General features: G+C 40.4%; 88 protein-coding genes, 1 pseudogene and 2 riboswitches. Of the genes and pseudogenes, 49 read left to right on the top strand and 40 right to left on the bottom strand.

Features of this window, described 5'->3' with window-relative positions:
- Window positions 1-33: 33 nt before the first annotated feature.
- From FNZ24_RS01370 to FNZ24_RS01360, 3 genes are all read right to left on the bottom strand, one after another.
- A complete protein-coding gene (locus FNZ24_RS01370; RefSeq protein WP_153912622.1) occupies window positions 34-417 on the bottom strand; it encodes a hypothetical protein in 384 nt (127 codons plus the stop codon).
- 63 nt (window positions 418-480) lie between these two features.
- Window positions 481-1,029 carry an excalibur calcium-binding domain-containing protein gene (locus FNZ24_RS01365; RefSeq protein ID WP_153912638.1) on the bottom strand — a complete coding sequence of 183 codons (549 nt, stop codon included), beginning with the start codon at window positions 1,027-1,029 and terminating at the stop codon, window positions 481-483.
- A 19-nt stretch (window positions 1,030-1,048) separates the two neighbouring features.
- Window positions 1,049-2,029: a nuclease-related domain-containing protein gene (locus FNZ24_RS01360; RefSeq protein WP_153912621.1), complete on the bottom strand. Its 981-nt coding sequence runs from the start codon at window positions 2,027-2,029 to the stop codon at window positions 1,049-1,051.
- A gap of 181 nt (window positions 2,030-2,210) precedes the next feature.
- Here FNZ24_RS01360 and FNZ24_RS01355 point away from each other — a divergent pair, with 181 nt between their 5' ends.
- Window positions 2,211-2,951, top strand: coding sequence for a zinc metallopeptidase (locus FNZ24_RS01355; RefSeq protein ID WP_228768333.1), 741 nt, complete (start codon window positions 2,211-2,213; stop codon window positions 2,949-2,951).
- Window positions 2,952-3,383: 432 nt separating this feature from the next.
- Here FNZ24_RS01355 and FNZ24_RS01350 read toward each other — a convergent pair whose 3' ends face one another.
- Entirely contained in the window at window positions 3,384-4,490 is a 1,107-nt protein-coding gene (locus FNZ24_RS01350; RefSeq protein WP_153912620.1) for an acyltransferase family protein, read from the bottom strand.
- Between the two features lie 8 nt (window positions 4,491-4,498).
- The gene (locus FNZ24_RS01345) at window positions 4,499-5,524 is read right to left on the bottom strand and encodes a hypothetical protein (RefSeq protein ID WP_153912619.1); all 1,026 of its coding nucleotides are present in this window, start codon (window positions 5,522-5,524) and stop codon (window positions 4,499-4,501) included.
- A 541-nt stretch (window positions 5,525-6,065) separates the two neighbouring features.
- Between FNZ24_RS01345 and FNZ24_RS21605 the strand changes: the two are divergent.
- A pseudogene (locus FNZ24_RS21605) lies at window positions 6,066-6,227 on the top strand (sulfite exporter TauE/SafE family protein); the annotation flags it as partial.
- A 153-nt stretch (window positions 6,228-6,380) separates the two neighbouring features.
- Here the strand turns inward: FNZ24_RS21605 and FNZ24_RS01335 are convergent.
- Together FNZ24_RS01335 and FNZ24_RS01330 are read right to left on the bottom strand one after the other, a co-directional pair.
- Window positions 6,381-7,418: a methionine synthase gene (locus FNZ24_RS01335; RefSeq protein WP_153912636.1), complete on the bottom strand. Its 1,038-nt coding sequence runs from the start codon at window positions 7,416-7,418 to the stop codon at window positions 6,381-6,383.
- A 374-nt stretch (window positions 7,419-7,792) separates the two neighbouring features.
- The gene (locus tag FNZ24_RS01330) at window positions 7,793-8,767 is read right to left on the bottom strand and encodes a DUF1852 domain-containing protein (protein WP_153912618.1); all 975 of its coding nucleotides are present in this window, start codon (window positions 8,765-8,767) and stop codon (window positions 7,793-7,795) included.
- 495 nt (window positions 8,768-9,262) lie between these two features.
- Here FNZ24_RS01330 and FNZ24_RS01325 point away from each other — a divergent pair, with 495 nt between their 5' ends.
- From FNZ24_RS01325 to FNZ24_RS01310, 4 genes are all read left to right on the top strand, one after another.
- On the top strand, window positions 9,263-9,709 hold the full coding sequence (locus FNZ24_RS01325; RefSeq protein WP_153912617.1) for a MerR family transcriptional regulator: 447 nt from the start codon (window positions 9,263-9,265) through the stop codon (window positions 9,707-9,709).
- Window positions 9,699-12,464 (top strand): heavy metal translocating P-type ATPase, encoded by a 2,766-nt coding sequence (locus FNZ24_RS01320; protein WP_153912616.1) that lies wholly within the window; start codon window positions 9,699-9,701, stop codon window positions 12,462-12,464. The genes FNZ24_RS01325 and FNZ24_RS01320 overlap by 11 nt, the downstream gene beginning before the upstream one ends.
- 305 nt (window positions 12,465-12,769) lie before the next feature.
- On the top strand, window positions 12,770-13,630 hold the full coding sequence (locus FNZ24_RS01315; protein WP_153912615.1) for a tetratricopeptide repeat protein: 861 nt from the start codon (window positions 12,770-12,772) through the stop codon (window positions 13,628-13,630).
- Between the two features lie 452 nt (window positions 13,631-14,082).
- Window positions 14,083-14,418, top strand: coding sequence for a hypothetical protein (locus FNZ24_RS01310; RefSeq protein WP_228768332.1), 336 nt, complete (start codon window positions 14,083-14,085; stop codon window positions 14,416-14,418).
- Window positions 14,419-14,639: 221 nt separating this feature from the next.
- Here the strand turns inward: FNZ24_RS01310 and FNZ24_RS01305 are convergent, their stop codons facing one another.
- Window positions 14,640-15,089, bottom strand: coding sequence for a YHS domain-containing (seleno)protein (locus tag FNZ24_RS01305; RefSeq protein ID WP_153912613.1), 450 nt, complete (start codon window positions 15,087-15,089; stop codon window positions 14,640-14,642).
- Window positions 15,090-15,681: 592 nt separating this feature from the next.
- On the opposite strand from FNZ24_RS01305, the gene FNZ24_RS01300 reads away from it, so the two are divergent.
- Entirely contained in the window at window positions 15,682-15,834 is a 153-nt protein-coding gene (locus FNZ24_RS01300) for a hypothetical protein (protein WP_153912612.1), read from the top strand.
- A gap of 152 nt (window positions 15,835-15,986) precedes the next feature.
- On the opposite strand, the gene FNZ24_RS01295 is transcribed toward FNZ24_RS01300, so the two are convergent.
- Window positions 15,987-16,502 (bottom strand): TlpA family protein disulfide reductase, encoded by a 516-nt coding sequence (locus FNZ24_RS01295; protein WP_194944969.1) that lies wholly within the window; start codon window positions 16,500-16,502, stop codon window positions 15,987-15,989.
- Window positions 16,477-18,594, bottom strand: coding sequence for a TonB-dependent receptor plug domain-containing protein (locus FNZ24_RS01290; RefSeq protein ID WP_153912610.1), 2,118 nt, complete (start codon window positions 18,592-18,594; stop codon window positions 16,477-16,479). Before FNZ24_RS01290 ends, FNZ24_RS01295 begins: the two co-directional genes overlap by 26 nt.
- A 467-nt stretch (window positions 18,595-19,061) precedes the next feature.
- Here FNZ24_RS01290 and FNZ24_RS01285 point away from each other — a divergent pair, with 467 nt between their 5' ends.
- The 5 genes from FNZ24_RS01285 (at window position 19,062) to FNZ24_RS01265 (ending at window position 25,649) form a co-directional block, all read left to right on the top strand.
- Window positions 19,062-20,852 (top strand): sensor domain-containing diguanylate cyclase, encoded by a 1,791-nt coding sequence (locus FNZ24_RS01285; protein ID WP_153912609.1) that lies wholly within the window; start codon window positions 19,062-19,064, stop codon window positions 20,850-20,852.
- A gap of 266 nt (window positions 20,853-21,118) precedes the next feature.
- Window positions 21,119-22,696, top strand: a complete 1,578-nt coding sequence (locus tag FNZ24_RS01280) for a hypothetical protein (protein WP_153912635.1) — start codon at window positions 21,119-21,121, stop codon at window positions 22,694-22,696.
- A gap of 83 nt (window positions 22,697-22,779) precedes the next feature.
- Entirely contained in the window at window positions 22,780-23,184 is a 405-nt protein-coding gene (locus FNZ24_RS01275) for a hypothetical protein (RefSeq protein ID WP_153912608.1), read from the top strand.
- A 501-nt stretch (window positions 23,185-23,685) separates the two neighbouring features.
- Window positions 23,686-24,852: a BamA/TamA family outer membrane protein gene (locus FNZ24_RS01270; RefSeq protein ID WP_153912607.1), complete on the top strand. Its 1,167-nt coding sequence runs from the start codon at window positions 23,686-23,688 to the stop codon at window positions 24,850-24,852.
- 50 nt (window positions 24,853-24,902) lie between these two features.
- Window positions 24,903-25,649, top strand: a complete 747-nt coding sequence (locus FNZ24_RS01265) for a hypothetical protein (protein ID WP_194944968.1) — start codon at window positions 24,903-24,905, stop codon at window positions 25,647-25,649.
- A gap of 90 nt (window positions 25,650-25,739) precedes the next feature.
- Here the strand turns inward: FNZ24_RS01265 and FNZ24_RS01260 are convergent, their stop codons facing one another.
- Window positions 25,740-26,948, bottom strand: a complete 1,209-nt coding sequence (locus FNZ24_RS01260; RefSeq protein ID WP_194944967.1) for a conjugal transfer protein TraF — start codon at window positions 26,946-26,948, stop codon at window positions 25,740-25,742.
- A 264-nt stretch (window positions 26,949-27,212) separates the two neighbouring features.
- On the opposite strand from FNZ24_RS01260, the gene FNZ24_RS01255 reads away from it, so the two are divergent.
- Both FNZ24_RS01255 and FNZ24_RS01250 read left to right on the top strand, forming a co-directional pair.
- A complete protein-coding gene (locus FNZ24_RS01255) occupies window positions 27,213-27,968 on the top strand; it encodes a hypothetical protein (protein WP_153912605.1) in 756 nt (251 codons plus the stop codon).
- Window positions 27,969-28,362: 394 nt separating this feature from the next.
- On the top strand, window positions 28,363-29,532 hold the full coding sequence (locus tag FNZ24_RS01250) for an MFS transporter (RefSeq protein ID WP_228768331.1): 1,170 nt from the start codon (window positions 28,363-28,365) through the stop codon (window positions 29,530-29,532).
- A gap of 85 nt (window positions 29,533-29,617) precedes the next feature.
- On the opposite strand, the gene FNZ24_RS01245 is transcribed toward FNZ24_RS01250, so the two are convergent.
- The 3 genes from FNZ24_RS01245 to FNZ24_RS21600 all read right to left on the bottom strand — a co-directional run bounded on the left by FNZ24_RS01245 (window position 29,618) and on the right by FNZ24_RS21600 (window position 32,304).
- The gene (locus tag FNZ24_RS01245; protein WP_153912604.1) at window positions 29,618-30,658 is read right to left on the bottom strand and encodes a polysaccharide lyase family 7 protein; all 1,041 of its coding nucleotides are present in this window, start codon (window positions 30,656-30,658) and stop codon (window positions 29,618-29,620) included.
- A 224-nt stretch (window positions 30,659-30,882) separates the two neighbouring features.
- The gene (locus FNZ24_RS01240; RefSeq protein WP_153912603.1) at window positions 30,883-31,902 is read right to left on the bottom strand and encodes an alpha/beta hydrolase; all 1,020 of its coding nucleotides are present in this window, start codon (window positions 31,900-31,902) and stop codon (window positions 30,883-30,885) included.
- 213 nt (window positions 31,903-32,115) lie between these two features.
- Window positions 32,116-32,304 carry an SDR family NAD(P)-dependent oxidoreductase gene (locus FNZ24_RS21600; RefSeq protein WP_228768330.1) on the bottom strand — a complete coding sequence of 63 codons (189 nt, stop codon included), beginning with the start codon at window positions 32,302-32,304 and terminating at the stop codon, window positions 32,116-32,118.
- Between the two features lie 82 nt (window positions 32,305-32,386).
- Here FNZ24_RS21600 and FNZ24_RS01230 point away from each other — a divergent pair, with 82 nt between their 5' ends.
- A complete protein-coding gene (locus FNZ24_RS01230) occupies window positions 32,387-32,521 on the top strand; it encodes a helix-turn-helix domain-containing protein (RefSeq protein WP_267463717.1) in 135 nt (44 codons plus the stop codon).
- A gap of 69 nt (window positions 32,522-32,590) precedes the next feature.
- On the opposite strand, the gene FNZ24_RS01225 is transcribed toward FNZ24_RS01230, so the two are convergent.
- The 6 genes from FNZ24_RS01225 to FNZ24_RS01200 all read right to left on the bottom strand — a co-directional run bounded on the left by FNZ24_RS01225 (window position 32,591) and on the right by FNZ24_RS01200 (window position 36,132).
- Window positions 32,591-32,842 (bottom strand): DUF2999 family protein, encoded by a 252-nt coding sequence (locus FNZ24_RS01225; RefSeq protein WP_153912602.1) that lies wholly within the window; start codon window positions 32,840-32,842, stop codon window positions 32,591-32,593.
- 363 nt (window positions 32,843-33,205) lie between these two features.
- Window positions 33,206-34,210 carry a permease gene (locus FNZ24_RS01220; RefSeq protein ID WP_153912601.1) on the bottom strand — a complete coding sequence of 335 codons (1,005 nt, stop codon included), beginning with the start codon at window positions 34,208-34,210 and terminating at the stop codon, window positions 33,206-33,208.
- Between the two features lie 3 nt (window positions 34,211-34,213).
- Complete coding sequence (locus FNZ24_RS01215; RefSeq protein WP_153912600.1) at window positions 34,214-34,906, bottom strand: aromatic aminobenezylarsenical efflux permease ArsG family transporter; 693 nt, start codon at window positions 34,904-34,906, stop codon at window positions 34,214-34,216.
- Window positions 34,899-35,414: a nitrophenyl compound nitroreductase subunit ArsF family protein gene (locus FNZ24_RS01210; protein WP_153912599.1), complete on the bottom strand. Its 516-nt coding sequence runs from the start codon at window positions 35,412-35,414 to the stop codon at window positions 34,899-34,901. Before FNZ24_RS01210 ends, FNZ24_RS01215 begins: the two co-directional genes overlap by 8 nt.
- 29 nt (window positions 35,415-35,443) lie before the next feature.
- The gene (locus FNZ24_RS01205; RefSeq protein ID WP_153912598.1) at window positions 35,444-35,683 is read right to left on the bottom strand and encodes a thioredoxin family protein; all 240 of its coding nucleotides are present in this window, start codon (window positions 35,681-35,683) and stop codon (window positions 35,444-35,446) included.
- A 125-nt stretch (window positions 35,684-35,808) separates the two neighbouring features.
- Window positions 35,809-36,132 carry an ArsR/SmtB family transcription factor gene (locus FNZ24_RS01200; protein WP_153912597.1) on the bottom strand — a complete coding sequence of 108 codons (324 nt, stop codon included), beginning with the start codon at window positions 36,130-36,132 and terminating at the stop codon, window positions 35,809-35,811.
- A 243-nt stretch (window positions 36,133-36,375) separates the two neighbouring features.
- On the opposite strand from FNZ24_RS01200, the gene FNZ24_RS01195 reads away from it, so the two are divergent.
- The 4 genes from FNZ24_RS01195 to FNZ24_RS01180 all read left to right on the top strand — a co-directional run bounded on the left by FNZ24_RS01195 (window position 36,376) and on the right by FNZ24_RS01180 (window position 41,315).
- Window positions 36,376-36,834, top strand: coding sequence for a GDYXXLXY domain-containing protein (locus FNZ24_RS01195; RefSeq protein ID WP_228768329.1), 459 nt, complete (start codon window positions 36,376-36,378; stop codon window positions 36,832-36,834).
- Window positions 36,835-36,979: 145 nt separating this feature from the next.
- The gene (locus tag FNZ24_RS01190; RefSeq protein WP_153912596.1) at window positions 36,980-37,501 is read left to right on the top strand and encodes a hypothetical protein; all 522 of its coding nucleotides are present in this window, start codon (window positions 36,980-36,982) and stop codon (window positions 37,499-37,501) included.
- A gap of 365 nt (window positions 37,502-37,866) precedes the next feature.
- Window positions 37,867-38,853 carry a DUF4382 domain-containing protein gene (locus FNZ24_RS01185; protein ID WP_153912595.1) on the top strand — a complete coding sequence of 329 codons (987 nt, stop codon included), beginning with the start codon at window positions 37,867-37,869 and terminating at the stop codon, window positions 38,851-38,853.
- A 395-nt stretch (window positions 38,854-39,248) separates the two neighbouring features.
- A complete protein-coding gene (locus tag FNZ24_RS01180; RefSeq protein WP_153912594.1) occupies window positions 39,249-41,315 on the top strand; it encodes an alpha/beta hydrolase family protein in 2,067 nt (688 codons plus the stop codon).
- Between the two features lie 131 nt (window positions 41,316-41,446).
- On the opposite strand, the gene FNZ24_RS01175 is transcribed toward FNZ24_RS01180, so the two are convergent.
- From FNZ24_RS01175 to FNZ24_RS01165, 3 genes are all read right to left on the bottom strand, one after another.
- Window positions 41,447-42,046 carry a GNAT family N-acetyltransferase gene (locus FNZ24_RS01175; protein ID WP_228768328.1) on the bottom strand — a complete coding sequence of 200 codons (600 nt, stop codon included), beginning with the start codon at window positions 42,044-42,046 and terminating at the stop codon, window positions 41,447-41,449.
- Window positions 42,047-42,265: 219 nt separating this feature from the next.
- Complete coding sequence (locus FNZ24_RS01170; protein WP_153912593.1) at window positions 42,266-42,628, bottom strand: response regulator; 363 nt, start codon at window positions 42,626-42,628, stop codon at window positions 42,266-42,268.
- Window positions 42,629-42,802: 174 nt separating this feature from the next.
- Window positions 42,803-43,102: a hypothetical protein gene (locus FNZ24_RS01165; RefSeq protein WP_153912592.1), complete on the bottom strand. Its 300-nt coding sequence runs from the start codon at window positions 43,100-43,102 to the stop codon at window positions 42,803-42,805.
- 163 nt (window positions 43,103-43,265) lie between these two features.
- Here FNZ24_RS01165 and FNZ24_RS01160 point away from each other — a divergent pair, with 163 nt between their 5' ends.
- From FNZ24_RS01160 to FNZ24_RS01150, 3 genes are all read left to right on the top strand, one after another.
- Window positions 43,266-44,162, top strand: a complete 897-nt coding sequence (locus FNZ24_RS01160; protein WP_153912591.1) for a hypothetical protein — start codon at window positions 43,266-43,268, stop codon at window positions 44,160-44,162.
- Window positions 44,163-44,393: 231 nt separating this feature from the next.
- Entirely contained in the window at window positions 44,394-45,272 is an 879-nt protein-coding gene (locus FNZ24_RS01155) for a LysR family transcriptional regulator (RefSeq protein WP_153912590.1), read from the top strand.
- A gap of 188 nt (window positions 45,273-45,460) precedes the next feature.
- Window positions 45,461-46,363 carry a cation transporter gene (locus tag FNZ24_RS01150; RefSeq protein WP_153912589.1) on the top strand — a complete coding sequence of 301 codons (903 nt, stop codon included), beginning with the start codon at window positions 45,461-45,463 and terminating at the stop codon, window positions 46,361-46,363.
- 58 nt (window positions 46,364-46,421) lie between these two features.
- Here FNZ24_RS01150 and FNZ24_RS01145 read toward each other — a convergent pair whose 3' ends face one another.
- Window positions 46,422-47,918, bottom strand: a complete 1,497-nt coding sequence (locus tag FNZ24_RS01145; protein WP_153912588.1) for a BCCT family transporter — start codon at window positions 47,916-47,918, stop codon at window positions 46,422-46,424.
- A 388-nt stretch (window positions 47,919-48,306) separates the two neighbouring features.
- On the opposite strand from FNZ24_RS01145, the gene FNZ24_RS01140 reads away from it, so the two are divergent.
- Window positions 48,307-49,020, top strand: a complete 714-nt coding sequence (locus FNZ24_RS01140; protein ID WP_228768334.1) for a transporter substrate-binding domain-containing protein — start codon at window positions 48,307-48,309, stop codon at window positions 49,018-49,020.
- A gap of 59 nt (window positions 49,021-49,079) precedes the next feature.
- On the opposite strand, the gene FNZ24_RS01135 is transcribed toward FNZ24_RS01140, so the two are convergent.
- Both FNZ24_RS01135 and FNZ24_RS01130 read right to left on the bottom strand, forming a co-directional pair.
- Window positions 49,080-50,450 (bottom strand): alanine/glycine:cation symporter family protein, encoded by a 1,371-nt coding sequence (locus tag FNZ24_RS01135; RefSeq protein ID WP_153912586.1) that lies wholly within the window; start codon window positions 50,448-50,450, stop codon window positions 49,080-49,082.
- Window positions 50,451-50,614: 164 nt separating this feature from the next.
- Window positions 50,615-50,743: riboswitch (glycine riboswitch) on the bottom strand.
- 346 nt (window positions 50,744-51,089) lie between these two features.
- Window positions 51,090-51,467 carry a DUF805 domain-containing protein gene (locus FNZ24_RS01130; RefSeq protein WP_153912585.1) on the bottom strand — a complete coding sequence of 126 codons (378 nt, stop codon included), beginning with the start codon at window positions 51,465-51,467 and terminating at the stop codon, window positions 51,090-51,092.
- A 188-nt stretch (window positions 51,468-51,655) separates the two neighbouring features.
- Here FNZ24_RS01130 and FNZ24_RS01125 point away from each other — a divergent pair, with 188 nt between their 5' ends.
- Window positions 51,656-51,925 (top strand): DUF6482 family protein, encoded by a 270-nt coding sequence (locus FNZ24_RS01125; RefSeq protein WP_153912584.1) that lies wholly within the window; start codon window positions 51,656-51,658, stop codon window positions 51,923-51,925.
- A 74-nt stretch (window positions 51,926-51,999) separates the two neighbouring features.
- Here FNZ24_RS01125 and FNZ24_RS01120 read toward each other — a convergent pair whose 3' ends face one another.
- The 4 genes from FNZ24_RS01120 to FNZ24_RS01105 all read right to left on the bottom strand — a co-directional run bounded on the left by FNZ24_RS01120 (window position 52,000) and on the right by FNZ24_RS01105 (window position 58,304).
- Window positions 52,000-53,184: a sensor domain-containing diguanylate cyclase gene (locus FNZ24_RS01120; protein ID WP_153912583.1), complete on the bottom strand. Its 1,185-nt coding sequence runs from the start codon at window positions 53,182-53,184 to the stop codon at window positions 52,000-52,002.
- A gap of 121 nt (window positions 53,185-53,305) precedes the next feature.
- Complete coding sequence (locus FNZ24_RS01115) at window positions 53,306-53,668, bottom strand: DP-EP family protein (RefSeq protein WP_153912582.1); 363 nt, start codon at window positions 53,666-53,668, stop codon at window positions 53,306-53,308.
- Window positions 53,669-53,683: 15 nt separating this feature from the next.
- Window positions 53,684-56,941 (bottom strand): winged helix-turn-helix domain-containing protein, encoded by a 3,258-nt coding sequence (locus tag FNZ24_RS01110; RefSeq protein WP_153912581.1) that lies wholly within the window; start codon window positions 56,939-56,941, stop codon window positions 53,684-53,686.
- 277 nt (window positions 56,942-57,218) lie between these two features.
- A complete protein-coding gene (locus tag FNZ24_RS01105; protein ID WP_153912580.1) occupies window positions 57,219-58,304 on the bottom strand; it encodes a phosphotransferase in 1,086 nt (361 codons plus the stop codon).
- A 242-nt stretch (window positions 58,305-58,546) separates the two neighbouring features.
- Here FNZ24_RS01105 and FNZ24_RS01100 point away from each other — a divergent pair, with 242 nt between their 5' ends.
- The gene (locus tag FNZ24_RS01100; RefSeq protein ID WP_102527766.1) at window positions 58,547-58,807 is read left to right on the top strand and encodes a DUF5062 family protein; all 261 of its coding nucleotides are present in this window, start codon (window positions 58,547-58,549) and stop codon (window positions 58,805-58,807) included.
- 90 nt (window positions 58,808-58,897) lie between these two features.
- Here the strand turns inward: FNZ24_RS01100 and FNZ24_RS01095 are convergent, their stop codons facing one another.
- On the bottom strand, window positions 58,898-60,727 hold the full coding sequence (locus FNZ24_RS01095; RefSeq protein ID WP_153912579.1) for a mechanosensitive ion channel family protein: 1,830 nt from the start codon (window positions 60,725-60,727) through the stop codon (window positions 58,898-58,900).
- Between the two features lie 460 nt (window positions 60,728-61,187).
- On the opposite strand from FNZ24_RS01095, the gene FNZ24_RS01090 reads away from it, so the two are divergent.
- From FNZ24_RS01090 to FNZ24_RS01080, 3 genes are all read left to right on the top strand, one after another.
- Window positions 61,188-61,577, top strand: coding sequence for a DUF4345 domain-containing protein (locus FNZ24_RS01090; protein WP_153912578.1), 390 nt, complete (start codon window positions 61,188-61,190; stop codon window positions 61,575-61,577).
- A gap of 91 nt (window positions 61,578-61,668) precedes the next feature.
- Window positions 61,669-63,171 carry an arylsulfatase gene (locus FNZ24_RS01085; RefSeq protein WP_153912577.1) on the top strand — a complete coding sequence of 501 codons (1,503 nt, stop codon included), beginning with the start codon at window positions 61,669-61,671 and terminating at the stop codon, window positions 63,169-63,171.
- 94 nt (window positions 63,172-63,265) lie between these two features.
- Entirely contained in the window at window positions 63,266-64,060 is a 795-nt protein-coding gene (locus tag FNZ24_RS01080; RefSeq protein ID WP_153912576.1) for a hypothetical protein, read from the top strand.
- An 82-nt stretch (window positions 64,061-64,142) separates the two neighbouring features.
- Here the strand turns inward: FNZ24_RS01080 and FNZ24_RS01075 are convergent, their stop codons facing one another.
- Together FNZ24_RS01075 and FNZ24_RS01070 are read right to left on the bottom strand one after the other, a co-directional pair.
- Window positions 64,143-64,673 carry a GNAT family N-acetyltransferase gene (locus tag FNZ24_RS01075; protein WP_153912575.1) on the bottom strand — a complete coding sequence of 177 codons (531 nt, stop codon included), beginning with the start codon at window positions 64,671-64,673 and terminating at the stop codon, window positions 64,143-64,145.
- A 2-nt stretch (window positions 64,674-64,675) separates the two neighbouring features.
- Entirely contained in the window at window positions 64,676-65,155 is a 480-nt protein-coding gene (locus tag FNZ24_RS01070; RefSeq protein WP_153912630.1) for a cold shock domain-containing protein, read from the bottom strand.
- Between the two features lie 265 nt (window positions 65,156-65,420).
- Here FNZ24_RS01070 and FNZ24_RS01065 point away from each other — a divergent pair, with 265 nt between their 5' ends.
- The 8 genes from FNZ24_RS01065 (at window position 65,421) to FNZ24_RS01030 (ending at window position 75,992) form a co-directional block, all read left to right on the top strand.
- Window positions 65,421-66,731, top strand: a complete 1,311-nt coding sequence (locus tag FNZ24_RS01065; protein ID WP_153912629.1) for a M20 metallopeptidase family protein — start codon at window positions 65,421-65,423, stop codon at window positions 66,729-66,731.
- 104 nt (window positions 66,732-66,835) lie between these two features.
- Complete coding sequence (locus tag FNZ24_RS01060; RefSeq protein ID WP_153912574.1) at window positions 66,836-67,327, top strand: peptidylprolyl isomerase; 492 nt, start codon at window positions 66,836-66,838, stop codon at window positions 67,325-67,327.
- A 63-nt stretch (window positions 67,328-67,390) separates the two neighbouring features.
- A complete protein-coding gene (locus tag FNZ24_RS01055; RefSeq protein ID WP_153912573.1) occupies window positions 67,391-68,191 on the top strand; it encodes an EcsC family protein in 801 nt (266 codons plus the stop codon).
- A 286-nt stretch (window positions 68,192-68,477) separates the two neighbouring features.
- The gene (locus tag FNZ24_RS01050; protein WP_153912572.1) at window positions 68,478-70,277 is read left to right on the top strand and encodes a hypothetical protein; all 1,800 of its coding nucleotides are present in this window, start codon (window positions 68,478-68,480) and stop codon (window positions 70,275-70,277) included.
- Entirely contained in the window at window positions 70,262-70,813 is a 552-nt protein-coding gene (locus FNZ24_RS01045; RefSeq protein WP_153912571.1) for a hypothetical protein, read from the top strand. Before FNZ24_RS01050 ends, FNZ24_RS01045 begins: the two co-directional genes overlap by 16 nt.
- A 270-nt stretch (window positions 70,814-71,083) precedes the next feature.
- Window positions 71,084-72,667, top strand: coding sequence for an FG-GAP repeat domain-containing protein (locus FNZ24_RS01040; RefSeq protein ID WP_153912570.1), 1,584 nt, complete (start codon window positions 71,084-71,086; stop codon window positions 72,665-72,667).
- A 275-nt stretch (window positions 72,668-72,942) separates the two neighbouring features.
- Window positions 72,943-74,601, top strand: a complete 1,659-nt coding sequence (gene hcp, locus FNZ24_RS01035; RefSeq protein WP_153912569.1) for a hydroxylamine reductase — start codon at window positions 72,943-72,945, stop codon at window positions 74,599-74,601.
- 101 nt (window positions 74,602-74,702) lie between these two features.
- A complete protein-coding gene (locus FNZ24_RS01030; protein WP_228768327.1) occupies window positions 74,703-75,992 on the top strand; it encodes a hybrid-cluster NAD(P)-dependent oxidoreductase in 1,290 nt (429 codons plus the stop codon).
- A 90-nt stretch (window positions 75,993-76,082) separates the two neighbouring features.
- Here the strand turns inward: FNZ24_RS01030 and FNZ24_RS01025 are convergent, their stop codons facing one another.
- On the bottom strand, window positions 76,083-76,418 hold the full coding sequence (locus FNZ24_RS01025) for a DUF2956 domain-containing protein (RefSeq protein WP_153912568.1): 336 nt from the start codon (window positions 76,416-76,418) through the stop codon (window positions 76,083-76,085).
- Between the two features lie 158 nt (window positions 76,419-76,576).
- On the opposite strand from FNZ24_RS01025, the gene FNZ24_RS01020 reads away from it, so the two are divergent.
- The 4 genes from FNZ24_RS01020 to FNZ24_RS01005 all read left to right on the top strand — a co-directional run bounded on the left by FNZ24_RS01020 (window position 76,577) and on the right by FNZ24_RS01005 (window position 81,477).
- Window positions 76,577-76,852 (top strand): YecH family protein, encoded by a 276-nt coding sequence (locus FNZ24_RS01020; protein WP_153912567.1) that lies wholly within the window; start codon window positions 76,577-76,579, stop codon window positions 76,850-76,852.
- 223 nt (window positions 76,853-77,075) lie between these two features.
- Complete coding sequence (locus tag FNZ24_RS01015) at window positions 77,076-79,871, top strand: xanthine dehydrogenase family protein molybdopterin-binding subunit (protein ID WP_153912566.1); 2,796 nt, start codon at window positions 77,076-77,078, stop codon at window positions 79,869-79,871.
- Entirely contained in the window at window positions 79,871-80,395 is a 525-nt protein-coding gene (locus FNZ24_RS01010; RefSeq protein ID WP_153912565.1) for a (2Fe-2S)-binding protein, read from the top strand. Before FNZ24_RS01015 ends, FNZ24_RS01010 begins: the two co-directional genes overlap by 1 nt.
- Window positions 80,392-81,477: a hypothetical protein gene (locus FNZ24_RS01005; protein WP_153912564.1), complete on the top strand. Its 1,086-nt coding sequence runs from the start codon at window positions 80,392-80,394 to the stop codon at window positions 81,475-81,477. The genes FNZ24_RS01010 and FNZ24_RS01005 overlap by 4 nt, the downstream gene beginning before the upstream one ends.
- Before the next feature lie 60 nt (window positions 81,478-81,537).
- Here the strand turns inward: FNZ24_RS01005 and gltS are convergent, their stop codons facing one another.
- Window positions 81,538-82,761: a sodium/glutamate symporter gene (gene gltS, locus FNZ24_RS01000; RefSeq protein ID WP_153912563.1), complete on the bottom strand. Its 1,224-nt coding sequence runs from the start codon at window positions 82,759-82,761 to the stop codon at window positions 81,538-81,540.
- Between the two features lie 472 nt (window positions 82,762-83,233).
- Window positions 83,234-83,443 carry a TOBE domain-containing protein gene (locus tag FNZ24_RS00995; RefSeq protein WP_153912562.1) on the bottom strand — a complete coding sequence of 70 codons (210 nt, stop codon included), beginning with the start codon at window positions 83,441-83,443 and terminating at the stop codon, window positions 83,234-83,236.
- A gap of 347 nt (window positions 83,444-83,790) precedes the next feature.
- A riboswitch (cyclic di-GMP riboswitch) is annotated at window positions 83,791-83,882 on the top strand.
- A gap of 50 nt (window positions 83,883-83,932) precedes the next feature.
- Here FNZ24_RS00995 and FNZ24_RS00990 point away from each other — a divergent pair.
- From FNZ24_RS00990 to FNZ24_RS21445, 4 genes are all read left to right on the top strand, one after another.
- Window positions 83,933-85,357 (top strand): hypothetical protein, encoded by a 1,425-nt coding sequence (locus FNZ24_RS00990; RefSeq protein WP_153912561.1) that lies wholly within the window; start codon window positions 83,933-83,935, stop codon window positions 85,355-85,357.
- A 198-nt stretch (window positions 85,358-85,555) separates the two neighbouring features.
- Window positions 85,556-87,322 carry an alkaline phosphatase D family protein gene (locus tag FNZ24_RS00985; protein WP_153912560.1) on the top strand — a complete coding sequence of 589 codons (1,767 nt, stop codon included), beginning with the start codon at window positions 85,556-85,558 and terminating at the stop codon, window positions 87,320-87,322.
- Between the two features lie 628 nt (window positions 87,323-87,950).
- Entirely contained in the window at window positions 87,951-89,018 is a 1,068-nt protein-coding gene (locus tag FNZ24_RS00980) for a tetratricopeptide repeat protein (RefSeq protein ID WP_194944966.1), read from the top strand.
- A gap of 71 nt (window positions 89,019-89,089) precedes the next feature.
- A complete protein-coding gene (locus FNZ24_RS21445) occupies window positions 89,090-89,260 on the top strand; it encodes a hypothetical protein (protein ID WP_194944965.1) in 171 nt (56 codons plus the stop codon).
- Window positions 89,261-89,334: 74 nt separating this feature from the next.
- On the opposite strand, the gene FNZ24_RS00975 is transcribed toward FNZ24_RS21445, so the two are convergent.
- The 4 genes from FNZ24_RS00975 to arfB all read right to left on the bottom strand — a co-directional run bounded on the left by FNZ24_RS00975 (window position 89,335) and on the right by arfB (window position 91,941).
- A complete protein-coding gene (locus tag FNZ24_RS00975; RefSeq protein WP_153912558.1) occupies window positions 89,335-90,342 on the bottom strand; it encodes a class I SAM-dependent rRNA methyltransferase in 1,008 nt (335 codons plus the stop codon).
- Window positions 90,343-90,492: 150 nt separating this feature from the next.
- On the bottom strand, window positions 90,493-90,882 hold the full coding sequence (locus FNZ24_RS00970; RefSeq protein ID WP_153912557.1) for a DUF3859 domain-containing protein: 390 nt from the start codon (window positions 90,880-90,882) through the stop codon (window positions 90,493-90,495).
- A 34-nt stretch (window positions 90,883-90,916) separates the two neighbouring features.
- Complete coding sequence (aroQ, locus tag FNZ24_RS00965) at window positions 90,917-91,363, bottom strand: type II 3-dehydroquinate dehydratase (RefSeq protein ID WP_153912556.1); 447 nt, start codon at window positions 91,361-91,363, stop codon at window positions 90,917-90,919.
- Window positions 91,364-91,524: 161 nt separating this feature from the next.
- Window positions 91,525-91,941, bottom strand: coding sequence for an alternative ribosome rescue aminoacyl-tRNA hydrolase ArfB (gene arfB / locus FNZ24_RS00960; protein ID WP_153912555.1), 417 nt, complete (start codon window positions 91,939-91,941; stop codon window positions 91,525-91,527).
- A gap of 159 nt (window positions 91,942-92,100) precedes the next feature.
- Between arfB and FNZ24_RS00955 the strand changes: the two genes are divergently transcribed.
- The 5 genes from FNZ24_RS00955 to FNZ24_RS00935 all read left to right on the top strand — a co-directional run bounded on the left by FNZ24_RS00955 (window position 92,101) and on the right by FNZ24_RS00935 (window position 98,374).
- Entirely contained in the window at window positions 92,101-92,454 is a 354-nt protein-coding gene (locus FNZ24_RS00955) for an STAS/SEC14 domain-containing protein (protein ID WP_153912554.1), read from the top strand.
- Between the two features lie 70 nt (window positions 92,455-92,524).
- Complete coding sequence (locus FNZ24_RS00950; protein WP_153912553.1) at window positions 92,525-92,719, top strand: DUF3012 domain-containing protein; 195 nt, start codon at window positions 92,525-92,527, stop codon at window positions 92,717-92,719.
- 175 nt (window positions 92,720-92,894) lie between these two features.
- Window positions 92,895-93,311: a hypothetical protein gene (locus FNZ24_RS00945; RefSeq protein ID WP_153912552.1), complete on the top strand. Its 417-nt coding sequence runs from the start codon at window positions 92,895-92,897 to the stop codon at window positions 93,309-93,311.
- Between the two features lie 620 nt (window positions 93,312-93,931).
- Entirely contained in the window at window positions 93,932-95,215 is a 1,284-nt protein-coding gene (locus FNZ24_RS00940) for an efflux RND transporter periplasmic adaptor subunit (protein ID WP_228768326.1), read from the top strand.
- Between the two features lie 9 nt (window positions 95,216-95,224).
- Window positions 95,225-98,374 carry an efflux RND transporter permease subunit gene (locus FNZ24_RS00935; RefSeq protein ID WP_153912551.1) on the top strand — a complete coding sequence of 1,050 codons (3,150 nt, stop codon included), beginning with the start codon at window positions 95,225-95,227 and terminating at the stop codon, window positions 98,372-98,374.
- Window positions 98,375-98,592 lie beyond the last annotated feature (218 nt).

The raw sequence follows: 98,592 nt of genomic DNA, 5'->3' as shown, positions 1-98,592 counted from the left end.
AATTTAGATAGGTTCATTTAACACTCAGTTGATTTAAACACTTTCTGCTAACTGTACTAAACAGTTTTTAAAGGTTTCTTTCTCACCATTGGTATTAATCAATGCTGCAGAGTTACTTTCATGCAGCACTACTTTACCGTCACTGAAGACGTCAGCACTAACTAATAGGTAGTTTAATGTGCCTGTATATGTTTCAACACGGTAACCAGATGCTCGTGTTGATTGGCGAACCTCAAAATTGGTAAGTCCCCAGTGAGATTTGTTAAAACCATCTGTTAAGCAATCAAGAAAATACGGGACTTTATCTACATTGACACTACCTGAAGCGACAACAAAGAATTCATCAGTATCGGTTCTGTTGGGGGCAGCACATGCTACCAGCATTAGAGATAGTGAAATAGTCAGTAGGTTTCTCACCGTTAAATATCCTTATTTTTGTAATAAAAGGGTCAGAGTAAACTTTATCCTGACCTTTAAGCATTAGTTACACCACTGTCTTTCACAGGGTATTCCATCTCTATCACCGTCCATTTTAGTGTCAGGGCAGTACTTGTTGTAATACATTGCCTCATCACATGACCGCATATGGCTACAGTGGGTTTTGCCTGCCTCACAACGGAAATTCTGTACTGGCTTAAACTGCATTTGCTCAACGTCTTGGTTTGTCAGTACTGGCGTTGCGGTCATTTCTTTATACTTCTGAAATCCAAATATACCGAGGGCTAATATGACTAAGAGAGGAATAAGCATGCCGCTTTTTGATTTGTTATTGTCTTGTCGGTGATAAGCACTATTGGATTTGCGGCTAGAGATGACTGCGACACCTTCAATATTGGCTTTTATGGCTTTGACTTTGCCATCGCTTTGAGTCTCTGAAAAGTAGTTGATTTGGTCGCCAACGACTGGTTTTCTTGCCATGTGTTTGAGTATCGATATATGAATAAATATATCTTTATTAGCTGTTGAATCAGGTTTGATAAAACCAAAGCCTTTGTCGGCGTTCCAGCGAACAAGTTTGCCTTTTTCCATGTTGTTCAATGTCTATTCCTTAGATAATCTGCTGACTATAACTACAATCTTGGCAATTCAAGGTGTAAGTCTCTTTGCGCTTTTGTACTTTGGTATTTTTGCTGTGGCACATGGGGCAGGCTTGCTTCATGGGCGTATTTTTAGTGCATTGATTACAATTAATGTAATAACCGAACTTACCGTACATTGGGATGTAGTTTGTTGATTCACCACAATGTTTACAGCTTAGTTTTACTTGAGGAATGGGTTGAGCCTCTTGATAGACATTTGGAACTTGAGGCTGTGGTATTGGGGTGACTACTTCAGCTGTTGGACTTGATGTGGTTTGTTTATTGCTATTAATGTGGTTACTGATATCAATATGCTGACTGAGTAAGAAGTTACCTATGGAGTCGAGTTCTTGCTGGTTAAAGTAAGGTCGGGTGTCATAGACATTCACTTTGCGCAAAAGCTTATTTCCTAGCTTCATCATTTTAAGAAGCTTATCGACTAAGAACTCAGTTTTGACTAATTGTTCTGATACGGCTTTGGGCATGGTTTTACGATCAATGACTGCGGTACTAGATACTACGCATAGATGCTCCCAACAACGACCTTTAATACCTTGCTGTATTCCAAACATTTTCCCAAGTATTTCACCTTTATGATGGGTGAGTAGTTCTGTCAACAAGATCTGTTGCTGCTCTACTTGTTTAATCGGTGATGGCATGCCTGACCATTTTTGATTAAAGCTTCGAGTCCATTCACCTTGTTTATTAACCTTCACATTGCCTTTAATACTTTTTGATTCAACGAGCACAAAGCCATAGGGGTATATGATCAAGTGATCGATTTGGGCAGTTTCATCATTAAAAGTGAATTTGAGATCATTGATGACCAGAATTTCGGGGTTGTCTTTAAAGGCTCGGCGTAAAAAGAAGGCCACGTTTTGCTCTTGCTTTTGACCAGCAATAGCTTGTGGTGAAACCGTATTTTGCAGGGTTTTAGTTTTGAGTATCATTTATCAACAGCATCCATTCATAACTTGATAAAAATAACTACCATAATAAACAGTTATAGATTGATAAAGCTATTATTATTGATTGAATTTGTAGAAAATAGCAGTCAATTTAAACCGTTAATAAAATCATCCTCAACTACACACATTCATGGTTAAAGGTTTCGCGTAACGGATAACGGCTTTGAGTAAAAGCCTTGAGAGTTATACCAAGGTTTATGGCATACTGGTTCGCATGCTATGGATCATTCTAATTATTGTCATTGCGGGCTGTGTTTTCTTGCCAGGCTTGTGGGTTAAGCACATCATGAGCAAGTTTCAACAGCCTGCTGATCGCTACCGTCAGCAAGGTAGCGGAGGTGAATTTGCTCGCCATATTCTAGATCGTTTTGGCCTAAATGACGTTAAGGTTGAAGAGACGCCTGACGGTGATCATTATGATCCCACCGCTAAGACTGTTCGCCTTTCGCCAGATAACTATTCCGGTCATTCCCTGACTGCTGTGACTGTCGCTGCCCACGAGGTTGGGCATGCTCTGCAGGATTCTCGTGGCGAGTCTTTGTTTTTGATGCGACAGAAGTTGGCTAAAGCCGCTATGGTCGGTGAGCGTATTGCAGGCATAATGATGTTCGCGGCGCCAGTGGTCTTAATGCTTACCCGTATACCGCAGGCTGGCGCATTGACCATATTAATCGGCGTGCTGTCGATGGGGCTGAGCACTGTTGTGCATTTGGTGACCTTGCCGGTGGAGTTCGACGCCAGTTATGGCAAGGCGCTTCCCATATTAAAAGAGGGTAACTACCTGCACGACGGTGACCTAAAACATGCGGAGAAGATCCTCAAGGCAGCGGCGCTAACCTACGTGGCTGGCTCGCTGGCCAGCTTACTCAATCTTGGCCGCTGGATAGCGGTATTGCGTCGCTAATAGCTTTTATCGACGGAGCGCCAAGTGTCAGGGGTGTGCTCGGCTAGTTAGTTAAAGAAAGAGGTTTTCGAAAAATAGGTGGGTCAGAGTAAACCTTTCAAGCTATCTCAAATGGATCTGCTAGTTAAATGCTTCTCTTTCGTCTGGCGTGGGCGAAGCACCATGACTTTCTGTCTTCAAAAGTAAGTTAGAAAGTTAGGGCTGAATAAACATCTCACAGAATCATACCACTTCATTTTACCGTCAGATTGCAACTCCCTTATAAAACTAATTTCATCAGCCACAATAGGCTTTCGAGCTATGTGTTTTAGTGTAGTGATTTTGATAAAAACATCTGCTTTATCACTGCTAGTTGTTTACTTAATAAAGTCAAAGACTGTTTAAGAACCACTACGCATATGACAGTTACTATTTAGGATATAGCCCGATCATTTAAAAATTTTTCTTGAGTTTCATCAAAGGATTTTCAATACAAATGTGTAAAATATATGCACTTAATACACTCGATAAAATATAAATTACTATGAATTGCAATATTGAGTTCGAAAACTTAAGACTACAGGGGATAACGACCATATGAATAGCGTAAAGTGGATATGAAATCTTTGAGATGAAGTGACTTATTTTTGAGCTTAGAATTTTATTGATTACGCTTTTAGAGTAGATAGCTCCGAGGATTAATAAGCTATATAAGGCGATAGATATTGCAATTATGAAGATAGTAAGAGTCCAGTTAGCATTATCACTAGCATAGCTTTGCGAGGATAATATAAAGATAAGTGATGCTAGAGAAAAAAGAACGACGATATTTCCTTCATTTTTTATCCATAAGGGAATTCCACCTCTGGTATAGAAGGTAGCCAGTATTATACCTATAAAAAGCCCCAAAAAAGCGTAATGAAATGGTGCTCTGAACTCCCAAAAAAAGTGGCTATATGAAATGAAGTCGAGCTCTTCAGTAAGAGCTATATATTGGCTGTAAAGTATTAAACAAATAATGGTTAAAGCTATTATCAACAGGAGTTTATTGTTAACTTTTAAAAAGCAATAAATGATGAAGGGGGCCAAAATATAAAACTTAATTTCAGAAGCCAGGCTCCACAGGGATACAATAAAGTTAGAGCCTAAGTAATCTTGTAAAAATACGCTGTGAATAGCTAGATCATAGGTAATATTATGGCTATTTATACTATATATACTTGCAGGCAGTAACAGTACGATGCCAATAGAAGCATAGTATACTGGCAGAATTCTAATACACCGCTTATAGACGTAGCTTCTTATGAAGTTCTCGAAGTTTGAAGATTTGCTAGGCCATCGGTTGTGCAAATGGTAACCAATTAAAAAACCGCTTAATACAAAAAACAAATCTACACCGCTCCAACCATTAATCATGAAAATCACAAAAGGAGAGTCGATATTAATATTGAACTTTTCTAAAGCTCCTTTAACTCCATGACGAAACAAAACTAGTATAATTGCTAGAGCTCTTATTCCAGAAAGGGATTCAATCATCTTAGGCGTATTTGTAATAATCAATTATTAGCCTATATGTTTTCACGTATGGACTTTTTTCTAAGCTTCCAGATACATGTATCTACGATATAGTGATGGAAATTAATACTTTGGTAAGCAATGACAATTAAAGGTAATGATGTGTAAGGAGAAAGCTGCTTGATAGACCAATCTATCCCAGAGTAAAAGAAATAAGTAACGAGAATAGAAACGGAGAAATAACAAAAAACTCTTAGATATCCTTGCTGGCTTAACCAAGAAATAACAGGGTGGTGTTTATCAAATCCTTTTCGAAATTTCTGTGAGTTGTAATGCCATACAAAAGAAATATATTGAGAGTTATGCCATATGTTGATAGCAAGCCAACCAACATTAATATCGATGAATAAAGCATAAGCTACCCAGTATATTGTTTGGTGGCTTAGTAAATACCCAAAATGTCTTGGTTTTAATTTACCGCTACGAAGAGCTCCAATTTGGTTATAGAGCCATATACACTGAAGAATAATTGCCATACAAACTAATGCGATAGCAACAGACATAGATATTGGAAGAGTTCTTACCTCCATAAATAAGAACGTATTTGGATTCCTTGCTGACATGAATGAGAAAGCAGCTATAGGTACTGCATAAAATACTATTCGATTAAATAGTTCATTGCCGCCTTCACTGCTTTGGATTTTATATCGTATGGCTTTTGACACGCCTTCGCTTTGCCGTGTGTAATGCCACCATTGCCAATGTAGGTATATAGTTGATATTAGCCATGCAGAGTTAATATAAATACATGTAAAAACAAAAGCTATTACAATGAATGGTAAAACTAAGGTCAAAAATCGCGTTTCTGAATCACTTAATTGTGATATGCCTAGCCTTGTATAGGTTGAAATGACGTGATGATAACCTAAGAAAAATATATTTAATGAAAATATAAGGTTATACAAAATTGAGGAGGCGTTAGCTATAGCTGCAACTGCAATAGCAAATATAGGCAATAGTAAGATAAAAAATACATCAAATTGAGGATTTCTAAAAGAAGAGTGTGAAATCGCTGACATTAAAAAAATCCTTTTATTTTCAGGGAAAATAACTTCTTAAAAGAGCTCAATGACATTTGAGTTGCTTACTTACAAAAAAGAATACTTACTGTCAGTCTACCATTTTTTTGTTTTTGGTCATTACTATTTCTTAACAATTGTTTTAGCATCTGTTCACAGTGTGCATATCAAACACTCTTACAAATTTGTGTCTTTGCAGCATCAAATGAGTAACTGTCACAAGGTGAGTGGCAACGCAAAATATTGCGGCATTTTCCTTTCCTAACAAATTTTATATCTATGTCTTGATTCATTGATTAAAGGGGACGAAATTTTAAAAAAGAATAAGTTGGGAATAAATGAGGACAGAGCAAACTCTTTCAAGCTATCTCATTATTGCTATTGTATTTTTGTATATGTCGCAGAGAACGACGCATTACTCCGCCACGCTGAAATGATTAAGGCTAGAAACATAAAGTCCTGGTAAGAAGCCTTTCTCTACAGCGATTTATCTTGCGCCAAAATGTAAAATTCATTGCTGTTCTGAGTGTGTACGGAGTTAGTTAACCTATTCGGCTTTATGTGTATTGTCCCTTTGACAGTATTATTTGCGCCGGTTGGTGCATCGCTCGGGGCAAAACTGGATGCTGCTAAATTGAAGAAGATCTTTGCTTTGGTATTACTCTTTACGGGGTTACGTATGTTGATACAACCTTTTCTATAGCATGTTTATATAGCTTGCTATTCAGGCATTCTATGTAACTTCCTAGTTAGCTGTCTGTTTAGCTTCTCACTATGGTGTTTCACTTTAGGAGGATTGGACAAGTGCTCCGGTTGAGCACTTGCCATTAACCTTTCTAACACTGGGTTTATGCTTTTATCGTTCCCTCATCAAGAGCTCTTGTCGAACAATGTCAGCTCCTGCTGTTAATGCTTGTAACTTCCCTCGTGCGACATCACGGGATAACGGTGCCATGCCGCAATTAGTGCATGGGTACAGTTTGTCAGCATCCACGTATTTAAGGGCTTCACGTAAGGTGTTGGCGACTTCTTCTGGTGTTTCAATGCTGTTAGTGGCGACATCAATAGCGCCCACCATCACTTTTTTACCACGAATTAACTCAAGTAGTTCGATGGGCACATGGGAGTTGTGACATTCAAGCGAAATAATATCGATATTAGATTGTTGTAACTTAGGGAAAGCTTGCTCATATTGACGCCACTCAGTACCTAAGGTCTTTTTCCAATCAGTGTTGGCTTTAATGCCGTAGCCATAGCAAATATGCACCGCTGTTTCACATTTAAGCCCTTCAATGGCTCGCTCTAAACAAGCGATCCCCCATTCATTTACTTCGTCAAAAAATACATTAAATGCAGGCTCATCAAATTGAATAATATCAACGCCTGCAGCCTCTAATTCTTTGGCTTCTTGGTTAAGAATTTTGGCAAACTCCCAAGCCAGTTTTTCACGGCTTTGATAATGGGCATCATAAAGAGTGTCAATCATGGTCATAGGGCCGGGTAGTGCCCATTTGATGGGTTGATTAGTTTGTTTTCGCAGTATTTTTGCGTCTTCAACAAACACAGACTTTGGCCGAGAAACCGCACCGACTACTGTTGGAACGCTGGCGTCATAACGGTCACGAATTTTAATGGTTTTACGCTTTTCAAAATCCACACCCGTTAGGTGCTCAATAAAGGTGGTAACAAAGTGTTGGCGAGTCTGCTCACCATCGCTGACGATATCAATGCCAGCTTGTTGTTGCTCATGCAGTGATAAACGCAGCGCATCGTGCTTACCGTCAATCAACTCTTTACCCTGTAATTTCCACGGTGACCAAAGCGCTTCAGGTTCTGCCAGCCATGAAGGTTTAGGTAAGCTACCAGCCGTTGAAGTTGGCAGTAATGGTTTCACTGTATTTGTCGTCATAAGTGCTGCTGTCCGTTTTGCTAAAAGTGTTTTGATTGCGCTTTTTTATTCATGTGCTTGATATTTATGCACTTGCTATTAGCGCTGCTGATTAAAGTGAGTGGTTAGGGCCTGTTGATCTTTCGAGGTTGTTTTTGCAGCGAATTGTTGGTCATTTGTACAAGGCAGAGACTTTGTGGTGTAGTTATTCTACATAAAAAGTCGATAACGCAGTAAAAATGACCAACAAACTCTGCCCGAAGGGTTCGACTAAAAGCGTTTTACTCTTTGTTGAATGAACTTTGCTTAGATGACTAGGCATCAATTCATCCGCCTCGATTAAAACGCTTTTATTTCGAACAAAACTTAACCAGCGAAGATCAACAGGCCCTAGCAGACCATTGCTCTAAAATGGCTTGATACGGTTTGATGAAGTACTCCTCAGCAAACTTACCCTGTTTAATGGCTAATTTACTGCGCTCATCTCGGTCATAAACAATTTGAGTTAATGAGTGATCTTGATTACTCAAGTTAGGTTGATAACAGTTACCAGCGACTGCATTAGCGTTATAAATTTCAGGACGGTATATCTTTTGAAACGTCTCCATGGTGCTGATGGTGCTGATTAACTCAAGGTTGCTGTAATCATTGAGTAAGTCTCCAAAGAAATAGAATGCTAAAGGCGCCACACTTTTAGGCGGCATAAAATAGCGCACTTGTAGACCCATTTTTTTGAAATATTGCTCGGTTAACGACGACTCATTTGGTTGGTACTCATATCCCAATAATGGATGTTGATTGCCCGTGCGCTGATAGGTTTTGTTATCTGAGACACTCAGGCATATTACGGGTGTTTTTTTAAAGTGCTGTTTATAGGTGTCTGAATTAACAAAATACTTGAACAGTTTGCCGTGTAAGTCACCGAAGGTATCAGGAATGCTAAATTGGCTTTGGCCTTTATTATGCTCATACAGTAATACGCTAAAGTCATAATCTCGCACATAAGATGAGAAGTTATTGCCGACTATGCCTTCAATACGCTCGTTAGTTTGATGATCAATAATATGGGTTTTTAATACTTCAATGGAAGGAAACGTCTGGCCACTGTTTTCAATTTCCATATCAACAGAGACAATTTCAAGTTCAACTGAGTAACGATCAGCTTTTGGATTGTCCCAATAAGCTAACGCATTAAAACTATTATCAATCATCTTTAACGCATTACGTAAGTTCTGTTGGCGGCTTTCGCCTCTAGCCAAATTAGCAAAGTTAGTGGTAATACGGGTACTGTCTGACGGCTGGTAGTTCTCATTGAGACAGATGTTTTTAATCGTAAAAGTAAATTCGTTATTCATGATGTTCTGGTATCCCATCTTGTGTAATCAAAGCTGAATATTGGCTATTTCTTTTAGCATTTTGCTGCCTTCTGATAACGCCCAATAAGTCGTTTCAAGTATTTCTAAACTGTGTTTGATTTATACGTGTTTCATTACTTGATGAAAATTGATTAAATTTCCGCAGCAACATGAGCGTTGTTCATGTTGAGTTTTCTAGGAGAAGGAAGTGCTAGCGTCGACTCAGGTTTTATTAATTTTTTGATTTAAATTATGAGTTTGCTGGCGAGTTATTTTTTATTTATTTTCTTAATTCATAATTTATTGACCTCTTTTTACAGGGGAATCATTCCTCAATGTGGTTTATTTAGTAAATATCAAAAAATAATTTGACCTGTGTGCTACACATAGGTTTTAAGATGAAATGAGATTCAACAATATTAATCTGATTGTGAATTAAACGGTTTGTATAGATACGACTTATTTAGAGTTATTTAAGCGTGAAGGAGAATAAAAATGCTGACGACAGAAATTGCAAATTTAGTTGGAGTGACTCCTGAAACTGTGCGCTTTTATACTCGAAAAGGGCTCATTAACGCGAGTAGAGATCCAAGCAATGGATACAAAATTTATGACCAAGCGGCGGCTGATAAGCTGATGTTTATTACTCATGCTCGCAATATTGGATTTAGTTTGAAGCAAATTGAAGAAATTATTGATTCTTCAAGCAATGGTAAATCACCTTGTCCTACAGTCAGGGAAATGCTGAATAACAAAATCGTTGAGACAAAGCATAAAATCGAGCAATACCAACAACACTTAGTGTTAATGGAAGAGACTTATGCACAGTGGCAACTTGAGCCCGACAAGACGCCAAATGGTAAGTCTATTTGCTGCCTCATTGAAGACTGGTCTGATAAACATCAAGTTAATTTCACTAAGGAGAAACCTAATGACAACTAATCAATTTTCTCTGCAACTCAATGGATTATCTTGCGGTAAGTGCGTTGCCAAAATGACGACTGCGCTAAAAAACCATGATGCTAATATCGTGGTCAATGTAAATGGTGCTAAAGATAGGGCCGAACTGACAACAACTTTGACCGCAGAGCTGGCAATTGAGGTGATATCCGGTGCTGGTTATCAAGCTGCCTTATCTAAGGTTAAAGCATACCAAACGACAACGGCGAATGTGTCTTGCCAAAAGTGTGTAACCAAAATAACTAACGAATTAGTGGCACTTGATAGTCATGCAGAAGTTACTGTCGATATTAGCTTGCAACAAGTCTTTGTTAAGTCGGCTGTATCGGCACAAGAAATAGAAACGGTATTGGCATCATTGGGTTATAGCGGCGCTGCTACATTAAGCGCAAACACCGAATTAGCATCAGCTAATTATGATTCAGCGCCTACTCCTGAGCAATTAGTCACTCCGAAAGCGTTAAAACCAACTGAACCATCTCAAGCAAAAATGGTTTCCCTTGCTCTCATTGGGGTGACTTGTGCAAGTTGTGTAAATTCAATTGAAACAGCGCTCAAAACCTTAGTGGCTAGTGATGCGATTAACATTAATTTTGCTAATAGAACTGCAACGATAAACAGTCAGCAACCCGCTGAAAATCTAATTACAGTTATTCAAGAGGCGGGTTATGACGCCACTGAAATTCTTAATCAAGATAATGCTCACGAGGAGAAGGAACAGCGAGAGCGGAAAGAATATAAACGTAAAATTAATCAAAGCATTGTAGGGCTTGGGTTAGGTGTTCCGTTAATGATTTATGGCCTATTAGGTGGGCCAATGCATGTAAATACTGCACTTGAGCAAGTGGTTTGGCTCGGAGTGGGGGGAATGACTTTCCTTATTCTTTGGTTTGCTGGGCGACATTTCTTTACTGGTGCTTGGAAGGCTTTGGTACATAGAAATGCCAATATGGACACCCTAATTGCAATAGGTACAGGCACGGCTTGGATATATTCAATGGTTGTTGTTCTAGGGCATCAATGGCTCCCAGAGAGTGCGAAGCATTTATATTTTGAAGCCACCGCTATGATTATTGGGCTGATTAATCTTGGTCAAGCATTAGAGCTGAAAGCGCGGGGGAGAACCTCTGAAGCGATTAAGAGGTTACTGGATTTAAAAGTTAAAACCGCGGTAGTGATCAGGGCGGATGGTGAACAGTCTATCCCAGTTGAGCAAGTGGTCATTGGTGATCGTATTCGAGTTCGTGCTGGAGAGAAAATTCCTGTTGATGGGGTCGTTATTGAAGGGAAAACAACCATTGATGAGTCTATGCTCACAGGAGAGCCTATATCTGTAGAAAAACAAGTGGGTGATACAGTTTCTGCAGGCACGATTAATGGCCAAGGTAGCTTTACTTTTGAGGTGCAAAAAGTAGGAGCAGATACTGTGTTGTCACAGATCATTAGTATGGTGTCTAATGCTCAAAGCTCTAAGCCGCCAATTAGTCATCTAGCCGATAAGGTGTCAGCGATATTTGTCCCAACTGTAATGATTATATCTGTCGTTACCGCTTTAGCTTGGTATAACTTTGGCCCTCAACCAACGCTTATTCATATGATTGTGGCGGCGACTTCAGTGCTTATTATTGCTTGTCCTTGTGCATTAGGACTAGCCACTCCTATTTCAACCATGATTGGTGTAGGTAAAGCGGCTGAGTTTGGTGGCTTAATAAGAAATGGTGAAGCACTGCAGCGAGCAAGTGAAATCGATACCGTGCTGCTAGATAAAACCGGAACAATTACCCAAGGTAAGCCACAAGTTACTCATTATCAGACTTTTTCTAATGAAGATAATTTACTCGACATGGTTGGGGCGATAGAAAAAGGCGCAAATCATCCTCTTGCCCATGCATTAATGAATTACGCGAAGCAACATTCATCTGAGTTAAGTAACAATGCAACAAGTAAACTGCTAGTGAGTGACTTTGAATCTTTGACTGGGATGGGAGTTAAGGCTAAATACTCCAACAGTTTAATTCTTCTTGGTAATGCAAAGTTACTAAAGCAATTTGGAGTTGCGATAGAGCAAGCCGATGAGCTTGCATTGAAATGGGAAAAATCCGCTAACACAGTCGTTTACGTGGCTGTGGATAAACAGCTAAAAGCCATCTTTGGTATTAGCGATCCTATCCGCGAAGATGCTGTTGATGCTATTGCTCGTTTTCATCGTCATGGAATAAAAGTGGTCATGTTAACAGGTGACAATACTCATACAGCGAAAGCCGTGGCGGAAAAAACCAAGGTTGATGAATATTATGCTGAGCTGATGCCAGAGGCGAAACTTGACTGGATCAAGCAATTCCAGGCCCAGGGCAGGGTGGTTGCGATGGTTGGCGATGGTATTAATGATGCGCCAGCATTGGCACAGTCTGATGTGGGTTTTGCCATTGGTGGTGGGACTGATGTGGCTATCGAAAGTGCCGATATCACCTTAATGCGCAACTCACTTCATGGCATTTCAGATGTGATTCAAATCAGTGAGGCTACGATAAAGAATATTAAGCAAAACCTTTGGGGAGCCTTTATTTATAACTCCATAGGGATCCCAATTGCCGCAGGGGTGCTATTCCCGATAACAGGCTGGTTACTCAGTCCAATCATAGCGGGCGCTGCGATGTCGTTGTCATCAATTACAGTTGTCACCAATGCTAATCGCTTACGTTTTTATTCGCCCAATTCAACAGCGCAAAAACATTAGGAGGCTAATATGTGGATAAATTTAATCGGTATCAGCTTGATTATCTTGATCGTATGGTGGTTTTGGGGCAATAAAAGCCGATAAGCTCTACTGATATTAGGCTTGTTGATGTTTTCGTGGAGTGAACAAAGGCATTTAGGTGTGAAAGTAGATTCGTTATTGATGATGGTGTTTTTTTGTGAGTGATTATGGGGGCGAAGATATCAGTTTTATAAATTGTGTAATATAGTCGTTTTGTACTATGGACAGGATTTATTAGATAGATAAGAGTATCTATTCAAAGGTTAAAAAAGGAATTTATAATCATGAATATTAAATCTTGTACAAAGGTGATAACTGCAATTCTAGCTTGTTTACCTATGCTTACTTTTAATGTGCTAGCAAGCGATAATCAATTAAAAGAATGCCACACCGATAATTGCAAAGAATACTTTAAAGCTTACCGACTATTGACGAAGCGAGGCCATTCAGAAGCGATGGCAACATTGGGTGAGTTTTATTATGCAGGTTATGGTACTGAGAAAAATAATAAAAAAGCTTTAAAATGGTTTCGACGAGCAGGTAAATATGGCGTAATGTCAGCAAAGCATAAGGCTGGAGTCATTTATCTGCAAGATCCTGAACTTGAAGATATAGAGGAGGGGATCGATTTCTTACAATATGCGTCAAACAGAGGCTTTTCTCCTTCATCTTTGTTATTGGGTAAAATTTACCTAACAGGAAGCTTTGTTGATAAAGATTTAAAAGCTGCTGATGAGCTACTTTCATTAGCTTATGAGTCTGATAACTCAGTGGCAATAGATTATGCGGAACTTCTATACAGCCACCCTAAATCTAAAGACCTACCATTAGATAATTTATTTGCCATGGTTGAAAAAGATAACCTGGTATTATTAAATGAAAATGGAAACGATCAAATTAAATTCCCTAAAAATGAAATGGAAACAATTACAGTCACTACTGAATCATTTGAAGGCTTATTTAATAAAAGAATTGCAGTATTGAATAATCAAAGACCGGATACTAAAAAAGGCACAGGGACTAATATAGCAGGCATGACATGTGCTGATTTGTGGGCATGTAGTAGTGAGCAAGATGGTGAACGGATCAGAGATGTATTGCTTTCGGATTGGGGATTAATTGCTCAAACATTCCGTTTACAGTAATTCCCTTCATATTCAATTATTGATACGCAACCATACAACCACTTGAGGCATAGAAGCTTCAAGTGGTTTTTTATTGAGTTGACTAAAACTTTGCTTGTAGTGACTGAATTTTAATTTATGTTTTTGCGGTTCAATATTGGTTAATATTTTCAGATGGTTATGCAATAACATTTAGCTAAAAAATTTAAGGCCATTTATATTACGAATGGCACCTCCCAAATTAGCTCTCTTTAATGGCAAAATTGTTACTAAAGAGTGCTTAGGTTGAGTATGACGTTTCAACTGAGAATATTACTTCTCTTTTAAGCTAATTCTCAGATACATTTATTACAATTAACTTTTATCGTATTTTTACCAGTGAAGAGGGATTTGTTATCAAGGATACTAATCATTCAGCCGCCACAGCTAAGTCTCGTAAGCCTTTGGTTGCGCTAGGAGTCATTGCTTCGATTGTGATTTTAATTGCAGTGGTATTCAGTGTATTGCCAAAAGGCTTTAAAACTACTCATGAGGATATCGGTTCTGGTAAACCCGTATTAGTATTTGTTTATGATCCTAATCTTGCGGTAAGTAACAGCCAGACTGAGCAAATGAATGCGGCGCGTGCGACCTTGGGCGAAGATGTATCGTTTTTGATTGCGAGAATAGGCACGCCAGAGGGTGATCAGTTTATTGCCAAATACCAAGCGAGACCTGCGGAATTGTTAATGTTTGAACCAGCAGGCAGTTTAACTAAAAGGCAGTATGCGTTAATGCAATCTAATGAAATATTGCGCTGGGTTAAGTAGCTATTCATTTATTCGCTAGCATTTTCTGACGATATATTTTTATAAAACTGGCTTATTAGGGTCTGCGCACTTGCATAGGATTATTTTTAAATAAGTTGCAGTTAATAGCAGTTCAGCGATATCGACTCAGTAAAAGGGTGGTTGAATAGAAATATTCAACCACCCTTTTATATATGAACTATCAAGTTTTGGTCATTTTTCTAAAGCTACTTTTTCTCAAGCTACTGACTGGTCTTCTTAAGCCAATATCCATCGGCTTCTTCAATAAATTGGTCTCTATTTTCTAACCAGTTTTCTCTTACGCTCAAGCTGTAGTTTAAATAAAGCTTGTCATCAAATACGGTAAAAGCGAGTGGGTCACTGCTGACGACAAAGCCGCTGCTCATGGCATAGGCACAATAACCGCCGTATTGCGGGGCATAACGCTCAGGGGATTGCTCAAATTTGGCTAAATGTTCTTTGCTGGCAAATAACCATTGTGAACCTTGATATTCAGCTTGAAACTCTGCGCTGCCTTTAACGGCTTTATTTTCAGTAAAATAAGCTACAACATCATAGCCTGTGACAGCATAACCACCCTCATTATAAACAGGTTGATTGCCTAAGCTGGTGCAGCCTAGCATAGTAAAAGCCAATAAAAGTGGCAGTATTAGTCTTATCAGTGCTTTCATTTCAAGTCCCTTGAAGGTAACCCCTCGTTATTGCATCGCTAGCGAATGAGTTCAGCCATTTGATACATTGTCTTTTTTAATGAGACCTAGTGAAGCTAGAAATCATTTCACTTGAGCGAATATTAATGAATGACATAGTAAAGGTAGGGATAGATAGTATTTAAGGTGATGTAAGTTTATTTATTGTAATGCATATTCACCTTGGCTGAGCTAGCTGGTTAATCTGCGTAACATGGTTTCAGAGGTAAAACCGCGTCGCTTTGCTTAGAGGGTATATCGGCGGAAAAATGAGGTAATTCGCATTTGAGTTGGCTTTTAGAGCCTTTATCGCCGACTAGAGTAAAGTGCACGCTATTGCCACATTTGCCTAAAAACTCGGTGATAAGTTTCCCCTGCCTTTAACTGCAAAAATCTACGTTTCACAACCACTGCTTTAAAGCACACATTTACATTTTAATCGTACACATCTTTACCTATTGAGTTTAGACATAATCATGCCAAGTTAAACGAATGAGTCTGCCAGAAAGTGAGTACTAGCAATCATCGTTTATTGGTCACGATGTTTTGAATATTGCTTTTAAAGGAATGAATTATGGATGCTACCATCCCTCCAATAGTAGAGTTCTTGAGTGTATTTGTCTTAGCAAGCTTTGGTATTTTAGGCTTGGTCGCCTCTGTGCTTTTTTACCTGAATATTGGACTGCGTGAGCCAATACTGAATTCAGATAATTATGAACAAAATTAAATTTTTATGTTCATTAACTTATGCGCGACAGTATTCTAGTTTGGCGTTAATGGACTGCATCTTCTAAGGTATCTTAGATATTGGACTAAGCTAACAATCTCACAAAAATAGTGAATTTTTTGTAACTAACTTCATACCTATTCAATGTCATGTCATTGCAATGCGCATTGTCCTTCACTGAGCTCGTTGGTTAACTTGCGCAGCATTGCTTCATCAGTAAAACCACGGCGTTTAGCCAATACATGTCCTTGGGTATCAAGTACTAAAGTGGTTGGGAAGCCTTTCACGCCACCGCTTTTACGTACAAACATTTTATTGCTTTGCTTAGAGGGTATATCGGCGGAAAAATGACGTAATTCGCGTTTGAGTTGGCTTTTAGAGCCTTTATCGCCGACTAGAGTAAAGTGCACGCTATTGCCACATTCGCCTAATAACTCGGTGATAATTTTGCCCTGCTTTTTGCACCAACTGCAATCTGGCTGAAAGTACATCAACACGGTAGGTTTTTCAGCATGGTAACTCACCGAGGATTGACTGGTGCGCAAATCCTTTAATTTGATTTGCGCCACAGAAAGCTCTGCGCTGTTTGATTCTGCACTAGCAATGCCACTGACAACAAGGGTTGCCAGTAGCACTAGGCAGTTAAAGTTTGCCTTCAATGCCAACATAGAATTCACGACCGTGAAGTGGACCATAGATGTAAGCCACATCGTAGCCGCCATCTGCATCATAAAACAGTGGTGATTCACCTTCTTCTATTTGGGTGTAGTCAAAGATATTAGATAAGCCGCCATAGACTTTGATGTTATTGGTCAGGCTGTACTGCACTTTAATTTCCGAAACGGTAAAGGCTGGTGCATCTTGGCTTTTAAGTGAGCTAGGGTCACCTTTGATGTCGTAGCCTTCATAGCCATATTCGGTTAAGTCACGCTCGCCGAACCAAGTCGTGTTCCAATATACTGTTAAGTCATCGGTTTTATATTCAAGTTCAATACCTGCACGCGTTTCTACAGGTGCAATAGAATAAGATGAGCGGAACACATCGTTGTAATCAAAATATTCAAGACTACCGTTTACGGTTAACTCATCTGTCAGGCTGTAACCTGCGACTAAATCTACTGTGGTCACTGATGCATCTTCATCAAGTTGTGACAGAACAGGTACACCGTCTTCATTTTCCTCAAGCGATGCTAGGTTTTGCACGTTTGAGTGAGCGATTGAGAAAGTGCCCGTTAAGGTGCCTGCATCATAGCTTAAAGCATAGTTAGCTGAAATTGATTCTTCTAAAGAATCGACTTCAATTAAGTAACCTTTTTCAGAATCTAGAATACCGTGGTCAGTTTCAAAGAAAGATAGTGGTGCGCGGTAACCGCGACCTGCAGACAGGCGAGAAGTCCATGTGTCGCTATGGAAATAACGCATATCGACGCGAGGTGCGACAAAGGTTTCATCGATTTCAGTGCCAGGCTTTTTCTCATCAACGAAATCAGCAGTGACTTTATCAACACGAAGCGCCATCGCAATTTCTATATCATCAGTTGGCGTCCATGTATCTTGGATGAATATGCCTGCAACGTCATAATCGAATGAGTCACTGACATAGGCTTCAACTTCATGCAGTGCATCAGTATGTGAACGCATTTCTTCAGTACGGACATCGGCGCCGTAAGTTAAAAAGTGGCTGTCGTTAAGTTCTGTATCGAACTTAGCACGAGCATAGTACATGGTGTCTTCTGCGCGGTAATCTATGCCTTCATAAAATGAGTCTTGCTTATGTTTGGCATAGCTGACTGCAAATTCAGATGTGGTGTAATCTGATAACTCACTAAGTAGCTTGATGTAAGCTTCGTCACGATTGGTTTCAATCCACTCAGTGGTTTCCCACGCTTTACCAATGTATTCGTTTCGGACATCATCACCGACGAACAAGCTGTCAGATTCAATGCCATCGTAGCTGCTAATGGCTTCTGAAATCGAACCCACATTATCGCCAATTACTGGGCCGCCAAACACTTCGCTACGTACTTTAGCAATACGAAGATGGACATTGTTTGAATCATTTAAATCGTGGCTGACTAGAGAACTGATAGTGTAGTTTTCTTGAAAAGGTGCTTCACTCACACCATTATCGTCATGGTCTTCTTGATCTTGTTTATCATATTGACCAATCAAGGTAATACCGGTTTTACCGTCTTCAGAAATACCCGTTGCCATACCTTTCATTGCAGTAAAATCGTGCGATCCTTTAGCGATATCAACCGAAACTTCACTTTCGTACGCTTGCTTAGTGACAATATTGACAGTGCCGCCGATTGCTTCTGGTGCAATCAGTGAAGCACCTGCGCCACGAGCAATTTCAATGCGATCAACACCAGTTGTTGAGATAGCGTCGACTGCATAGTAACCAGAGATCATAGTATGGGTTGGTAGACCATCTACTAGGATAGTGGTGTGTTCGCCTTTCATACCATTGAGCATAATACGCTTAACACCACACATTGAGCACTCATTGGATACATTAACGCCGGGCTCATTGTTAATAGCATCCGTTAAGCTAAGTGCATTCTTGTTTTGGATCATTAACTCATCTAACACTTCAGTTTTTTGGATGACATCTTTCAATCTGCCATCTTGCTGAAGTTTTTGACGGACGCCTCTTACCTCAATTTTTTCGATTTCATCTTGGGTCGCTGTTGTTTCAGCTTGGGTCGAGAAGGTGAGTGCACTGAGCACTGCCGCTGCTAAAATTGAATGCTTCATATTGTCAACTTTTGTCAAGGTTAGTGTGGTACTTGTTGGTTTTATGTTGAGCTTGTTAGGTTTACTGGGATGGTATGGTTTCAATGTTGATAACGCAAATGATAATGATTGTTATTTACTTGTTGTGTGGGCTTGCGCACAAAGCTGACAATTAGCAGGGGGTTTTAGCTGATCTAGATCAATAAAAGTGGGAATTAATTTTGCGGTGAAAATCACTTTGATGACATGTTTTGTTGGTAAGGGTAAGGCTTTTGTCGTTATTGTGCTGTTTGGTAAGTTAAAAGTAGTGTTTTATACGTGCAACTATCAGCCTTGAAAAACGGGAAGTCCGTAATAATATTGCGTTTAAATTTTAAGTGGAGTTATTGCGAACGGCCTGTTCTTCAATTAAAACATGCATCTATCGAAGATTTATTGGTTCGGTGTTACCATTGAAAATATAACAATAATTTAGCATTTGTTTTTTTATGTTTAAGCGAACCAGAGCAAATAGTAAGTCTTACAGGGGATCTGGCTGCGGTATTTTTTCGCGCCTGAAATTAGCGATCTCATCTATTTTTGCAATGCTCTTTCTGTTTGTTAGTGGTTCACTTTTTGCTGAGACCATTGATATTCCAAAATTCACCCAAGGTAGCTTAGGAAAACACACTGAATACTTCAGAGAGCAAGATAATAAGTTATCGCTCGAAGCCGCGCTAAAAGTCTTTGCATCCAATAAATTGTTACATGGCACAAGTAACTCAATTTCGTTAGGGATTGATGTTGCACCTGTTTGGATGAAATTCACCATTAACAATCGCTCCCCATTGGCTCAACATTATCGTTTATCTGTCGAAACTCCTTGGATTGATTACATTGATACTTGGCTTATTCAAGATGGGAAAATGGTTAAGCACATCGCTGGTGGCGATGGATATCCTTTTGAGTCAAGACCGATGCAATATCGTTTTTATGCTTTTGAGCATGAGTACTTAACTGGTCAGACTGAAGTGATAATGCGAGTAGAAACCAAGGGGCCGATGGCTCTGCCGGTACAATTTAGCTCAGTTGAACAAGCAATACATCGAGATATTGCTAGTGGATATCAATATGGTGCGCTATACGGGATTATGTTGGCGTTGGCACTTTATAATTTGGTGTTGTTTGGGTTTATTCGTCAGCGGGAATATGGACTTTACGGCCTGTACCTACTGGGTTTTGTGCTAAATAGCTTGTCCTATACCGGGCAGCTACACACTATTATCACCTATGATTTTGGAGCATATTTTCAAGATTGGCTCGATATCTTTTTAATGATCACCTATAGCGTGGCTGGTCTACATTTTGCTCGTGCGCTATTACACACTAAGGATTACGCGCCTAAGCTAGATAGGTTTGTACTGCGCACCACTCTGTACATTCCTTTAGGTATGTTTGTTGGTTTTGTATTTAATCATTTATTCTTTTCGATGATCTTGGCGTTTATATTGAACACCTGCTTTGTAATGTTATTTATTGCAATGGGCGTTAAAGCACTGCAAGCCCAAAAGCCTTTTGCGGTGATATTTGTTTTGTCGTCAGTGACCGCCGCAGTATGTATTACTATTTCGACTTTGGCTGTTGCTGGTGTGTTAGTGCCATATAACGATTACACCTTTAAAGCGATCGAAGTAGGGATGGCTTTTGAAGCGATTTTACTGGCATCGATTCTAGCAAGACAGTTCAGAATGGCGCAGATTGATAAACTGATTGCCGAAAAGTACGCTCGCACTGATCCATTGACTGAGCTTAATAATCGCCGCGGATTTAAAGAACTCACTGAGTCTAAGTGGCAAGATATTATTGAGGACCAGCACAATGTTTCAATAGCGCTCATCGACATTGATTACTTTAAACAAGTTAATGATACCTACGGTCACAATATTGGTGATGAAGTCCTCAAGCTGGTAGCAAAAGCCATTGCCGATAGTTGTCGTGAAGGTGATATTGCGGCACGTTGGGGAGGAGAAGAGTTTATTGTTTTTTTACCCAATACCTCACGGGATGGCGCAATTATGCAAGCTGAGCATATCAGAGAAACCGTCGAAAATATCTCGTTCTCTACGTTAAACAGTGAGCTGCTTTTGACTGCGAGTATTGGTGTTGCAGGCACTGTCGCGGGTAAGTTTGAGCTCTCACCCACTTACCAAGACACAATAGAATCATTGGTAAAAAGTGCCGATAGAGCGCTTTATATTGCTAAGCATGATGGTAAAAATCAAGTCAAAATAGTAAGTTAGTTTATCTGTAATACTTCTAAACGATGGGTTTTAGTTATCTTAAATCTATGCTGTATCTTGTGAGTTTTTTGTAGCTAGTCGGTTAGCTTGATTGTGCCAAAATGCAAACAATGGTGGTAATCAATGTGCGTAAATATATATTGTTTATTATCAGTATGTTGAAATATCCTTGTGTCATTAATGCTTAATAAATTCTAAGCAAATCTTTCATATTTGAGAATTAGCCTTGCCCGACTTTTAGCCGTAATAGGAAAACTCAAGTGAAAATGAAACTTAGCGCATTGTGCGTATCAATGGCTCTTTTAGCGGGTTGCTCATCAGACTCTGACGATGAAACTGTTGTTGAAGAAAGAAATGGCCAGTGGCTTGTGGGCGATCTACATGTTCATAGTGCTGTTTCTAATGACGCTCGCGATACCATGGTGAACATTCTTTATCATGCATTTGATGAGTTCGATATCGACTACGTGTTTTTTTCAAATCACATGAGAGTGCGTGGTAACGACCACCAGGATAACGATATTGGTGAAGTACTTTATGCTGATCGCTTGCAGCAGTATGAGCTTCCAGAAATTCGTTCGCTGCAAAATCGTTATTATCAAGACAAGATCATTACCACTACATTTGAGTGGGACTTCCCAGGCTTTGAACATTACAACATTGGTATTATCGGTACGCCAGAAGAGCAAGATGACATTATCGAAGCTGTGAAGTTATTTGAATATAAGTTCAGTAATGAAAACGGTTTAGAGCATTTCGATCCTCAAGATGTTGCCCGCTGGACTGAGCAAGGTATTGAGCGCTATAACACCGAAGCTGATGCCGCTAAAGCGTTAACTTGGCTGCAAGAAAACTACCCTACAACCAGCTACGGCATGTTGAATCACCCTCGTCGATATGCTAATACCTATTCGCTGGCTGATGTACGTGACTTAAATAATAGTGCCCCAGATATTTTCTTCTTAATGGAAGGCATGGTCGGGGGACAATTCCACCCTTATGCTCGTGGTGATTATGAAGGTGGCAGCGCTGGGTTATTTGGCGGTGCAGATCCTATGGTTGCACATGTTGGCGGCTGGTGGGATGCGCTTTTGAGTGAAGGGCGTCAAATTTGGAATGTATCCAATTCTGATTACCACTTTAAAATCAGTGATGGTGGAGAATATACCAGCGGTTACTTCCCTGGTGAGTACTCTAAAAATTATGCCTATGTCACTGAAGGTGAAGATGAGTTAGCAGTGCTTGAAGCGCTTCGCTCTGGTGAAATGTTTGGCGTAACAGGTGAGTTGATCAACGCATTAGAATTCACAATTAGTGCCAATGGCCAAACGGCATACATGGGCCAGCAAGACTTAGCTGTCTCGAAAGGTGACACGGTCACCGTGGATATTCGTTTCCAAAGCCCAGAATATACCAACCAAGAAATCACTGTCGGTGACGGTATCTTCGGCAGTGCAATTAACCCAGGTGTGCATCATGTTGATTTAATTGCAGGTTCAATAACGGGTATTGTTGATCCATTTTCTGAAAACTATGACAGCACGGATAATAGTGATGCTAGCGTGATTAACAGTTTTACCGAGCAAGATTGGCAGCTTGATGAAGAAGGCTACTATGCCATGTCTTACACGTTCACAGCAGAAGGGAATCAGTACTTCCGTCTTCGTGGAACTGCACTTGATTACAATGAAGAAGGTCTAACTGTTGATGGTGAACCACAAAAGTGGGAGTCAATGGTTAAAGAGGAAGACGAAACGGATCATCAAATCCAAGATCGTGCTAATAAGCTGATTTATCGCGATGTATGGTTTTACTCTAACCCAGTCTATGTCAACGTGAAGTAAGCGTTACAAGTACTGATTATCTATAAAACAGTGCAATATAGAGCAGTGGCATACACTGCTCTTTTTTATTAAAGAAGTGAATTATGAAACCTACATTAGCCTTTCTATTATGTTTGTTATCGTTTTATTCTGTGGCTTGTGATGATCACTCACACGGTCATTCACACAGCCATTCTCATGAACACAAAAATAGCCTCCCGAAAGGTGTAGAGCTTACCTTACCGGCAGTTGCTGAGGGAGATAATGGCAAGGTTGAGTTTGATATTCACATCGACAGTGAATTTGATATCGATAATCTCGCGATTAAGTTATTACCCAATCCAAGAGTGAAATTAGTGGGCAATGGGGAGCAGGTGATTGAAAATCAACTCGCTCATAAAGTAAAAGCGGAGATTATTTCGGGCCCCCGTGGAGCAATTAGGGTCGTCGTCTCAGGGACGATAGAAGGTAAAGCCTTCTTGGTCAGTCGTTTTGTTATGCTCGCTTAAGTTAACAAAGCATGTTGAGGTAACATGGGTATAAAGCATGTGGTTTGATAAATATCGCTTTTATAAAATGCTATAATAAAAGCGATTTAGGCCAATGATTTACTGATTTTATTAGGGGCAATTTACTGATTTTATTAGGGGAAATTTAGTTATTAAATGTCAATTTACTGATTAAATTTCAATTTACTGATTAAAGCACTGGCAATGCTTTTATCCGCTTGAAATTAATTTAAATCTATATTTATAGCCTTCTTTTCAATTCATTCGTCTCAACTCATCTGTCTCAACTTATTCGTCTCAACTTATTCGTCTCAACTTATTCGTCTCAACTTATTCGTCTCAACTTATTCGTCTCAACTTATTCGTCTCAACTTATTCGTCTCAATTTAATACCTTGGTTAAAATAAATTTAATTGTTGAAAACAATTGTAGTGGTAGAATGCGCATCGCAAGTTATCAACCGATATAGACCATTTCCTCCATTACTGGATCAGAGCATTTATGAAACGGATTTTACTCTCCACTTTGTTGGCATTTTCAAGTTCAGCTGTCGCTGTTGAGCCTTTGTTTGAAACCCCTGAAGATATGGAGCCGACTTGGGTCGATGATATATTGTCGGTGTTCGGCGCTGATGGTGAATTTGATGATAGTAAAGCCATTGATATGAGCTATCTACCAACCGCGTATTACACTCCTGAGAAAAAGTTTGGCGTTGGGTTGCTGATGGTGGGTTTATACAAAACTGATGGCGCAACTGCTGAAGAACAGCCTTCTTCATTGGTGCTGAACTCTTTTGTGTCGATGAATAACTCCTATGGTATTGAAGTTGAAAACATGACGTTTTTCAACGGTGGCAAACAAAGGCTGTTACTGGATTTAGAGCTATACAATGAAGCTGCAGTCTACTATGGCCAAGGCATTGAAGATGGCAATATCGATGCCAACCACCATGAATATGAAGAGCAAGCTTATAGCTTTAAACCTCGTTGGATGACAGAAATTGCTGACAATTACTTTTTAGGTATTGGAGCGGATTTTACTTATTCTAGTGCTGAAAAACTGGAGTTAGTTGAAACGGGTGAGCCGGTTGACGAGAACAACTTATTGCCGAGCAACTTCAGCTCAGGTGTGGTCGTTACCAGTATTTATGATTCTCGCGATTATCGTTTAAATGCCACCAAAGGTTGGTTGTTTCAAATTGATGCAGGCGTATATCAAAACAGTGAGTATTCTTCGTTTTCAACTTACAATGTTGAGCTTGCCAACTACATCGATTTAAGCTCTACATCTATTTTAAGTAATGCACCTGGTCTTATCGCTTGGCAAGTGCAAGGTCATTTTACTAATGGCGATGTGCCGTGGAATTTGTTACCTGACTTAGGTGGCTCTAGCGCAATGCGCGGTTTTATTAAAGGCCGTTACCGTGACGAGCAAATGATGATGGGCCAAGTTGAGTATCGTTTACCGATTTTCCAACGTTATGGCATGGTATTTTGGGGCGCTGTGGGCAGTGTCGCTCCTTCAGTGAGTGACTTAACAGATGAGTTATTGGCATCTTACGGCACCGGCTTTCGCTTTAAAATTAAAGACAATATCAACTTACGATTTGATGTTGGTGTCGGCGAAAACGAAACTAACTTCTACCTTAATGTGAATGAAGTTTTTTAATCTAAATCACTCAAATTGTGTTTGAACGTAATAGAAATAGCAGAGAAGTAATGAGCGTATTAAAACTGACAATAGCAGTAAAATTAGTGCTGGTGGCTATCTTGTTTCCACTTTGCACCAATGCATCTGAACAGGATGAAGCTGTAGAAAGTCAGTGTAGCCGTACTTCTCACTATGATATTTATTTGAGTGGGATCCACACGGGTACCATGAATCGAACGGAAAATTGGCAAGGCCAATCTGCTGTTGTTACTTCTACTAGTAAAGCCAGTATTTTAGGGATAGGCACGCAATACGATCAGCGGGCTGAACTGTCTTGGTCTAATACCCGCGATGAGTGGGTTACCGATAATTTTCATCAACTGGTGACCGGTTTTCGTGCCAGAGATATGAAAGTGTCTTTAAGTGAGGACGGCCTTGAGTCCGAGGTGGATATTGATGGCGATATAGAGCGTTATAAGTCTGCTCATATTCCGCTTAGAGATGTCGATACTTTAGCCATTCAAATGCGCCAGCTGTTACTGCAAGGTCGTAGCCAGTTTGCGTTAGTCAGACAAGCCTCAGACGATGTTGAGCCATATCAGTTATATGTAAAAGCTGCGATAACAGCCACGATTGAACCATGGGGAGAAATGACCTTAATTCCTGTTGAGCAATCAGGTGCTGAAGAAGTCACTTATTATTTCGCCCCAGAGATGGATTATCAATTAGTCAGAGCTCGCTATCATGGCCTGATCCTTAAGGGGTTAATTGAGCTTAATCAATACCACTCAACATGTGAGCGACTGACACAATAACTGCTTGCTACTAACTCTTGCTTAAGCTTGCTGTGATAAAAATAAGCTGATGCAATATCAGCTTATTTTTGAACGAACTATGTAATCGAACTAGAAAGTAAATCCAGTTTGAATCGCAAAGCCCATATTCTTCTCGTCGCTGTAGCTTGCAGATAAGTCGAAGTGGAATAAGCTGAAGGTCGACAGCCCGATACCCGCAGTAATACTGTCGTCAGTATTGTTAGTTAAATCCATTTGATAACCCGTTCGTAACTTTACCCAGCTATCTGGGAAAAATTCGATACCAATAGCAGCAATTTGTTGGTTATCTTGCGTTGCATCAAACAGGTTCGACGTTCCACGGATCTCGCTGTAACCTTCAGACTCATTAAGCTGAATATCTAGCGCGGCAACTAAGTAGCTGTTTTGGTAATTGGCACTAACAGTATAAGTAGGGCTGAGCTCGTACTTTCCTAATACGCCTTCAATGATTTCAGTGTCGTAAGTATTTTTGATTAGGTTTTTACCCACCAAGCCGAAGCCATAACCATCCTTGTGTTGAAATGCGATACCCACATCTAAGTTGAAGTTACTATCATCATTTTGGTAACGATCGTCATCCCAATCATCAAATTCGAAGTTTTCAATGTCGGTAATATAATTGATGGTATTCACGGTTTGGTACTTAGGTGAAGCGCCGTAAAATAAGGTACCTGATTCATATTGATGGGAGTTGGCTAAACTAACACCTACTTCAGATACGATGACACCCATTGTCAGTGCTTGAGAGCTAAGATCTTGGTTGATGATATTGCTTGGGTCGAGATCTTCATCTGTAATATCAGCAAAGACGAGAGCGTCTGCGTAGGCTTGAACAAATAAATTAACCGCAACAAGGTTAGTTGGAATGGCTACAGCTAACTGGGTACCTACTTGTACTTGTGCATAATTACCTTGCACCTTTTTGAGCTGATCAATCACCACTTGGGCGTCGGCTTCAGTGGGATTCTCCAAGAACTTGAAATCATCATATACATCAGAAAAATCTTCAACATTCTCAATAAGATCGCTTGGATCATTAACGTGTGCTCCCAGTGATGGGATTAATAAACCGACATTGTCAGTATCTTTAAAATTGGCCGCTAATGCAGGGTTATGAAAGGGGGCTGTGAGGTAATCTGCAGTGCTTACACCAACACCACCCATGGCAAGTGCTCGAGCATCAAAACTGTGGTTGTTTGCTTGAGCTGAAGTGGCAAAAGCGGTAACGATGCAAATAGGTAAATATTTAAGCACATTGTTTTTAGTTATTTTAAGCATTCTCATCCTGTAACACTATGATATAAAATATTATTTTTAATATTGAAGCGGGGGTGGATTTTAACAGGAAATGATTGCAACTTTTGTAAATAATGTACAAATATCAATCGTTAACACGCTGTTTTTGTGAGAGTTTGTATCATGATGAGATAAATCATTTCATTCTAGATTTTGAGCGTTTTATTCAATGGTGAATATCATCTGCTTCATGTCGCTTTTTGTAAAAATTCCGCCAGAAATATTCTTTAGGTCTGATTTTTCCCTGTGAGTAAGCTTTTGCTGTATTTAAGCTTAAGTAAACTACTGCTCTATGATTGTTTATTCAGATTTGATGATGGTGGCACTATGCAAGATAGAGGCGTAATTGAGTATTTTCGATGGCTATTTTATAAAGACCGCGAGTTAAGTTCATGGGCATTTAATATTGTCTTAGGCTTAGTGTTATTGTGGGGAATTAACTGTATTTATGCTGTGATTACTTTTATGCCGCAACATGACTTATTTAAAGCTGGGGTGCTTTGGGTCATGGGGGTGTATATAGGCATGATTATATTAGGTGTGCTATTAGGGGTTAAGTCTAAAAAGCCCCTATATAGCTTTATTGGGTATACATTGATGACAACAGGGCCGACCTTGTTACTCAGTTATATTCTACCTCAAGAAATTCTTCTGCCTTTGTGTGATGGTTTGATATTTATAGCATTCATGCTGGGTATTATTTTACTGTTATCAGCAAAATTTCCTGCTTTGTTTCAATCCTTCATTGCCATACTCTTTGGTATTTTACTTAGTTTAATTGTGACCGAAATAACATGGATGATGATATTCGATTCCTCTCATGGACCTTGGTATTGGCTTGGTGCTTATTTGTTTAGTGCTTTTATTTGCTATCACTGGTCACAATACACTGAGAAGGGGAAAACACTCGATAACGCGATTGATTCAGGAAGTGGTCTTTATCTTGAAAGCATCATATTTATTGGTCGAACCTTAATAAACCTGAGCTTAAAGCGAGATTAATGAGTGTCTTTGATTAAAAGTTATTATCGACATTAAAAGTCCATAAACCATTAAAAGTTTCACTTGGGTGTTGATATAGTCTCAGCTGCTCATAATGAATGGTTTACTTAGGGTATATGGTGTCTTTTATCATCTACCCATTTTTTATTCTTGGCATTTTAGATGGATGATGTTGCTCAGTTCGCTTGTAGTTTATGAACGCTTACTGAGCAATAATATGATCTAAACAGCAATATTTGATATTTATTTGCACAATTTAGCATCAGAATAAAATTTATCTTTACTTATTTTCACTTCAGGAATACATTCGCCGAAAATAGTCTTAGGGTATTCTAACCCTTTAGCCGCCAAGAATGATTTAACCCTTCAAAATTTTACATTAAGTAGTACGAAATTGACGATAATCATCCATGGCAATGTTGAAAATAACATTGTCACTCCTGTAGTTGGTTTAACTTTTTTCGCTGTTGCATCGGGCTTTTTAATGAGCCTTATTCCTTTATCATTAGCGCATTTCGGTATTGCTAAGTCGCTGACGCCTTGGCTGGCGAGTGTGTTTTACTTTGGTTTGCTGTTAGGCGCGACGTGTATTCAAGGCGTGATTAAACGTCTTGGACATAGACGTGCTTTCATCACTTTTTTAACCTTGGTTGGGTTAACTGTTGTGATGATGTTGGTTGCACCTCATCAAGTGACTTGGCTAATAGCAAGGTTCATAGCCGGTATGGCCGTGGCAGGGGTGTTTGTTGTTGTGGAGTCATGGCTGTTAATGGCAAATTGTCCAAAGCAGCGTGCGAAACGTTTGGGGCTATATATGGCAGCTCTTTATGGTGGCAGTGCGGTTGGTCAACTGGCTATTTCAGTGTTTGGCACAGAAGGCGTACAACCGTATCTGTATGTACTAGGGCTGCTATTTTTAGCGACTCTGGCGCCTGTATTGATCCGCTCAGGTCAGCCGATTAGTCACGACCAACAATCGATTAACCGAAAAGAAATTCGCCATATTAGTCGTCCTGCGATTATTGGCTGTATGGTGTCAGGTTTATTATTAGGGCCGATATATGGGCTAATGCCATCTTATATTTCCCATACGAGTGCGTTCGCAGAGCATACTGGGATTTTGATGGCGAGTATCATTCTTGGTGGCATGCTAGTGCAGCCGATAGCCAGTGCGATGTCGACTCGCATGAGTAAAAGCTTACTAATGGCGATTTTTTGTCTGTTAGGTTGTCTTGCTGTCATGGGCGTGTTGGAGTCTTCGACATTAGCGATGATGGGGTTAAGCTTCCTAGTATTAGGGGCGAGCACTTTTGCGCTGTATCCAATTGCAATTACCTTAGCTTGCGACAACTTACCCGTTGAGAAAATGGTGTCGGCAACAGAAATGATGCTGCTGTGCTACAGCGTAGGTTCGGTACTTGGACCATTGTTAGCCACTACTTTTACCGAAGCTGGCAACGGACTTATTATTTACTTAGGCGTGTGCTTAATTACCACGAGTATTTATATGTTAATTAAAAGCGCAGAAACCTTGCCTTCAGGCCACAAACCTATTGCTGGTTAAAGTAATGTGAGATATAAAAACGGCCAATCATTGATTGGCCGTTTTTATGATGTTTTTTGGAAGTTAAACTCTTAATCAGGCTCGATTATTGATTTAATTCCAATTGATAGAAGGTGGCTTGGGTGTAATCGCCTGCTTCCATCCCGCGCCACTGACAATCAGAGCTGTCTTTCTTGGTATTACATTGGTTATAAGCCCCGGCCTTGAAATACATCCAGTCTTTACCGTAGCCTTGGTCTACTTCATGCCCTTGGTAATTTCCTTTGGCAAGGTCAACGCTAAACACTTTCACTTCCTCATTTTCAGCACCAGGATTTTTAGTGAAACTTAAGTGCATCGTGTCATCTTTTACATCGACTTGGTAAGCAAACACTTCACCAAGTTTAATGCCATCTGTGGGCTCAGGTGCACCTTCACGAAGGTTGTATTGGCCAAATACATTGTGACGGATATCTTGACGTAGTTTCTTGCCATTCTCATCCTTTGCGTCTTGAAGTTCTGGTACTGGGTTTAACTCATAGTTCCATGATAAAGAACCAAATTCGTGGCCAGGTAGTTTACGGTATGAGATTTTTAATGGCTCATTATCAGAACCATGAATTTGACCGATAACCACTGCAAAAGCGCCATTCTTTTTATCATTCCCACTGGTACTGACTTGGTCAACGGTAAGCGTCGCTTTTAACTGGCCTCCAATAGCACCATATTCTTTCGCATCTGGGTGAGAGGCAACAACGAAATTGTTTTTTGGCTCGCCATAATGGTCGGCCAACATTGCACGTAATTCACTACGAGTATTTTTACTGTTTGGGGTAGTTGGTGCTTCATTAGGAGCGACGAAAACCAATGCGCCAGTTTCTTTGTTAGTGTAAAACCACTTTGGGTGCTCATAAGGAGTTTTAGTGTTACCTAACTGATATTTATCAATTTCTAGCGCCTTACCTTTACGCTTTCCGCTTTCAGTTAACTCTGGAAGGGTGATTTTCCAGTTAGTTAAATCAAAATTTTGTGCAGGTGCTTTGGTAGGATCTAGGCTAAATTTGCTTGTGATATCAGTTTGAGCTGCCGCAGCTGCAGAGCTGGCAATGATGGTAGCTGTCAATAAACTAAGTTGGAGTGTCTTCATTGAGCTTTCCTTATGGAGCATGTCATTAGTACCTACCTCAAGATACTACCTAGTTCAAAATACTACAATATTATTGTATGACAATAGTGTGATCGAGTTGGATGATTTGATCAATTGAGCAGAATATTATTGAAATACAGTCCAACTCGAATCAAATGCACTCATTCACTTACTTACTCACCTAATCACTCACCCATTTAGCCACTTCCCTATCTACTCAGTAACTATAGCGAGTTGAATCTATTCAAAGCCATGGCAATCTCATGGGTGGCTTGCATAGCACGGGCACTGGTTTTAGTGATGGAGATAAAACCATGCATACAGTCGTCAAAATGCTGATGATGAGTGCTAATACCCATTTTTTTGAGACGGTTTGCGTATGCAATCCCATCATCTCTTAAAGGATCGTAACCTAAGGTTAAAATATAGGTATTTGGTGAGTCACTAATGTCATCTGTTAACAAAGGGCTAGCTAAAGGGAGTGGGGTTTCATTCAATGAGTTGAGGTAATGTCCTCTAAAATAATCCACTAAGGTTCGAGTGAGTAGCAGTTGTTTATTGAAGCTACGATAGGACTCAGTTAAGCCTTGTAAATCAAGCATCGGATAGATTAAAAACTGGAATGCAGGTTTTGCTATAGCAATAGAGGGTAACGCTGATTGCAGCTGCTTTAAGCCGATAATACAAGCAAGGTATGCTCCTGCGCTATCACCACCGACTCCAATATGTTCAGCTTGAATATGTAACTCTTGATGGTGGTCGTTAATATAGTTCCATGCGTCAATGGCATCACAAATGGGGGTAGGGAATTTATACTCAGGTGCTAAGCGATAATCGATAGCAATAACATTCATGTTGCCATGTTTAGCTAAGTAACGACAAAAACGATCATGGGTATTTAAGCTACCAATCACACAGCCTCCACCATGAAAGTACACCAGTGTTTTTTGCGCAGTGATAGCTAAGTCAGCGCCATTTTTTTGCTCGAAAACAGGATAATATGCACGAATTTTGATTGAGCTCGCTTTGTCAGTATGTGTGGTCACAGGGATACTTGAATCGACAACCTTCGCCATTTCAATCTTACTTAAACCCAATAATGTGTCCATTGTGCTATAAACATGTCTAAATATTTTGGGAGGCAATTTATGTAATGGCGCTAAGGTCAGCAGTTTGGCTGCCATGCGTTGTTTAGCTTCTAACTTTGGCGCTTGTAATCTTATCGATGCGGCGCTTTGACTCATTTATTCATTCCTTTTTATAAATTTCAGTTTGAACCAATTAACGACTTAACACCTTCATAAACAAGCGGTTGATAACAGGAGGTGAAACACTACTTAAGCAATGTAACATACTATAAAGCCACCCGACTGTTCTATGGGTTCTAGGTTGATTAACTTGCTTTTGAATCACAGTAATCACTTCTTCAGCGGTTAAATGCCGACCTTGTTTTGTCATCACTGTAGCGGTTTTTGTTGTGTATTAAGCATTTTAGTAGCGATAAATGGCGGCAGCACCTCGCATACCCGAACTCCAAATTGAGCAAGTTCCAGCTCAAGTGCTTCACTGAGCCCTTTTACTGCAAATTTACTGGCGGAGTAGCTTGCTAACTCAGGCACAACATAATCACTGCTTGCAGATGACATATTGATAATGGTGCTAGTGTGGTTTTGTTTTAAATAATGGTGCTAGTGTGATTATTTTTTAAATAAGGCAGCTTGGTAAGTATTGAAACCCATACCGCTTGAAGAAATAGCTTTGCAGTTAGGCTTTAGTGATGGGGCTAATTTCAGTCATAGCTTTAAACGATGTAAAAATATCACCCCGAGCCAATATCGAAAGCAGCTGAAAAAACAATACTAAAACGGCCAATCATAGATTGGCCGTTTTAAAGGTCTTGCAGAGTACTTACTCAAAAGAGCGAGAAGTTGATTAAGGCTGCATTTGCGCTTTAGCCGCTTCAACTTTTGAGAAGTCTAAACCTAATTCCAATACAGCTTCTTTAATAAGCCCTGGATTTTGCATTACCATTGCCATTAACTGCTGCAGTTTTTCTGCAGGGATACCCAATTGACCGATGATGTTCATCGCCATCATAGGGTTTTGCGTTAATGCTTGGAACACTTCACTGATTTTATCTTCACTGACACTGTGTTCTTTTAATAGAGCAATAATAGGGTTCATTGCGTTACCTTCATTTCAATTGAGTCAAATATTAAGCTTATATTACCATTTAACCTCAAAGAGGGTGAATGAAAAATATCTAGGCCAAAATTCTAGGGCCTGTTGATCTTTCGAGGTTGTTTTTGCAGCGAATTGTTGGTCATTTGTACAAGGCAGAGACTTTGTGGTGTAATTATTCTACATAAAAAGTTGATAACACAGTAAAAATGACCAACAAACGCTGCCCGAAGGGGTCGACTAAAAGCGTTTTACTCTTTGTTGAATGAACTTTGCTTAGATCACTAGGCATCAATTCATTCGCCTCGATTAAAACGCTTTTATTTCGAACAAAACTTAACCAGCAAAGATCAACAGGCCCTAGCGTTAAACTAAATTCAGCACCCAGCCCATAATGGTAAATGACACCAATAAAAGACTGAAAATAAGTGCCAGAAGTCGCCACTGCATTACTTGTTTAAGCATAATAAATTCAGGGAAACTGGCAGCAACGGTGCTCATGCAAAATGCCAGTGTAGTGCCTAAAGGTACCCCTTGAATGAGTAAGCTTTCAAGCACAGGGATCACTCCAGTTGCATTGGCATAAAGTGGAATGCCCATGATGACAGCGGCTGGTACTGACCACCATTGACCGTCGCCTAAATTAGCCTCTAACCAACCTGCTGGAACAAATCCGTGTAAAGCAGCCCCTAAACCTACGCCAATAATGACCCATTTCCACACTCGGCCAAAAATTTCACCCGTTTCAGATTTGGCAAATTGATGGCGTTGTTGCCAAGTGACCTTTGCAGGAGGCTCGTCTGTTTCAGATGCAGTGTCAGATGCAGTTTTTTGCTCAGCTGAGGCCTGACCCATGGCATAGGCTTTTGCTGCTAAGGGTTGCAGCCAACGTTCAGCTTTTAATAAATCGAGTAATGCACCGCCTAAGATACCAATGGCGATACCAGTAAAGGCATAAATTAAGGTGACTTTGAGTCCCAATAAACTGAACAATAATAGGATGGCGACTTCATTGATCAGTGGTGATGTCAGTAAAAACGCCATGGTGATCCCAATCGGGATCCCAGCCGAAGTAAAGCCCAAAAACACTGGGATACTCGAACAAGAGCAAAACGGCGTAATTGCGCCAAACCCAGCGCCAAGACCATAACCCACTACCTTAGGTTTACCCGATAAGTAACCCCTTACTCGCTCAACATCAAGGGATGCTCTAAGCCAACCAATGGCGTAAATCATCACTACAAGTAAAGCAAATATCTTGGTGGTGTCTTCCACAAAAAAGTGAACGGCTTGACCAAGCTGAGTTTGATTTGATAACGCTAAAATGTCGTATACAAGCCAATCGGCAAATACTGAGAACCAAGCAAACATTGGCTACCTCATTAACGGAATTAAGTAATACCAGCAGTAATAACACCCTGCAGCGATGAAAATAGCCCCAGATAAACGTCGAGAGACTTTTTCGATTACGGTCATTTGTTGAAATAGCGACGCGACTTTTACTGTGCCCAGTTGTAGCAAGAGCGCAATAATAAGCACTGGTAAAGCAGTCCCTATTCCATAGGCGGCAGGAAGCCAAAAACTAGATTGCTGCGCCATGGCCAAAGGTAATAGAGAAGCAAAAAATAGTGCAGCAGAGGTTGGGCAAAATGACAGTGCAAAAATACCGCCTAAGCTAAATGCCCCGATCTGCCCACGTTTTGCTAAGCGCTGCTGCAATTGATTTGATATCGACCAGTTAGATGTGGGTAGGCTTACCCAGCCAAGTAAACAAGCCCCTACAAATAACAATACCGGACCTAATACCATGTTCATTTGGGTCTGCAAAAAGTTTGATATCTGCGGCGCAGACATCGCACTGTGTAGCAGCAATGCCGCTAAAACTATGTAACTTAACATTCGCCCAGCACTGTAGGATGCGCCCATTAACATTGACTGTGTTGGCTTTTCCACTTGCTTACTAAGAAAAGAGACTGCAGCAATATTGGTGGCCAGTGGGCACGGTGAAATGGAGGTTAACACCCCAAACCACAGTGCACTGCTTAATACCAACATCCACTCAACCATGGGGTAATGATCCGTTGGTGTTATCACGGCTTGTTTGGCGAGTGTCGGTTAGTTCACCAATTTGTTGATATAAGTAGTTTTGAAAGTCTTGCTTGTCGGTCACTAACTCCCAAACGCGATCTAAGCGGCGATATTGCATTGTTTCGCCATGTTCCTCGATAGCGATAACGACTGAGCGAGTGATTAGTTGAAAGTCTTCAATGAAGTGGCTGTTTCCTCTGGCTTCAAGGTTTACTGTGGTCAGTTCAACATCACCTTGTGCAATTTGATCTGCAAAGCCCGTATTGATTGCTTGGGTGGTATATTTTTCGATGAGTTCACATGAAGTGCAGCGGACATTACCGTGGAAGTAGTAAACTTTAAGTACTTGCTGATCTGCCATTTCGACAGCGGGTGGTGCGATGGCGAGATCAGTTGCTTGAGCTTGTAGTTGAATTTGCATAACTGCAAAGCTACAAAAAACGGCGAGTGGTAGAAACCATTTGGAGAATGTGGTGCGAATATTCATGACTTATCCTATTAAATGCAACTGAATAGCTAATTGGCTTGAGTGAGGAGTTGTTCGATTTCAGTCGTTGAAGGCACTGTGCCAGCAGTCATTACTTTTCCATTAATCACAATGGCAGGGGTAGACATCACCCCATAATCTAAAATGATGGCCATGTCGGTAACTTTCTCTACTTCAGCATCAACACCTAAACGCGATGCAATTGCGGTGACTTCATTGGCTAAGTTGGTACATTTTTTACAGCCACTTCCTAGTATTTCAATTTTCATCTTTAATTCCTCTACTGCTTATCTTAGGAACAGGTTAATCACCGAATTGAGTTAATTAACCGGAGTATTAATCATGGTTTGTTGAGCTGATTGTTTACTGCGCTGATTGTTACTGAACTGGTGCGTTAAGCTTTTAGCAGCGCAGCTTGTTTTTTAGCGTTTTTTTCAATGACAGTTTCTACACAGTCAAACATTTTCAGCAGGCAGGGAGTTTCGAGGCGGTAAATGATATTTTTGCCTTCTCGTCGACTACTGATTATCCCTGCTTGCTTTAGAACAGATAGGTGTTTTGATACGGTAGAAATATCGGCATTAACCCCATCGGTTAAGTCGCAAACACAACGTTCTTGCTGTTGTAGCTGCTCTAAAATCCATAAACGAGTAGGGTGAGCTAACGCTTTGAGAACACCAGAGCGGGCATCAAGTCTTAACTGTTCTTGTTCTGTCATTTCAATGTCCTTCAAGATCGACTAATGAAAAAATTTGATCTTGTAAAAGTTATTTTGTCATTTGGCAAAATAGCCAAATGTATTTGGTAAGACAAACAAATTGGCAATAATTTGTTCGTTTTTATGATCTTTGTATCATTTTGATACCAAAGCGTTAGCTGAATAAATATCAATCAATACATTAGCTTTAGCGAATTTATGGACTCGATAGGTACGTTATAAATAGATAATACTGGAGTGATTGTGGCTGATAGGGTGGCAATGTCGATGACCATGATGTTTTCGGTGTTTATTGCATTTTTACCCGTTGACTATTACCCGCTGACTTATGGCCGCGCCATTTGTTACAGAAATCGGCACGGTGGCTTCACTTTCACCGCGTTGTTGGCTTTGCCCATCAAACTGCTTAATCGTGACGGCTACGTGGTGGTGAGTTTCGATTCACGCAATATCGCGACTTATAAAGCCTTATATGATGGGCAGGAGCTAGCAGCAGATGAAATGCGCTTACAGTATCGAGTCAGAGACGGCAGGATTAAATTTGCGGTCAATGCGTTTTTCTTTCAAGAAGGTCACGCCAGTGTCTATGAAGCTGCAAAATATGGTGAGTTCAGGGTCAATCAACAGGGTGAAGTGCTATTAACCAATATATTTGATGCTGAGCTGAATAAGCTTGAACCTCAAATCGCAGCAGAAGAGTAGCGCTGTTGGTTATGGCTTTACCATTCATCAGCATGCTATTTATAAAACGCATTTAAAAATAATCTTAAGATTTCAATCTTTATTATCTCCCGTTACGTATGGTTAATTATTGATTTAATGAATGAAATAATTAAAGGATTTTAAAATGCGTGCCATATTGATGTTAGTGGTGGTATTGCTGCTGAGTGCATGCAGTACCACTTACCCAAATCAGCAGGTAACGGGACAGGTGTTTCCGTCGGTGTCTGGTGAGAGTTTAGCGCAAACTACGATGAGCTTTCCTGAGGATGTGAGTGGCCAAGTGACCCTGTTGTTAATTGGCTACAAGCAAGACTCACAATTTGATATTGACCGTTGGCTGATTGGTTTGGACATGACTCAAACCCAAGTTGCGGTGTATGAGTTGCCGACGATTCAAGGCATGTTTCCTAGAATGTTCAGTACTTTAATCGATAATGGCATGCGTGCGGGCATTCCAAAACCATTATGGAAAGGCGTGGTAACCATTTATGAAGATGGCGAACAAGTGCAAGCCTTTACCGGTAATGAAAACCCGAATAATACTCGGGTGGTATTGCTAAATACTGAGGGGAAAATCATCTATTTTTATGACCAAGGTTTTTCAGTCGCTGCATTAAATGAATTGAGGGCAAAGCTAGAACTTTAAAGAGTGCAATCAGCCTAGTTATTCAACATTCTATTTGCGGTGATTTTTGATGCATTTAGCTGTCAACTATGTGAACGTTTTTAAGTAAAAGACGGGTTTTAGTTGCAACTTACCCCCCCCCTGCTGTTCACGTGGCTGTAACAGCTGTTGGTAATTGTTGGGCGCGTTTTTTGTTATATCAAGCTTTCATCGATTGATTCGTCAATTTATTTTAGTCGATACGATTGTAAAAATTGATATTTTTTAATCGCTTATGATTTCACTGTTAATCATAGCTCCACTATTATCAAACATCTCCATTTCAAGCATTCTTTAACAGGTATAATTAATGGGTTATGTAACACTCATCATTAAAGGATTCAGCTATGAATTTATTTTTAAAGACCACAATTGCATGCTGTATCAGTGCAGCACTAATAGGCTGTGGTAGTGACAGTTCTGACTCTGAACCTACGACTGCTAAAGTGTCATTTTCTATAGCTGATGCTCCAGTAGATAGCGCATTAGAAGTCAATGTGACTTATCAATCAATTACATTAAAACGCAATGGTGAAGATGACATCGAACTGCCATTGGTTGATGAAGAGGGTAATGAAACTCCTCAGCAAATCAATTTATTAGATTATCAAAATGGTGACAGCTTATTAATTCTTTCTGAAGTCGAGTTACCTGTAGGTGATTATCAAGAACTGATAATTAATACCCAAGGCTGTCCACAAAATCAAAATGGCTCCACAGAAGACTGTAATGTTGTTGAAGAAGATGGTTCAATTTTACCGCTTAAAACACCGAGTAATAAGCTAAGACTTGGTGGATTCACCGTTTCTGTTGAGGCAACTCAGGCTTATACGATTGATTTTAATTTAAGAAAATCACTCGTTAGCACTGCCAATGAATCGAGTTATAACCTCAAGCCTCACGGTGTCACTATTGTCGATAATCAATCTGTAGGCTCAATTTTCGGCTCTGTTGATGCAAACTTATTTATGGCTGGGGAAACCTGTGAAGCAGATACTGGCAATGTAGTGTATTTATACGCTGGCTTAGTCGATGAAACTTCGGTACTTGGTGATGAATTCGATCCTGACGTCGATAATAATGTACCAGAAGATGTGGTCGCGCCTTATGCATCTAAAATGTTGCAACTGGACGACAGTACAGATTTATACAGCTACAGCTTTAACTTTTTACCTGCAGGTGACTATACGCTAGCATTTAGCTGTAGCGCTGTGAACGACGATCCTGAATATTATGATGAAATCATGATTGCTGATCCCGCAGAGCAAACAAAGCAAACGCCACTTGCTGAAGGTGAGAACTTGATGATCGATTTTGCTGAAATAGTTGAGTAATTCGAGCACGATAGATCTAGATTGCTTATTCAAATTAAGCACTTCGTTTACAAATAGATTAAACCATCAGCTTTAAAAAATCTGAAATATACAAATGCCGTTCACTTAAGGTGAACGGCATTTTTTATATTGCGTTTTTATAGAAGGTTAGCTATTGATTTTGTATGCATACTTAATGTTTTTTATCCACTAATCACTATTCAATCACACAGCTTAAGCTTTATTTAATTGTTAACCATGACAATGGATTTATGTTGATGTAACAAGGGTGATGGTTGTCCCGTTCTCTCGGTGTTAATTCGATTAACATTCATCGCTAGCTTTACTTACTGCCGCAATTTACTAATGATGGCAGCGGAAGAAAAATAACAATAACTAGATCAAGGAGACCTCTCGTGAAGAAAGTCGGGATAGTGCTTATGTGCTTGTTGATGCCCGCAGCATCAATGGCTGCAGAGCAAGTCAAATTAACTCAATCAGTTCAAAAAGCAGCGCAAGATACCACATTATCAGTGGATGTGTTGTGGAAGCTAAGCCGAATAGGCAATCCAATTATTTCACCAAACGGTGAGTTTATCATTGCGCCTGTAACCCAATACGATGTGCCAGAAGACAAAGGTGCGATTCAACTATGGTTGTTTGATAAAGACGGTAAAGGCCAACGCCCTTTAACAGCTAAAGGGCTGAGAGCGAGCGAACCGACTTTTTCACCTGACGGTAAGACATTAGCCTTTGTTAGCAAGCGCGATAAAGACGAAGCTGGCCAAGTGTATTTATTACCAATGGACAAAGCAGGTGAGGCGCAGCGCTTAACTGAAGTGCCTGGTGGCGTTAAAGGCATTAAGTGGGTTGGTGACAATATTTACTTTATTAGTAACGTGTTCCCAAATAAAAACTGGGACGAAATGTCGGCTCAATTAAAAGCCAACAAAGATACTAAAGTCTCTGCACACCAATGGAATGCATTACCATTCTCAAGCTTTGATCATTGGATTGACGAAGACCGTGAAGCACACGTATTTAGTATTCCTGTTAAAGGCGGTGACATTGCGGCTATTACTCAGCCATTAAACAAGCAGTTACCACGTTCATCGCAAAGTAGTGGCAACTACGATATTTCGCCAGACGGTAAGTTAATTGCCTTTAATAGTAATGGCTGGGATAACCAAGTTGACCCTAAAATTGATATTTTTATGGCAACAATTGGCAGTGGTAAAGTGGAAAACTTAACGGCTAACAATGAAGCGCCAGATACCAATCCAACCTTTAGCCCTGATGGTAAAACCTTAGCGTTTACTCGTCAGCTTATTCATGGTTTTTACGCTGACACGGCGAACCTAGTATTGTTAGATGTGAAAAAGCGTTCTGAAAAAGTGATCACAACTGACTGGGATCGCTCTGTGGCTCGCTTTAGCTGGACTGCAGATAACAAAGGTTTTTATGCCGCTATTGATGATGCTGCAACCCGCCGTATTTTCCATATCAGTGCTAAAAATGGCAAAGTAAAACCAATCACTAAAGCCACCAACTTTGGCGCACCCGCGATTGCTAATGACGGCACTATCGTTGCGGCAAATGATAGCTTTTTGTACCCAGCACGTTTAGTGAAAGTTAATCCTAAGAATGGCAAAACCACTCGTTTAGATAGCTTTAACGATGATGTTTTAGCAGACGTCGACATGGGCACTTATGAGTCAGTAACTTATAAAGGTTACAACGATGAAGATGTGCAAATGTGGGTACATTACCCGCCAGGATTTGATAAAAGCAAAAAATATCCGTTAATGATGCTTATTCACGGTGGCCCACACAGTGCGATTTCTGACGGTTTCCATTACCGCTGGAATGCGCAAACGTTTGCCTCTTGGGGATATGTAACTGCATGGCCTAACTTCCATGGGTCTAACAGTTTTGGACAAGACTATACTGATAGTATTAACCCAGATTGGAAAAACAAGTCATTAGAGGATGTGTTTAAAGCAACCGATTGGTTTAAAGCTAAAGACTGGATTGATAACGAGCGTTTAGTGGCTGGCGGCGCAAGCTACGGTGGCTACTTATCCTCGATTATTCTAGGTCAAAAAGATCAGCCGTTTAATGCGCTATTTATCCACGCTGCTGTGTATAACATGTACTCGCAAATGGCCGCTGATTTCTCAGTCCACAGCACTCGCTTTGGCGATTACTGGGATAACCCTGAGATTTACAAATCGATCTCTCCACATTATGGCGCTGAAAACTTTGACACCCCAACGCTAGTGGTACACGGTCAATTAGATTACCGCGTGCCAGTGGGTCAAGGGTTTGAGTTATTCCGCACCTTGCAAACTAAAGGGATCGAATCGCGGATGATTTACTTCCCTGATGAAAACCATTGGATCATGAAGCCAAACAATTCAATTTATTGGTACAACGAAGTTGAAAAGTGGATGAATCAATTTGCTGAGCCAGGTGCGAAGTAAACCCGTTTAGTTATTGGTTTAAATACTCATTAACTTGATGGTGAAAAGAAATGCCGAACAATCTGATTGTTCGGCATTTTTGTTGTTAATGGCTATTCATTCATTGCTGCCAAAATACTGCCGAATAAACTCTAATCACATGATGACATGGCTTGAAACTGCGTTTTGGTGATCCCATAAAAGACACGATCGTCAAACTTGTTGCCCAGTTTAAAGTAATCTTGTTGGGTTCCTTCTAGTACAAAGCCACACTTCTCCATGGTCTTGTATGATCCTATATTACTGCGATAACAATCTGCGGTGATTTTATGTGCGTCAAGTTCAGTGAAAGCAAGGTGGGTCAGCAGCTGGCAAGCAGCGCTAGCAATACCTTGTCCCCAAGCGTATTCAGGCAATTGATAACCGACTTCATAATTACCTTCTAAAAACATCACTGCAGGTAATCCAGCCATGCCCATAAAGCGGCCATTATGATCTCTGATGATGATGGTTGGATTATCCGGCCATTTTTCTGCTTCAATTGCTGACTGGGTATTGTCGATAATCGGGGTAAAGAAATCTTGATAAACTTCAACTGGCGCTGGGGCAAAAAATAGATATTGAGTCACATTTGGGTTATCGAACATCTGAATGATATCAATCAAATCAGCTTGTTTGATCAAGGTTATGGTTAATGTGGTCGTCAAAGGAATTGCTTGACCAGATTTTAAGGCTTTAAAATTTATAGGCATTGCGTGTGACCTGTCATGTAAGTACAGGTTAATCATAGCCAATAGTGCTTATTCAGGATTGAACATTTACGACAATGTGAAGTTTTCATATGAATAAGATCAAATAATGCCTGCAGTTGCAGGCATTATGTTGATGGCATAACCATCGGTGTGAACTCAAAATCAGTGTTTGCTATTGATGTTAACTATTAATGTTTTAATCGATGACTACTCAAGCGATTAAAGGTATTTATCTACCATTTTCTGGACATTATTCGGCAAAATTGGTTTGGTTAAGTAATCGTCAGCACCGAGCTTTAACGCGAAATTTTGATCCGATTCTTCAACCAATGAACTGACCACAACAATCGGCACTTGCTGGTTCAGGCTATGCTTCTTGACGTATTTTATCACTTGGTAACCGTTTACATCCGGCATGGTGATATCAAGGAAGATTAAATCAGGTTCTACAGAAGACAATAGTTCAATTGCACCGTCGCCAGAATTAGCGGTCATAACCAAGTAGTCATCACCAAGAATAGCGAGCAGCATACTGGTGCAAACTGGGTCATCATCAATCACTAATATTTTGGACTTGTCCATTGTTACCTCACTTAAGGTGTGGATATTACTACTATTGTACTAACAATAACCATAAAGGCTTAAAGCGGATTAATCAAGCTGAGTCCTTGGAGGTAACTCGGTTGAAGTGGCGCTATTAATGATTGATAGTGGTAAGCTGTTATGATTATTGTATTGTGGTTTAGTTCAACAGTTTTAGGTTTTATATTGACGATATTTTTCAATAACCCCGTTTCTATCCAAACCTCGTTTAACGTTTTTACACAACTTCGCAAAGCGGCTGATATCACCTAATTGGGGTATTTCATTATTATCTATTGCTGCCTCCCAATAGCTGATTTCACTGTCGACTAATTCTAATAGTTTTTTAGGGCAACCTTGGCATTGACCTTCTGGCCCGCATACAAAGGTTTCTGGCTCTTGTAGCGGAAACTCGGCCTTAACTTGGCTGATTATCTGCTGCATTGCTGTGATTCGATCTGGTTTTTGACTCATAGTCTGCCAATGTCGTCGTGTGTTTACGCGCGAGTAGAATGAAATGCTAAGCTTTTATTCTAGCTCAGCTTTGCGTGAAGGTAAGCGAAAGAAGTGATAAAGTGCTGCGATAATAGTGTGAGATAACAACAAAAATAAACCTCATTAAAAGGATACTCGCTTCATGACATTTCGTTTTCAGACTTTCGCTGCCGGAGCGTTTTTATCAATGGCCATGGGGTTAACACTTCCAAGCATAGCCGATGGATTTTATGCAAATGAAACTTTGCAGCGACAAGCACCAGATGCATTTGCATTGCAGCCTGAAGCTCACGATTTCTTAGTGTCAGCTTATGCATTAACAATAAAAGATGGCGATCGTTTATTAGACTTAATCGCAGAAGATAAAGCGCTGACCAATGCCATTCAGCAATGGCCAGAAATGACTATTGAGCAGCAAATCCCTTGGCTTAAAAAAGTGTTTGCCTTAGAAGTGAGAAGCTTTGGCACTGAGGCGCCTAAACTCATTATTGATAATCACAGTTATCCCAAAAAAATGGTGTATTTTGACTTTGATGTTGAGGCTGGTGGTAATGGTATTGTGTACTTGAACCCTGATAAATTAGCCGAAGAAGAGGCGTTTGCCTCATTGGCATTTTTAATCCATGAAACCCGCCACTCTTATCAGTTTCAGTGGGCAATGACCGGACAATCTGATGCTGTGTCGCAAGGTTATCTAGCCGCGTTTACCGCGCAAAAGCAATTAACAGGTTTTGGTTTCAGTGACTTTTTAACACTTCTTAATGAATACGAAGCGTTTCAATATGGCAATTACGTCATTGGAAAATTAACAGATTGGCAAGTGGATATGATTAACATGGGCACCTTTGCTAGTCAGTATGATAGCCAAGGCCAGTTAAAAATAGATTTACAAGCATTAGCCGCGCAGACTAACGTTTTAGATGAAAAGTCGCAGTTAAAGTCTGTTACCCGTGACCAACTTACTAGTAGTGAGCAACTTAGCTTGTTAGAGCAATATAATGAGTTTGCCAAGGCACAACATGCACTCCGCCAGCAGTAACCGAACAGGATTAATTGATAGCATTTGGCTGAGCTATTAGCTGTGAGTTATAAACTATAAACTATGAGCTATGAGCTATGAGCTATGAGCTATGAGCTATGAGCTATGAGCTATGAGCTATGAGCTATGAGCTATGAGCTATGAGTTATAAACTATGAACTGTGAGCTGTGAGCTGTGAGCTGTGAGCTGTGAGCTATAAACTATGAGCTGTGAACTATGAGCTGTGAACTATGAACCTTAAGCAGTTAGAAATTTTTTGTGCCATTGCTGATGCGGGGTCTGTTACCGCAGCAGCCAAGCAGCTCAACAGTAATCGCACCCAATTGAGCATGGCGATTAAGGCGCTTGAGGCGAGTTTAGAAGCCAAACTGTTTACGCGTTCTGGTAATAGCTTAGTCTTGTCGGAAGTGGGTAAGTCAATCTACAAAGATTGTGAAAGCGTAGTGGCGACTTGCGAGCGAATTAAGCAGACCTGCGAGCAAACCATTGATAAATTTCGCTCCGAAATTTGGCTTGCTAGAGATGACTCATTTCCTGATGAAGTATGGCAAACATTTATTTTGTCACTCAATAATCATTTTGATGCGACTACGGTGAATACCGTTTTAGCCTCCAGTGGTGATTTAGCTAATCTGGTTAATACAGGTCAGGTAGACTTTGCCTTCGGCGTGGACTTTGAACGTGTCGATGATGCTAATACCGATTACTTGCCACTGGGCCGAATTCGGATGATGTCAGTATGTGAAAGTCATCATCCGTTAGCGAGTCTTAAGCGCGTATCAGATAGTCAATTACGTGAATCTATGCAAGCGGTAATGGTTTATCTAAATGATAAAGATAATCCTGAATTGCAGCCGTTCTCATTAAGGCATATTGGCTTTTCTAGCTTTGAATACATGCTTAATACCATAGTGTCAGAAAAGGCATGGGGCGTATTACCCGAACCGCTCATTCGGCCACATTTGCGCAGTGAAAAGCTCGCTGTCATCAAACATACTTATGGGTTAACCCATGAAGACTATTGCATGTTCTCCATGCCAGGCAGTGCGATCCCTGAGCCTGTATCTTGGCTTTGCGATCAGATCAGTGATTACCTATTTAAGTTTTAATTGAATCGTTAAAATAACTCCAACTCGCTCAGTGTCAATAAAGTTGACGCTGAAATTTATTTTAAGTTGTTGTTAATAATCAATTAAATCTAATTCACTCTATCGTAGCACTCCAGTAAGCCGATGAGCTGTTGAGAAAACAGCCGAGTACAGCAATAATTATCTCAGGTTTTTACTGGTGATAATGAATGTGTGAACAAAATAAAATAGAAGATAAACAATTACTTATTGTTTCCGCTCTGGCAGCTTTAACATTTGCTGTTATGGGGGTAGTAGTAGGGTTAATGAGTGGTTCTATTGTCATATTATTTGACGGTGGTTACTCGTTAATTGGTTTACTTCTCACCATGTTATCGCTAGCTGCTTCAAATTATATGCGTGGTTCTTCTCGTTCTCAGTTTGCCTTCGGTAAAGCCATTATTGAGCCTATTGTTGTCGCCATTAAAGCGGCCGTCATTCTCATGTTATTAGGCTTTAGTTTGTCCTCAGCGCTTAATGTCTTTTTAAGTGGTGGTAGAGAAATCGATATGTCATTTGCTGCCGTATTTGGTTTTGTTAACTTGTTCGGCTGTCTCGCTGTATGGTGGTTTTTAGTTAAGCAAAACGAGCCTAAACGCTCAGGATTATTTATTGCCGAAATCAAATTGTGGAAAATGGATACCGTTGTAAGTGGCGCTGTATGCGCAGGTTTAATTACTGGCTTGATCTTAACGTATACCCCTTGGCATGCTTATGCAGTATACGCTGACTCAGTGATGATGCTGCTTATCGGCGCCTACTTTATTAAAGTGCCATTGATTATGTTAACTGGCGCGTTCAGAGAATTACTGATGATGAAACCTAGTCAGGAAATTTGTTCTTTGGTACATGAAAGTGTCACAGAAGCGAATGGTTCAAGCCCGCAAGAATTGAAACTGACGGGTATTGCTAAAGTAGGCCCAGAGTTAATGGTTAATATTAATGTTAACCCTAAAAAATCACATCAGTTACTGCCGGACTTACATAAGGTGCGATTAATTTTGAACAAGAAACTTGCCCGTCTTTCACTTGATGTAAAACTGAATTTAGATATCGTGACTGAAGCGAAATAACAGCTTAAGTAAACTGATATAAATGAAAGCCTGATGTACTCATCAGGCTTTTTTAGTTTTAGGCCTTATGTTTGTTGGTGATTAATACATCCTTTAACCAAAATACGATTTGAAAACACATCACTAAGGTAAATGGGATTGCGCCAACAATGGCAATTTGTTTGTTCAAATCCACATCATTAATGGTAACCAAGGCGATGGTAATGGCCACCAATACAGCACTCCAAAGCAGTTTGGCGACTTGGCTTTCGCTGCCCGTAAGCATACTGGTGATGTAAATTGATGAATCGGCGCTGGTGATAATAAAGGTAACTAGCAGTAATAGTGCAGCGATTGAGAACAACATACCTAAAGGTAATTGAGCAAAAAAGCTAAACAAACCTAAGGTGTATTCTTGATTCACTGCAGCCATCACTTCACTGGCAAAAGGTTGGGTTAACACACTACCAGCAAAGCCTGAAAACCATAAAATAGATGCAAGAGTTGGCAGTAATATCGTGCAACTTAAAAATTGTCTGATGCTTCTACCTTTGCTAATTCTGGCGATAAAAGGGCCGACAAATGGCGCCCATGCAATCCACCATATTAGATAAATCACACTCCAACCTTGGCTCCATTTTGCTGGTTCTCCCGCACCAAACGAGACGGAAGGTAATAACTTGATATATTCGAGCGTTGATTGGGCCATTAAACTCAAACTATTAAATGGATCAACCAACAAAATAACTGCCACAAGCATGACAATCATAAATAAGCTGTTGAACTGACTTAAACGTTTAATGCCTTGATTGAGCCCAGCAATTGAAGACAAGGTGAAAAGCATTGCAATAATTACAATCAACCCAATTCTGAATGATTGGCTACCAATATTAAGACCTGTTGATTGCTCAACGCCTGTTTGAATCAAAGCCACTGTATTTGCAAATGTGCCAGCCATGCCAAACACAATAGCGATAACCGCCAGTAAATCTAACATGCTTAACCATTTGGGCTTTTCAGCACTAAAACTGGCACTGATGCGCAGGCTGCGATTACGATTGTAAGCAAACCAAGCCATGACCAATCCTGCCATGGCGTATATAGCCCAAGCATGTAACCCCCAGTGAAAGTAGGTAATCGCTAACGCGCCAGATACTGATGAAAAGTCATCTTGTAAAAAGGCAGGAGGATTAACGAAATGATAAACCGGTTCAGCCACTCCCCAAAATATCAGCCCTGATCCCATGCCAGCGGTAAATAACATGGCAATCCAACTCGCAAAACTGAATTCAGTTTTAGCTTCATGGCCACCAATAATTATTTTTCCTATGGGGCTAATCGCAACCACTATTGCCATTAACAGCAATAGTGATGAAAGCTGAATAAATTGTGAGTCAAAATTTTCTAAAAAAAACTGGGTGAAGTTACTAAACACAGCCAGGGTCTTATGGGGGAAGGCCAGTAGTAACCCCGCAATAATAATGACAGGCAAATAAAAGCCTAATTTGGGCGTCATTAGCTTTTGATTAGTTGAGGTCTCACCTTGTTGAGTCTGGCTTATATTGGGCGATTTCAAGCTTGTCGATATCCATTATTCGAGTCTGTAGTCAGATTTTTCACTATGACTTAAATTACTAGCAGTTTAAAGTGCAATTGATTGGTTTAGCTTTTACTAAAGTTTTTGAGTGTTAAAGTTTGTGGGCGCTAAAGTATTTAGGCGCTAAAGCTTGTGAGCGCTAACGCTGAAGGAGTTAACTGATATAACGGCGAGCTAATAGAATTTATAAAATGAATTTGTCGTATTAAAGAATGATGTTTTTACATTGATAGACGAATAATAGCTTAACTATGTTAATAAATTGTTTTAATGTAAATTATTGATAAATTAAAAAATGATTAATTTATTTTTGCCAGTGTACTGTGTAGGGGATAATTATTTGAACAAAATCAAATTAATTGCCGCAATGGCATTTTTATTGTTTTACTCCTTCGCTTCAATGGCTACAGTACTGAAATATAACGTCAATGGCTCAAGTAGTTGGGTGCCTTATTATATTCCTGATGCAGCAGAAAACTCGGGTATTTTAGGGGAGCTGGTTCCGCTAATTTTATCGACAGCTAAAATTAAAATTGAAAAGCATAACTACCCACCAAGACGAACCAACCAAGCATTAAAAACCGGCTTGTTAGATTTTGATTTTGTCAGCCCCAGTTGGTTTCCTGAAGGTGAGATGGGCAAAGAGTTCATTCGGTCATCACCTATATTATCGATTCAAGAAAATATCATCACACTCGAGCAAAACCAAAGCCAATGGGCAGATATTGATAAGATAACTGGCGAATCTATCGGCACGGTACGTGGTTACCTTTATCATGATGATGATATGTTTACTCGGGTGGACTTTGCTTCAGAGAAGCAATTAATTAAAGCCTTACATAAAGATCGCGTTAAAGCGGCTATCTCAGGAGATTTACCAGCATTATATTGGGCAAAACAACTCAAGATGCCTATAGCGCTTGCTGCGGTTCATTCAAGCGGGGTGCTAGTGATGCGGCTTAGAAAAGAACATAGTGAGATGATGCCGCAAATCAATCTTGCCATCGCTCAGCTTAAAAGCGATGGCATTATTCAAGGCATAGTGGATAAATACACCAAAGATGAGCAATATCAGCAATAGTCAGCCGATATTGCACATTGGTCATGAAGACAAATAAACTGTTTGTATAGGTTTAGTTGTTAGCTTGTTTGAGCTTGGGAAATTTGACGCTTTTTCTTTTCAAAGTAGTGATTTGTTTCCGTTAAAATCACATGTCTTAAGCCAATAAGCGCAATTAAGTTAGGAATTGCCATCAGGCCGTTGACGGTATCCGCCAGCATCCAAATTAAATCAAGCTGAATAAAGGCGCCCACAGCAATTAAACTTAAAAATGTCAGTTGGTAAATCTTAATTCCTTTGTCACCTAAGCGCTGATTAGTCAGATAATTCCAGCAACGTTCGCCATAATAGTGCCAACCTAAAATGGTGGTAAAGGCAAAACACACTAGCGCAATAGTCACAATGTATTGACCGACAATTACTGAGCCGCCTGAGGCGAATGCGGCGCTGGTCATTGCTGCGCCAGCAGTATCACCATTCCACACGCCAGTAATGATCAACACTAAGCCTGTCATGGTACAAATTAAAATAGTGTCGAAGAAAGTACCTGTCATGCTCACAAGTCCTTGCTCCACTGGCTCATTGGTTTTAGCTGCTGCAGCCGCAATTGGCGCGCTGCCTAGACCCGATTCATTTGAAAACACCCCGCGGGCAATACCAATTTGAATCGCTTGGGCAACGGTCGCACCTAAAAATCCGCCCACAGCAGAAATAGGGGTAAATGCTGAATGAATGACTAATTCGAGAGCGGGAATGATTTGCTCTGAAAAGCTAAATAGAATCCAAATACACGCCAGTACATAACCTAGGGCCATAGTAGGTACTAACTTTTGGGCAACGTTTGCAATACGTTTTACCCCGCCTAGCGTTACCGCAGCAACCATAGTTGTGAGGATTAACGCTGTGACCCAAGTTGGCACATTAAAGGCGATGGTCATGGCATCGCTAATAGCGTTTACTTGGGCAAAGGTACCAATGCCAAAAAAGGCCACGCCTACACCAAATACAGCAAAGATTTTGGCTAACCATTTAAGGCCTAAACCACGTTCAATGTAATACATTGGCCCGCCAGCAATATTCCCTTTGGCATCCGTGGTGCGATATTTTACCGCCAACATACACTCAGCATATTTAGTCGCCATGCCAAAGAAGGCTGCTAGCCACATCCAAAATAATGCTCCTGGGCCACCAATTTTAATGGCGGTTGCAACCCCAACAATATTACCTGTACCTATGGTTGCCGAAAGTGCAGTACAAAGTGCGGCAAATGACGATAAGTCGCCTTTACCTGTAGCGGGTTTAAATAACAAACTAAGGGCAAAAGGCAGCTGGAAAACTTGCAAAAGTTTAAGGCGAATAGTGAGATAAAGACCTGTACCAACAAGTAAGCATAGGGTGATAGGACCCCAAACAATGCCATTGATATCGGCTAAAAGGGTGTGAAAATTCATGATATTCCTCGAATATTAAACAACTAAATTAATATGGAGGAGGAAAAGATATGGCTGATCAGCGGTACTGAAGAAAGAGGTGGCACACATCAAACGAACTGAAGGGGTTCAGTACAAATGTCAGGCACAGCAATATACGACAGTGACCGTAAATGAATACAGTCATCCTCTCCTCTGTCCTTTTGCCTGAGCGTTTCGCGTGACTGACAAGTCAGCCTCACTTTCGCCTTCGGCGCTGTATTAACAAATGCCAACGAACAGCGTTTGCTTACAGTCTCTCCAGAGGCTCGTCCAGTAACAGTCCTCACCACTAAGTGGCACCTGAAAGAGTGCTTTAACTGCTTGCTAAAATTAGCGGCAGATAAAGTTGCCTCGTCGGTGTGGGGTTACTCCCCACTCTCCTGCTACCTTCATCCGAACGGATCTTTTTGAAAATGCCTGTTAATAACAGGATTCATTCCTCAAAAAGGGCAGTTAGCATGCGGGATATGATGGGATGACTCAAGAGGTGTAGATCACAGTTTTATAGCGAGTAAGTTAGTTGCGTTAAATTTCGCCAGACGCGAATTTCAACATAAAAAAGCCGTGATGAGAAGGCTGTATTCATGTTCTCATCACGGCGTTATCGATTAATAAGGTTTAAATTTCTACTTCATTTCCTTTGGGGTTAGGCCCAAAACGGTTGGTCTCTTCCTGACTATCTGAGACAAAGAAGTACAATAAAATCAGTGCCCCAATAATTGGAATAAATGCGATTAATATCCACCATCCGCTTCTATCGGTATCATGTAAGCGACGCACACTGACACCTAGCGCAGGCAAAAAGACTAATAGTGAATATATGCCGCTTAATAGACCGTAACCCGTTTCTTGGTTCAAGGTGCCAGTCATGTTGTCCACGATCCCTAATATAATCCCAGCAATAACATTGAATAAAACAAAGAACCAGTATTCTTTACGACGAGCGCGATCTTTAAAGTTAATGTAATTCTTTAGTACTTTGATATACCAATCCATGACGCCCTCTTATTAACCTGTTTATTTAAATTAAGTTTATACACTTAATGTGAACCAATTATGCCGATATATCTATTATTTTTTTCCATGAGTTAACTATAAATGATTGTGGGTGTTGAACCGTTTAACAATATCCATCGTAGTACATTTTATCAGCAATCAAAGAATCAGCTATAAGGTGCTTAGATATGGATAATATGAATCAATCGGGAAGTATTGCAACAATCATTGGTGTTGCAGATGCCACCCATTATTTGGTGGGCCTTACTGATGCCAATAATAACTTCGCAGGATTAAATGGCGCAGGGGCTGGCGAGTGTGTTCATTCAATCGTTGAAGCCAAAGCCTTACTGAAAAGTCACGATTACTCTATCGCTCACCTTGAATACCAAACGGCTTATGATGAGATGTGTGGCTTAGATAATAGCGGTAAATACCAACAGGTGATTAATTTGTGATTGAAGCTGATTAATAAAGCTAGCTTGATTCAAAACCAAGCCAGCTTTCTTCGTTGTGAATGAACTATTGCAGACTAACAGCAAGTATTAATACGGTTTCTGCCATCCGCTTTTGCACGATACAGAGCAGTATCAGCGGCGCAAAGTAGGGCATTGGCCGTTCTGAACTGGCCATTGACCTCACTGGCATGCCCCTGACTCACACTGACAGAAACCGAAATATCTAACCCTATATCCATATAAGTCAAAGCATTAATATTTTGTTGAATAAGTTGAGCCGTGGCTTGTGCTTCTGATGTGTCGCAATTTGGCATGACCAAGGCAAATTCTTCACCACCGTACCTAGCAGCTGTGCAATTTTCGTTGGGTAAAGAAGCTTGAATCGCAGCAGCAATTTTTTGTAAACAGCGATCGCCCATCACATGGCCATGGTTATCATTAAAAGTTTTAAAATGGTCGATATCGATAATCAGCACACTGATAGGGTCACCTTGCTCAATGCATGTTTTCCATTGGTGCTTTAAGTCGGCATCAAATACACGACGATTAGATAAGTTAGTTAAGCAGTCGGTCGATGCCCACTTATACAACTGTTGATACTCAGCGCGATACTTACTTAAATCTCTGATGATGATGCCAAATAAAGGCTCAGACATTGGGAAATGAGTCACAGACATTTCAACATCAATGGTTTGGCCATTTGACATGTTAAGTGTCGTTTCATTAGGTAGGTGATTCAGCGGTCTTGGCTCTAATCTAGATTCGAGGATCATTTGTTGATAGTGCGACTTTTGCGGCTCACACAAGTAAGACTGCCAGCGCTGGCCAATTAAAGAGTTTGCTGAGCTTTTATCGCAATCAAGCAGCAAAGATACAGCGTGTCGATTTGCCATTTGAATATTGCCAAACTCATCGACAACAATCATCGCTTCCATTATGTGCTCAACTAAGCTTGATAATGAACTGAGAGCGTTACCACCGAGTTTAGTCTCTGCAACGGTTACATCTGTATTGGCTTGATTGCTATCAGCCTTATTAGCACTGATATTGGCGGTAGTTTGATTACTGATTGTGTGATTGGCTAAATTGTTTGATAAAAACTGTGGTTCAAGTTTTAAAGGGTTAGTACTCGGAGGATGTTCATTGGCCTCAAATTGGCAATAGATATTGCCCGTTTTAGTGTCGCCAATGAACATGTCCATATTCACTTGAGAAATTTGGGTTAATTGATTCTCAGCAGTGGAAGTGAGTTCTAACATAACGAGTATCCTTACTAGTGTATTAATTTCATCGCATTAGCTGCGTTTTCTAGTTAATACTCTATCGAACTCTGTTGGCGATAACCTTTCGCTAACCTTCCTTGTTAAGGTGTTGTATTTATTAGACTTTAATGTTTATTACCTGAGGGTCTTTACTGATTAGCATCAAAGTGTTGTCTGTATTCGATAAAATAAATTGAAATGTAGTTTTACCAACCACCTTATCCAGATCTATTAACTGGACAATTTTTCCATCACTACTCACCGTAACTGCATCAACAATACCGTCGAATGGTGTATTAAATGCGGCACCAGTAAATTTCAATCCTTTATTAGTATTATCATCAAGAATATAGGTAATAGTACTTTCTTCAGAAACTTCGACATTGCCAGTTTCGTTACTGTAGGTGAATGACGGAACTTCATTTTTGTCTAGTGTGACTGTAACTGTTATGAATGTGGCTTTGCCGGTGGTATTCAACATAGGGACTCCATTGAGTTAGTGAACGTTCATAAAATTGATACCAGCATTTGTTACGATGCTAGTAAGATTTTTGTCCTCAGGGGCTAATCTAAGGCAATGCAAGGCTTTCAAGTAGGGTATTACTATTTCAGGACTTTTATTATTTTCGATTAATGGAGCAAGCCTTTTTATAGATTGCTCACATGGAGATGGGTCTAATTTATCGTACTCAATGATTTCAGCTGTTGTATTTACTAATAACTGGCTTGAAGATAGTAAGGCTTTATAGCTGACATCTTTCTGATATGTATTAGATATTTCTTGAAATAGGTCAGTTGCGATTGAGGCATATTGATAGCTATCTTCGAACTTTTGTAATAAGTAAAAATGTCTAGCTGATGAGAGATGGTAAATAGCCCAAATGTATCTGTTATTATTAGAAATACTTAATTGGCTGTTTGAACTGAGCATTTCAGCAAGTTCTTCAACATCATGTTTAATTTTGTGATGAGTTTCTTCATCAACTAATTCTAATAATCGAAATAATGAGTTAAATCTATATATTTGCCACTGTTCATTATTTGGATCTTGGCTTATAGCTTTATTAATAGCGTTTAAACTTAGCTGTATGACTTCAAAGGCTTGTTGTTTATGGTTTTGTAATCGCAGTAATTCAGAGTGAATTTTATAACTGGCGAATAATCTATCTAATGCATAGGGAGTTAACTCTAAGTTACTTTTTAATAATTCGGACTGAAGCTCTTCATGTATTGATATTGCAGAGTGTATATCACCTTGAGAAATGATTGCATTAGCTTGCCAGGAACGAGTGTCTGCAATATCTGCAATAAGTTGAATATTATTAGGATTTTTAGCTAGAGTTTGCTTTTTCAATTTAAGAGAATGTTCAAAATATTTCAAAGCAGAAATGAAATCCTGCTCTTCGATATAAATAGAACCCAATGAATTATATGCGTATGACAGTTCCATCAGCGCTTCTGTATTTTCTGGCGCTAGGTCATACATTTTTTGACTGTAATTTAGGTATTGTTCAAACCAGACTTTTGAGGCAGTCCAATCACTTTGGTCATAATCCAATTGCCCTAACCAAAACGCATTAGCCCCTAGAGTTTTAAGTAGTTCAAAATGTTCAGGTTGCTCAATTAACAATGCGCTGAGCTTTTCTCTAGCGGCTAATAACGCTTCTTTGGTTTCGGTTATTTTCCCTCGTGAATAAGCCACTTCTCCCATCGCTTCTAATGTTTGTCCTTGTTGAAAACGGGACTCAAAGCTTAAACTGGTATCTTTAAGGCTTGATGCTTCGCTATAGTATTCCAGCGCTTTTTTATTAATCCCATCGAGTAAATCCATTCTACCAATGCCACGCATTTTGTCGGCAAAATCTCCCACCATAAAGCCAAGTAGGTTTTCGGCTGCTTGTCTTTTTTCTAGCGCCATCTTCTCTGCTTCAAAACTGCGGACACTGGCTAAAATTGAGGTGATAGTGAGTAAAAACAGCAATGAGACGGTGAAGGTTTTTTGCCAGCGTTTAATTCGTTCATGTTTACTGGAGGCATTAATGAGGTCGACTTCTTGTGGCTCTAAATCAAATAATGGATTAGCTTTAAGCGCTTGCGCTTCTTTCAGTGGTTTTCCGTCGGCAAGTAAATAAGCATGATGTTTGTTTTCTTGTAGCCAGCGGCTGGACTGGTGCTGTAACCGGCTTTTTATACGAATACTTTGATTATGTTCGGCAATCCATGATGTGGCTCTTGGCCAGCGGCGCAGTAGCGCTTCGTGAGCAATGCTGAAGCAGGGTTCGCCGTTTTGCAGATTGGACACGAATAAGCGACTATTAATCATCGCCTGTGTCAGGGTGCGCTCTTCTTTGGTGTGAAGCTGTGCCCAGCGAGCGGTGCGACTAGTGACTGATGACTCGTCTTCCCTTAGCGTCACTAGCAGTGAAAAAACATGCGGGAGACTGGCTTTTTGCTGGGATGTTAACTCTGCAATAGCATCTTCAGCATTTTTGCCGATTGCCCCTTCAATTCCCCCTAATTCTTGATAAACACTAAAGAGTAACTGGTTGTCTTTACTGCGCTTTAAATACAGTGCTTGCAGCATGTACTGCAGCATAGGGAGTGCATCAGGGTTACTGGCGGCTTCTGCGCAAAGAATTTCATCTAAAGGTGTTGCTGTCTCAGGGTCGCTGGTCCAAGTTAAATTAGCTGCCACAGCTGGTAGCCGGATCATTTGTAGTAATTCACTGCGAGTAGGCGGCGATAAATCAAAATGAGCTCCTTGCCCCTTTCCTATCATTAAACTTGGGTAGCCAACAAGCAAGGGATAAAACTCATTACGACAAGCACTTAACACAATAATACAGCCAGAATTAGCGAGTTGTTCGAGTATGCCAACAAAAGCAGATCGTTGTTCATTGGTAAAAAGCGGTGAAGACAATAACACTTCTAGACGATCGATAAATAAAGCAAAGTGAGTGTGAAGTTGACGATTAGCTTTAATGGCCTGTTTGCATTGATTAACAATCACTTGCGGTTCTGTGATGAGTCGGTGGGATAGTGAATCAGCACTGTCACCTTCAAACACTGGTTGGTCGTTAACTTCCCAATCAAGCATAGCTCCTGCGAGTTCGATAAAGAGTTGTGATTTAGCGACATCGGCAAAGTCTAGGCTGCTGTATGCAACTACATGCACCCCGTTATATCCTGAACCTATGGTAAGGTTAGGAATAATCCCTGCGTTGATTAATGAGGATTTACCACTGCCACTGGGGCCAAGTAATAAACAAAAACCTCGACCGAATTTAACTTGCTGACTAATACGCTCAAGTAGCACGCTAATTTGTTTACTGCGGCCAAAAAAGACTTCATAAAAATCTTCTGAGTAAGCCTGTAGGCCTGGAAAGGGCGAGCCAGATTTCCACAGCTGGTTATCTGCAACGGTTTCGTGGCCAATAGGGAAGTTTACATCGGCAATGGTGCGATAACCGCGTTTGCGAATGGTTTCGATATAACAGGGGGAAGTGGCTTTATCGTCAAGGGCGCGGCGTAATTGATTGATGATTTTATGTAGTGGATTGTCGCCAATATCACTATCAGGCCAGCAGTGATTGACGATATCGTCGCTACTTAAGACTTCACCGCTGCGTTGACATAATAAAACCAATACATCCATAGCTTTGGGTTCAAGCTGTTTGGTTTTTTTGCCAAGGTTTACGCTGTTGCTATTGGGATCAACCTGCCATTCACCAAAGAAAAAAATCTCGTTTTTCATTATCACATTCCATTGAAAACCCAGTGTTATGCTTCATGCATTCGGTAACAGCTAATCGCGATTGCGTTTCATTAGTATTTACTTATACCAAGTTGTGGTTAGATTGTAACCACTTAAAGTGTAAAATTGAGTAAAAAACAAACTGGATAAGGATATAGGAAAGAGCTAGAGAATGATCTGTGGTTGCAAGTTTACTGCTGTTTATATCGTTGATAAAAAAGGGATACTCCCTTGCTGTTGTATGTAGCTTTTTATTATTGCATGACGTCTGCTGTTATCACTTAAGCTGAGCCAGTGCTTTAGCAGTTAACGCTTCGGTGTATGGGTTAATCTTAAAATGATTGGGGCTCCATCCTTTTACAAACCGCTGAAAGTCGGCCCAAGCGATGGAATAGAGAGGTCGCCATGTTTGCACTAACTTATCTGTACAAATGTGGGGCTGATGATGCTTGGTGCTAATCACTAACTCGCGAAAGTAGTCATCAAGCCATTGTGTAATTTGCGATTCATTTTCTGAAAATTTAAGCACACTGCTGAGTAATAGTGCGACATCCTTCATGCCACAACCTTGACCAACATATTGAAAGTCCACCGCTGCTGCTTGTTGGTGATCATTAGAGAAACAGAAGTTAGCCAGCTTAGCATCGCCATGGACTAAGGTTTGAAATGGGGTGCTACTGAGCGCTGTATCGATGTGACGGGCTGCTGCTTTTAGCTTCGGGTCGGTTAATGCTGCTAATTCATCTGGGCGGGTATCTAAATGCCAGTAGGTTCCTTTCTGCCATAGCTTTAAGTGTAAGTGGTTACTTACTTCTTTATCTTGTTTAGTTGAATCTAGGTGCTGAAAATCAGGATTTTGAAATAGAAATTGACCATGAAAATTCCCTAGCCACTTAAGGCAGGCTCTAATGGCGATATCATCAGCCTGAGTGAGCACTTTATTAAAGCCAACAGTGACTAAGTCCTCAAGAATCAATAAGCAGTCATCTCCATCTTGCTCAAGATAAAAGCATTTAGGCACCCGATTATCTGGGCTACATTGGTTGGCGTAATCTTGATACCAATGAAACTCTACTTGGTAAGACTTTATCTTGCGCTGATGAGAAAGGGCTGTATTCCATCCTTTAGGGTGCGATTGTGTTGTGGTACTACCTTGTGATTCCATAATAGGTAGCTTGATGTGTTTAACAATCACGCTGTCATATTCCGAACCTGACAAGTGAGCTCTGAACAATTCGCCGTAACCGCTCCAAAGCGATTGAATCAGCTCTATTTGAGTAATTGTTGTCGCACCCGTTTGTTGTTTTATGGTGTTGAGCACACTTGAGTTAACGCTTGAATTAAAGTCAGTTTCAATATTCATTCGATGAAAATAATCTCTCTATAATCGGTATTGGCGTTGAATTTAGCTAAACACTATTCAATAGGTACTATTCAATTTAATAAATACTATTCAATAAATACTATTCAATTTAATAAACACAGGGCAAATTGTATGTTTAACCACAGAATAAGTGAAATACTTCTCAAGACTTAGCGGTTATGCATTGAACTTTGAATAAAATAGCGTAATTTTAAGGTATTGAAACCGACTGGAGTTTGGATATGAAGCCAGGCAAAAATGATAGCAAGTTACTGAAACTCGCCATGGAAATTGGTGAAGGATATGCGAAAAAAAGAGGTTTTAAAGATTTTGGTGTAGGCATTTCGCCAAAGGACAAAGTGGAATGTATTTATCGTTTATTGGTACAAGATGGCTTGATACAAGCACTTGCGGAAGATAAAGATGATGGCCCTAATAGAAAGCATAAATTGGTGTTGTGGATCAGTAAACAGTTGCCTCCTGAACATCCATTAATGAATTAAAAGCTGGATTGTAGTTATAAAAAAGCCAAGCGTTTGCTTGGCTTTTTGAGTTCTATTTGGGGCTATCTTTCCATCAAGGCTGCTTTATCATTAAGATTTAGCGACAATTTCGTTATCCACTTCTAATTCTTCAGGGGATTTCAGTACATCCTTAGGCTTAGTCACACTACCGACTGGTGGATAAGCCACACTATCTTTAAACCCTTCTCGGGTGTCTTCACTGTAATTTGGAAACGGTAGCTCTTCTTCTTCGATTAGCTGGCGAATGGTTTGCTCTGCTCTTTGCTGCACTTCAAGATCAGCAGGCACCGCATTATTAAGCACCACATTTTGCCCTACTGGTGCAATATGGATATCCAGTGTTTTCATAATGTTCAATAAGTGAAAATTCAAATCTTCGGCAATACCAAAATATTCATTGATATCACCCGTATCAATGTAAGCATTGACGTTGACCACAAAAGCATCGCGCTCAATCGCTAAAAATCGTGCTCGCTGAGCCACTTCTAATACTCGTGGATGCGATAGCAGTAATTTACGTAGTTCCATCAGCAGCATTTGTAACTGCTCTTTGGAAGTATCGAGGCTTATACGCAAATCATGCTTATAGCGGCGGCGATCGATCACTGAAAAGTTTTCTAGTTCCTGGGATGAAAAAACCGAGTTAGGAATATGCACTACGGTGCGGTCAAGCTTACGAATACGGGTTGAGCGTAAACCGATTTCTTCAACCACACCTAAGGTAGTGCCAAAGCGGCAAAAGTCACCGGGTTTAATTGGCCTTGCTGCATAGAGTGTCAATGCGCCAAACACATTCTCTAGTGGTTTTTGCGCGGCTAAGGCAATGGCTAAACTACCAACACCTAAACCGGTTAGGATTGTCGCCATATTGTAGCCTGAGCTTTCAAACCACATTAGCGCGATTATCACCACAATGACCATTTTAAGAATGGCTACCATAGGTCTTAATAGTGCCACACTGTAACTTTTATCTTGGTCATGTAGCTGTTTAGATTTGTAGGCTGAATAAAGCTCAACTACACCCAGAATCAAAATGGTATTGGCAAGGTAGAGTAGCGTGCTGTTATCAAACCAGACTCTGGCACGTACAGATAGACCGAGTGCTAAAGCAACATATTGTAGTAATGATAAGTATAAGAACCAGCGCAGACTGCGGCCACAAAATCGGGTGAGCCCAGCAATTTTAGGTTCGAAGTGTTTGGCAATACTCATGGCAGCAAGACTGATAAGACCGGTACCAATCCAGCCAAATAAGATACTTAAACTGAATATCAGTAATTGCCAGTTTTCCATATGAAAGGCGGAAAATTGAGGCAGAAAGTTAGCTAAGGTTTCAATTTGCGGACTATAGCCGTATTCATCCCAAAGTTCTGGAATTTTAGCGACAGTAGCATTGGAAATTTTCCATATTTTACCGCCTTTTCCATCTGGGACATGCTGCATGTAAACAGGAATGGGGCCAGTGTTAGTTTCAAGCACCCCAAGTAAATCTCGGTAGCTTGGAAGCTTATCGTTTAAATGTCCCGTTGGCTGATCACTGATTTGTGACAAGTCGATGATGTTTTGCTTGTTCCATAAAATGGATAGCTTACGCAGTAATTCAGGGCCGTCTTCTGGATTAATGCCGTTTGGTAAATAACGTAAGTCAACAAATTCAGCAGCCGCTTGCCAGTCATCTTGCTCAACCGCTTGGCTAATGGCGATTAAGGTTGAAAGTGGCGTTTCTCCATCTCGGGCGAGTATCAATCCGCCTTGTGCTTCGGCAATCGCTTCACTGCGCTTTTCGGCTTCTGCTACTTTTTTAAGATTAATGTCATCTGCTGCAATCGCATTAAAGGATGTGCAATGGATTGAAATGAGTAAAGCCACTGAGAAAAGCCAACGCCACGTTTGCATCATGATTTTATCCCTAAAAGAAGATCTGAAACACTTTCAAATATATGCGTTTTATCATCAGACTGCTAGCACGGTTTATCATAAATTTCACAAAGTTAGTTTAACTTTCTTACATTTTTAGCGGGTAAAAATTGCCGAGCACTGGAAGATTTGCGTTTTTGTCTGTCATGAATGTTGGTTTCACTTATTAAAATGTTCACTCGTGGATAGAAAGGGCAATTCATTTAATTTTTGTAAATGTCGCGACTCAATTTGAATAAAAGAAGATCTTGCCTAGACTGAATATATAACCTCAAAAATTACATTGTCTTAAGACTGTATGGTCTTTAAATATGTCTGAAGCTACATAGCAGAGCTTTAAGGCAGCCGAGTTTTAAATTTGTGGTCGCTATAAAAAATGAATGTGTCATCTATTAGATGAGTTCAAGGACAAGAACAGTAAAATTCAGGGAATTAATTAAATATGAAAGCACAACAGATTTTTTTAATCGTGGCGGCTATTGGGCTCCTTCCTATAGCACTATCTTATGGTTTTTCTCCATCTACCTCGCTGTCATTCTTATTCGATATCAATGCTGATCCTCTCAATGTAACTCATATTTTTCGCGCGGTAATGGGGCTTTATTTAGCCTTGGTGATTTTTTGGGTGGCAGGTGCTTTTAATGCATCGATTAGGCTTGCAGCTTTATACAGTTTGGTCGTGTTTATGCTTGGCTTAGCAGCTGGCCGCAGTTTGAGTTTACTTATTGATGGTATGCCCCATTGGTTGTTGGTTGTGTATCTACTGCTGGAAATTGGCTTTGGTGTAGTGGGTATTCAAATGATAAGAAAAACAGTGTTAGAAGACGTTTAAGTTATATCGTAAGTCTAGTGAGCTATTTGCTTATAAATCATAGCTTGAAGTATTAATAATCGAATTGATGTTTACATTAAAAGGTGACTATATGAAAAGGATTGTTTCATGGGGAATATTAACGCTATTCACTTTGGTAAGTAGCAGTGTATTCGCGGCAACGGATAAGCCAAATATATTTGTCATTTTTACTGATGATATTGGTATCTCAAACTTAAGCGCCTATCACAATGGCGTGATGAGTAGTGATACACCTAATATCGACAGTATTGCTGAAAAAGGCATTTTAATGACTGACTATTATGCTCAGCCATCTTGTACTGCTGGACGTTCTGCTTTTATGACAGGCCAGCTTCCGGTGAGAACGGGAATGCATACAGTGGGCTTACCTGGCGGGCCTGTAGGGCTGAATAAAAATACCCCGACACTGCCAGAGATATTAAAGTCAATGGGCTATATGACAGGACAATTTGGTAAAAATCACTTAGGTGATCGCGATGAGTTCTTACCCACGATGCATGGCTTTGATGAGTATTGGGGCTGGTTGTATCACTTGAATGCTATGGAATACACTGAAGATCCTGATTGGCCAACTGATCCCGCTTTTCAATCATTTGCTCCACGAAACGTCATCTATGCTAAATCAACAGGGAAAGGTAAGCAGTCTATTAAAGATGATGGACCGTTATCGATTGAGCGAATGCGCACACTTGATGATGAAGTAAATAAGCACGCCATCGACTTTATCGAAAGGGCTGTGAAAGCAGATAAGCCTTTTTTTACTTGGTATTGCCCATCTCGAGGTCATGTTTGGACTCATTTATCGCCTAAGTACGAAAAAATGCTTGGCAAAAATGGTTGGGGATTACAAGAAGTCGTCATGAAAGATTTAGATGATCACGTGGGTGAAATGCTGGCTAAAATGGAAGAGCTAGGCATTGCTGATAACACCATCATTGTATTTACTGCTGATAATGGTCCTGAAATTATGACATGGCCTGATGGCGGTATGACGCCGTTTCATGGTGAGAAGGGTACCACTTGGGAAGGCGGAGTTAGAGCGCCAATGTTAATTAGCTGGCCTAAAAAGATTAAACCGGGGCAAGTTAAAAATGGCATGTTTGATGGTATGGATTTTTTACCGACTTTGGTGGCCGCAGCTGGTGGACCTAGCGATCTAAAGCAGAAAATGTTGACGGGTTATAAAGGCTTTAAAGCCCATTTAGATGGTTACAATCAACTGGATATGCTGACCAAAGATGAACCGTCACAGCGTAAAGAGATTTTTTATTACGAACGTGACCGCTTGCAGGCTGTGAGAGTGGGCGATTGGAAGGCCCATTTTGTGGTGCAAAATAATGGATGGTCAGGGGCCAAAGAAGAGCTGAATGCACCGCTGTTATTTAACCTTCGACGTGATCCTTATGAGCGAGCAGCTGAAGAATCTGGCATGTACCTCAAGTGGATGGGACAAAAAATGTGGGCATTTGGTCCAGCGCAAGCTGCGGTGCAAAAACATCTAGAGACGTTTAAAAAGTGGCCACCAATGACTGCGGATACTGGCTCTGTCAATAATGGTGGCGTAGGTAATTAGAAGTTGTCGCTATCGTTTTTAATGTCTGCTTTAAAGGCCTATATATGCATACTTTCAGGCTTATATAGGTCTACATGTTAACAAGGAAGGTTTTATGAAGCTTAGAAAGTGGCTAGTTGTTTGCGGTAGTTTGTTGTCTACCGCTATTGGGTTTATCTCATTAAACGTGTTAGCAGATGATGATTTTTCGACAACAGAAGCATCATGGAAGCACAGTGTAGAAATTTATGGTTTAGCGCTAAATATCCGTGGTGACACCACGGTCAACGATCAGAACCTTGAGGTTGATGTTGATCCGCAGTTTATTATGGATACCCTTGAAATGACTGCCATGGTGCATTTTGAAGGTGTTCATGAAAACCAATGGGGTTATTACATTGATTATAGTTTCATGAAGCTTAATGGTGAAACCAATAACATTTTAGATAACACCAATAATATAGTGCTGAAAGGTGATATCGATATCCGTCAAGGCGTATTAGAAGCCAAGGGGTTTAAGCGTTATGTTTATGGTGATAACACTCTAGATTATACGTTTGGACTGCGCTGGTGGGATAACGATATTGATATGCAGTTATACCGCAAAGACAATAATGCCATTTTCAGTGAGATTAACTTAGAAGATGACTGGATTGACTATGTCATTGGTGTTCGATGGATGAATCCTATTAATAAGGATTGGCTTTTTTATTTTAGTGCAGATGTTGGTTTAGGTGCTGATACTGACTTCACCTCGTCGGTTTTGACTGGTGTTCGTTATCAAATCAACAGCTGGTCTGATTTAAATATGGGCTATAAATCCACATGGGTTGATTACGATAATGAAGACAATTTTGCTTACGATACTGCTTCACAAGGTTTTCTCATAGGTTGGGCTGCGTACTTTTAGCGAGACTAAATAGCAGTCATGCTTAATCACGTATCCATAAGAGCTCGACTTAACCATGTCTGAGCTCTTTTCGTTTTTAACATTACTCAGTTGGTAATGGATTACCTTTTAGAGAAAGCGCATAGCGTAAAAGAGTAAAACCATCCTCTTGATATTCTCTGATAAAGCTCATACCCAATTTTTCAATGATATTCACTGAGCCAAGGTTAAGGTTGACGACTTCGCCGTAAATAATATCTAAATCCATATGTTGTTTGGCATAATCCAGACAAGCTTTATTGGCCTCTGTCGCAATTCCTTTTCCCCAAAAATCTTGGTGTAAGCGATAGCCTATATCTACTGCATTAATACGTAAATCATATTTAAACCCACAAAAGCCTATAACTTGTTTGGTTGCTTTTAATGTTACAGCCCAACGAGCAAAACCATATTTCTGATATTCTGCTAACCAGATGTTCTGAATAATGTTTTTCGCATCATCGATGCTATTACACATGCCTGCATCACCAGTATAGCGATTCACTTCTTCGGTATTAAAGTGTAAAACTGCTTTTGCATCATTAAGGTTAAACTCGCGAATAATCAGGCGCTCTGTTTCGATGATTATTGTCACTTTTATTTCCTTGGCTCTTGGACTTTTGTATCTGCTACAGATGTATCTGCTCCAGATTCACCAGCCCCAGATGCATTAGTGATGTCATAGTAAGCTTGATAAGCAAATCGACCGATGGCGAGTACAATCAAAATAATAATGATCCGACTCATGGTACCTGAAGCCGTGGTGGCCTTTTGCATTTTTATCGGGCCTTTACGTTTAGCTGGCCTATGTTGTGACGATTTTCGGTTGTCATTAGTTCGGTTGGGATTATTTGGCTTAACCTTAATATCCACACCTGCAATATTCGCATTGATGGCTTTTACTTTGCCGTCAGCTTGCTGCTCTTGGGTAAAGTCAATTTGATCGCCAACAATGGGCTTTCTTGCCATATGTTTAAGGGTTGAGATATGAATAAACACGTCTTTGCCACCATCATCAGGTTCTATAAACCCAAAACCTTTATTGCCATTCCAGCGAACTAATCGACCTGTTTCCATTTTCACCAATGTTTTCCTTTTTGAGCGAGTGCAAGTTTTAGCACACATTATAAAATTGCCAGCCACAATTGCCAGCTACTATGCTAGGTTATTAACACAGCTTAATAAATATTATTACTCAGGTGCTTACCCTTTGACTGCATATTGTTTTTTAAGTGATACCTTAACCAGCAAAGAGCAACAGACCCTAGTAAACAAGGAAGATATTATGAAATTATCAGCAGGTTTTGCTGTAATACCGAAAGCGTTATCCATTTCACTTGTCATGGCGACTATGATGGGTTCGAGCTCGCTTATTAGTGTCTCTGCCCAAGCTGAAAATCTTGATTCATCAGTGATGAAGTCAATGCCCAAACTTGAGGCGCTTTATACTCACTTACATCAATACCCTGAATTGTCGTATCAAGAGAAAAATACCAGTGCTCGAATGGCAAAAGAGTTAAAGAATCTTGGTTTTGAGGTTACTGACAATTTTGGTGGCTATGGTGTGGTGGGCATATATAAAAATGGCACAGGCCCTGTAGTGATGATCCGCGCCGATATCGATGGCCTGCCGATTATCGAGCAAACCGGAAAGTCATACGCATCGAAAGTGACGACAGTGGATGAGCATAATAATACCGTCGGGATAATGCATGGCTGTGGCCATGATATCCATATGACCAGCTTTATTGGCGCTGCAGAGCAATTGATGAAACATAAATCTGATTGGAAGGGCACCTTGATGATGGTGGCACAACCTGCAGAAGAAGTTGGCGGTGGCGCTAAAGCCATGCTTAAACAAGGCTTGTTTAGCAAGTTCCCAACACCTGATAGCGTGATTGGTTTACATGTGAGTGCAGGTATTCCTGCTGGTAAAGTGGGTGTGGTCAGCGGTTACGCTTTAGCTAATGTTGATTCGGTGGATATTAGCATTAAAGGCAAAAGTGGCCATGGTGCTTACCCGCATTTAACCATTGATCCTGTGGTGTTGGCAGCAAGAACGGTGTTAGCACTGCAAACCATTCCGAGTCGTGAGGTATCTCCGCTTGAACCTAATGTTGTCACAGTGGGCTCCATTCATGGCGGCTCAAAACACAATATTATTTCCAATGAAGTAAAGCTGCAGTTAACGTTACGTTCTTATAATCCTGAGGTGCGTGAACAACAAATTGCAGCCATTAAACGTATCACTAAAGGCATTGCGATAAGCGCAGGTTTACCTGACGAGTTAATGCCAGAGGTTTATGTGCATGACGATGAAACCATTCCATCGACTTATAATGAGCCACAGCTTGCAGCCAAAGTGCAAGCCAGTATTGAAACTGAGTTAGGTAAACAAAATGTAGTGATTGCACCACCAGTGATGGCGGGTGAAGACTTTGGTTTATATGGCCGTACCGAGCAAAATGTGCCAATTACTTTATTTTGGCTAGGCGCTGTTGAGCCTGCAGCATATCAAGCAAGCCTTGATTCAGGTGAAGCACTGCCGTCTTTACACTCAAGCTTGTTTGCCCCAGATTATCCATTAACGATTAAAACGGGTGTGAGAGCGATGACTCGCACAGCAATCGATTTGTTTAATCAAAAACAATAGTTGTTGCTGAGCCAAGCATGCCTTGGCTGGACAAATAACGCTATAATACTGGCTATAAGCAGGATTAACCTTTTCTGCCATTACTTTGGATATAGATAAAAAATATGATTACCTTTAGCACTAATGTTGGCGATATTTGCATTGAACTTGATATGGAAAAAGCGCCTGTCAGTTCAAAGAACTTTTTACAGTATTGCGAAGAGGGCTTTTATGAGCACACGATTTTCCATCGAGTGATCAAAGGTTTTATGATCCAAGGTGGCGGCTTTACTGCCAAAATGAAAGAAAAACCGACAAGGGATCCGATTGTTAATGAAGCCAACCGTGGCTTAAGTAATGTATTAGGTACCATTGCCATGGCGAGAACTGATGCACCTCATTCGGCCACTGGGCAGTTTTTTATTAACGTCGGTGACAATACCTTTTTAGATCACACTGCGACCACCAACAATGGTTGGGGTTATGCGGTATTTGGCAAAGTGGTTGCAGGTATTGAAGTCGTTAAAGAAATTGAAAAAGTGAAAACTGCAACGATAGCTGGCCATGATGATGTGCCAAAAGAGGCTATCGTGATTGAAAAAGTTACCATTAGCTAAGAGGCTGCTGGGTGCTTAGTTTTGCACTCAGTTACCCTGCATTTGAGTCCATTGGGAGTTAATTTGAGTCTATCTGAAACGGATATATTGCAACTGACCCAAGCTAAGCGATTACTTGAAAACCCAGGGCTTGCTGCAAAAATCACTGACTTTATTGGCACGCCAATCGAGAAAGGTTTTGCTATGTTGCCAAAATCACTGAATGAAGGCATTGGTAAAGTGACACAAGCGGCATTAATGAAAGCTTCTGATGCTGCTTTATTTACCATGAAAGATGACCCTAAAGAGCAGTCATCTGATCGCTGGCATAAATTGGGTGTCGCGGTCAGTGGTGGTGTTGGTGGTGTTGGTGGTTTTTTTGGCTTGTCGGCATTGGCTATTGAGTTACCCATTTCAACCACAATAATGCTGCGTTCTATTGCGGATGTTGCACGCAGTGAAGGTGAACAGATCAATGATCTACAAACCCAATTAGCGTGTTTGGAGGTATTTGCGCTAGGCGGTGAATCTTCAGCTGACGACCAAGCGGAAAAAGGCTACTTTGCGGTGCGAACCGTAATTGCTAATTCTATTGCTGAAGCGGCTGAATATGTAGCAGCAAAGGGGATCAGTAAAGAAGCTGGCCCAGCAATGGTGAAGCTTGTAGCAGTGATTGCCGAGCGTTTTGGTGTGCAAGTTACCCAAAAGATGGCAGCTCAAGCTGTACCTGCGATCGGCGCGGCGGGTGGCGCGATCATTAACACCTTATTTATCGATCACTTTCAAGACATGGCAAGAGGACATTTTATCGTCAGACGGCTGGAACGAAAGTACACTGCTGTAGCTGTTAGAGAAGCTTATACAGAGTTGTCGTTGAGCCTATAGTTAGTAAACTTTTTCTGCTCCTAATTGTCTTTTTATTTCACATATTCAGTTTTAATTCCCACAGAAACGATTACCACCCTTAGCATTTTTATTGTGCTTAAGTCATATTATTCGATTAATTATTTCTTATATTTTATTACATTTTTATGTATTTTGTTTGATGTTTATTCAAATGAATCAATTGGTTACATGGTACTGTTTTGAGTTCACTTTGTTATTTCATTGCTATAAGGTTTTAGTTTATTTGAAATTCTTTTGAATAAATTAAACTAACAGCGAGCTTGAAATGAAAAAAACAATAACAGCCCTTTCAGTGATATCAGCGATGACATTATTATCAGCCTGTGGCAGTGATGACGATAATAAAGTAGAAGAACCGAAATTTATTACTGCCACATTCATTGATAGTGAAGTTGCAGGACTAGAGTTTCGTTGTGGTGATGATAGTGGCCTAACTGATGCCAATGGTGAGTTTACATTTATCGAAAACTCTTCATGTAATTTCAAGTTAGGTGGCTTCGATATAGGGACAACGAGCCAATTAACTGAAGCTGATAGCATAGTGACTCCATATGATATTGCAGAAACATCAGAAAAAGGCGTTAAAATCGCATCATTACTGCAAACTGTAAATGTGAACGGTGATCCTGATAACGGCATCGATGTGACGGGGTTTGATGGCGGTGTATTACCAGATAATTTATTGTCTTTGGATGACGATGAATTTATTGAGCAGTTAGAAGAGTCAACGGGCTTAGTGGCTGTATCTCTGGATGATGCAAAAGAGCATTTAGATAATAATGTAGGTCAATCAAAGGGCTACCATAGCGCTGCAGTACAGACTATTGTTGATGATGTGCGAGCTATTTTACCTGAAATTGAAAAGGCTAACTATCAATCTAAATTAGCTGAATATCACGCTATTTTAGAGAAAGGCGATGATAGCAATAATGCGGATATTGAGACCTTAACTGCGCTTATCGCTATTGCTGAAGTTGTTAATGAGCCTATTGTTGCAGAACGTTTAGACATAGAACAAACAGAATTTAAATACACTGAGATGCTACCTAAAGTAATCGACTCGGTTATCAATTCGGCTCAAGCTAACTTTATTGAAGAGCAGCAAGGGACGACTGATGATATTGCGGCTTTATTCTATAGCATGGCAGAGAGGTTGGTTGAAGCGAGTGACAAATTAGCGGCTAGTTTTGCTGATGAGAATTATGTCGCAATGTATGACAAGAGTGGTAGTGCAAATATTACTTACAATGATGCACACAGTATACGTGCTGCAGCCTTAGTGCTAGCGAGTAAGCTAAGTACTTTATCAGCATATCAATACGGTTCTGATGAATACGTTATACCTCAACAACATCAAGCTAAAATAGATCTGATTAAAACATCTTATCAAGACTTTGAATTTAATATTGAATATATCCAAATGGATATGGATACAGAATATAGTCTAATTAATATTAGCTCTAATGATTTTCTTAATGATGAGACTGTTGGACGCTTACGAGCAGAGCCACAATATTTAGCATTAGCTAAAAAAGCGTTAACTGACGCAGCCGAAATTGGTTTAATGCTTGATCTCGCGTCAATGGGGTTAGCACCAGAAGAAGTTGAAGAGCTGGAGGTGTACTTGCAGGATCTGAATACGCATTTATCAGCAGCAGATGGTTCAGCAGATCCTTTAGTTGTTATTGATGGTGATTTAACTTACACCGTTAATTTACAGGCTTTTTATAGTTTAGAGACGGGAATTGATCGTAATGATTTCACCATTAACGCATATCAAGATTGTGCGACAGGGGATCAATGGTCAGAGGTATTATCAAAAGTAGCAGATGACGCAATCTGTGGTACGGATGATGTACTAAATTCTGATGGCAGTCTTAATTACGGCAAACTAACTTGGTTAACTTGGGGACAAGATGATAACGGTCAAAGTTACGAGCTTTACATTAAAGGTTACTCTGCCTATAACGATGCTGATTTTGAAGAATCGCCAACATCAACCATTGATGATGTATTGATGAGTTGTATGCGTTCGGATGAGGTTATCGATTGCAGAGAGTTATAATCTCAAACATAAACCTGCGCAATCTTGCGCAGGTTTTATTTCTAGTATCACTCACTTTTAGCCAATCTGTAGATGCTAGTATTCGAGGTATTAATCAAGTTGGTATTGAAGCTGACAATATCTCAATACGTCAATTTGTATCGACTGAAACAGGTGCGGCTGTGTTTTATATTTTACAAGCCGAAAAACAATTGAGGACGGTTGATCTGACTGCAAACTTGGGGTTATTTCTTTTTCAAAAGTCAGAAATGGCTAAAATTAATCACTATTTGAAAGGTAGTCTTTTCATCGCGAATCAAGAGTATTTCTTTGAAAAAGCCTATTGGTTTCAAGGTGAACTGATATTACAAAATGTCAGTGCCATAATGGAACAGGGAAATTTTAAAGCTAAAGAGCTACGCTTTAATCCTTTAAGTCGTCGTTTGTTTGCTGAAAGAATCCAAATCGTGAGCGAGACTGCCTTTATTCGTAAATTGAATTGGAACATATCTGTAAATAAAGAAGCATTTTTACCTGGAATAAATTCATTCAATTAGCCATTAAATCCTTCTGATGAGCAGATAGAACATGACTCGTATTAGATGTTCAAGCTCATATCCTAGTTTTTACCCTTAGTTAGCCTATAAATTTCAACAATATTGATTAGCTAACAAGGAAGGTATTCTACTTATATTCTTATATAGAGTTGTACATACTTAAATCGTAACAATTATATCGTGTGAACTTTCATCAATTCCCGTTATCTTAACTACATAAGCAATCAATAATGTTGACCTAATATAAGAATCTAAGGATACGATTTCAGGATGAATTTATTTAATCGAGCCAGTTTGAATACTTTTTTAGCAAGTTGCACAGGGCTTTTATTGGCCGTTAATTTTCAGGCCAGCGCTGCAGAAACCTCATTTACTCCGCAATTCACCACACATCATATTGATGCTGATTTTGAGCTGACTCAAGGGATTGTCAGTGCCAATATTCTTGAGCAACAAGGTCATGAGTTAATTGCCGTTGGCGTTGACGATAACCATGATCGTTGGTTAGCTATTTACGGCTTTGATAATGAAAAATTAGTCCTACTCGATAAATTATCGCTATCTAAAGATATTTATAGTTTTGATATTAACGAATTAGAATCAACCAATACCTCTGCAACCCAGCAATTATTTTTTGTCACTGCTGACTCTTTACTGCAGTACTCAGCCTCCAAAGACAGTGAGCAGCAAGTACAATCTGAAAGTATGCCTAACCAAGTAGGGATGCTAAAGAAAGTGGCCGACATTCAGTCTATTTCAGTGACGACTCAAGCTGACTTTATTTCTCGAGGCAATTTTGTCGTCGATATAAACAATGATGATATTGCAGATATTTTGATCAGTGACTTTAGAGAAACAACGGTGCTTTTAGGCAGTGCTGATGGGGAATTCATTCAGCAATCGTTACCATTATTGCCTGTCGTAGAGCTTAAAAATAACGGCGCAGAATACAGCCATGCCAAGCTTTATCATAGTGATATGAACTTTGATAACCGCGACGATATTATCAAAGTAGGTGAGGGATCATTAGAAGTTTACCATCAGCTTGAAGATGGTCAGTTTTCGTCGATTGCTGAGTTTATTTCAGTGAGCCAGCCGATAAGTGGCGTGGACTGGTGGAACAAGCGTGATGCCTATGGCGAAAACTTAGATCAAAGTGATTTGTTGTATCGAAAAGTAGAGCGCATTGGCGATGTGAATGGCGATGACATTAGCGACCTTGTGGTGAGGTACACCAAAAGTTCAGGGGTACTCGATAGAGTGAATGATTATGAAATTTACTTAGGTATTAACAACAATGGTAAATTAGCTTTTCCCCGTGAAGCCAACACCATCATTAAAGCAGATGGCACCTTAACTGGGCTGCGCTTTGAAGATCTTGATAATGATAATGTCGATGAAGTGATTGTGGCTGGATTTGATATTGGAGTGACTCAAATTGTCAGTGCGTTACTTTCTGGCAGTATTGATCAAGACGTGCATGTTTTTAAAATGAATGACGCCAGTGTATTTGCTGACAAAGCTAATGTGAGCAAAGAAGTGGAACTCAGCTTTAGTTTAACATCTGGTCAAAGTGGCGAGCCTGTGGTGGCTTTAGCCGACATAAATGGCGACGGTTTTAAAGAGTTACTGTTATCCGATGATAATGAAGAGCTGAATATATATTACGGTCAAGCGGGTACTGTGCCTTTTAAAAAGCGCGCAGAGGATTGGCAAATGACAATTCCAGTAGAAGGCGCAATGCTGTCAGCAATAGACATTAATACAGATGGCAAAGATGATTTATTGCTTAAGTTTGGTAGACAAGATCCTGAAAGCCTACAACGTCGTTTTAGTGTATTAATCGCTAATTAGCTGCGTGGTGTTAATCTTTTAAGCCAACCTTAGGGTTGGCTTTTTTGTGGCATTTTGTGATTAACCATTTTAATAAAGTGGTTATTATTTAAGCTTATGAATAAGCATCATTTTATTAAAAAACCTTATTACATTAGCATTTGCTGAAAGTGATCTGCTTCTAATTATCAGATAAAGATCGTAAAAAGCGGTTTAGCTTTTTGGTGATGAGCGTAAACTGACCTTAAACATGTAAGTTATATGCATGATTAAAGTTCATCATCAGGAGATAGGCAATGTTTTGTATTCAATGTGAGCAAACAGTAAGAACCCCAGCAGGAAACGGTTGTAGTTATTCACAAGGCATGTGTGGCAAGCTAGCATCGACTTCAGACCTACAAGATCTACTTATTTATATGCTGCAAGGCGTATCTGCATATGCAGTTAAAGCGCGTGAGTTCGATATTATTAATGCTGAAATTGATACTTTTGTGCCAAAAGCTTTCTTCGCCACGTTAACTAACGTGAACTTCGATGATGAACGTTTAATGGATTATGCCTATCAGGCACAAGATTACCGTAACGAATTAAAAGCGGCTTACGAGCAAGCGTGTGCAGACAAAGGCGTAGAGCCTGAAGCCGTTATTGCCCAAGGCGAACTGAACCTTGCTGCATCAAAACCTGAAATGTTAGATCAAGCGCCAATGGCATTACCAAATCGTGGTGATGTGCATGAAGACATTCTTGGTCTTCGTTTACTTTGTTTATATGGTCTTAAAGGCGTAGCAGCTTATATGGAGCATGCGCGAGTGTTAGATCAAACGGATGCTGATGTTGCTGGTGAGTTCCATCAAATCATGTCTTTCCTGGGTGAAGATTCAGTTGATGGTGATAAATTATTTGGCACCGCAATGGAAATTGGTCAACTTAACTACCGCGTAATGGCGATGCTTGATGCTGGTGAAACCAGTGCATTTGGTCATCCTGAGCCGACTGAAGTGAACACCAAGTCAGTTAAAGGTAAAGCGATTTTAGTGTCTGGTCATGACATGAAAGATCTTGAGCTTATCTTGCAACAGACTGAAGGTAAGGGCATTAACGTATTTACCCATGGCGAAATGCTACCTGCATTAGCTTATCCAGAATTTAAAAAGTACCCGCACCTTGTGGGTAACTACGGTAGTGCATGGCAGAATCAGCAACGTGAATTCGGCACTTTCCCTGGCGCAGTTGTGATGACATCTAACTGTATTATCGACCCAAATGTGGGTGAATATTCAGATCGTATTTTCACACGCAGTATCGTCGGTTGGCCTGGTGTCACTCACGTTGAAGGCGAAGACTTCAGTGAAGTGATTGAAAAAGCGCTTGAGCTCGAAGGTTTCACTTACGACGAAATTCCGCACAAGATCACCATTGGTTTTGCCCGTAATGCCTTAATGGAAGCCGCACCAACAGTGGTTGAAAATGTGAAGAATGGTTCAATTAAGCACTTCTTCTTAATTGGTGGTTGTGACGGTGATAAATCTGAACGTAGCTACTTTACTGACTTAGCTAAATCAGTGCCTGATGACACTATTATCTTGACCTTAGGTTGCGGCAAATACAAATTCAACAAACTTGAGTTTGGCGATATCAATGGTATTCCTCGTTTGTTAGATGTGGGCCAATGTAATGATGCATATTCTGCGATTCAATTAGCGTTAGCACTGAAAGATATCTTTGAGTGTGACATCAATGAGCTACCGTTAAGCCTTGTTTTATCTTGGTTTGAGCAAAAAGCGATTGTGGTACTACTGACGTTACTTTCACTTGGTGTGAAAAATATCCGTACAGGTCCTACACCGCCTGCGTTCTTAACTGAAAATCTCGCTAAAGTGTTAGAAGACCAATTCGGTTTACGTAACACCACAGATGTTGAATCTGATCTTAAAGCGATGATCAAAGCGGCTTAATACGCTGCTAATGGTGATATAAGTAATAGGCTTATATCACCATTTTTATGACTGTTATTTTACCGTTTCTACTTCCATCATTTCCCAGTAACAGGTGCCCTATGAGCTCATCAGGATTTTCATTTTCAGCTGCGTTGTCAGCAGTGCAGTCAACTAAAGATGACGACAAAGCAGCACAGAAGCAGCCTACTGCTGGTTTCTCAATGTCGAGTGCGTTGGCAAGCACTGCTAAGCAGGCTGCAGAAGCTAAAGTCAAAGTTGAAGCTGAAGTTAACGTTACTCAAGCTAAAACTACTCAAGTAAAGGCTACAACATTGAATGATGATGCTTCACTGTTAAGTGCAGATGATTGGCAGCGTGGTGATATTAAGCTTCGCTGTGTTGAGAAGTGGAATGAAACTCATGATGTGGTCAGTTTTCGTTTTCAAGGACTAACACCGGTTAAATTTAACTATAAACCCGGTCAATTTATTACCTTTAAGCTCGAGATTGATGGTGAGATGGTTTATCGCAGTTACACCATGTCTTCTTCACCTTCTCGTCCTTACTCAATCGTAGTGACGGTCAAGCGGATTGCGGGTGGCAAGGTATCAAACTTTGTGGCAGATAATGTCAACGAGGGAGATGTGGTCACTATTATGGGGCCAGATGGGACGTTTAATCTTGTAGATATTCCGGCGGAAAAGTATTTATTTTTAAGTGCTGGCAGTGGCATTACCCCAATGTACTCTATGTCTCGCTGGTTGTTAGATGCCAGAGTCGGTAGCGATATTGCTTTTGTACACAGTGCACGTAGTCAGGACGATATTATTTTTGCAGATGGTTTGAGCTCTATGGCGCATCGTAGTGCTAAATTCAATTTACATTACTTACTTGAAGTTGCTCCTGAGCTTGTTGAAGGTGTTAACCATACGGCGAATGATAGTCGTATTTTAGGGCGTTTAGATATCGATAAACTTGTTCCTGATTTTATGGAGCGTACTGTGTTTGTTTGTGGCCCTGAACCTTATATGGTTGCGGTTAAGTCATTGATTGAAGCTAGTGGATTTGAAATGGAAAACTTCCATCAAGAGAGCTTCACCGGGGCGATAAAGTCAGACAAGCTTGTTAGTGATTCAAGTAGTGATGACCGTCGTCAATTCATGCTGAAAATAGCAGATAAATCCATTTCACTATCTACTGAGCAAACGTTATTGGATGGCATAGAGTCTGAAGGATTGCCAATTATTGCAGCTTGTCGAAGCGGTGTGTGTGGCGCATGTAAATGCCAAGTCACATCAGGGACGACGGAGTCAAGTAGTACAATGACACTGACTGAAGATGAAATAGCTGCAGGTTATGTATTGGCTTGCTCAACTAAAATCACTTCAGATGTGACGTTAACAATGTAGCTTATGATTAACTAGTAATTAAAACAAAAAAGTCAGCAAATGCTGACTTTTGTTTTAATGGGAGTCACTTTTTATTTTTTGAGAGTGAGTTTACAAGTTTAAGTTGCCATTTAACAAGGCGTAGATTAAAAATCCAACCCAGCTGGCTACCAGTAATATCCAAGGGAACTTAGGCGAAGAGGTTGGTGCTTCAGCGATAAATTCTATTTCACTCGTTTCTTGGCGTGATTTAGCTTTTAAGTCTTGCTTACGTTGTTTATCTCTGCTGCGGGCTTTTGCCTTTTGCTGCTTTTTATACTCCGCAATGCCTTTTTCAATACCTTGAGCAATTAGCTTAGTTTGCTCTTTGGTTTGCGATGGTTTTTGAGTGGCTTTCGCCAGTTTCATTGCTTCGTTTTGGGTTTCTTGAGAAATCTGCTTCGCCATTATGCCTACAAATACGCTGTTGAAATCTTAAAGACACTATACCGAATCTTGAGTGGGAACTTAAATTGTAGATTAATTATTGTTAAACCATGAGCTATCGCAATGAGTGGATGTGCGCTTTGTCGTAAAATGGTTTTTTCAATATAAGGAATCGTTAAATGTCTGACTCAATTCATGGTCGTAATGTTATTAAGTTGATGAAAGCGCAGAATACGCCACAGCCACATCAACAATGGCTTGCTCTTATGGCGCAAGAGTTTGGCGAAAATGCTCAGTTTCATACCTGCCGTGCTAGCGATATGACTGGAGCACAGCTAGTTGACTTATTCATCAGCAATGGGCGTTTAACTGAAACAGAAGCTGGTTTTGAAATTAATCAATGTGGTCATTGTGCGGGTAAAGAGCATGGTGAAGAAGCTCACGCGCACGATTAAATCAGAAAAATTCAGTTTTGATTATTCATAAAAGCCAGTCTCTGACTGGTTTTTTTATGGGAGAAAATAATGCAAATGGATTTTTTATCGTGACAAATGCGTTGCCTTAAGAAGACATATTCATATTGTCATAGTACTAAAGGATTTTTATTTACTTAAGACATTGATGAACTACCTATTGCCTGCTTAAATTGTAAGCAACACAGGATGCAGGAAATCATGGATGAATACAGTTAATCAGTACCCTATTAGTCGCCGAAGTTTTATCAAAACAATTGCTGGTGGTGCAGCCATTAGTTTTAGTATCTCTAGCCTACCCATTTCTTTGCTTGCTGCAGAATCCCCACCTTTAACCGATACTGCCCCTGAGCCGGCATGGGCACCTGAGCCCGGTGTTGCCCAGTGGCGTATCGATGGTAAGCCAAAAGTCATGGGGCAAAAAATATATGCCCGTGATTTTCGTGCTCGCGATTTAGCGGAATATGGCTGGCCATATCAAGCTGAAGAAAGGGTAATGTATGCCCTAAGAACCAATCGGATTAATACGATTGTAATGGATTATCAACTTTCAATGCTCCCAGCCGAATTACAACCCATTACCATTATTGATGCGCAAAAACTGGTTGAAGATAAAGTGGATATTAGCTGTGATATGAAAAAGCCATTTTTTGTGTGTGCCAAGAATAGGGACAAGATTAAGAGTAAGAGTAAGAGTAAGAGTAAGAGTAAGAGTAAGAGTAAGAGCAGGCATGTTGCTGATTATTACGGCCAGCCTGTAGCTTTGCTCATTTTTGCAAATTTTGATGTTTATCGCCGTGCTAAAAAAATCCTGCAATTTAACCAAGATACTGTTATTTATGGTGATACGGTTACTCCACTTAAGCCGAGTATTTATGGTAACTCTTACGAATATGTAAAAGGCTCATTGAATAATAATCCCTTCAATGTGGTACATGATGAGCCTGCTTACTATAAAAGTCACAGTCCTTTAGTAAAGAGCAACATTAATTCTGCCATTGAGGTAAACACTGCTTCTGGAGTCTGGCAGCAATATTCAGCGAATTATGTCACTCAAGTTATGGATCCTATGTTCATGGAGCCTGAGGCTGGCTTAGCTTGGTATGATAAGCAATCGTCTCGTCTGCACTTATTACTCGGTACTCAATCACCCACAGGAGATATATCTGGAGCAGCAGAAATTTTCCGTAATGCTAAATGTACTTATAATGTCAGTGAAGTAGATTTGATTGCTTGCTATCCAGGAGGAGGATTTGGTGGGCGTGATAGCTCTTACTTTACCATGTATTTAGCCATGGCAGCACCCTATGCTAATGGATATCCACTGCGCTGGGCACAAGACAGATTTGAGCAATTTCAAGTAGGATTAAAACGTCATCATACTGAATTTACAGAAAACTTATGTATTGATGACAATGGTCTTATTCAGGCTGTTACTGCCAGTTTTACATTAAATGGGGGAGGAAGAAAAAACTTAAGCCCTTATGTCGCTGAACTTGCAGCGCTAAGTGTCTGTAATGCATATAATATCCCGCAAATCATCGCTTATGGTGAAGCTCAAGATACACCTGATTTAATTGGTGGGTCGCAACGTGGATTTGGTGGACCACAAGCCTTTATTGCTCTAGAAACCTTATTGGATCAGGCGGCAGAAGATACAGGTCGAGACCCTTTCACTATCCGTCGTTTAAACTTACTCGATAATCAGAGCACAACGGTAACAGGTGCACCTATTCAGCAAGATTTGCAATTACCCCAAATTCTTGATGCACTAGAAGCTCAACCATTGTGGACTAACCGTGAGGCAACAAAGCAACAGTTTGCCACTCAAGGACTTAAATATGGTGTGGGGTTAGCGTTAGCAAACGAAGCGTATGGTACCGGTGGTGATGGTATGTTTGGCGCTGTAATGATTAACCCTGATGGCAGCATTACTGTTCGCACTCCCTATATTGATATGGGCAATGGCGCAGCCACGGCGCTTGGCTTAGCACCGTCAGTTTGGTTAGGGAAAAATGCCAGTAACATTATGATGGGTGATGCTGGATTTTTTAATAATCTTGGCTTAACTAAGATAGATGCTTACCCTTCTTGCGAACCATCAGATGTTCAAGATGAACCTGCGAAACAAGTGGCACAGTTATCGGGTTCATCAAGTGCTTGTCTTGGGGCTTTTTACCAATATCATGCCGTATCATATGCGGGGCTAAGTCTACTGCTAAGCTCTGTTATCCCTGCCTTACAGCAGCTTTGGCAAACACAAGTGGACTATAAACTGTTAGCTTTCTCCCAAGGAAGTATCAGCCTTGAAGGGTTTCCCGCTATTGAATGGAACCAGATTGTTGAAGTGATTTTTAGTCAACAACTACCCAATAGTGCTGCCGTTCATGCCAGCTTTGTTGGCGAGTTCGTCAATGCTGACTTTAGCTTTTCTTCATCAAGCCAAAACCCAATCACTCTGCCTTTGGACTATATTGCCCTTGGCACCTCGCCTAATGCTTTACAGACTGTCACTCGAACTAATATGACGACACTACCAAAGGTTAATTCACGTTATGGGCGTAGCACTTACGCACCTAGTGGGGCATTAATTGCGGTATCTGTCGATCCTAGCACTGGTTATGTTGTTGTTGAAGATTGTATTACAGCGTTAAGTGCTGGTGTGCAACATTGCCCGCAATTGGTGAGTGGCCAATCTCAAGGTGGTGTTGCAATGGCAATGGGTTATGTACTGTCTGAAGACTGCCCTTTAAGCCCTGAAGGACCAGGTGCTGGTAATTGGAATTTAGATAAATATAAACTAATGAAAATGGGCAATGTACCTTTAAATCAACAGTTGCTGGTTATGCCTCCTGCCGATAATGAAGCGACAGCGCGGGGAATTGCAGAGGCGGTAATGTGTCCAATTCCTCCAGCTATTCTCAACGCATTAGCGATGGCAACTCAACATCGTTTTACACAGTTACCTGTAACGCCAGCGGCAATAAGGACGGCAATCTAATGGATAATTTACGGATTTCTTTTGTATTAAATGGTGAGGAAACTGAAGCGCCTTCTACTGATGGTGATATGGCTTTAGTTGATTATCTACATGAACGACTAGGGTTAACAGGTACCAAATTTTGTTGTGGTATAGGAGAGTGTAGAGCATGTACAGTTGCCACTAGAAATGGCCCTAACGCAGCAATGCAAACGACTTTATCTTGTTCAACTCCGGTTGATAGTTTGACAGGCTTAGAAATTTTTACTGTAGAAGGATTACAACAAGGAGATGAGTTGTTACCTCTTCAGCAAGCTTTTTTAAGGCACTTCTCTTTTCAATGTGGCTATTGTACTCCTGGATTTTTGATGGCCACCTGGGTGTTATTGCAGAAGTTACAGCTTTCTCCCATTTCAGAGAATGAACTGGATGATGCCATAGAGCAGGGGGTTGGCCGCAATATTTGTCGCTGTAGTGGCTATGTTAGATATTATCAAGCAATCAGAGAGTTAGCGCTGCCTTTAACGAGGGAGCACTTGTCATGAAGGGATATAAACGATTTTTACCAGTTTGGTTATTTTATATTTGCCACTCAATATGTGTTTTAGCCTTGATTGGCTGTGATAGCTTGGGTACATCATCTCAGCAGAAGCAGAGTACAGTGATTGATGAAGTGGTTATTGTAGAGCCAAACCAATCGATTATTGAGTATGGCCAACAGTGCGCAAACTTGGTTGCAGAGGTGCCAGCATTTGACTGTAATGACGGGGTTGATGTGCCAATTACAGTTAATGGGAAAATACCGCAGTATCAAGAGTATACGCAAAATATGGTTTGCGACCGTCCTGCATTATTGCCTTATGGTAAAGGTACTTTTGGCCAGTGTACTCCTTATTCTAAGGTGTTAGATTTATCAAATAAGACCACTCAAATATCTGCTTTTTGTCGCCGAAAATACCTTCGACCCGATGATAGTCCGTTATATGACGAAGTTGACGTCATTTTGCATAGCACCACTACAGGTGATACTTGTTGGTTTCATGCTGAATCCCCTTCTGGCACGAGTGCCGGATTTGATGCTTCAAGGGTACCACCACCTAATGAAGTCAGTCCTCCTCCAGGACATGTTGATGCAATGACTTTTTGGTGGAAGCCGCTTGATACAGTGAGCAAGAATTGTGGTGCTTGTCATGATGCAGATCCGTTTATGTATAGTCCGTATATAGGGCAGGTTTGGCAACATGTGCCGGTTGATCCATTCGGACCATATAATAATGCGATTGGTGATTTTGCTCTGTGGCCAACGTCTTCAAGTATTGAAACTGAAGGAAATACCTGTACCACTTGTCATCGGATTGGTAATTTAGGGAGTTGTGTAAATGTCGATCTTGAAACGGGGCAAACATTCCCTGGAAATATTCAAGTCGCCTCAGGAATGGCATTACCTGTTAAGGGAGGGGATCAATTAGCTAACCAGTATCCTTTGAGTACTTGGATGCCGATTAATAATTTCCATAGCCAAGCGTTTTGGCAACAGGTATACAGTCCTTCAGTATCAGCTTTGTTGTCATGCTGCGATAATCCTCAGCAACTTCAGTGTCAATTAACTCCAATAACAGGTAGTTGAATTAATTGATGCCATAAAAAACGCCACTATCGAGTGGCGTTTTTTATCACAGACGAAGGTTTAGCCAATTACGCTTAAATAGCCTTGCAAGATTATGGCATTAACAATATCAATAAAGAACGCGCCTACAATTGGCACGACCATAAAGGCTTGTGGAGAAGGGCCTGTTCTTGATACTAATGCCCCCATATTCATTACGGCGGTTGGGGTTGCACCCATACCAAAACCACAATGGCCGCCTGCCATCACGGCTGCATCGTAATTGCTACCCATCAACCTAAAGGTAACGAAATAAGCAAAAAACGCCAGGATAATCCCCTGAGTAAGCAAGATGATTAGTAATGGGATAGCAAGGTCAAAAATTTCCCATAATTTTAGATTCATCAATGCCATAGATAGAAATAAGGCTAATGACACCGTACCTAATATATCAACACTTTCTTTATTGATTTTAAATCCACGGGTTAACTCAGTGATGTTAGTGATAACAACACCTAAGAATAATGCATACACAAAGTCTGGCATTTTAAGCCAAGTTAATCCTGACTCTTGCACAAAGCCGCCAAACCACTTAGCACCAGCAACACAAAGCAATAATGCAAACAAGGTTTCTAAAATACGCTTTGCAGTGACTCTGTCTTCTTCTAATTGGTCATAGGTGACCAAGTCAGGGTGGTCTTGGTGATGATTACCACCGACACCATAAGATGACACTAAGTTGTTCTTATTAATTAAGCGCTGCGCGACTGGTCCGCCAATTATACCACCCATAACAAGACCAAATGTGGCAGCAGCCATGGCAAACTCAAGCGTATTAATGCCATAAGAGTCTTGGAATGTTTGTGCCCATGCTGCGCCTGTACCATGCCCACCAGAGAGGGTGATAGAGCCTGCAATCAGTCCCATGATTGGTTCTAACCCGAGCGCTGAGGCCATGCCGACACCGACACCGTTTTGAATAATGATGTAGAGGGAAGCAATTCCTAAAAATAAAAAGACTTTACTGCCGCCTTTGAGCAGTAGCTTATAACTCGCCGCTAGTCCTACTGAACTGAAAAACATCAGCATCAAGGTGTTTTGCATCGATAAGCTAAATTGCAGGCTGACCTTATTAAAATGCAGAATCGTGATGATTCCTGCGACAATCAAGCCACCTACAATAGGTTCTGGAATATTGTACTTTCTGAGAACGGCAACGTGACGGTTAACGCTATGGCCGATGAATAAAACTAAAATCGCAATAAGAAACGATTCAAGTTCTCCAATTGAATAGACTGTATTCATGAAACTCCTCTTTATAGCAGCAAAAATTACATACTGCTGTAACGCATCACCACATGGTATGCCTTTTATATATGACTCAAATTAATTAGTTATGCTGATTATAGATTATGAAGGAGCTAAATATAATGAGATTAAAACCAAATGAAGGATTAACAAGCTGAAATCAGCTCAAATTAACATGGCATTAAAGTGATTGAGAGGAATGTTAGTGTAATAGTTGTCAGTGTAGAGGGGATGGGGCTGGGTTGTTAATTTCTTGAGGGTTAGGTTGGATGTGAATTCTTGCAGGTATATTCTCTTCCAATTTGCTTGAGACGTTCAAATTGAATTCAGAAATGTAAGCCCGAGAGATTTATTGATTCGGGTACTAAAAAGCGGAATCAGAACTTAATCCGAATTCCGCTTTATTCAGATAACCATATCATTCAGCAAACTATTGAAATAGCTTGTATCAGAATAACGATTTAACAGGTTAGTCTACAGCAACCATTACATTGCTTGCTTTAATGATGGCGTATGCATTACCACCAACCACTAAACCTAGTTGCTCACAAGATTTTTTAGTTACAACTGAAGTGATTTCTACACCTGCAGCCAGTTCAATAACGACTTCGTTATTAACTGAACCTTCTTCAATAGAAAGAATTTTCCCAACAAGTGAATTGCGTGCGCTGATTTTCATAATTATTTTATTTCCAGTTTATTAATGAATACATTAGGTTAATGTAGAAGGGTAATTTATATATTAAACAGTAATTTGCAATATCAATTAGTCTAAATTGATATTCAATTGGTGCTCACTTAAAAAAATTGAGCGTCATATCTCAGTTTGAGTAACAAAAGGATAGTTTATATTGCTTATTTATACTCATTCATAAGTAGTAAATTTAAATAGCCTTAAGTGTCGGTTTATTGGTGTTATTAATATTTTATATTTTATTTCAATGTATTACGTAATTAGTTATAGTCAAAAAATTGACTTGTTATAGGGTTATGGCTAGTGTTAAAATTCGTGTGCTATAAAAATGGATACTCTAACGGCAAACTCATTGCAAAATGAGGACGCAAAGTGACAGCACAGAGCTCTTATCATGAGCCTACCTGTGGGCTGCATTACTGAGTGTTAAAAGATGTCAGATATTTTGTACAACTTATAACACTAGGATTTTATATGAAATTTGCACCTAAACTAGCGATGTTGCTAGCACTTTCTTGCTCTGCAATATCAGCAGCTCAAGCTGATGATATAGAGCTTGTTGCTGGTCAATATTTTTATGGTTATGAAGAACAATTTAACCATGGTACGTGGGGAATCATTGATGATTTAGATTTCTCTGAGCTACAAGAAGAAAACCCAAATTCATTAAAACGTGAATTAAAAGCGTTATATACTGAAGACGGTAAAATGTACTTTGATGTGCAATGGACGCGTAAGACATTAAAGAAAATGTTCCCAACTGAATGGGCACATGTTAAAACGCTAGAAGGCGACGAGCGTCGTGCAGCTATTAAAGACATTCGTAACATGGCTTGTGATGCACAAATGGAAATCGGGTACGCCACAACTTATGGTATTGATGGTGAAGGTTTTGCTGCCGAACTTGATACTGATGAATGTGCGGGTGAGCAAAAGCTTGGTACGGTGAGAATGCGTACGTATATTCCAACAGTACCAGGTGCCGAATACGCTATTTCTGTAAAATACCAAAAGCGCGATTATGACTATGAAAGATTAGGTGCTCGTAGTGAAGCACAAGCATTTCGTGATCTGATCGTACGAATTGGTTCTGAGAAACATAACTTGTCGATTGACCCTGTTGAAGGTGAATCGTTAGATGAAGGCTTTAAAAAAGCTTGGATTACGTTTACTGCGGATCGTTTTTATACGCCGCTGATCTTACGCGACAGTGGTTTTCCGGATAGCTACGGTATTTTGATTCGTGGTGTTCAAGCTTTTAAAACTGCTGATAATGATCGTGAGCTAGAATGTTCGGCTTACTATGCTGCAAACACACGTGCATTGAAGCGTTGTTTAGTGGGTGATGTCGACCCTCAATCAATTGGCTGTGATTTGACTGCTGCAAATATCGAGTGGGTTCAAGGCGAGAAAATCAGTTCAAACCCTGATCGTTCAACTGTATCGAATATTTTCAGCACTTCTAACTATAAGTTTTTAACGCTAGGTCAAGCGGGTAAACTTAAGTTAACCATGAGACAGAACGGAATCAATGCAGCTTGTCCTATTGCTGGTAAAACTCTTAAATTCAATGAGTTTACTGCAAATGACCAAACATATTTAACTTATGCTGAAAAAGGGGTTATCGGAGTTAAATTAGTAGGCTGTGAAGATGAAAGTCAAAATGGTCGTACACTATTAGCGAACCAACACTTCACTGCAGATCCAGAAAACCCTTATGAAGTTCAAACCAGCGATATTTTTGAATATAACTTCGCTCCAGAGTTTTACCAAGGTTGTCGTTTATCTAAAGTGGTTATCACAGATAGAACAGACCAGATCCCTGAAACTCAAGAAGGTTATATTTCCTACAGTTTAGGTATTGAAGTCAACAGTCTTGCTCTTACAACTGAAGATTAAATTCAGTTTTAGATTCTAAAAAGCTACCTTCGGGTAGCTTTTTTTGCTTTTAAAACTGTAATAAAACACATCGAACAACGAATTATATTCGTCACACTTTGATCACGTCTATGTCACAAAATTCTCTCACAATAACCTAATTAGATTAGATGCTCTAATCGCAATCGTATCAGTAACAAATAAAATAAAGGAATAGATATGAAGTTGTCAGTGACGAGACGTGATTTTTTAGCGATGTCTTCAAAAGGTGTTGGAGCTGTGGTTGTCTCATGTGGATTAATGGGCTGCGTTTTTGATGATGACGATGAAAAGAGCGTTAAAGCAGACTTTCTTCATGGTGTAGCAAGTGGTGATCCTACTCACGATGCGATTATTTTATGGACCAGAGCCACACCAGAAAATTCGCAAGATAACGAAGTGAAAGTGTCATGGGAAGTGGCTACAGATGAAAGTTTTGACTCAGTAGTGACTGATGGACAAATGGTCACGACACTAGAAAAAGACTTTATTGTTAAAGTTGATGCCGTTGGTTTAGAAGCGGGCACAATTTATTATTATCGTTTTAAAACATCGAATAAGGTGTCTGTTGTTGGACAAGGGCGCACCTTACCTGAAGGCGCGGTGAGTGCGGCTAAATTTGCTGTCATGTCATGCGCTAATTATCCAGCCGGTTATTTTAATGTATATGAATTAGCTGCTCAACAAGATGATTTAGATGCAGTGATCCATCTTGGGGATTACATTTACGAATATGCTCGCGGTGAATATGCCAGTGAAAAAGCCGCAGAGTATGATCGACAAGTGCTACCCGAAGGTGAGCTATTCACATTGGCCGATTACCGTACTCGTTATGGCCAGTATCGCACTGACTCAAGTTTGCAAAAACTGCATTCTGCCGTCGCATTTATTACTGTTTGGGATGATCATGAAGTCGCAAACGATACATGGCGTGATGGCGCTGAAAACCATAATGATGACGAAGGTGATTTCGACACAAGAAAGCAAGCGGCGTTGCAAGCTTACTTTGAATGGTTGCCGATTAGACCATGGACAGAAGGTAACCATGAGGAAATCTACCGTAGTTTTGCATACGGGGACTTAGTTGATTTACATATGCTGGATACTCGTGTGTTAGCCCGCGATAAACAACTGGAATATGCCACTTATACAGATCCTGCAATAGGTGCATTTGATAGCCAGCAGTTTATGGCTGATGTCACCAATACAGAGCGAACCTTGCTAGGACAAGAACAGTTATTATGGCTGCAAAGCTCATTATTACAATCAACGGCAAAATGGCAAGTATTAGGGCAACAAGTGCTTATGGGCAGTATGTTATTGCCTGCGGCGATTGCAACGCAGCAAATGAGTATTCCTGATTTTGCTCGTTTAGGTGGATTAGCGCAATTAGCAGCAAGAGCGCAAGCAGGTGACCCAACACTCACCGCTGAAGAGTTAGCCTATTTACAAGAGAACCAAGCTGAACTGACAGATGAAGTGCTAGCGTTACTGCAATTACCTGCTATTCCATACAATTTAGATGCGTGGGATGGCTATGCTTATGAACGTGAAGTCATTTTCGCGTCAGCTAAGTCTATGGGACATAACTTGGTTGTTATCGCAGGTGATACTCATAATGCATGGGCGAGTGACTTAACTGATGCCGCTGGGGATACTGTTGGGGTTGAGTTTGCAACGAGTTCAGTGACATCACCAGGTCTTGAATATTATTTAGGCTTACCTGACGAGCAAATTCCAGCAACAGAAGCGGCTTTGGTGGATCTTGTTACTAATCTTAGATACACCAATATTAAAGATCGTGGCTTGCTATTACTGACATTTACTCAAGATGAGGTAAAAAGTGAATGGATGTATGTGGATACTATTGCTAGCAAGACCTTCACTGAAAACTCATCTCGCTCATACTCAGTTACCAGCGCCGCGGGAAATCCTGCCATAAATTAAAGTGAACCTTTGGTTTAAGGTGACATTTTTAAAGTACGTTTGAGTGAATAGTAAAGCTACCTATTAGGTAGCTTTTTTGTTTACTGAGCTTCTAATTTACTAACTTTAGCTATTAATCCTTGTTAATGAACCTCTAAAAACCTTCACACTCTATTCATTGAGCTTGGCAGCTCAAACTGATACGAAGTGCTATCAGAAGAGTCATGTTTATTGTTGTTGATAATAAGAATTTATCTTGAGGGTAAATGTTAGTGGCGAGGTTGGTGCTGGAAATGTAAGCAGAAAACATGTTAGCTTAATCTAAATGATTAAATGCTCACCTAATGATGAGTGAAGTTGTGGTCGTTATAAAGGGAAGGTTATGCCAAGGATGTCGAATAAAAAATTGTTGAATCCATATTTCAACAAACAGCTATTTAGCTCGTTATATATAAAGCAGTTGCTTAAAAGCTCATTTCTTAAAAGCTCATTTCTTAAAAACTCATTACTTAAAAGCTTGCGACTTAAAAGTACATTGCTAGGCCCTCAGTTTAATTCAAAATTTATATTGTCTGCTGGGATGTTAAGTTGCTCTTTATTGAGTGCTTGTAGCTCAACTACATCAACACCCTCAGCGGCTTTATTACCAATGCCCGAAACTGCGAGCTATTTCATCAAGTCCGAAACACCAACAACAGTGCCTTCAATTGAAAGTTTGTCGGCTCTTTTGCCAGAACAAGAACAAGAGCTTAATGAATTTATAGCCCGTGACGATATTGCCTTTTTGTCGAAAAGGCATCAAGTTGCCCGATTTATTGAAGATAAAATGACTAACTTTAATTATGAGGGCTTAAATTACACGACTTCTCAGGCTTGGCAGCAACGCTCTGGTAACTGTATGGCATTGGCAATGATGACCTATGGGGTTGCAAAATACTTAGACGTTAGGGCTGTATTTCAAGTCGTTCACTCGGCACCATTATTAACGCATATTTCTAATGACCTTATTGTAACCTCTGATCATGTTCGAACATTTTTGTATGAAACAGATGCCGGTGGCGTGTATTTAAACGGTAGTGAATTTACAGTGATTGACTACTTCCCTGATAGCAACGATCGTACTGGTGGGGTGGTGAGTGAGAATGAATTTATTGCAATGTTTTATCGTAACCTTGCTGCTGATGCTTTATTGGCGGGCGAATTAACCTATGCTTATGCACTTCTTGAGAGAGGGCTGGCCTTGGCTCCTAAGTATGTGCCGTTGATCAATATGATGGCAGTAGTGCATAGGCGTGTTGCCGAACAGCAAATTGCAGATGAGTATTATCAATATGGATTACAGTTTGAGAGTAACTCTTTGACATTACTGAGCAACTATAGCTACTTATTGACATCTCAGGGGAAGCTTGATGAAGCTGAAACGATATACCAGCAGTTATTATCCCTCGAAAATGACACCCCGTATGGTTGGTATTCAATGGGTATTGAAGCATTTTCACTGAAAGACTATTCCGCAGCAGAAACTTACTTTCAAAAGTTCATCAACAATAGCCCTTATTACCATCAAGCTTATTTTGAGTTAGCGAAAGCTTTGACTGCACAAGGTAAAACATTAAAAGCGGAAAAAGCGTTAAACCAAGCGCTTGAGCTAACTTCAATGGATGATAGCCAACAAAAATATCTCGCTAAGCTTAATTGGTTAAAGCAAGGCCGTTAATCGTTTTACCGAATATTTGGGGGGCAGTTTTACTTATAATGTCTAAAGATCGTTAATTAAGGATGTTTACAATGTTTGGTCAATTATTTGTTTTTATCATAGGGATATTAAGCTTAGTGTTGGGCCTTCGAGATGGTGATTATATTTGGGCCCTTTGTGGACTAACCATGACCCTTTCAGGGATTAATCTTATATATAATCTTAAAACAGGTAAGAATATTTGGGATAAACCTAGTGAATAATAACTATTAAAGTGTGGGGATTCACCCAATAAAAAAGCCACATTGCGTGGCTTTTATTTTGTTTAGGGTAAGGTTCAGGATATGGTTAACGCCACTATTTTAAGTGGGTGGTTGTCATCGAAAGAAGGAAAATCTTCATGGCAATGGAGCCATTCTAATGAGGAAACCTGACGACCTTGTTTTTCCACACAACGAATCAAACTATTCAACCAGGCTTCACGTTCTACTTTTGCAACGTTATTACAGCAAACAATAGTACCGCCGTCTTTGGTTGCTAACATTGCAGGTTTAAACAAGCCTTGGTAATCATTGATTAAGTCGACAGTACCAAATGGACTTTTAGCAAAACGAGGTGGATCTAAAAAGACTAAGTCAAACTGAGTTGCAGGGAGTTTAGGGTATTTAGGTAGTTTTTGTCCGCGACGACCACCCACTTTTAAGCCTGCTAGTTGTCTGAGTGCAGGAAAAGCGTCACTTTGGATGAACTCACAAACCTCAGAAACACCATTTAGTTCAGCATTTTTCTTACCAGCAGCCAGTGCAAAAGATGAAAAATCCACATTAACTACTCGGTTGGCACCACCCATAGCAGCAGCGGTACCTATGCCACAAGTGTATGAAAACAAGTTCAATACGCTTTTATCTTGGCTATTGGCTCTAACGTACTCACGCCCGATACGCATATCAAGAAACAGTAATGGGTCTTGGCCTTCATGACGCAACTTCGATGTGAACTTAATACCATTTTCATGGGTAACTTGTTCAGAACAAGCAAATTCATGATGCTCACTTTGCAGGTTATTCTCAATGCGAGAATTACGCTTAGCGCGATCATTATAAATAACCGGTAAGTCATTGAGCTTAGTTAATACTGAGCTGATGTCTTCAAGCTGATCTTCAGTTAACGTTTGATGAAATGTTTGAATAAGCCAAGCGTTACCATAACGATCAATATTGAGCCCGTTCTCGCCTTCGACAGTGCCATGAAAAAGTCGAAAACAGTCAGTGTTGTTGAGTTCTGCATGGGTAAGAAACTCAGCCCGTTGGTTAATGGCTTGGGTAAGGGAAGACTGCAAAGACATAGGTAGCTGCTCAGTAAAGAAATAGAAACAAGCGGTAATTATATCAAGCTTATTTGCTGCTGTGGGTAAAAGCTTAATTAAAAGCGAGTACAGAGGAAGTTAAGTGCCGCTTAACACAAAATATGGGCCTGATTAGAAACGCAAATCTTACTATGGTAAGAAGACTTTAAAGGTTTTATCGGCAACAATTTTACCATTTAGCTCTAGTGTCATTCGCCAGTTACCAACTTTATTACTCACTGGCGACCAAATACAGTCGCCTAAGTAAAACTTCCAATCGTTTTCTTTGATAAACACTTCACCATCAAATGGTGGCCGAACATTGCCATCGGCATCAGGAATATTAGGGTGGTAAATACAGTATTTAAGCACTTGGTTTTTGGCTTTTTTAATTCGAGTTACAAAGCCAAACTCCATATCTATTACGGCCGGCACATGAACCGTCGCCTCTAAAAATCGAGGAAGCTCGTTACTGTCAGAATCCCATTGACTGAAGATGCCTGACTGGATAATGCTGATATCTGCTTTTAATTTACTCATGAAGGTTTACTTTATCGATGGGTATTGGCTGAAGTTACTCAGCTGATGATAAATGCTTAATCGCTGCTTGCATTGCAAACTCATAGCCTTGAATGCCTAATCCGCAAATCACCCCAACAGCTTTATCAGAAAGGTAAGAGTGATGTCTAAATGGCTCGCGGGAATGAACATTTGAGATATGGACTTCAATAAAAGGAATATTCACGCCAAGCAAAGCATCGCGCAGTGCCACGCTAGTGTGAGTAAACGCAGCAGGGTTGATCACAATAAACTGTGCATCGGTTGCATGAATCGCATCGATAAGCTCAAACTCAGCGTTAGATTGTATATGATCGAAGGCAACACCTGCAGCACTTGCTTGGGCTTTAGCGTTGTTAACGATAGTGTCTAAATTGTCACTACCATATAGCCCAGGCTCACGACGACCTAATAAATTTAAATTAGGGCCATTCACTAATAAAATTTTGGCTTGAGTCGTCATTGAGGTTCCTTGCTAAATAATTGAGTTGCCGATAATACGCTGTATCTAATCTATGTTTAATAAGCTTATGTCAGTGTAATTTATCACGTTAATGATGACCAAGCGGGGAATTATTTTCATGATTCATAAAATAACTCAATCAGTAAGTACATCGACTTGCCTTAATAATCGCCTTTACCGCTGCGCAATGCTTTGGTCGCTCCGCGTTTCTTTTTTGAATCAACTCGGCGGCGTTGGCTTCCCTTGGTTGCCTTTGTGGGAATACGCGCTTTTTGCACAATACCGACACCTTTCACCAGTTCAATAAACTGTTCTAATGCGAGCTGACGATTAAAGTCTTGGCTGCGGCTTTGTTGACATTTGATGATAATTTTTCCGCTCTTGGTTATGCGGTGATCAGCTTTTGCCAACAGCTTTTGCTGGTAAAACTCCGGTAATGAAGACTGTCTGATATCAAAAATAATCTGTGCCGCAGTAGAGACTTTATTAATATGCTGCCCGCCCGCACCACTTGAACGGATGAATTGCCATTCAATTTCATTATCTTCAATGCTGACACGGTTGGTAATATTTATCATTTGTAGAGTTAACTTAACTATTTTTAGCGCATAAGTGTGTTGAGTTTAACAAACTTTTCTATAGTACAGCTGATAAGATTTGTTACTATCAGCAAGAATATAGGCTGTAATCTGATAAATTCTTTTGTCAGTTAGTCGCATTACCCTTGGAGTTGCTTTATGTTGTGCCAAATCCCAGATATCGCCGAAGGTGTTATTAGTTTATTTGTTAGTGGCCGTTTATCTACTCAAGATTATCAAACTCATCTACAACCGCTAATTACACAATATCGTGAAGACAGTGGCAAAGTCCGCTTATATATTGAAGCAGATGTTTTGTTAGAAGGTTGGGATGTCAGCTCATTATCTGGTGGTGATAAAGTGCAACTACCACATTTTGATGCGCTAGTTTTTGTCGGCGGGCCAGACTGGGTAGGGAATACGGTTAATTTACTTGGACCATTTATGCAAGGCGAAGTAGCTTGGTTCCCATTAGAACAAAAGCAACAAGCGATTAACTGGTTGCAGCAGTAAGTGTTAAGTTCGATTTAAATGAGCGATTAATATTTTAATTAGTTATGTTATTTCAAGGAAGTATGAGTCAATGTTAAATAAAAAAACTGGCCGTTTAGCCGCTAAATTAACTGTTATTTTTGCAGCTGCAGCGTTGATATTAGGGTTGAGTGCTTGCGCACCAGAAGTGGGAAGTGAAGCTTGGTGCAAACAAATGAAAGATAAGCCAAGTGGCGATTGGACTGCCAATGAAGCAGCTGATTATGCCAAGCACTGCGTATTTTAGATTTTAACTAATAAACTGTGATCTAACAGGTTATTAAGATATTTCCCGCTAGTAGATAAAGAACTTTTTGCTAAACTTTGGGTCTTATTGAATGAGAGCTAGTTAGCATAGATTAGCTCTTAATTTATAGTTGCTAGTGATTTTTATTTGTTCATAGCATTAAAGGTTTATTTGTTTGTCTCTATCATCGATAAAGCAATTTGCTAGGTTTATGGTCGCCGTTATGTTGCTGCAATTTATCAGCACTAACTTGGGTGAGCATCAATTGCATCTTGGTGACAGTGAAAATGAGCAAATAAACCATTCACACCTCGTTGTTTCAGCGCCTGCTGATAGCTGTGATAAGGGCGATGATTTAGCCCACTTATTTAATACTAATTCAAACATTGAACGCCACGAACACTTAGAATCTTCTGATACTCAGAACTATGAATTGTGTTTAGATTGTCAATGCCATGGTGGCTATAGTGCAACGATTGATGTCGTTGCTCATTTACTGCCTGCTGCCATTATTTCTGAGTCACCTCAAACTTTTATCCAAGCTTATATCCCACCGGATTCTCGCCTAAGTTACCGCCCTCCCATTGCGTAATCAGTTAATTCTATAACTGATTAACTCTGCAAATTTAAAACTTGTTTAGCTTTTTGTCGCTGGTATTGCAGTGCATGTTTGCGCATTAATACCTTCAGTAGCGCTTGGCACTAATTTTCGCTCATAAGTCATTCGCGCTCGGGCATTAGCTAGCGAACAGTAATGACTTGCGTTTAGTACAAGCGGTCATCGCCATAAATATTGCTTATACAGAATCCAAAAGTTTTGCTTGTTAATCATCACTTAATTTTACAGTTTTGACCTATGTCGAAACGAGAATAAATGATGAAAAAATCGATTTTTGCCTCAGCGCTGATTGTACATTTCTGTGCAATGACTTCCTCTGCTAAAGCAGCTAGTGACCGAGTTTTTATTGGTCCAGTTTCTATTGTTCAATTACTTATTGAACAAACACTTAGCGATCAAACTTATAGCGCTCAAAGGTCCAGTAGTTGCGGGGTTTTATTCAACATTACTTCTAAAATTTAGCTCCAAAAATTAAGCGGAATCTAAGCAATTCGCCAATCATTTTTCAATAAAAGTATTCCGTCGTTATTCGCATTATTGCAGTGACTGTAACAGCAATAATGCCTGCGGGTAGCGACTTGAAAGGTAACACTATGAAGACTCAATTTTTAACACTAACTCATATTAGGCTAGCGATTATTTCAGTAGCCCTAATGACATCGTTAGCTTTAGCAAGCACGGCGTGGACTGCTCAAGCCGATGAAGGGGAACATGGACATGCCCACAATGAAATAGCAACAAATGACCAGAGCGATTCAGTGGTCGATGAACCTAGCCCTAGTTACAAACCTGGCAGTAAACGAAGCGATTTACTTAATAAAGGAATTAGCAAAGAACTTAATACAGAACTCAATGAACAGCCCAATGAACAGCATAGCGAAGCTTTATTTTTAACTGCGCAGCAGCAACAGCTTGCAGGTATCGAAGTCGTCAATTTATCCAGCAGCACATTTAATTTAGATGATGTAGCCACAGCCACATTAATCGTTGATCGCGATCGCACCATGACATTAGCCCCACAACTTGATGTCAGAGTATTAAAGCGTTATGTGGTACCTGGACAATTAGTCAATCAAGGACAAGTGTTACTGACCTTAGGTGGCGCGGCAGTGGCGCAAGCGCAAGCCGATTATATTAACGCGGCAGCTGAATGGGACAGGATTAAGCGTATGAGCCAAAACACGGTGAGTGAAAGCCAACGTTTAGAGGCGCAAGTGCAAGCAGAGCTCACCCGCGCGAATCTTGAAGCGTTAAAAATGACTCGCGTGCAAATTAACGCTTTAGTTAGCCAGCCAGAATCCATTGGCAGTTATCAATTATTAGCACCAATTAATGGTCGTGTGCAGCAGGATATTGCCATGTTAGGTCAGGTATCCGCTGGTGGAACACCGTTAATGCAGCTTACCGATGAATCACACTTGTGGGTTCAAGCTCAGTTGTCAGCCCACCAAGCGGAGGGGATTAGTAGAGGCGATAAAGCCTTAGTCAAAGTCGATGGTTTATCTATTGAGGGCACTATTATTGGCCGCTCTCATGAACTTGATTTGGTTACCCGAACTGAACAAGTGCTCGTCAGCATTGATAACAGCAAATATAGATTACATGCAGGCCAATTTGCTGAGTTGTACTTACCAAGTGCATTGAGTGGTGGAGTGATATTACCTGATGCAGCTTTAACACGCGGAGCTGATGGCCATTGGCAGGTGTTTATACAAGATGCTGATGGTTTTGAAGCGATTGAAGTTGAGGTAGTTGAAAGCCAACGTGGGATGAATATGGTCACTGGAATAACCGCCAACAGCCGAGTAGTGGTGAGTGGTGCTTTTCTCTTAGGCTCTGAACTTGCGAAAGCAGGTTTTGATATCCATAACCACTAGGAGCCACTAATGCTACAGAAATTAATTGAAGCAGCGGTGAAAAACCGGTTGCTAGTGGGCTTGGCATTGTTATTTATTGGTGTCGCCAGCGTATTTATGCTGCCCAAATTAAACTTGGATGCATTTCCTGATGTAACCAATGTGCAAGTGACAGTGAACACTGAAGCTGAGGGACTCGCTGCTGAAGAGGTTGAAAAGCTGATCAGTTACCCTGTGGAATCAGCTATGTACGCCTTACCTGAAGTCACTGAGGTAAGGTCATTATCTCGTACTGGATTGTCGATAGTCACTGTGGTGTTTGCTGAAGGCACCGATATTTATTTTGCTCGTCAGCAGGTGTTTGAGCAGTTACAAGCAGCCAAAGAGATGATCCCAGATGGCGTTGGCGTACCAGAAATTGGTCCTAATACATCTGGTTTAGGGCAAATTTATCAGTATATTTTACGGGCAACCCCAGAGTCAGGCGTTGATGCAGCAGAGCTTCGTAGTATCAATGATTACTTAGTGAAGCTGATTTTAATGCCGGTCGAAGGGGTGACAGAGGTGTTGTCATTTGGTGGCGATGTTCGCCAATATCAAGTGAAAATCGACCCGAATAAATTATTAAGCTACGGCTTATCTATGTCCCAAGTCACCGAGGCGCTTGAAAGCAATAACCGCAATGCGGGTGGTTGGTTTATGCCCCAAGGTCAAGAGCAACTGGTTGTACGAGGTTATGGTTTATTGCCATCGGGTCAAGCGGGCTTAAAGGCGATAGGGCAAATTCCATTAACCGAAGTCACTGGTACGCCAATTCGTGTTACTGATATTGCCAAGGTGGAATATGGCCGTGAAATCCGTGTAGGCGCGGTTACTTTTACCCGTAAAGAGCAAAATCCAGTAAATGGCAAAACCGAAGTTAATGCCATGGGCGAAGTCGTTGCTGGCGTCGTACTTAAACGCATGGGCGCGAATACCAAAGCCACCATTGATGACATCAATCAGCGTGTTAGTTTAATTGAACAAGCACTACCAAAAGGCGTCTCATTTGAGGTGTTTTATGACCAATCTGATTTAGTTACGCAAGCGGTTACCACAGTGATTGATGCACTGTTAATGGCCTTTGTGTTTATCGTGATTATTCTGGCCTTATTCTTGGTGAATTTACGTGCCACGCTATTAGTGCTGCTATCCATTCCGATATCGATTGGGTTAGCGTTAATGATCATGTCTTACTTTGGTTTGTCGGCTAATTTAATGTCGCTTGGTGGCCTAGCGGTAGCTATTGGCATGTTGGTTGATGGCTCAGTCGTAATGGTTGAGAATATTTTTAAACAATTAACTCAAGAGGAAAACAGTTCAGATCCAACAGCGGCTAAAGTTATGCGAGCGGCTAAAGAAGTGTGCAGTCCTATCTTCTTTGCTACCGCAATTATTATCGTAGTATTTGCGCCGCTATTCACCCTAGAAGGGGTTGAAGGCAAGTTATTTCAGCCAATGGCGGTAAGTATTATTTTAGCGATGATATCGGCATTGTTAGTTGCACTGATTGCGGTTCCTGCAATGGCAGTCTACTTATTTAATCGCGGTGTCACGCTCAAGCAAAGCCCAATCTTGACCCCAATTGAACAAGGGTATCGGCGGTTGCTTTTGGCGGTAATGCATAAACCTGCAGCTGTGATGGGAACTGCTGCAACATTATTTATCGCTAGTATGTTGTTAGTGCCAAAACTTGGCACTGAGTTTGTCCCTGAACTTGAAGAGGGTACTATTAACTTGCGGGTGACTTTAGCACCTACTGCGAGTTTGCAAACCTCCCTAGATATAGCACCAAAAATTGAAGCGATATTAATGGCATTCCCCGAGGTGGAATATGCATTAAGCCGCATTGGTGCACCTGAACTTGGCGGCGACCCTGAGCCGGTGAGTAACATTGAAATCTATATTGGCCTTAAACCTGTTGAGCAGTGGCAAAGTGCTGATAACCGATATGAATTACAGCATTTAATGGAAGATAAACTGAGTGTGTTTCCTGGTTTGCTGTTTACCTTTTCACAACCGATTGCCACCAGAGTTGATGAACTGTTATCAGGAGTGAAAGCCCAATTAGCGATTAAAGTTTTTGGGCCAGATCTTAATGTCTTGTCTGAAAAGGGACAGCAACTTACTGAGCTTGTTAGTGGAATTGAAGGCGCGGTAGATGTGTCGCTTGAGCAAGTCAGCGGTGAGGCTCAATTGGTCGTTAGGCCATTAAGAGAGCAATTGGCGCGTTACGGTATTAGTGTCGATCAAGTGATGAGCCTTGTGAGTCAAGGTATAGGTGGTGTGAGCGCAGGACAAGTCATTGACGGTAACGCCCGCTACGATATCAATGTGCGTTTAGCTAAAACTTACCGCAGCTCACCCGATGCACTTAGAGATTTGATTTTACGTGGTGCCAATGGCGCGCAAGTTCGTTTAGGTGATGTGGCACAAGTAGGGGTAGAAATGGCGCCGCCGAATATTCGCCGTGATGATGTGCAGCGCCGCGTTGTAGTACAAGCCAACGTTTCAGGGCGTGATATGGGATCTGTGGTTGAGGATATATATGCCATAGTGCCAAAGGCAGAGTTACCAGCAGGTTACACTGTGGTGGTTGGTGGTCAATATGAGAACCAACAACGCGCACAGCAAAAGCTGATGCTAGTGGTGCCAGTATCCATAGTATTAATTGCCTTGCTGCTGTATTTCTCATTCGGCTCAATCAAACAGGTAGGCTTAATTATGGCCAATGTACCACTGGCGTTAATTGGCGGGGTGGTTGCTTTATATAGTACAGGCACCTATTTGTCAGTGTCGAGTTCTATCGGTTTTATCACCTTATTCGGTGTGGCGGTGTTAAATGGCGTGGTGCTGGTGGATGCGATTAATCAGCGACGTGCACATGTTAGAAATGTGGAAGGTGGTGAGAGCTTAATTGAGAGTGTCTACGAAGGCACAGTTGGCCGATTGCGGCCTGTGCTAATGACCGCGCTCACTTCTGCGCTAGGGTTAATCCCCATTTTGTTGTCGTCAGGTGCCGGCAGCGAAATTCAGCAGCCATTAGCCGTGGTGATCATCGGCGGACTGTTTAGTTCCACAGCACTGACGCTGTTGGTACTGCCGACCATGTATTTGTGGCTGTATAAAAGTAAATCGTAAATTGCTTATCGTATTCTAAAAAGCCCAATCTTAAGATTGGGCTTTTTTATGACAACAATCCCTTTTTGAATGTATCTATGTATTAAGCTCGCTCAAATAGGTTGCGGATACAGTTATATTTTTAGCATTTTATGAAAATCTTTCATTCTTTGTTGGCGATATCGGTATGGGTAAGACTAAATTCTTACGACTATTCTACATCTTGACTTTGCTAACCT

It is taken from the genome of Shewanella sp. TC10, assembly GCF_009663145.1.
GTDB lineage: Bacteria > Pseudomonadota > Gammaproteobacteria > Enterobacterales > Shewanellaceae > Shewanella.
This window is presented reverse-complemented; position numbering and strand designations above follow the sequence as displayed.

Coding starts and splice junctions, on each gene's coding strand:
- FNZ24_RS01365 (WP_153912638.1), bottom strand. CDS start 1,029: ATGGAAAAAGGCAAACTTGTTCGCTGGAACGCCGACAAAGGCTTTGGT.
- FNZ24_RS01360 (WP_153912621.1), bottom strand. CDS start 2,029: ATGATACTCAAAACTAAAACCCTGCAAAATACGGTTTCACCACAAGCT.
- FNZ24_RS01345 (WP_153912619.1), bottom strand. CDS start 5,524: ATGTCAGCGATTTCACACTCTTCTTTTAGAAATCCTCAATTTGATGTA.
- FNZ24_RS01330 (WP_153912618.1), bottom strand. CDS start 8,767: ATGAATAACGAATTTACTTTTACGATTAAAAACATCTGTCTCAATGAG.
- FNZ24_RS01325 (WP_153912617.1), top strand. CDS start 9,263: ATGCTGACGACAGAAATTGCAAATTTAGTTGGAGTGACTCCTGAAACT.
- FNZ24_RS01320 (WP_153912616.1), top strand. CDS start 9,699: ATGACAACTAATCAATTTTCTCTGCAACTCAATGGATTATCTTGCGGT.
- FNZ24_RS01315 (WP_153912615.1), top strand. CDS start 12,770: ATGAATATTAAATCTTGTACAAAGGTGATAACTGCAATTCTAGCTTGT.
- FNZ24_RS01305 (WP_153912613.1), bottom strand. CDS start 15,089: ATGAAAGCACTGATAAGACTAATACTGCCACTTTTATTGGCTTTTACT.
- FNZ24_RS01300 (WP_153912612.1), top strand. CDS start 15,682: ATGGATGCTACCATCCCTCCAATAGTAGAGTTCTTGAGTGTATTTGTC.
- FNZ24_RS01295 (WP_194944969.1), bottom strand. CDS start 16,502: ATGTTGGCATTGAAGGCAAACTTTAACTGCCTAGTGCTACTGGCAACC.
- FNZ24_RS01290 (WP_153912610.1), bottom strand. CDS start 18,594: ATGAAGCATTCAATTTTAGCAGCGGCAGTGCTCAGTGCACTCACCTTC.
- FNZ24_RS01285 (WP_153912609.1), top strand. CDS start 19,062: ATGTTTAAGCGAACCAGAGCAAATAGTAAGTCTTACAGGGGATCTGGC.
- FNZ24_RS01280 (WP_153912635.1), top strand. CDS start 21,119: ATGAAACTTAGCGCATTGTGCGTATCAATGGCTCTTTTAGCGGGTTGC.
- FNZ24_RS01275 (WP_153912608.1), top strand. CDS start 22,780: ATGAAACCTACATTAGCCTTTCTATTATGTTTGTTATCGTTTTATTCT.
- FNZ24_RS01270 (WP_153912607.1), top strand. CDS start 23,686: ATGAAACGGATTTTACTCTCCACTTTGTTGGCATTTTCAAGTTCAGCT.
- FNZ24_RS01265 (WP_194944968.1), top strand. CDS start 24,903: ATGAGCGTATTAAAACTGACAATAGCAGTAAAATTAGTGCTGGTGGCT.
- FNZ24_RS01260 (WP_194944967.1), bottom strand. CDS start 26,948: ATGCTTAAAATAACTAAAAACAATGTGCTTAAATATTTACCTATTTGC.
- FNZ24_RS01245 (WP_153912604.1), bottom strand. CDS start 30,658: ATGAAGACACTCCAACTTAGTTTATTGACAGCTACCATCATTGCCAGC.
- FNZ24_RS01240 (WP_153912603.1), bottom strand. CDS start 31,902: ATGAGTCAAAGCGCCGCATCGATAAGATTACAAGCGCCAAAGTTAGAA.
- FNZ24_RS21600 (WP_228768330.1), bottom strand. CDS start 32,304: ATGTCATCTGCAAGCAGTGATTATGTTGTGCCTGAGTTAGCAAGCTAC.
- FNZ24_RS01225 (WP_153912602.1), bottom strand. CDS start 32,842: ATGAACCCTATTATTGCTCTATTAAAAGAACACAGTGTCAGTGAAGAT.
- FNZ24_RS01220 (WP_153912601.1), bottom strand. CDS start 34,210: ATGTTTGCTTGGTTCTCAGTATTTGCCGATTGGCTTGTATACGACATT.
- FNZ24_RS01215 (WP_153912600.1), bottom strand. CDS start 34,906: ATGGTTGAGTGGATGTTGGTATTAAGCAGTGCACTGTGGTTTGGGGTG.
- FNZ24_RS01210 (WP_153912599.1), bottom strand. CDS start 35,414: ATGAATATTCGCACCACATTCTCCAAATGGTTTCTACCACTCGCCGTT.
- FNZ24_RS01205 (WP_153912598.1), bottom strand. CDS start 35,683: ATGAAAATTGAAATACTAGGAAGTGGCTGTAAAAAATGTACCAACTTA.
- FNZ24_RS01200 (WP_153912597.1), bottom strand. CDS start 36,132: ATGACAGAACAAGAACAGTTAAGACTTGATGCCCGCTCTGGTGTTCTC.
- FNZ24_RS01190 (WP_153912596.1), top strand. CDS start 36,980: ATGCGTGCCATATTGATGTTAGTGGTGGTATTGCTGCTGAGTGCATGC.
- FNZ24_RS01185 (WP_153912595.1), top strand. CDS start 37,867: ATGAATTTATTTTTAAAGACCACAATTGCATGCTGTATCAGTGCAGCA.
- FNZ24_RS01175 (WP_228768328.1), bottom strand. CDS start 42,046: ATGCCTATAAATTTTAAAGCCTTAAAATCTGGTCAAGCAATTCCTTTG.
- FNZ24_RS01170 (WP_153912593.1), bottom strand. CDS start 42,628: ATGGACAAGTCCAAAATATTAGTGATTGATGATGACCCAGTTTGCACC.
- FNZ24_RS01165 (WP_153912592.1), bottom strand. CDS start 43,102: ATGAGTCAAAAACCAGATCGAATCACAGCAATGCAGCAGATAATCAGC.
- FNZ24_RS01160 (WP_153912591.1), top strand. CDS start 43,266: ATGACATTTCGTTTTCAGACTTTCGCTGCCGGAGCGTTTTTATCAATG.
- FNZ24_RS01155 (WP_153912590.1), top strand. CDS start 44,394: ATGAACCTTAAGCAGTTAGAAATTTTTTGTGCCATTGCTGATGCGGGG.
- FNZ24_RS01150 (WP_153912589.1), top strand. CDS start 45,461: ATGTGTGAACAAAATAAAATAGAAGATAAACAATTACTTATTGTTTCC.
- FNZ24_RS01140 (WP_228768334.1), top strand. CDS start 48,307: ATGGCATTTTTATTGTTTTACTCCTTCGCTTCAATGGCTACAGTACTG.
- FNZ24_RS01135 (WP_153912586.1), bottom strand. CDS start 50,450: ATGAATTTTCACACCCTTTTAGCCGATATCAATGGCATTGTTTGGGGT.
- FNZ24_RS01130 (WP_153912585.1), bottom strand. CDS start 51,467: ATGGATTGGTATATCAAAGTACTAAAGAATTACATTAACTTTAAAGAT.
- FNZ24_RS01125 (WP_153912584.1), top strand. CDS start 51,656: ATGGATAATATGAATCAATCGGGAAGTATTGCAACAATCATTGGTGTT.
- FNZ24_RS01120 (WP_153912583.1), bottom strand. CDS start 53,184: ATGTTAGAACTCACTTCCACTGCTGAGAATCAATTAACCCAAATTTCT.
- FNZ24_RS01115 (WP_153912582.1), bottom strand. CDS start 53,668: ATGTTGAATACCACCGGCAAAGCCACATTCATAACAGTTACAGTCACA.
- FNZ24_RS01110 (WP_153912581.1), bottom strand. CDS start 56,941: ATGAAAAACGAGATTTTTTTCTTTGGTGAATGGCAGGTTGATCCCAAT.
- FNZ24_RS01105 (WP_153912580.1), bottom strand. CDS start 58,304: ATGAATATTGAAACTGACTTTAATTCAAGCGTTAACTCAAGTGTGCTC.
- FNZ24_RS01100 (WP_102527766.1), top strand. CDS start 58,547: ATGAAGCCAGGCAAAAATGATAGCAAGTTACTGAAACTCGCCATGGAA.
- FNZ24_RS01095 (WP_153912579.1), bottom strand. CDS start 60,727: ATGATGCAAACGTGGCGTTGGCTTTTCTCAGTGGCTTTACTCATTTCA.
- FNZ24_RS01090 (WP_153912578.1), top strand. CDS start 61,188: ATGAAAGCACAACAGATTTTTTTAATCGTGGCGGCTATTGGGCTCCTT.
- FNZ24_RS01085 (WP_153912577.1), top strand. CDS start 61,669: ATGAAAAGGATTGTTTCATGGGGAATATTAACGCTATTCACTTTGGTA.
- FNZ24_RS01080 (WP_153912576.1), top strand. CDS start 63,266: ATGAAGCTTAGAAAGTGGCTAGTTGTTTGCGGTAGTTTGTTGTCTACC.
- FNZ24_RS01070 (WP_153912630.1), bottom strand. CDS start 65,155: ATGGAAACAGGTCGATTAGTTCGCTGGAATGGCAATAAAGGTTTTGGG.
- FNZ24_RS01065 (WP_153912629.1), top strand. CDS start 65,421: ATGGCGACTATGATGGGTTCGAGCTCGCTTATTAGTGTCTCTGCCCAA.
- FNZ24_RS01060 (WP_153912574.1), top strand. CDS start 66,836: ATGATTACCTTTAGCACTAATGTTGGCGATATTTGCATTGAACTTGAT.
- FNZ24_RS01050 (WP_153912572.1), top strand. CDS start 68,478: ATGAAAAAAACAATAACAGCCCTTTCAGTGATATCAGCGATGACATTA.
- FNZ24_RS01040 (WP_153912570.1), top strand. CDS start 71,084: ATGAATTTATTTAATCGAGCCAGTTTGAATACTTTTTTAGCAAGTTGC.
- hcp (WP_153912569.1), top strand. CDS start 72,943: ATGTTTTGTATTCAATGTGAGCAAACAGTAAGAACCCCAGCAGGAAAC.
- FNZ24_RS01030 (WP_228768327.1), top strand. CDS start 74,703: ATGAGCTCATCAGGATTTTCATTTTCAGCTGCGTTGTCAGCAGTGCAG.
- FNZ24_RS01025 (WP_153912568.1), bottom strand. CDS start 76,418: ATGGCGAAGCAGATTTCTCAAGAAACCCAAAACGAAGCAATGAAACTG.
- FNZ24_RS01020 (WP_153912567.1), top strand. CDS start 76,577: ATGTCTGACTCAATTCATGGTCGTAATGTTATTAAGTTGATGAAAGCG.
- FNZ24_RS01015 (WP_153912566.1), top strand. CDS start 77,076: ATGAATACAGTTAATCAGTACCCTATTAGTCGCCGAAGTTTTATCAAA.
- FNZ24_RS01010 (WP_153912565.1), top strand. CDS start 79,871: ATGGATAATTTACGGATTTCTTTTGTATTAAATGGTGAGGAAACTGAA.
- FNZ24_RS01005 (WP_153912564.1), top strand. CDS start 80,392: ATGAAGGGATATAAACGATTTTTACCAGTTTGGTTATTTTATATTTGC.
- gltS (WP_153912563.1), bottom strand. CDS start 82,761: ATGAATACAGTCTATTCAATTGGAGAACTTGAATCGTTTCTTATTGCG.
- FNZ24_RS00995 (WP_153912562.1), bottom strand. CDS start 83,443: ATGAAAATCAGCGCACGCAATTCACTTGTTGGGAAAATTCTTTCTATT.
- FNZ24_RS00990 (WP_153912561.1), top strand. CDS start 83,933: ATGAAATTTGCACCTAAACTAGCGATGTTGCTAGCACTTTCTTGCTCT.
- FNZ24_RS00985 (WP_153912560.1), top strand. CDS start 85,556: ATGAAGTTGTCAGTGACGAGACGTGATTTTTTAGCGATGTCTTCAAAA.
- FNZ24_RS00980 (WP_194944966.1), top strand. CDS start 87,951: ATGCCCGAAACTGCGAGCTATTTCATCAAGTCCGAAACACCAACAACA.
- FNZ24_RS21445 (WP_194944965.1), top strand. CDS start 89,090: ATGTTTGGTCAATTATTTGTTTTTATCATAGGGATATTAAGCTTAGTG.
- FNZ24_RS00975 (WP_153912558.1), bottom strand. CDS start 90,342: ATGTCTTTGCAGTCTTCCCTTACCCAAGCCATTAACCAACGGGCTGAG.
- FNZ24_RS00970 (WP_153912557.1), bottom strand. CDS start 90,882: ATGAGTAAATTAAAAGCAGATATCAGCATTATCCAGTCAGGCATCTTC.
- aroQ (WP_153912556.1), bottom strand. CDS start 91,363: ATGACGACTCAAGCCAAAATTTTATTAGTGAATGGCCCTAATTTAAAT.
- arfB (WP_153912555.1), bottom strand. CDS start 91,941: ATGATAAATATTACCAACCGTGTCAGCATTGAAGATAATGAAATTGAA.
- FNZ24_RS00955 (WP_153912554.1), top strand. CDS start 92,101: ATGTTGTGCCAAATCCCAGATATCGCCGAAGGTGTTATTAGTTTATTT.
- FNZ24_RS00950 (WP_153912553.1), top strand. CDS start 92,525: ATGTTAAATAAAAAAACTGGCCGTTTAGCCGCTAAATTAACTGTTATT.
- FNZ24_RS00940 (WP_228768326.1), top strand. CDS start 93,932: ATGAAGACTCAATTTTTAACACTAACTCATATTAGGCTAGCGATTATT.
- FNZ24_RS00935 (WP_153912551.1), top strand. CDS start 95,225: ATGCTACAGAAATTAATTGAAGCAGCGGTGAAAAACCGGTTGCTAGTG.